This is a genomic window from Mesocryomonas lacus (assembly GCF_055730105.2).
In genome coordinates this window covers 841845-953604 of the sequence record NZ_JBUZWF020000002.1, presented here as the reverse complement: position 1 = coordinate 953604, position 111760 = coordinate 841845, and the positions used below count along the sequence as shown (strand labels likewise).

At 65.8% G+C, this 111760-nt stretch carries 104 protein-coding genes, 1 tRNA gene, 1 pseudogene and 1 other annotated feature (2 of these 107 only partly in view); of the genes and pseudogenes, 57 read left to right on the top strand and 49 right to left on the bottom strand.

The window, feature by feature from the left end:
* Positions 1 to 544, top strand: the 3' portion of a protein-coding gene (locus tag ACZLZQ_RS09530; protein ID WP_472949133.1) for an ABC transporter permease. 368 nt of this gene lie to the left of the window's left edge; only the last 544 of its 912 coding nucleotides appear in the window; the start codon falls outside the window, past its left edge; the stop codon is at positions 542 to 544.
* A 223-nt stretch (positions 545 to 767) separates the two neighbouring features.
* Positions 768 to 1370, top strand: coding sequence for a glyoxalase superfamily protein (locus ACZLZQ_RS09525; RefSeq protein ID WP_472949132.1), 603 nt, complete (start codon positions 768 to 770; stop codon positions 1368 to 1370).
* A 283-nt stretch (positions 1371 to 1653) separates the two neighbouring features.
* Here the strand turns inward: ACZLZQ_RS09525 and ACZLZQ_RS09520 are convergent, their stop codons facing one another.
* From ACZLZQ_RS09520 to hemP, 4 genes are read right to left on the bottom strand one after another with little or no spacing between them, the layout of a single operon-like run.
* Positions 1654 to 2475 carry a heme ABC transporter ATP-binding protein gene (locus ACZLZQ_RS09520; RefSeq protein WP_472949131.1) on the bottom strand — a complete coding sequence of 274 codons (822 nt, stop codon included), beginning with the start codon at positions 2473 to 2475 and terminating at the stop codon, positions 1654 to 1656.
* A 7-nt stretch (positions 2476 to 2482) separates the two neighbouring features.
* A complete protein-coding gene (locus tag ACZLZQ_RS09515) occupies positions 2483 to 3562 on the bottom strand; it encodes a FecCD family ABC transporter permease (RefSeq protein WP_472949130.1) in 1080 nt (359 codons plus the stop codon).
* Between the two features lie 5 nt (positions 3563 to 3567).
* A complete protein-coding gene (locus ACZLZQ_RS09510; RefSeq protein ID WP_472949234.1) occupies positions 3568 to 4386 on the bottom strand; it encodes a heme/hemin ABC transporter substrate-binding protein in 819 nt (272 codons plus the stop codon).
* A 56-nt stretch (positions 4387 to 4442) separates the two neighbouring features.
* Positions 4443 to 4634: a hemin uptake protein HemP gene (gene hemP, locus ACZLZQ_RS09505; protein WP_472931730.1), complete on the bottom strand. Its 192-nt coding sequence runs from the start codon at positions 4632 to 4634 to the stop codon at positions 4443 to 4445.
* A 224-nt stretch (positions 4635 to 4858) separates the two neighbouring features.
* On the opposite strand from hemP, the gene ACZLZQ_RS09500 reads away from it, so the two are divergent.
* Both ACZLZQ_RS09500 and hmuQ read left to right on the top strand, forming a co-directional pair.
* Positions 4859 to 7066 carry a TonB-dependent hemoglobin/transferrin/lactoferrin family receptor gene (locus ACZLZQ_RS09500; RefSeq protein WP_472949129.1) on the top strand — a complete coding sequence of 736 codons (2208 nt, stop codon included), beginning with the start codon at positions 4859 to 4861 and terminating at the stop codon, positions 7064 to 7066.
* 90 nt (positions 7067 to 7156) lie between these two features.
* Entirely contained in the window at positions 7157 to 7498 is a 342-nt protein-coding gene (gene hmuQ / locus ACZLZQ_RS09495) for a heme-degrading protein HmuQ (protein WP_472949128.1), read from the top strand.
* A gap of 102 nt (positions 7499 to 7600) precedes the next feature.
* On the opposite strand, the gene ACZLZQ_RS09490 is transcribed toward hmuQ, so the two are convergent.
* The 5 genes from ACZLZQ_RS09490 to ACZLZQ_RS09470 all read right to left on the bottom strand — a co-directional run bounded on the left by ACZLZQ_RS09490 (position 7601) and on the right by ACZLZQ_RS09470 (position 12441).
* Positions 7601 to 8341, bottom strand: coding sequence for a ParB-like protein (locus tag ACZLZQ_RS09490; RefSeq protein ID WP_472949127.1), 741 nt, complete (start codon positions 8339 to 8341; stop codon positions 7601 to 7603).
* Between the two features lie 205 nt (positions 8342 to 8546).
* On the bottom strand, positions 8547 to 9620 hold the full coding sequence (locus tag ACZLZQ_RS09485; RefSeq protein WP_472949126.1) for an ABC transporter ATP-binding protein: 1074 nt from the start codon (positions 9618 to 9620) through the stop codon (positions 8547 to 8549).
* Positions 9607 to 10386, bottom strand: coding sequence for an ABC transporter permease (locus tag ACZLZQ_RS09480; protein WP_472949125.1), 780 nt, complete (start codon positions 10384 to 10386; stop codon positions 9607 to 9609). The genes ACZLZQ_RS09485 and ACZLZQ_RS09480 overlap by 14 nt, the downstream gene beginning before the upstream one ends.
* Before the next feature lie 8 nt (positions 10387 to 10394).
* Positions 10395 to 11216, bottom strand: coding sequence for an ABC transporter permease (locus ACZLZQ_RS09475; RefSeq protein WP_472949233.1), 822 nt, complete (start codon positions 11214 to 11216; stop codon positions 10395 to 10397).
* A 157-nt stretch (positions 11217 to 11373) separates the two neighbouring features.
* The gene (locus tag ACZLZQ_RS09470) at positions 11374 to 12441 is read right to left on the bottom strand and encodes an ABC transporter substrate-binding protein (RefSeq protein WP_472949124.1); all 1068 of its coding nucleotides are present in this window, start codon (positions 12439 to 12441) and stop codon (positions 11374 to 11376) included.
* Positions 12442 to 12805: 364 nt separating this feature from the next.
* Here ACZLZQ_RS09470 and ACZLZQ_RS09465 point away from each other — a divergent pair, with 364 nt between their 5' ends.
* Genes ACZLZQ_RS09465 through speB (ACZLZQ_RS09455) form a run of 3 tightly spaced genes read left to right on the top strand, consistent with a single transcriptional unit; the run spans position 12806 to position 15832 of the window.
* Positions 12806 to 13564: an MBL fold metallo-hydrolase gene (locus ACZLZQ_RS09465; RefSeq protein WP_472949123.1), complete on the top strand. Its 759-nt coding sequence runs from the start codon at positions 12806 to 12808 to the stop codon at positions 13562 to 13564.
* A complete protein-coding gene (locus tag ACZLZQ_RS09460; protein ID WP_472949122.1) occupies positions 13561 to 14766 on the top strand; it encodes an aminotransferase in 1206 nt (401 codons plus the stop codon). Before ACZLZQ_RS09465 ends, ACZLZQ_RS09460 begins: the two co-directional genes overlap by 4 nt.
* The gene (gene speB, locus ACZLZQ_RS09455) at positions 14759 to 15832 is read left to right on the top strand and encodes an agmatinase (protein WP_472949121.1); all 1074 of its coding nucleotides are present in this window, start codon (positions 14759 to 14761) and stop codon (positions 15830 to 15832) included. The genes ACZLZQ_RS09460 and speB (ACZLZQ_RS09455) overlap by 8 nt, the downstream gene beginning before the upstream one ends.
* A gap of 22 nt (positions 15833 to 15854) precedes the next feature.
* Here speB (ACZLZQ_RS09455) and ACZLZQ_RS09450 read toward each other — a convergent pair whose 3' ends face one another.
* The 3 genes from ACZLZQ_RS09450 to ACZLZQ_RS09440 all read right to left on the bottom strand — a co-directional run bounded on the left by ACZLZQ_RS09450 (position 15855) and on the right by ACZLZQ_RS09440 (position 19022).
* Positions 15855 to 16493 carry a hypothetical protein gene (locus tag ACZLZQ_RS09450; RefSeq protein ID WP_472949120.1) on the bottom strand — a complete coding sequence of 213 codons (639 nt, stop codon included), beginning with the start codon at positions 16491 to 16493 and terminating at the stop codon, positions 15855 to 15857.
* A 95-nt stretch (positions 16494 to 16588) separates the two neighbouring features.
* The gene (locus tag ACZLZQ_RS09445) at positions 16589 to 18112 is read right to left on the bottom strand and encodes a carnitine 3-dehydrogenase (RefSeq protein WP_472949119.1); all 1524 of its coding nucleotides are present in this window, start codon (positions 18110 to 18112) and stop codon (positions 16589 to 16591) included.
* Between the two features lie 4 nt (positions 18113 to 18116).
* The gene (locus ACZLZQ_RS09440) at positions 18117 to 19022 is read right to left on the bottom strand and encodes a beta-keto acid cleavage family enzyme (protein ID WP_472949118.1); all 906 of its coding nucleotides are present in this window, start codon (positions 19020 to 19022) and stop codon (positions 18117 to 18119) included.
* 104 nt (positions 19023 to 19126) lie between these two features.
* Here ACZLZQ_RS09440 and ACZLZQ_RS09435 point away from each other — a divergent pair, with 104 nt between their 5' ends.
* The 8 genes from ACZLZQ_RS09435 to ACZLZQ_RS09400 all read left to right on the top strand — a co-directional run bounded on the left by ACZLZQ_RS09435 (position 19127) and on the right by ACZLZQ_RS09400 (position 28543).
* Positions 19127 to 20104, top strand: a complete 978-nt coding sequence (locus ACZLZQ_RS09435; RefSeq protein WP_472949117.1) for a GlxA family transcriptional regulator — start codon at positions 19127 to 19129, stop codon at positions 20102 to 20104.
* 292 nt (positions 20105 to 20396) lie between these two features.
* On the top strand, positions 20397 to 21986 hold the full coding sequence (locus ACZLZQ_RS09430) for an ABC transporter substrate-binding protein (RefSeq protein WP_472949116.1): 1590 nt from the start codon (positions 20397 to 20399) through the stop codon (positions 21984 to 21986).
* A complete protein-coding gene (locus ACZLZQ_RS09425) occupies positions 21986 to 23101 on the top strand; it encodes an ABC transporter permease (protein WP_472949115.1) in 1116 nt (371 codons plus the stop codon). The genes ACZLZQ_RS09430 and ACZLZQ_RS09425 overlap by 1 nt, the downstream gene beginning before the upstream one ends.
* A 9-nt stretch (positions 23102 to 23110) precedes the next feature.
* Positions 23111 to 23932 (top strand): ABC transporter permease, encoded by an 822-nt coding sequence (locus ACZLZQ_RS09420; protein WP_472931713.1) that lies wholly within the window; start codon positions 23111 to 23113, stop codon positions 23930 to 23932.
* Positions 23929 to 25563: an ABC transporter ATP-binding protein gene (locus tag ACZLZQ_RS09415; RefSeq protein ID WP_472949114.1), complete on the top strand. Its 1635-nt coding sequence runs from the start codon at positions 23929 to 23931 to the stop codon at positions 25561 to 25563. Before ACZLZQ_RS09420 ends, ACZLZQ_RS09415 begins: the two co-directional genes overlap by 4 nt.
* 263 nt (positions 25564 to 25826) lie before the next feature.
* Entirely contained in the window at positions 25827 to 25991 is a 165-nt protein-coding gene (locus ACZLZQ_RS09410) for a hypothetical protein (protein ID WP_472949113.1), read from the top strand.
* Between the two features lie 51 nt (positions 25992 to 26042).
* Complete coding sequence (locus ACZLZQ_RS09405) at positions 26043 to 26252, top strand: hypothetical protein (RefSeq protein WP_472949112.1); 210 nt, start codon at positions 26043 to 26045, stop codon at positions 26250 to 26252.
* A gap of 287 nt (positions 26253 to 26539) precedes the next feature.
* Positions 26540 to 28543, top strand: a complete 2004-nt coding sequence (locus ACZLZQ_RS09400; RefSeq protein WP_472949111.1) for a CocE/NonD family hydrolase — start codon at positions 26540 to 26542, stop codon at positions 28541 to 28543.
* Between the two features lie 36 nt (positions 28544 to 28579).
* Here the strand turns inward: ACZLZQ_RS09400 and ACZLZQ_RS09395 are convergent, their stop codons facing one another.
* Both ACZLZQ_RS09395 and ACZLZQ_RS09390 read right to left on the bottom strand, forming a co-directional pair.
* Complete coding sequence (locus tag ACZLZQ_RS09395) at positions 28580 to 29482, bottom strand: alpha/beta hydrolase (RefSeq protein ID WP_472949110.1); 903 nt, start codon at positions 29480 to 29482, stop codon at positions 28580 to 28582.
* A gap of 134 nt (positions 29483 to 29616) precedes the next feature.
* The gene (locus tag ACZLZQ_RS09390; RefSeq protein ID WP_472949109.1) at positions 29617 to 30312 is read right to left on the bottom strand and encodes a TetR/AcrR family transcriptional regulator; all 696 of its coding nucleotides are present in this window, start codon (positions 30310 to 30312) and stop codon (positions 29617 to 29619) included.
* Positions 30313 to 30500: 188 nt separating this feature from the next.
* Between ACZLZQ_RS09390 and ACZLZQ_RS09385 the strand changes: the two genes are divergently transcribed.
* The 11 genes from ACZLZQ_RS09385 to ACZLZQ_RS09335 all read left to right on the top strand — a co-directional run bounded on the left by ACZLZQ_RS09385 (position 30501) and on the right by ACZLZQ_RS09335 (position 42271).
* Positions 30501 to 31565: an efflux RND transporter periplasmic adaptor subunit gene (locus ACZLZQ_RS09385; RefSeq protein WP_472949107.1), complete on the top strand. Its 1065-nt coding sequence runs from the start codon at positions 30501 to 30503 to the stop codon at positions 31563 to 31565.
* Positions 31562 to 32635 (top strand): efflux RND transporter periplasmic adaptor subunit, encoded by a 1074-nt coding sequence (locus ACZLZQ_RS09380; protein ID WP_472949106.1) that lies wholly within the window; start codon positions 31562 to 31564, stop codon positions 32633 to 32635. Before ACZLZQ_RS09385 ends, ACZLZQ_RS09380 begins: the two co-directional genes overlap by 4 nt.
* Positions 32632 to 35742 carry an efflux RND transporter permease subunit gene (locus ACZLZQ_RS09375; protein ID WP_472949105.1) on the top strand — a complete coding sequence of 1037 codons (3111 nt, stop codon included), beginning with the start codon at positions 32632 to 32634 and terminating at the stop codon, positions 35740 to 35742. Before ACZLZQ_RS09380 ends, ACZLZQ_RS09375 begins: the two co-directional genes overlap by 4 nt.
* A gap of 149 nt (positions 35743 to 35891) precedes the next feature.
* A complete protein-coding gene (locus tag ACZLZQ_RS09370; RefSeq protein WP_472949104.1) occupies positions 35892 to 36092 on the top strand; it encodes a hypothetical protein in 201 nt (66 codons plus the stop codon).
* A 117-nt stretch (positions 36093 to 36209) separates the two neighbouring features.
* The gene (locus ACZLZQ_RS09365; protein WP_472931701.1) at positions 36210 to 36668 is read left to right on the top strand and encodes an RrF2 family transcriptional regulator; all 459 of its coding nucleotides are present in this window, start codon (positions 36210 to 36212) and stop codon (positions 36666 to 36668) included.
* A 61-nt stretch (positions 36669 to 36729) separates the two neighbouring features.
* Positions 36730 to 38124, top strand: a complete 1395-nt coding sequence (locus ACZLZQ_RS09360) for an FAD/NAD(P)-binding protein (protein WP_472949103.1) — start codon at positions 36730 to 36732, stop codon at positions 38122 to 38124.
* 144 nt (positions 38125 to 38268) lie between these two features.
* Positions 38269 to 38898, top strand: coding sequence for an RBBP9/YdeN family alpha/beta hydrolase (locus ACZLZQ_RS09355; RefSeq protein WP_472949102.1), 630 nt, complete (start codon positions 38269 to 38271; stop codon positions 38896 to 38898).
* Between the two features lie 71 nt (positions 38899 to 38969).
* Positions 38970 to 39500, top strand: a complete 531-nt coding sequence (locus tag ACZLZQ_RS09350) for a flavin reductase family protein (protein ID WP_472949101.1) — start codon at positions 38970 to 38972, stop codon at positions 39498 to 39500.
* Between the two features lie 123 nt (positions 39501 to 39623).
* Complete coding sequence (locus ACZLZQ_RS09345; RefSeq protein ID WP_472949100.1) at positions 39624 to 40577, top strand: sulfonate ABC transporter substrate-binding protein; 954 nt, start codon at positions 39624 to 39626, stop codon at positions 40575 to 40577.
* Positions 40578 to 40664: 87 nt separating this feature from the next.
* On the top strand, positions 40665 to 41426 hold the full coding sequence (ssuC, locus tag ACZLZQ_RS09340; RefSeq protein WP_472949099.1) for an aliphatic sulfonate ABC transporter permease SsuC: 762 nt from the start codon (positions 40665 to 40667) through the stop codon (positions 41424 to 41426).
* A gap of 26 nt (positions 41427 to 41452) precedes the next feature.
* The gene (locus ACZLZQ_RS09335) at positions 41453 to 42271 is read left to right on the top strand and encodes an ABC transporter ATP-binding protein (RefSeq protein ID WP_472949098.1); all 819 of its coding nucleotides are present in this window, start codon (positions 41453 to 41455) and stop codon (positions 42269 to 42271) included.
* A 41-nt stretch (positions 42272 to 42312) separates the two neighbouring features.
* Here ACZLZQ_RS09335 and ACZLZQ_RS09330 read toward each other — a convergent pair whose 3' ends face one another.
* Both ACZLZQ_RS09330 and ACZLZQ_RS09325 read right to left on the bottom strand, forming a co-directional pair.
* Complete coding sequence (locus ACZLZQ_RS09330) at positions 42313 to 43143, bottom strand: transglutaminase-like domain-containing protein (RefSeq protein ID WP_472949097.1); 831 nt, start codon at positions 43141 to 43143, stop codon at positions 42313 to 42315.
* A gap of 148 nt (positions 43144 to 43291) precedes the next feature.
* Complete coding sequence (locus ACZLZQ_RS09325) at positions 43292 to 44473, bottom strand: amidase (RefSeq protein WP_472949096.1); 1182 nt, start codon at positions 44471 to 44473, stop codon at positions 43292 to 43294.
* 177 nt (positions 44474 to 44650) lie between these two features.
* Here ACZLZQ_RS09325 and ACZLZQ_RS09320 point away from each other — a divergent pair, with 177 nt between their 5' ends.
* Together ACZLZQ_RS09320 and ACZLZQ_RS09315 are read left to right on the top strand one after the other, a co-directional pair.
* On the top strand, positions 44651 to 45868 hold the full coding sequence (locus ACZLZQ_RS09320) for an acyl-CoA dehydrogenase (RefSeq protein WP_472949095.1): 1218 nt from the start codon (positions 44651 to 44653) through the stop codon (positions 45866 to 45868).
* Positions 45869 to 46102: 234 nt separating this feature from the next.
* Complete coding sequence (locus ACZLZQ_RS09315) at positions 46103 to 46603, top strand: DUF427 domain-containing protein (RefSeq protein WP_472949093.1); 501 nt, start codon at positions 46103 to 46105, stop codon at positions 46601 to 46603.
* Positions 46604 to 46606: 3 nt separating this feature from the next.
* Here the strand turns inward: ACZLZQ_RS09315 and pncA are convergent, their stop codons facing one another.
* Both pncA and ACZLZQ_RS09305 read right to left on the bottom strand, forming a co-directional pair.
* Positions 46607 to 47239 carry a bifunctional nicotinamidase/pyrazinamidase gene (gene pncA, locus ACZLZQ_RS09310; protein WP_472949092.1) on the bottom strand — a complete coding sequence of 211 codons (633 nt, stop codon included), beginning with the start codon at positions 47237 to 47239 and terminating at the stop codon, positions 46607 to 46609.
* Between the two features lie 75 nt (positions 47240 to 47314).
* Entirely contained in the window at positions 47315 to 49861 is a 2547-nt protein-coding gene (locus ACZLZQ_RS09305) for a hybrid sensor histidine kinase/response regulator (RefSeq protein ID WP_472949091.1), read from the bottom strand.
* Between the two features lie 247 nt (positions 49862 to 50108).
* Here ACZLZQ_RS09305 and ACZLZQ_RS09300 point away from each other — a divergent pair, with 247 nt between their 5' ends.
* Positions 50109 to 50852, top strand: coding sequence for a phosphatase PAP2 family protein (locus ACZLZQ_RS09300; RefSeq protein ID WP_472949090.1), 744 nt, complete (start codon positions 50109 to 50111; stop codon positions 50850 to 50852).
* A gap of 27 nt (positions 50853 to 50879) precedes the next feature.
* Here ACZLZQ_RS09300 and ACZLZQ_RS09295 read toward each other — a convergent pair whose 3' ends face one another.
* The 5 genes from ACZLZQ_RS09295 to chvE all read right to left on the bottom strand — a co-directional run bounded on the left by ACZLZQ_RS09295 (position 50880) and on the right by chvE (position 59483).
* A complete protein-coding gene (locus tag ACZLZQ_RS09295; protein ID WP_472949089.1) occupies positions 50880 to 53969 on the bottom strand; it encodes an efflux RND transporter permease subunit in 3090 nt (1029 codons plus the stop codon).
* Positions 53966 to 55216, bottom strand: coding sequence for an efflux RND transporter periplasmic adaptor subunit (locus ACZLZQ_RS09290; protein WP_472949088.1), 1251 nt, complete (start codon positions 55214 to 55216; stop codon positions 53966 to 53968). The genes ACZLZQ_RS09295 and ACZLZQ_RS09290 overlap by 4 nt, the downstream gene beginning before the upstream one ends.
* A 317-nt stretch (positions 55217 to 55533) precedes the next feature.
* Positions 55534 to 56736 carry a multiple monosaccharide ABC transporter permease gene (gene mmsB, locus ACZLZQ_RS09285; RefSeq protein ID WP_472949087.1) on the bottom strand — a complete coding sequence of 401 codons (1203 nt, stop codon included), beginning with the start codon at positions 56734 to 56736 and terminating at the stop codon, positions 55534 to 55536.
* Positions 56733 to 58280 carry a multiple monosaccharide ABC transporter ATP-binding protein gene (mmsA, locus tag ACZLZQ_RS09280; protein WP_472949086.1) on the bottom strand — a complete coding sequence of 516 codons (1548 nt, stop codon included), beginning with the start codon at positions 58278 to 58280 and terminating at the stop codon, positions 56733 to 56735. Before mmsA ends, mmsB begins: the two co-directional genes overlap by 4 nt.
* Before the next feature lie 123 nt (positions 58281 to 58403).
* Positions 58404 to 59483 (bottom strand): multiple monosaccharide ABC transporter substrate-binding protein, encoded by a 1080-nt coding sequence (chvE, locus tag ACZLZQ_RS09275; protein WP_472931682.1) that lies wholly within the window; start codon positions 59481 to 59483, stop codon positions 58404 to 58406.
* Between the two features lie 295 nt (positions 59484 to 59778).
* Between chvE and ACZLZQ_RS09270 the strand changes: the two genes are divergently transcribed.
* The 7 genes from ACZLZQ_RS09270 to ACZLZQ_RS09240 all read left to right on the top strand — a co-directional run bounded on the left by ACZLZQ_RS09270 (position 59779) and on the right by ACZLZQ_RS09240 (position 66496).
* Positions 59779 to 60594 carry a FadR/GntR family transcriptional regulator gene (locus tag ACZLZQ_RS09270; RefSeq protein ID WP_472949085.1) on the top strand — a complete coding sequence of 272 codons (816 nt, stop codon included), beginning with the start codon at positions 59779 to 59781 and terminating at the stop codon, positions 60592 to 60594.
* Positions 60595 to 60597: 3 nt separating this feature from the next.
* Positions 60598 to 61527, top strand: coding sequence for a Gfo/Idh/MocA family protein (locus tag ACZLZQ_RS09265; RefSeq protein WP_472949084.1), 930 nt, complete (start codon positions 60598 to 60600; stop codon positions 61525 to 61527).
* A 101-nt stretch (positions 61528 to 61628) separates the two neighbouring features.
* Complete coding sequence (locus ACZLZQ_RS09260; RefSeq protein ID WP_472949083.1) at positions 61629 to 63431, top strand: IlvD/Edd family dehydratase; 1803 nt, start codon at positions 61629 to 61631, stop codon at positions 63429 to 63431.
* Between the two features lie 82 nt (positions 63432 to 63513).
* Entirely contained in the window at positions 63514 to 64446 is a 933-nt protein-coding gene (locus ACZLZQ_RS09255) for a 2-dehydro-3-deoxygalactonokinase (protein WP_472949082.1), read from the top strand.
* 2 nt (positions 64447 to 64448) lie between these two features.
* Positions 64449 to 65090 (top strand): 2-dehydro-3-deoxy-6-phosphogalactonate aldolase, encoded by a 642-nt coding sequence (locus ACZLZQ_RS09250; protein ID WP_472949081.1) that lies wholly within the window; start codon positions 64449 to 64451, stop codon positions 65088 to 65090.
* Positions 65087 to 65983 carry an SMP-30/gluconolactonase/LRE family protein gene (locus ACZLZQ_RS09245; RefSeq protein WP_472931674.1) on the top strand — a complete coding sequence of 299 codons (897 nt, stop codon included), beginning with the start codon at positions 65087 to 65089 and terminating at the stop codon, positions 65981 to 65983. Before ACZLZQ_RS09250 ends, ACZLZQ_RS09245 begins: the two co-directional genes overlap by 4 nt.
* 165 nt (positions 65984 to 66148) lie before the next feature.
* Positions 66149 to 66496: a hypothetical protein gene (locus ACZLZQ_RS09240; RefSeq protein WP_472931673.1), complete on the top strand. Its 348-nt coding sequence runs from the start codon at positions 66149 to 66151 to the stop codon at positions 66494 to 66496.
* Positions 66497 to 66594: 98 nt separating this feature from the next.
* Here ACZLZQ_RS09240 and ACZLZQ_RS09235 read toward each other — a convergent pair whose 3' ends face one another.
* Both ACZLZQ_RS09235 and ACZLZQ_RS09230 read right to left on the bottom strand, forming a co-directional pair.
* Entirely contained in the window at positions 66595 to 68199 is a 1605-nt protein-coding gene (locus ACZLZQ_RS09235; protein ID WP_472949080.1) for a putative bifunctional diguanylate cyclase/phosphodiesterase, read from the bottom strand.
* Positions 68200 to 68595: 396 nt separating this feature from the next.
* Positions 68596 to 69081, bottom strand: a complete 486-nt coding sequence (locus ACZLZQ_RS09230; protein ID WP_472949079.1) for an SRPBCC family protein — start codon at positions 69079 to 69081, stop codon at positions 68596 to 68598.
* Positions 69082 to 69501: 420 nt separating this feature from the next.
* Here ACZLZQ_RS09230 and ACZLZQ_RS09225 point away from each other — a divergent pair, with 420 nt between their 5' ends.
* Positions 69502 to 70524 (top strand): SOUL family heme-binding protein, encoded by a 1023-nt coding sequence (locus tag ACZLZQ_RS09225; RefSeq protein ID WP_472949078.1) that lies wholly within the window; start codon positions 69502 to 69504, stop codon positions 70522 to 70524.
* A 96-nt stretch (positions 70525 to 70620) separates the two neighbouring features.
* Here the strand turns inward: ACZLZQ_RS09225 and ACZLZQ_RS09220 are convergent, their stop codons facing one another.
* A complete protein-coding gene (locus ACZLZQ_RS09220) occupies positions 70621 to 70962 on the bottom strand; it encodes a cupin domain-containing protein (RefSeq protein WP_472931668.1) in 342 nt (113 codons plus the stop codon).
* Positions 70963 to 71049: 87 nt separating this feature from the next.
* Here ACZLZQ_RS09220 and ACZLZQ_RS09215 point away from each other — a divergent pair, with 87 nt between their 5' ends.
* Complete coding sequence (locus tag ACZLZQ_RS09215; RefSeq protein WP_472949077.1) at positions 71050 to 71184, top strand: hypothetical protein; 135 nt, start codon at positions 71050 to 71052, stop codon at positions 71182 to 71184.
* A gap of 13 nt (positions 71185 to 71197) precedes the next feature.
* On the opposite strand, the gene ACZLZQ_RS09210 is transcribed toward ACZLZQ_RS09215, so the two are convergent.
* The 3 genes from ACZLZQ_RS09210 to ACZLZQ_RS09200 all read right to left on the bottom strand — a co-directional run bounded on the left by ACZLZQ_RS09210 (position 71198) and on the right by ACZLZQ_RS09200 (position 73982).
* On the bottom strand, positions 71198 to 72478 hold the full coding sequence (locus ACZLZQ_RS09210; RefSeq protein WP_472949076.1) for an O-acetylhomoserine aminocarboxypropyltransferase: 1281 nt from the start codon (positions 72476 to 72478) through the stop codon (positions 71198 to 71200).
* Between the two features lie 209 nt (positions 72479 to 72687).
* Positions 72688 to 73077 carry a CoA-binding protein gene (locus ACZLZQ_RS09205; RefSeq protein ID WP_472949232.1) on the bottom strand — a complete coding sequence of 130 codons (390 nt, stop codon included), beginning with the start codon at positions 73075 to 73077 and terminating at the stop codon, positions 72688 to 72690.
* A gap of 86 nt (positions 73078 to 73163) precedes the next feature.
* Complete coding sequence (locus tag ACZLZQ_RS09200) at positions 73164 to 73982, bottom strand: enoyl-CoA hydratase (RefSeq protein ID WP_472949075.1); 819 nt, start codon at positions 73980 to 73982, stop codon at positions 73164 to 73166.
* A gap of 316 nt (positions 73983 to 74298) precedes the next feature.
* Between ACZLZQ_RS09200 and rplM the strand changes: the two genes are divergently transcribed.
* From rplM to ACZLZQ_RS09165, 7 genes are all read left to right on the top strand, one after another.
* Positions 74299 to 74763, top strand: a complete 465-nt coding sequence (rplM, locus tag ACZLZQ_RS09195; protein WP_472949074.1) for a 50S ribosomal protein L13 — start codon at positions 74299 to 74301, stop codon at positions 74761 to 74763.
* Positions 74763 to 75233: a 30S ribosomal protein S9 gene (gene rpsI / locus ACZLZQ_RS09190; RefSeq protein WP_472931662.1), complete on the top strand. Its 471-nt coding sequence runs from the start codon at positions 74763 to 74765 to the stop codon at positions 75231 to 75233. The genes rplM and rpsI overlap by 1 nt, the downstream gene beginning before the upstream one ends.
* A 177-nt stretch (positions 75234 to 75410) precedes the next feature.
* Entirely contained in the window at positions 75411 to 75707 is a 297-nt protein-coding gene (locus tag ACZLZQ_RS09185) for a CopG family ribbon-helix-helix protein (RefSeq protein WP_472949073.1), read from the top strand.
* Positions 75697 to 75981: a type II toxin-antitoxin system RelE/ParE family toxin gene (locus ACZLZQ_RS09180; protein ID WP_472949071.1), complete on the top strand. Its 285-nt coding sequence runs from the start codon at positions 75697 to 75699 to the stop codon at positions 75979 to 75981. The genes ACZLZQ_RS09185 and ACZLZQ_RS09180 overlap by 11 nt, the downstream gene beginning before the upstream one ends.
* A 107-nt stretch (positions 75982 to 76088) precedes the next feature.
* On the top strand, positions 76089 to 77048 hold the full coding sequence (speB, locus tag ACZLZQ_RS09175; RefSeq protein WP_472949070.1) for an agmatinase: 960 nt from the start codon (positions 76089 to 76091) through the stop codon (positions 77046 to 77048).
* A gap of 103 nt (positions 77049 to 77151) precedes the next feature.
* Positions 77152 to 78207 (top strand): N-acetyl-gamma-glutamyl-phosphate reductase, encoded by a 1056-nt coding sequence (argC, locus tag ACZLZQ_RS09170; RefSeq protein ID WP_472949069.1) that lies wholly within the window; start codon positions 77152 to 77154, stop codon positions 78205 to 78207.
* Positions 78204 to 78800 carry an MOSC domain-containing protein gene (locus tag ACZLZQ_RS09165; RefSeq protein WP_472949068.1) on the top strand — a complete coding sequence of 199 codons (597 nt, stop codon included), beginning with the start codon at positions 78204 to 78206 and terminating at the stop codon, positions 78798 to 78800. Before argC ends, ACZLZQ_RS09165 begins: the two co-directional genes overlap by 4 nt.
* 26 nt (positions 78801 to 78826) lie before the next feature.
* Here the strand turns inward: ACZLZQ_RS09165 and ACZLZQ_RS09160 are convergent, their stop codons facing one another.
* On the bottom strand, positions 78827 to 79915 hold the full coding sequence (locus ACZLZQ_RS09160) for a COX15/CtaA family protein (protein WP_472949067.1): 1089 nt from the start codon (positions 79913 to 79915) through the stop codon (positions 78827 to 78829).
* Positions 79916 to 80160: 245 nt separating this feature from the next.
* Between ACZLZQ_RS09160 and ACZLZQ_RS09155 the strand changes: the two genes are divergently transcribed.
* Complete coding sequence (locus tag ACZLZQ_RS09155; RefSeq protein ID WP_472949066.1) at positions 80161 to 80382, top strand: DUF2842 domain-containing protein; 222 nt, start codon at positions 80161 to 80163, stop codon at positions 80380 to 80382.
* A gap of 35 nt (positions 80383 to 80417) precedes the next feature.
* Here ACZLZQ_RS09155 and ACZLZQ_RS09150 read toward each other — a convergent pair whose 3' ends face one another.
* A complete protein-coding gene (locus tag ACZLZQ_RS09150) occupies positions 80418 to 81470 on the bottom strand; it encodes a polysaccharide deacetylase family protein (RefSeq protein WP_472949065.1) in 1053 nt (350 codons plus the stop codon).
* 390 nt (positions 81471 to 81860) lie between these two features.
* Here ACZLZQ_RS09150 and ACZLZQ_RS09145 point away from each other — a divergent pair, with 390 nt between their 5' ends.
* On the top strand, positions 81861 to 82760 hold the full coding sequence (locus tag ACZLZQ_RS09145) for a GNAT family N-acetyltransferase (RefSeq protein WP_472949064.1): 900 nt from the start codon (positions 81861 to 81863) through the stop codon (positions 82758 to 82760).
* A 42-nt stretch (positions 82761 to 82802) separates the two neighbouring features.
* On the opposite strand, the gene ACZLZQ_RS09140 is transcribed toward ACZLZQ_RS09145, so the two are convergent.
* On the bottom strand, positions 82803 to 84905 hold the full coding sequence (locus ACZLZQ_RS09140) for a GumC family protein (RefSeq protein WP_472949063.1): 2103 nt from the start codon (positions 84903 to 84905) through the stop codon (positions 82803 to 82805).
* Between the two features lie 196 nt (positions 84906 to 85101).
* Here ACZLZQ_RS09140 and ACZLZQ_RS09135 point away from each other — a divergent pair, with 196 nt between their 5' ends.
* The 5 genes from ACZLZQ_RS09135 (at position 85102) to ACZLZQ_RS09115 (ending at position 90835) form a co-directional block, all read left to right on the top strand.
* Complete coding sequence (locus tag ACZLZQ_RS09135; protein ID WP_472931651.1) at positions 85102 to 85662, top strand: polysaccharide biosynthesis/export family protein; 561 nt, start codon at positions 85102 to 85104, stop codon at positions 85660 to 85662.
* A gap of 99 nt (positions 85663 to 85761) precedes the next feature.
* Positions 85762 to 86952 carry a glycosyltransferase gene (locus tag ACZLZQ_RS09130; RefSeq protein WP_472949062.1) on the top strand — a complete coding sequence of 397 codons (1191 nt, stop codon included), beginning with the start codon at positions 85762 to 85764 and terminating at the stop codon, positions 86950 to 86952.
* A gap of 86 nt (positions 86953 to 87038) precedes the next feature.
* Positions 87039 to 88571, top strand: coding sequence for an undecaprenyl-phosphate glucose phosphotransferase (locus ACZLZQ_RS09125; protein WP_472949061.1), 1533 nt, complete (start codon positions 87039 to 87041; stop codon positions 88569 to 88571).
* A gap of 112 nt (positions 88572 to 88683) precedes the next feature.
* Positions 88684 to 89910, top strand: a complete 1227-nt coding sequence (locus ACZLZQ_RS09120) for an O-antigen ligase family protein (protein ID WP_472949231.1) — start codon at positions 88684 to 88686, stop codon at positions 89908 to 89910.
* 76 nt (positions 89911 to 89986) lie between these two features.
* Complete coding sequence (locus tag ACZLZQ_RS09115; RefSeq protein WP_472949060.1) at positions 89987 to 90835, top strand: polysaccharide deacetylase family protein; 849 nt, start codon at positions 89987 to 89989, stop codon at positions 90833 to 90835.
* A gap of 72 nt (positions 90836 to 90907) precedes the next feature.
* On the opposite strand, the gene ACZLZQ_RS09110 is transcribed toward ACZLZQ_RS09115, so the two are convergent.
* From ACZLZQ_RS09110 to ACZLZQ_RS09100, 3 genes are all read right to left on the bottom strand, one after another.
* Positions 90908 to 91450 carry a formaldehyde-activating enzyme gene (locus ACZLZQ_RS09110; RefSeq protein ID WP_472938953.1) on the bottom strand — a complete coding sequence of 181 codons (543 nt, stop codon included), beginning with the start codon at positions 91448 to 91450 and terminating at the stop codon, positions 90908 to 90910.
* A gap of 188 nt (positions 91451 to 91638) precedes the next feature.
* On the bottom strand, positions 91639 to 91923 hold the full coding sequence (locus ACZLZQ_RS09105; protein WP_472949059.1) for a hypothetical protein: 285 nt from the start codon (positions 91921 to 91923) through the stop codon (positions 91639 to 91641).
* A 245-nt stretch (positions 91924 to 92168) separates the two neighbouring features.
* The gene (locus ACZLZQ_RS09100) at positions 92169 to 92327 is read right to left on the bottom strand and encodes a DUF3563 domain-containing protein (RefSeq protein WP_472931646.1); all 159 of its coding nucleotides are present in this window, start codon (positions 92325 to 92327) and stop codon (positions 92169 to 92171) included.
* 265 nt (positions 92328 to 92592) lie between these two features.
* Here ACZLZQ_RS09100 and ACZLZQ_RS09095 point away from each other — a divergent pair, with 265 nt between their 5' ends.
* Complete coding sequence (locus ACZLZQ_RS09095) at positions 92593 to 93573, top strand: phosphotransferase enzyme family protein (protein WP_472949058.1); 981 nt, start codon at positions 92593 to 92595, stop codon at positions 93571 to 93573.
* A 133-nt stretch (positions 93574 to 93706) separates the two neighbouring features.
* Positions 93707 to 93762: a sequence feature (sul1 is cis-regulatory element that is thought to sense ions involved in sulfur or methionine metabolism; They are found in Alphaproteobacteria), on the top strand.
* Between the two features lie 71 nt (positions 93763 to 93833).
* Positions 93834 to 95324, top strand: a complete 1491-nt coding sequence (locus ACZLZQ_RS09090) for a SulP family inorganic anion transporter (protein ID WP_472949057.1) — start codon at positions 93834 to 93836, stop codon at positions 95322 to 95324.
* Between the two features lie 123 nt (positions 95325 to 95447).
* Here the strand turns inward: ACZLZQ_RS09090 and ACZLZQ_RS09085 are convergent.
* Positions 95448 to 95524, bottom strand: a tRNA-Pro gene (locus ACZLZQ_RS09085).
* Between the two features lie 618 nt (positions 95525 to 96142).
* On the opposite strand from ACZLZQ_RS09085, the gene ACZLZQ_RS09080 reads away from it, so the two are divergent.
* Complete coding sequence (locus ACZLZQ_RS09080) at positions 96143 to 97699, top strand: glucosyltransferase domain-containing protein (RefSeq protein ID WP_472949056.1); 1557 nt, start codon at positions 96143 to 96145, stop codon at positions 97697 to 97699.
* A 111-nt stretch (positions 97700 to 97810) separates the two neighbouring features.
* Positions 97811 to 98751 (top strand): annotated as a pseudogene (locus ACZLZQ_RS09075) (IS630 family transposase).
* Here ACZLZQ_RS09075 and ACZLZQ_RS09070 read toward each other — a convergent pair.
* The 7 genes from ACZLZQ_RS09070 to ACZLZQ_RS09040 form a co-directional block, all read right to left on the bottom strand.
* The gene (locus ACZLZQ_RS09070; protein WP_472949055.1) at positions 98723 to 99424 is read right to left on the bottom strand and encodes an IS5 family transposase; all 702 of its coding nucleotides are present in this window, start codon (positions 99422 to 99424) and stop codon (positions 98723 to 98725) included. The pseudogene ACZLZQ_RS09075 and the gene ACZLZQ_RS09070 sit on opposite strands and share 29 nt — an antisense overlap.
* A gap of 100 nt (positions 99425 to 99524) precedes the next feature.
* Positions 99525 to 100088, bottom strand: a complete 564-nt coding sequence (locus ACZLZQ_RS09065; RefSeq protein ID WP_472931642.1) for a MerR family transcriptional regulator — start codon at positions 100086 to 100088, stop codon at positions 99525 to 99527.
* Positions 100089 to 100117: 29 nt separating this feature from the next.
* The gene (locus ACZLZQ_RS09060; protein ID WP_472931641.1) at positions 100118 to 100468 is read right to left on the bottom strand and encodes an integration host factor subunit alpha; all 351 of its coding nucleotides are present in this window, start codon (positions 100466 to 100468) and stop codon (positions 100118 to 100120) included.
* A gap of 108 nt (positions 100469 to 100576) precedes the next feature.
* Positions 100577 to 101554 carry a beta-ketoacyl-ACP synthase III gene (locus ACZLZQ_RS09055; RefSeq protein ID WP_472931639.1) on the bottom strand — a complete coding sequence of 326 codons (978 nt, stop codon included), beginning with the start codon at positions 101552 to 101554 and terminating at the stop codon, positions 100577 to 100579.
* Positions 101554 to 102624, bottom strand: coding sequence for a phosphate acyltransferase PlsX (plsX, locus tag ACZLZQ_RS09050; protein ID WP_472931638.1), 1071 nt, complete (start codon positions 102622 to 102624; stop codon positions 101554 to 101556). Before plsX ends, ACZLZQ_RS09055 begins: the two co-directional genes overlap by 1 nt.
* A gap of 81 nt (positions 102625 to 102705) precedes the next feature.
* Positions 102706 to 103272, bottom strand: coding sequence for a YceD family protein (locus tag ACZLZQ_RS09045; protein ID WP_472949054.1), 567 nt, complete (start codon positions 103270 to 103272; stop codon positions 102706 to 102708).
* Positions 103269 to 103793, bottom strand: a complete 525-nt coding sequence (locus ACZLZQ_RS09040; RefSeq protein ID WP_472949053.1) for a ubiquinol-cytochrome C chaperone family protein — start codon at positions 103791 to 103793, stop codon at positions 103269 to 103271. The genes ACZLZQ_RS09045 and ACZLZQ_RS09040 overlap by 4 nt, the downstream gene beginning before the upstream one ends.
* A 164-nt stretch (positions 103794 to 103957) precedes the next feature.
* On the opposite strand from ACZLZQ_RS09040, the gene ACZLZQ_RS09035 reads away from it, so the two are divergent.
* The gene (locus tag ACZLZQ_RS09035) at positions 103958 to 104479 is read left to right on the top strand and encodes an outer membrane protein assembly factor BamE (protein ID WP_472931635.1); all 522 of its coding nucleotides are present in this window, start codon (positions 103958 to 103960) and stop codon (positions 104477 to 104479) included.
* 247 nt (positions 104480 to 104726) lie between these two features.
* Here the strand turns inward: ACZLZQ_RS09035 and ACZLZQ_RS09030 are convergent, their stop codons facing one another.
* From ACZLZQ_RS09030 to ribD, 6 genes are all read right to left on the bottom strand, one after another.
* On the bottom strand, positions 104727 to 107129 hold the full coding sequence (locus tag ACZLZQ_RS09030; RefSeq protein ID WP_472949052.1) for a beta strand repeat-containing protein: 2403 nt from the start codon (positions 107127 to 107129) through the stop codon (positions 104727 to 104729).
* 231 nt (positions 107130 to 107360) lie between these two features.
* A complete protein-coding gene (locus ACZLZQ_RS09025) occupies positions 107361 to 109511 on the bottom strand; it encodes a sodium-translocating pyrophosphatase (protein WP_472949051.1) in 2151 nt (716 codons plus the stop codon).
* Between the two features lie 201 nt (positions 109512 to 109712).
* Positions 109713 to 110201, bottom strand: a complete 489-nt coding sequence (gene nusB / locus ACZLZQ_RS09020) for a transcription antitermination factor NusB (protein WP_472949050.1) — start codon at positions 110199 to 110201, stop codon at positions 109713 to 109715.
* 4 nt (positions 110202 to 110205) lie between these two features.
* A complete protein-coding gene (locus ACZLZQ_RS09015) occupies positions 110206 to 110649 on the bottom strand; it encodes a 6,7-dimethyl-8-ribityllumazine synthase (RefSeq protein ID WP_472931632.1) in 444 nt (147 codons plus the stop codon).
* Positions 110650 to 110787: 138 nt separating this feature from the next.
* Entirely contained in the window at positions 110788 to 111405 is a 618-nt protein-coding gene (locus tag ACZLZQ_RS09010; protein WP_472949049.1) for a riboflavin synthase, read from the bottom strand.
* 123 nt (positions 111406 to 111528) lie between these two features.
* On the bottom strand, positions 111529 to 111760 hold the 3' portion of the coding sequence (ribD, locus tag ACZLZQ_RS09005) for a bifunctional diaminohydroxyphosphoribosylaminopyrimidine deaminase/5-amino-6-(5-phosphoribosylamino)uracil reductase RibD (protein WP_472949048.1). Its footprint extends 884 nt past the window's final position; only the last 232 of its 1116 coding nucleotides appear in the window; the start codon falls outside the window, past its right edge — the gene reads right to left on this strand; the stop codon is at positions 111529 to 111531.

Genomic DNA, 111760 nt, shown 5'->3' with positions numbered 1-111760 from the left:
CCTGTCGAAGAAGGAAATGCCGTTCCGCAAGGTGATCATGGCCCTCCTGATCTCGCCGATGATCGTGCCGCTGATCATCACCGCCACCGGCCTCTTCTTCTTCTACTCGGCCACCGGGCTCGCCCACACCTATATCGGCATCATCATGGCGCATGCGACGCTGGGCATCCCCTTCGTCATCATCACCGTGACCGCGACCCTCGTCGGCTTCGACCATTCGCTGACGCGCGCTGCCGCCAATCTCGGGGCGCCGCCCTCGACCATCTTCTTCAAGGTCATGCTGCCGCTGATCACCCCCGGCGTCATCTCCGGCGCGCTCTTCGCCTTCGTCACCTCGTTCGACGAGGTGGTGGTGGTGCTCTTCGTCGGCAGCTTCGACCAGCAGACCATCCCGCGGCAGATGTGGAACGGCATCCGCGAGCAGATCTCGCCCTCGATCCTTGCCGCCGCGACGATCCTCGTCCTCTTCTCCATCGCCCTCCTCACCGCCGTCGAGCTGCTGCGCCGCCGCTCCGAGCGGCTGCGGGGCGTGACGCCCTCATAGGCGTCGCGCGCGGGCAGCGTTGCGGCCGGTCGCCCAGACATCCGCTTGCCGCCCCCAGCCCCCGCTGCTAGTCTTTCGGCAGGCCAATACCGCCTGCCGCTCGCGCCCTTTGGGGCATGGTGAAGGTATCGCGACACACCCGTCCTCCGCTCCTCGTTGAACGGCGAACGCGTCGGCAGTGCGAGCCCCGGCATCTCGTTCGCCTGACAGGACGGATGGAAACATGCGCAGTTTTCTCGACGCCAAGATCATGGCGAAGAGCCTCCGGGCAAATCTCGAGCAGCGGGGCACGCCCCTCTCCCACAGCCAGTGCCTGGAAATCGTCGCCGGCCAGTTCGGCCTCGACAGCTGGAACGTGCTCGCCGCAAAGATCGGCGATGCGGCCGGCTTCTCCACCGACGCCGCCCGGGCCATCGGCTTCCACGAGACCGCGCCGATCTTCCGCACCTTCGCCGAGGACAAGGCGAAGGAGTTCTACCTCGGCTTTCTCGGCTTCACGCTCGACTGGGAGCTCCGTTTCCACCCCGGCGCGCCGCTCTACTGCCAGGTCTCGCGCGCCGGGCTGATCCTGCACCTCAGCGAGCACCACGGCGACGCGACGCCCGGCTCCACCACCTTCGTCGCCATGCGCGGCATCCGCGCCTTCAACGCCGAAGTCCTCGCCCGCCGCTATGCCAACAATTCTCCCGGCGTCGAGGACATGCCCTGGGGCCTGATGATGGAGGTCATCGACCCCTTCGGCAACCGCATCCGCTTCTGCGAGCGGCCCGCGGAAGCCGAAGCGAACGGACAGGCGCCGGTTACAAGCGAACCCGTCATGGTCTGAAGGCGGTGCGTGTCGGTGTCACGCCAACACGGGCAATCTCGACGCTTCGCGAATATTTGAAATCTCGTCATCCTCGCGCGCAGCGCGGGGACCCATGCCGAGGCGCAGAACGCCGTTACAACGGCGGAGGCAGCCCGCCTCTGACGAAACGGAGCGGAAACGTCCTGGCATGGGTCCCCGGCCTGCGGCCGAGGATGACGACCGTCGGAGTTAGCGTCCCGGTCAAGCGATGCCCGACAGTTCAGCGCGCAGGCAGGGTCGCTGAAGACCCAGCACGACGGCCTTATCCGTGTATGCCAAACCCCGGCCGAGCCGCCGCTTCGATCGACTGCGGCAGGATGAACGGTACGCCGGCAGTCGGCAGCTGGCCGACCCGCAGCTGGATTCCGAACACGTCAGCGAGCAGGCCATCCGCCAGGACCTCCGACGGCTTCCCCTCCGCCGCGATCCGCCCGGCCTGCATCACTAGCATCCGGTCGGCGAAGGTCGCGGCAAGGTTCAGGTCGTGCAGGATGGCGAAGACCGCACCGCCGGCGTCGGCGAAGGCGCGGGCGATGATCAGAACCGCGATCTGGTGGCGGATGTCGAGGCTCGACGTCGGCTCGTCGAGGAACAGGGTGCGCGGAACGCCCTCCGCCACCGGCGCGCCGATCTGGCAGAGCACCCGGGCGAGATGCACCCGCTGCTGCTCGCCGCCGGAGAGTTCCTGGAAACGCCGCGCGCCGAAGCCGGCGAGTTCCACATTCTCCAGCGCCGCGAGCGGCTCGCGCCGTCGCCGCTCGAGCGTCAGGCCAGGGCGCCCGTCGAGGCCGAGCCGCACGACCTCCAGCACGGTGAACGGAAAGGCGAGGCCCGCGCTCTGCGGCAGCACCGCCCGCTCGCGGGCGAGCGCCTGCGGGGTGAACCCTTCAAGCGGCTGGCCGCGCAGCGTGACCCGGCCTGCCTGCGGCGGTATTTCGCCGGTCATCACCCTCATCAGCGTCGACTTGCCGGCGCCGTTCGGACCGACGGCGATCGTGAGCTCGCCCGGCCGCACCTTGGTGCTGATGCCGGCCAGCACGTCCCGCGATCCCAGCCGGACGGAAACGTCCTCGAGCGCTAGCATGGGTGCCTCACAGGTCAATGATGCTGCGGCGGCGCAGCAGCATCCAGAGGAAGAAGGGCGCGCCGATCGCCGCGGTGATGATGCCGATCGGCAGCTCGGCCGGCGCGGCAATGGTGCGGGCAAGCATGTCCGCCGCGATCAGGAGGATCGCCCCGAGAAGGCCGGATGCCGGCAGCAGCGCGCGGTGATCGGCACCGATGGCAAGGCGCAGGAGATGCGGGACGACGATGCCGACGAAGCCGATGACGCCGGAGGTCGCGACCGCCGCCCCGGTCGCCGCGGCGACGAGGAAGATCGCAAGTTTCTTCAGTCGCTGGACGGAGACGCCGAGATGAAAGGCCTCCGCCTCGCCCAGCACCAGCGCGTTCAGCCCACGGCCGAGCACCGGCGCGGCGAGGATCACCGCGAGCATGATCGGTCCGCTCGCCGCAAGCTTGGCCCAGGTCGCGCCGCCGAGCCCGCCGAGGCTCCAGAAGGTGATGTCCCGCAGCTGCTGGTCGTCGCTGATGTAGACGAGGAGGCCCATTACCGCGCCCGACAAGGCGCTGAGCGCGATGCCGGCGAGCAGCATGGTGGCGACGGAGGTGCGCCCGCCGCGTGTCGCGATGAGGTAGAGGACGATGGTGGTCGCGAGACCGCCGAAAAAGGCCGCGAGCGGCAGTGCGAAGCTGCCGAGCACCGAGGGGGCGACGAGGCTCCCCCCGAGCACGATCATGCTAACGGCGGCGAGCGCTGCGCCAGCCGAGACGCCGACGAGGCCGGGATCGGCGAGCGGGTTGCGGAAAAGGCCCTGCATGACTGCGCCTGCCACCGCGAGCGCCGACCCAACGAGCCCGCCGAGGAGGATGCGGGGCATGCGGATCTGCCAGACGATGATGTGGTCGCCGCCGAAGCGGGCCAGCCCGTCGGCGCCAGCAAAAAGGATCGCCACCACCCGGCTGGGGGCGAGCGCCGCCGGGCCGACGCCGAGCGAGAGCACGCCGCAGGCGAGTAGCGCCGCCGCCAGAACGGCGATGGCGAACGCTGCCCGGAGCGAGCGATCGCCCTCGCGCGCCGCCGCCGAGGCCAGCCGCAGCCGGGAGGCCATGGCATTCATGGCTGCGACAGCGCCAGGTCGGGGTAGAGCCTGCCGGCCAGTTCGCGCGCGGCGGCCGGGGTGCGCGGGCCGAAGCCGAGGAGGTAGAGCGCGTCCATGGTGATCACCGCCTTGTTGCGGCCGGCCGGTGTCTCGGCCAGCGCCGGCAAGGTGACGGCCGCGCTCGCATCGTGCGCCGCGCCGCCGCGGTCCATCATCAGGACGACATCCGGCTGCAGCGCGGCGGCGGCCTCCCAGGACAGCGCTTTGTAGCCTTGCATGTCCGCCAGCACGTTGTCGGCGCCGGCCAGCCCGATCATGCTGTCGGCCGCGGTGCCCGAGCCGGCCGCCATCGGCCGGCCATCGGCCAGCGACAGGATGAACAGCACGCGTTGCCGCCGGCCGATCCCGGCGAGATCGGTTTCGAGTTTTGCAAGATCCGCCGCCATCGTCGCGGCGAGCCTTTCGCCCTCGGTGCCGCGCCCGACGGCGGCGGCGACGGTCCGCACCTTTTCCGCCAGCGCCCCGGCATCGTGCCCGGCCGGCACGTGCACCACCGGCACCCCCGCTCCGTCGATTAAAGCGACGGCGTCGGCCGGACCGGCGCCCGCCTCCATCAGGATCATGTCTGGCGAGAGCGAGAGCACGCCCTCGGCCGACAGCGCGCGGATGTAGCCGACATTCGGGTGCGCCTTCGCCTCGGGCGGATAGAGGCTGGTCGTGTCGACCGCCGCGATCCGCTCGCCTTCGCCGAGCGCATAGAGGATCTCGGTGACGGCGCCGCCGACCGAGACGATGCGCTGCGGCTCGGCCGCGCCGGCCGGCATAGCAAGCATGGCCAAAACGGCTGCAATCCCGGGAAGCCGGGTCTGGAACGGGATCATCGGGGACCTCACTTGGTCAGGATCAGCTTGCCGGCGCGGGTGAGGCGCAGGCGGTAGAGCACGCCGTCGTGGACGATGCCGATTTCCCGCGCCGCGCCGAACAGGTCCGACGCCTGGAAGTGACGAAACGGCAGCGGAAGATGAGCGGTGTCGCTGGACGCGAACAGAGACGGGTCGGTCGGGATATCGGCAGCATTCATGGCAATACGATCAGCTTTAGAATGATTCAATTCTGGAATGATTCAAACAACTTAGATGTATCCAGTTATTTGTTGACTCACATATTCATCTTTGGGTAGGAGCGTCAACCAGGGGTCTGTTAGCGCAATGCTGGCAACGGCCCAGGCACCGCCAGCACGGCCATGCGTTTCCGCTGACCCAGCCCGCAATGCTTTCCTTTCACCAAGCCCCAGGGAGTATTGCGATGGGTCGCCGCGCGCGCCTTTACGCCGGAGTTGCGTCCGGTCTGATTACCGCCCTCGCAATGGTCCGGCCCGGCCTTGCGCAAGAGGCCGTTCCGGCCGGCGCCATCGAACTCGCGCCGGTGACCCTGTCGGGGGCAACCGGCAAGGTTCCGGCGACGAAGGCCGCCAGCGTCCTTACCCACCGCGTCGCCCGGCCCGAGATCGACGCCACGCAGATCGAGGATCCCGACGATATCGGCCGGCTCGATCCCGCCGTGAACTACAGCGAGGGGTCGAAGAGCTTCAACATCCGCGGGCTCGACAAGGCGCGTGTGCTGACAACGGTCGACGGCATTCGCATTCCCTGGATCGAGGACGGCGCCCGCGGCCTTACCGGCGGCGTCTCAGGCTTCGACTTCAACACGCTGTCGCAGCTCGACATCGTCAAGGGTTCGGATTCCAGCCTGTTCGGCTCGGGCGCGCTCGGCGGCGTCATCGCCCTGCGGACGATCAATCCGGAGGACCTCCTCGCAGACGGCAAGGTCTTCGGCGGCGTCTCCAAGGGCAGCTTTGACAGCAAGGACCAAAGCTGGGGCGTCGAGCAGGCGCTGGCCGCCCGCATCGACCAGACCTTCTTCCTCGTCCAGGGCGGCACCCGCGAGGGCCACGAGATCGAGAACCAAGGCGATGTCGGCGGTTTCGGCGCGCTGCGCACGGAGAAGAACCCGCTCGACTTCGACCAGGACAACGTGCTGGCCAAGGTCCGCCAGCATGTCGAGGGCGGCCATGTCTTCGGCCTGACGGCGGAATCCTTCGACCGGGACGACGACATCGAAAGCCGGACGTCCTCGATCGCCACCTATCGGCCGGGCTCGGCGATGCAGGACGAAAGCAATGCGCGAAAGCGCGTCTCGGCGAGCTACGAATACGACCCTGGCAACACCGACGGCCTAATCGACGCGGCCGAGGCAGTGGTCTACTGGCAGCGCCAGCAGCTCGACAGCGACTTCTCCGCCGTCCGCCTGACGACACCCAGCGGCGCCTACCGTCGGCTGACCGAGCGCGAGGAGGAAACCTACGGCGTCAACGGCAGCCTGCTGTCCGAAGCCGAAATCTTCGGGGCAACGCACGGCTTCACCGTCGGCGGCGAGCTCTTCGCCAGCAAGGCTTCGTCGGCCTCGATCGGCGAAGACAGCTGCCCGGCCCCGCCCTATACGGGCCGGTTCTACAACTGCAACTTCCTCCACTCCAACCAGTCCGACATGCCCGACGTCGATGGCACGACGCTCGGCCTGTTCCTGCAGGACGAGATCGCGCTCGCCGAAGGCAAGGTCCGCATCACGCCCGGCATCCGCTACGACTGGTACCGCCAGACCCCGCAGGAGACGCCGGGCTTCACCGACAACGTCACCTATACCGGTCTGCCGGACGAATCCTCGGACTCGGCCTTCTCGCCAAAACTGCGCGGCGAATGGGACATGGGGCCGGGCGTGACCCTGTTTGCCCAATGGGCGCAGGCCTTCCGCGCGCCGACGGCGTCGGAGCTCTACCTGAGCTATGGCGGGCCCGGCACCTATCTCCGCCTCGGCGATCCCGCGCTCGAGCCGGAAACCAGCAATGGTTTCGAGATCGGCGCAAAGCTCGGCGACGAGATTTTTGGCGGCTCGATCAACGGCTTCTACAACCGCTACAAGAACTTCATCGACGCGGTGTCGGTGACGCCCGCCGAGGTCGGCATCCCCGCCGGCACCTATCCCATGGGCATTACCCAGACGCTCAACCGCGACAGCGTCGAAATCTACGGCGCGGAAGCCATGATCTACTACAACCAGGACCTCGGCTGGCACGGCTTCGCCTCGTTCGCGAGCTATCTCGGTAGGGACCGCGCGACCGGCGAGCACCTCAACTCGATCCCGGCGCTGAAGGGCGTTCTCGGCGTTGGCTATGGCTTTGAGCAGTTCGGCGGCGATCTCATCCTCACCGGCGTCGCCGCCCGCAACAAGGTGGAGAACGACCTGTCGAAGACGCCCGCCTACGGCCTCGTCGACGTCACCGGCTGGTGGGCGCCCGAAGCGCTGCAAGGAGCAAAGCTCAAGGCCGGGGTCTACAACCTCCTCGACACCACCTATTATGATGCTCTCGACATCCCCGACAGCGCCACGCTACCCAAGGAATACTACACCGAGGCGGGCCGCAGCTTCAAAGCGACCCTCACCTTCCAGTTCTGACCGCCGCCGGGACGCCTCGGCGCACCCGGCCACCCCAACCGGCCCGGCCCTTGCCGCCGAGCCGGCCTTCTCCGCCGAAAGGACAGACCGATGTTTATCGCCATGAACCGCTTCAAGGTCGCCAAGGAATCGACCCATGATTTCGAGCAGATCTGGCTGAACCGCGAGAGCCAGCTCAACACGCTGCCCGGCTTCGTCGAGTTTCAGATGCTGCGCGGGCCGGAAGCTGAAGACCACGTCCTCTACGCCTCGCACACGACCTGGAAAACCAAGGCCGACTTCGAGGCCTGGACCAAATCCGAGGCCTTCCGCGCCTCGCATGCCCGTAGCAACACCTCCGGCCGCGCGCCAACCTATATCGGCCATCCGCAGTTCGAGGGCTTCGAGAGCTTCCAGCACATCAGTGCTGCCCCGGCCGCCGACGCCGCCTGACATCAGCACACGCTTGCCGGCAGCAAAGGTCCGGATGTACCGCAAGGGGTGTCCGGGCCTTGCATCGTCGGCGGTCTCACTCGACGGCGTCGGCGGGCGGCCTTAGTCCTCCCCGGCGCATGCGAACGATGTCGGCTTGTCGCCGATGTAGCCCGGAAGTGCCTTCGCCGCCGGGCTCAGCGCCAGCGAGAGAGCCGTCTTCACCATCGACTTCTCGTCCGCGCTGACCTCAGCCGCCGGGAGTTTCGGCTGCGTGCGCATCCAGTCGGCCCAGATGAACTCTGCGAATTCCTTCTGCTCCATCTCGGAGCGGCAAAACCCGCCGGCCTTGCGCAGCCGCCAGGCGAGACTGCGGTACGGGTCATCCGGAAGCTGTACCAGCGACGCCGGCAGCTGGCTTGGCTGAAGAGGCTTGCCGTTCTCATCCGCGAGCCGCACCAGCTGATCCTGGGTGAGTCCTTGCCAAAAGTCCGCCTCGGACTCGAAGGCGGGTCGGGCAACGATCTCGTACAACGCGTTCGGATGACCGGCCAGGCGCCAGGCATCGGCGCCGTGATGATGATCGGTGATGAACAGGGCGCCCCCCGGCCCGTGGACGACCTTGATGGGGTCGGCGGCAAGCGCGCGCATCGCCTTCTTCGGCTTGTCCTCGATCTTGGCGGCCTTGCTCTCCACTTCATCGAGGCCGACGGCGCCCTGCAGGGGCCGGAGTTCGCGGACGTCGCAGGTGCAGACCGTGCCGGCGGACGTCTTGTCCGAGCATCCCGCGTCGGCCGCAGCGGCGGACCCCGATGGAATGGCTAGAAGAACTGAGATTCCCCAGCACATGGTGATCGTCTTCATGGAAGCTCCTCCCCGATCAATGACCAAGACGCCCGACCTCTGGCGATGACGAGATCACGACCGCGGACGGTCAGCCGACCGCTTTGTCACGACAATATCCCTCGGAGACCGCGCGTCCATGGGATGAATTGCCCGATTGGCAACGGAGCTAACGAGTTTCCAGCGCGCTCATTCGGAAGGCGCCCTGAGGGGTTCCGGCAGCCGCTCAGACTTCCCCGATGACGACGGTGTGGGCGGGAGACCAGACGAGGTCGACTGCGGTGCCCACGGCAGCCGGCCGCGCATCGCTGTTCTGGGCGAAGACCTTGAAGCTCTGCCCGGCGCCCTCGGCGACATAGGTCAGCGCCTGCCCGGCATAGACCATGGAGACGATCCGTGCCGGCACGCGGTTCACCTGCACGCCGGTCATCGCGCCAGACGCGGCTCCCTCCGCCTCGATCGCGATCTTTTCCGGCCGCACGGCGAGCGTCACCTTGGTCACAGCAGGCTGCAACTGCGCGGTCGTGGCAATGGGAGTGCCGTCGGCGAGCATGATGCCCGCAGGCCCAACCATCCCCTCAAGGAAATTCATGTCGCCGAGGAATTCTGCAGCAAAACGGGTGCTCGGCCGTTCGTAGACCTCGGCGGGCGCTCCGATCTGGACGATCCGGCCCTGGTCGAGAATGGCGATCCGGTCCGACAGCGTCAGCGCCTCCTCCTGGTCGTGCGTGACGAAGATCGTGGTCAGGCCGCTCTCGCGCTGGATGCGCAGCAACTCGACCTGCATCTCCTGGCGCAGCCGACGGTCGAGCGCCGAGAGCGGCTCGTCGAGCAGCAGCACTTTCGGCCGGGTGACGATCGCCCGAGCCAGCGCCACGCGCTGCTGCTGGCCGCCGGACAATTGCTTCGGCTTGCGGGCGTCGAACCCCTCCAGCCGCACCATCTCCAGCGCCCGGCCGACCTCGCGCTTCGCTTCCAAGCCGCGGATGCCACGTCGGTTGAGGCCGAAGGCGACGTTGTCGGCGACGCTGAGGTGGGGAAACAGCGCATAGTTCTGGAACACCATGCCGATGTTGCGCGCCCAGACCGGCACGTCGGTGACGTCCTCGCTGGCGATCGCGACGCGGCCGGCATCGGGCGCGACGAAGCCGGCGATGATCCGCAGCAAAGTGGTCTTGCCGGAGCCGGAGGGCCCGAGCAGGCTGGTGAACGAGCCGCTGGCGAAGCTCGCCGTGATGTCGGCGAGCACCGGAGTCGGGCCAAAACGCTTGGCGACGGCGGTGAGGTCAACGGCGCTCATCGGCGGCTCCCGGTCGGGCGAGCAAGGCAAAGCCCAGGATGACCAGCATCGAGCCGATCAGGAGGATGGTGGAAATGGCGTTGATCTCCGGCGTGAAGCCCTTGCGGATCGCCGAATAGATTTCGACCGGCAGCGTGCTCGCCCCCGGCGTCGCCAGGAAATAGGAGACGACGAACTGGTCCAGCGAGACCGCGAAGGCGAACAGCGCCGCGCCGACGATGCTCGGCACCAGCAGCGGCAAGGTCACAAGGAAGAAGGCCGCGACCGGCCGCGCGCCGAGGCTCATGGCGGCCTCTTCGAGATCGACCTGCACGGTCGCGAGCCCGGTGCCGACGACAAGCACGACATAGGGGATCGCCAGCGCGACATGGCCGATCAGCATGGCGTGGAAGCCGCGGCCGATGCCCGTCCAGAAGAAGAAGACCAGCATCGCCGTGCCGGTGATCAGCCAGGGGATGGCGATCGGCGGCAGCAGCAGCAGTTTTAGCAGCGTCTGGCCGCGAAACGTCCGGCGCGAGAGCGCCACCGCTGCCATGGTGCCGAGCGCGGTCGCCAGCACCGCCGTGATCGCGGCGATCGAGAGGCTGTTGGAACCGGCGCGGATCAGCTTCGCATTTCCCGCAAGCGCTTCGTACCAGCCCGTGGTGAAGGTGAATGGCAGCGCGTAAAGCGGCGACTCGTTGAAGCCCATGGCGATCATCACCGCGATCGGCAGATAGAGGAACACCAGGACGAGGCCGAGGTAGAATTTCGCAAGGCGGCGCATGGCGTCTCTCAGGCCAGCGTCGCGCGGCGCAGCACGCCGGAGAAGGTGGCGAAGACGGCGATCACCACGCCGAGGATGGTGAAGGAAAGGGCAGCGCCGAGCGGCCAGTTGAAGGCTTGGGTGAACTGGTCCTCGATCACCGTGCCCATCGTCACCCCGACCGTGCCGCCGAGAATGCGCGGCTCCATGAAGCTGCCGATCACCGGCACGAAGATCAGGATGGCGCCCGAGATAAGGCCGGGCATCGCCATCGGCACCAGGATTTTGCCGAGGATCACCCACCAGCGCGCCCCAAGGCTCGCCGCCGCCTCGATCACCGTGTCGTCGATGGTGACGAGGGCGATGTAGCAGGTGAGCACCATGTACGGAAGGTAGCCGTGCACGAGGCCGAGGATGATCGCCGGCTGGGTGTAGAGGAAGCCGAGCGTCGGCGCGCCCGGCCAGACCGTGCGGGCGACGGCGTCGAGGAAGCCGCCCTCGCGGATCACCATTGTCCAGGAGAACACCCGCACGAGGCCGTTGGTCCAGAACGGCAGGAGGACGAGGATCAGCAGCGTCTCGCGCACCCGGCCGGCGGTCGCTTTCGCCAGCGCCAGCGCGGCGAGGAAGCCGGCGACGGCGCAAATCCCGGTGGTCCAGAGCCCGATCGAGAGCGATCGCCAGGCGACGCCCCAGAGATAAGGCAGGTCCGCGAAGGCGCGGTAGTTCTTCAACGTCCAGGCCACCGGCTTCGAGCCCATCGGCGTCGCCGTCAGGAAGCTGAAGACGAACATGGTGGCGAGCGGCAGGAGCACGGCGAGCGTCAGCCAGGCATAGGTCGGCAGCAGCAGCGCCGCCGTCGCCGCCCAGCCTGGAAGGCGCAGGCCACGGGGGCGGACGGGAGACGTCGCGTGCGCAAATCCGTCCGGGGACGGATTTGCTGTCGCCGAACCGGCCGCCGAAGCGTCCGGTTCGCGGTGCGCTGAATTGGCGGCTGACGCCCCCAATTCAGCTGGCATAGAACGCCTTCACCTCGGACCAGAGGCTGGCGAAAGCCTCGCGCCGCTCGTCCGGGATCGGCGCCATGAAGCTCATCGACGTCAGATATTCCGGCTGGTGGACGAGGCGGCTGACGTCGTCGGCCGGCAGCTTCTCCATCGCCGCGGCGCTCGCCGAGGCGGGCGCGCCGATCTTCGTCGCCCATTCTGTGTAGAAGTCCGGGCTAATCATGTAGTCGATGAATTTTGCCGCGCTCTCCTTCTTCTCGGACGTCGCGGGAATGGCGAGGCTGTCGAACCAGCCGATGGCGCCTTCCTTCGGCACCACGAACTCGACCGGCAGCTTGAAATTGCGCTGCGAGCGCACCGAGGCGCCGGACCAGTAGACCGAGAGGTCGAACTCGCCGGCCGAGAAGGCCTTGTTCCACTGGTCCTCGCTCGACCAGATGGTGCGCACGTTCGGCTTCAGGTCCTTCAGCGTCTTCATCACCGCCGGCAGATCCTTCGGATCGTTCATGTCCTGCCCGGTCAGGAAGGCGCCGACCGCAACCGCCGTGACCGCATCGTCGTAGAGCCCGACCTTCCTGGCGTAAGCGGGATCGGCGAGCGCGGCGTAGCTGTCCGGCTTCGGCGTCCCGGTCCGGAAGGCCAGCGCGTTCATGCCCCAGACCCAGGCGACGCCATAGGTCTTGCCGTCGGCGATGAGGTCGGGGTTGTCGCGCAGTTGCGGCGACAGGCCGGAGGCGTTGGCAAACTGGGCGAAGTCGATCGGCTCGAGCAGGCCGTCGGCGACCGCCTGCTGCGTGCGCGCGCAGTTGACGAGGACGACATCGTAGACGCCGGGATTGGTCCGCAGCTTGGTCAGCATTTCCGGCTCGGAATTGAAGTAGTCGCTGACCACCTCGATGCCGGTCTGCTCCTGAAAGATCTTCAGCGCCCAGGCCTCGTCGGTGCCATAGCCTTGCCAGTTGAGAACGGTGATGGTGTCGGCCGCCCGCGCCGGGCGCGGCAGGCCGAAAGCACCGGCGGCGACGGCCGCGGTGCCGAGCGACAGGATGGTGCGCCGTGTGAGTGTCATGTCGATCCTCCCCTGCCGGCGTGCCGGTCGACCGGCCGCACGGATGTCCGCCCGCTTCGTCCGCTTGGCCATCGACGGGCCAGGGCCGGTCGGCGGGACGGATTGGCTGCCACATAAACGGGCGCGGCACGGGCGCGTCAAGCGCTGCCGTCAGGGGAAGGCGCACAACGCCCGAGCGTAGCGCGGCGCGGACGCCGGCCCGCCGGTCTCCCCGTCGGCGGGCTTGTCCGGCCGGGCCATCTGTCGCAGGCTGGAGGCGGCCCGACCATGCCGCGACCCGGACACCGCGCCGGAGACCGCAGCGCCGCCCACACCATCGTCGCGACCGGCCGCAGCACCGCGTTCGCCCTCCCGGAGATCGCCCTTGCCCGCTCCCGTCGATGCCCCCGACAGGTCCCGCGCCTCCGCCCTCGACTGGTACGAGACGCGCCGCCTCAGCGACGGCGTCACCTGGATCTTCGAGCCCTTCATCGAGCCGTTCTACCGCTGCAACATCTGGCATGTCCGCGGCCGCGACGGCGACATGCTGGTCGACAGCGGCATGGGCGTCGTCAGCCTGCGGGAGCAGATCCCGCTGGTCAGCGAAAGGCCGCTGCAGGCGGTCGCCAGCCACACGCATTTCGACCATGTCGGGTGTCACCATGAGTTCGAATGCCGCTGCGTGCACGCGGCGGAAACCGATCTCCTCGCCGCACCGACACGGGCGAACACGCTCGCCGATCCCTACGTCACCGACGCCATCTTCACCCGCCTGCCGCCTTTGCCCTATGCCTCCGCGACCTATGCGGTGAAGGCGGCGCCCGCGACGCGGCTGCTGGCCGACGGCGACGTGATCGATCTCGGCGACCGCCACTTCGAGGTGATCCACACGCCCGGCCACTCGCCCGGCGGCATTGCGCTGTGGGAGGCGGCGAGCGGCCTGCTGTTTTCCGGCGACATCGTCTACGACGGACCGCTGATCGAGGACACCTACCATTCCAACGCCGCCGATTATGTGAAAAGCATGGAGCGGCTGCTGGCGCTGCCGGTGCGGCTCGTGCATGCCGGACACTTCGCCAGCTACGACGCAGACCGGCACCGGGCGATCATCCGGGCCTTTCTGGACGGCAAGGACAGAGCATGACCAATCCCTTTCTCGCACGCGTCGCCGCCCCGCCGATCGGCCAGGCAGCCCTCTGGGCGGCGGGCTATGACGGCAGTCACGGCCCGCTGATCAACCTCAGCCAGGCGGTGCCGGGCGAGGCGCCGCCCGCGGCGATGCTGGCAAAGCTTGCCGAGGCCGCCGGCAGCGACGATGCCGCCCGCTACGGGCCGATCCTCGGCGACACCGCGCTGCGCAACGCCTATGCCGCACATGTCTCGGCGCTCTACGGCACGACGATCGCCCCGGCGGAAACCGGCATCTCGGCTGGCTGCAACCAGGCCTTCTTCGTCGCGATGATGACGGTGGCAAAGACCGGCGACGCGGTGATCCTGCCGGCGCCCTCCTACTTCAACCACACCATGACGCTCGACATGCTGGGCATCGAGACGCGCACCCTGACGACCCATGCCGAGGATGGGTTCCTGCCAGACCCCGCCCGCATCGAGAGCCTGATCGACGGCAAGGTCAGGGCGGTCGCCCTCGTCTCGCCGAACAACCCGACCGGAGCGATCTATCCGCCGGCGCTGATCGCGGAAATCTTCGCGATCTGCCAGAAACACGGCATCTTCCTGATCCTCGACGAGACCTATCGCGACTTCATGCCGGAATCGCAGGCCCCGGCGCACGATCTCTTCCAGCGGAACGGTTGGCGCGAAACGCTGGTCTGCCTCTATTCCTTCTCCAAATCCTACGCCATTCCCGGCCACCGCATGGGCGCGATCACCGCCTCGGCGGGCTTCCTCGACCAGGCCGAGAAGGTACTCGACTGCCTGCAGATCTGCGCCCCGCGCCCGCCGCAGCCGGCCCTCGTCTGGGCGATCACCGCGCTCGCCGACTGGCGGCAGGAGAAGCGGGCGGAGATTTTGACGCGCGCGGACGTCTTCCGCAAAACCATGGCGGATCACCCGGACTGGCGGATCGAGCAGGTCGGCGCCTATTTCGCCTATGTCCGGCATCCCTTCCATGGCATGCCCTCCGCCGTCGTCGCCGAAAGGCTGGCGCGCGAGCTCGGCGTCGTGACCCTTCCCGGCAGCTTCTTCGGCGCCGGCCAGGACGCGCACCTGCGCATCGCCTTCGCCAACGTCTCGGCGGAACGGATCGCCAGCCTCGGCGAGCGGCTGGTCACGGCGCGGCAGATGTTCGGCGCCCCCGCCCGGACCCCGGAGAGCGTCCATGGATAAGTCCCGTCTCGACCGCTTGCGCGAACGCTACTCCGGCGCGAACGAGTCCGCGCTCTACGATCCGCATTTCGCCGCGGTCGCCGCCCACCAGATCAACCCGAGCGGCACCCGCATCGCGCCCTATGCCGGCCTGCCGACACTGCTCGACGCGCCCTACCGGGCCGTCACATGGCCGGCGCCGGACCTCTCAGGCCTCGACGTCGCGCTGATCGGCGCGCCGATGGATCTCGGCGTCACCAACCGCAACGGCTCCCGCTTCGGCCCACGGGCGCTGCGCACGATCGAGCGCGTCGGGCCCTACAACCACGTCCTGCGCACCATGCCCTCTGCGGAACTGAAGATCGCAGACATCGGCGACGTGCCCTTCCGCAGCCGTTTCGACCTCTACAAGTCGCACGAGGACATCGCCGCGGCGATCGCGACAATTCAGGCGGCCGGCGTCATCCCGCTCACCGTTGGCGGCGACCACTCGATCTCGCTGCCGATCCTGCGCGCGCTCGGCCGCGACCGTCCGGTCGGCATGATCCACATCGACGCGCACTGCGACACCAGCGGCATGTTCGACGGCTGCAAGTTCCACCACGGCGGGCCGTTCCGCCAAGCGGTGCTCGAGGGCGTGCTCGACCCCGAGCGGACGATCCAGATCGGCATGCGCGGCACGGCGGAATATCTCTACGAGTTCTCGGTGGAATCCGGCATGACGGTGATCCATGCCGAGGAGATCGCCGCCATCGGCCTTGCCGCTCTCTCCGAGCAAGCCAAGCGCGTTGTCGGGGACGGCCCGGTCTATCTCTCCTTCGACATCGACAGCCTCGACCCCGCCTTCGCGCCGGGCACCGGCACGCCGGAAATCGGCGGCCTGTCGACGCGCGAGGCGCAGGCCCTCATCCGGGGCCTCGCCGGCATCGACATCATCGGCGGCGACGTCGTCGAGGTCGCCCCGCAATACGACGCGACGACCAACACAGCGCATGCCGGCGCGCAGATGCTGTTCGAGATCCTGAGCTTGATCCCGTTCAAGCCGGGGATGGCGGATCTGGCGAACACGGTGACGGCGACCCGTTGACGACCGCGCCGACGCTGAAGCGTCAGCGCAACAACCCTTCGTCGGCAAAGCCTTCCCAGCCCTTCAGATCCGACGCCATCGGCTCCTGAGGGTTGGGCTTGCGACGGGCCGGCGTCTTGGGGGCGCCCTTTCCGGCGCGCGTCAGGGCGGCCTTACCGGCACCCCGACGGCGGGCCTCCGCGCTGGCCTGTTTGTCCTCATCGCGCCAGAGGGCCGGCCGGTCGCGGTCGAGAACGTCCTCGATGTGCCGGGGATCGAAGACGTGGAAGGTGACTGCCTTGGCGCGGCCGCGCAGCTTGACCGTGCGGGTTCCCGCGCTTTCGAGGCGGCCGTCCTTGGTCCATCGCAGTCGCTCGCGCGGCGCGATCGTCAGGATGTCATCGACTTCGCGCGGCAGCAGCGGCAGGTCCGCTATGCCCGCCAGCGTCGCGGCGACGATGGCCGACGCCTGCTCGAACCGGCCCGTCTCCTCCGCCGGGATGCTGAGGCGAAAGACGTCGTCCGCCCGCTTCAGACGCTTCCGGTCGGGGAACGGCAACTTGGCGAGAATTTCCCGCTCGATGCCCTTGGCACGCACGGCCGATCCGAAAGCCGCGGCGGTCGGAAACGGCCATTCGGCGACGAGCAAGGCGGCAGCGGGGGTGGAGGGCTCGGCGTTCATCAGACGTGAACGACGGTCCCTACCGTTTCTTTCCATGCCGCGACGCGGCGATCGGCGGTGCTCACCGGGTGATGCGAAATGCGCGAGCCCGCCGCCTACCGCTTCTGCCCGACCGACCGCCCCGCCGCCTCGGGACGCGCAAGACCAGCATGGGCCTCCGCCAACCGCGCGAGCGTCGATGCCATGTCGCCCTCCGCCGGGATGACCTTGCCGGTCTTCGTGTCGACGTGCAGCAGCAGATGTTCCCCGGTCGCCACCGCCTCGCCGGCGGCGTTGGTGATGGTGTGGAAGACGTGCAGGCGCTTCGGGTCCGTTGAGAGGACCTGCGTTGCGACGCTCAGCACCGCGCCGACCTTGCACTCCTTGAGATGCCGGAGGTGCGACTCGGCGGTGTAGAAGCTGTGCCCGCCGGCAAGGTAGGCCTTGTCGAGGCCGATGTGGGCGAGCAGCGCGTCGGTGGCGTCGCCGAGCACCTGAAGGTAGCGATATTCGGTCATGTGGCCGTTGTAGTCCGCCCAGCCCGGCAAAACTGTCGCGTAGTGCAGACAAAACGGCTGCGACGGATCAGGAGCAGCAGGGCGCGCAAACGCTCCCACTGCCTTGGGATCAACGGGCTCGGCGAGCGCGGTCTCGGCGAGGTGCGCCTCGTAGGTGTTCAGCAGCTCGCCCGCGCCCCAGCCGGCGCCGCCGTTCTGCCGGGCGAGCGCGTGCATGATGGCGACCAAGTTGTCGTCGCGGATGCGCTCGAGTTCGCGGATGGAGAGGCCCGCTGCCTGCGCGTCGGACTGGTCGGAGATCTTGTCGACCAGCGCGTCGGTGAGGTCCGGCACGTCCATCAATTTCGTCCACGGCCATTTCAAGCAAGGACCGAACTGCGCCATGAAGTGGCGCATGCCGGCCTCGCCGCCGGCGATGCGGTAGACCTGGAAGATGCCCATCTGCGCCCAGCGCAAGCCGAAGGAATAGCGGATGACGTCGTCGATCTCCTCGGCGGTCGCGACATCGTCGTTGACCAGCCACAGCGCCTCGCGCCAAAGCGCCTCGAGCAGCCGGTCGCCGATGAAGGCGTCGATCTCCTTGCGCACCACCAGCGGCTTCATGCCGAGTCCGGCATAGAAGCCGCGCGCCGTCTCGATAACGGCGGCATCGGTCGCCTTGCCGGCGACGAGCTCCACCAGCGGCACGAGATACACGGGGTTGAACGGGTGGGCGACGAAGAGGCGGCCGGGATGTTTCAGGCCCGCCTGCAGGTCCGACGGCAGGAGGCCCGAGGTCGACGAGCCGATCAGCGCGTCCGGCCTGGCATGCGCGTCGATCTCGCCGAGGATCCTCTGCTTGAGGTCGAGCCGCTCCGGCGCACTTTCCTGGATCAGGTCGGCGTCGCGAACGGCCTCGGCGAGCGTCGCGACGAAACGGACCGCTCCGAAGCGCGGCTTGGCGCCCGGGACAAGTTGGGCGAAGGCCCGCGCGGCGTTCTCCATCAGCCCGGCGAGCTTGCGCTCGGCCTCAGGATCGGGGTCGTAGACCGCGACATCGAGTCCGTTCTGGGCGAAGCGGGCGACCCAGCCGCCGCCGATGACGCCGCCGCCGATAACGGCGGCTTTCGTGAATCCCGCCATGGTCTTACGCCCGCTTCCTGAGTTTCAGCTTTTCGCGCGTCTCGGCCGGGCCGATGACCCGGGCGCCCATCGAGGTCAGCGTGGTCTTCGCGGCGGCGACGAGGTCGCCGTTGGAGGCCAGCACGCCCTTGCCGAGCCAGAGATTGTCCTCGAGGCCGACGCGGACATTGCCGCCGGCGAGCGCGGCGAGCGCAGCATAGGGCAGCTGGTTGCGGCCGATGGAGAAGGCCGAGAAGATCCAGTCCTTCGGCAGGTTGTTCACGATCGACATGAAGGTGCCGATGTCGTCCGGCGCGCCCCAGGGGATACCCATGCAGAGCTGGACGAGGATGGGATCGTCAAGCAGCCCTTGCCCGGCCAGCCACTTCGCCAGCACGAGATGGCCGGTGTCGAAGATCTCGATCTCGGGCCGCACGCCCAGCGCCTGGATCTGCCGCGCCATCTCGCGCAGCATGGCCGGCGTGTTGGTCATGACGTAGTCGCCCTCGCCGAAATTCATCGTGCCGCAGTCGAGCGTGCAGATCTCGGGCAGGAGATCGGCGACATGGGCGAGCCGCTCGGTGGCGCCGGCCATGTCGGTGCCGACGGTCGCCGGCGGCAGCGGGTTCTCGACCGAGCCGAAGGTGATGTCGCCGCCCATGCCGGCGGTAAGGTTGATGATCACGTCGACGCCGGAGCCGCGGATGATCTCCACCGTCTCGCGGTAAAGCGCGAGATCGCGCGAGCCTTGCCCCGTCGCGGGATCGCGGACGTGGATATGGGCGATGGCAGCGCCCGCCTCGGCGGCCTCGATGGAGGCGGCGGCGATCTCGGCGGGCGTCACCGGCACCTTGGCCGACCGTCCGGTGGTGTCGCCCGCGCCCGTGACCGCCGCGGTGATGAAGACGTCGCGGTTCATCGCCAATGCCATGTGTGCTGATCCCTCTCGGCCATGCCGCTTCCTGACAGAGGGATCGTGCCGAAAATCCGAGGTAACCGCGATACCAAACCCGCCGGGTTTGATACGCTATGCGCATGGCCTCGATCTTTTCGCCGAGCGATGAGACCCTTTCGCTCGACCTGCTCGTCCTTCCCGACGTCTCGCTGCTGTCGCTGGCTGCGACGCTCGAACCGCTGCGGGCCGCCAACCGCGTGGCGGGCCGCGAACTCTACCGCTGGCGGCTGGTCTCGCCCGATGGGCGCGCCATCACGACGTCGAGCGGCCTGCGGATCGACGTCGACGCGGCTTTCCAGTCAGACTCGGACGCCGGAGCGCTGATTGTCATCGCCGCCTTCAACGTCCTGCGGCACGCGACGCCGGCCCTGCTGCGCGGCCTGCGGGCCGCAGGGCGGCGACGGACGGCGCTTGGCGGCGTAGAGGCCGGCGCCTGGGTGCTGGCGCTGGCGGGCCTTCTCGAGGGACACCGGGCGACGACGCACTGGGAGGACCTCGAGGATTTTTCCGCGCGCTTCCCCGGGATAGACGTTCAGCCGAGCCGTTTCGTCGTCGACGGCGACCGCTTCACCACCGGCGGCGCCTCTCCAGCTCTCGACATGATGCTGGATCTCATCCGGATCCGGCAGGGCTATGCGCTGGCGCTCAGCGTCGCCAGCGTCTTCATCTACGACCGCGCGCACACCGGCGAAGACCCGCAGCCGAGCGTCTCGCTCGGCAGCCTCGGCTGGTACGAGCCGCGGGTCGCCGCAGCGATCCGGGCGATGGAGGAGCGGATCGACATGCCGCTACCGATCCACGAGATTGCAGCCCGCCTTGGCATCGGCGTTCGTACGCTGGAGGCGCGGTTCCACCAGCATGTCGGGCTGTCGCCGCGGGCCTTCTACGGCCGGATGCGGCTCGAGGCCGGACGACGAATGGTGCTTGAAACTTGTGACGATATGTCGTCTGTTGCAGCACGCTGCGGATTTCATTCCGCTTCCGCCTTCGCCCGCGCTTTTCGTGAACGCTATGGCAGCAGCCCTTCCGCCGCCCGGACTGCAAGAAGAAACCAGTAGACATCGTCTAATGGAGCGCCTTTGCCCTGACCTTGACGTCTAACGTCACCGCGTTGCAACATAAAGCGGCATCGACCGCCTGATTTTGCCGCATCCACCGGCTTCGATACTGAATTTATTCGCTGTCAATATTTGATTGTTAAACACGACACTTGATGTCGCATGTGGACTGCTTGGGAATTCGCGGGATGGATAGCGTCCCTTTCGAGCCAGTGAACATCTTTGAACCCCTGAAACAGACCCTCCATGGCGGCTCGCCAGGGGTCTCGCAGAGCCCTTCCAGGAGACGAGTATGAGCGATTACCTGAAGTTTCTCGCCGCCGAGGTGACCCGCAGCGGCATGAGCCGTCGCGAGTTCATGGGGCGGGCTCTGGCGGCTGGCGTCAGCCTGACCGCGGCGGGATCGCTCTATTCGACCAGCGCCTCCGCGCAGACACCGGTCAAGGGTGGCGCACTGAAGCTCGGGCTCGAGGGCGGCGCCGCCACCGACGTGCTGGACCCCGCCAAATACCTGTCGCAGGTTCTTTTCGTCATCGGCCGCACCTGGGGCGACATGCTGGTCGAGAGCGACCCGCTGACCGGCCAGCCGGTCGCAGCGCTCGCTGAATCCTGGGAGTCCTCGGCGGACGCCAAGACCTGGACGTTCAAGATCCGCAAGGGCGTGCAATTCCATGACGGCAGCGAGATGACGCTCGACGACGTCGTCGCGACCCTCAAGCGCCACACCGACGAGAAGTCAGAGTCCGGCGCGCTCGGCGTGATGAAGTCGATCGGCGAGATCAAGGCGGAGGGCGGCAACCTCGTCGTCACCTTGCCGGAAGGCAATGCCGACCTGCCGCTGCTCCTGTCCGACTATCACCTCATCATCCAGCCGAAGGGCGGCGTCGACAAGCCGAACGCCGCCATCGGCACCGGCCCCTACAAGCTCGAGAGCTTCGAGCCGGGCGTGCGCGCGACGTTCTCGAAGAACCCGAACGACTGGCGCCAGGACCGCGGCTATGTCGACTCGGTCGAGATCATCGTCATCAACGACGCGACGGCGCGTGTCGCGGCGCTCTCGTCGGGACAGGTGCACTACATCAACCGCGTCGATCCGAAGACCGTGAGCCTCCTCAAACGTTCGCCGAAGATCGACATCCTGAACACGTCGGGCCGTGGCCACTACGTCTTCATCATGCACTGCAACACCGCGCCGTTCGACAACAACGACCTGCGCATGTCGCTGAAATACGCGATGGACCGCGAGGCGATGGTGAAGACCATCCTCGGCGGCTACGGCAAGGTCGGCAACGACTTCCCGATCAACGAGACCTATGCACTCTTCCCGGAAGGCATCGAGCAGCGGGCCTACGATCCCGATAAGGCGGCCTTCCATTACAAGAAGTCCGGCCATTCGGGCCCGGTCCTCTTGCGCACCTCGGATGTCGCCTTCCCCGGCGCCGTCGACGCCGCCGTGCTCTACCAGGAGTCCGCCAAGAAGGCCGGCATCGAGATCGAGGTCAAGCGCGAGCCGGGCGACGGCTACTGGACCAATGTCTGGAACGTCCAGCCCTTCTCCACTTCCTACTGGGGCGGCCGCCCGACGCAGGACCAGATGTATTCGACCGCCTACACCTCGAAGGCCGACTGGAACGACACGCGCTTCCTGCGCGAGGATTTCGACAAGCTGCTGATCGAAGCCCGCGCCGAGCTCGACGAGCCCAAGCGCAAGGACATGTACCGGACCATGGCGATGATGGTCCGCGACGAGGGCGGCGTGATCCTGCCGATGTTCAACGACTTCGTGAACGCCGCCCAGAAGAGCGTGAAGGGCTATGTCCACGACATCGGTAACGACATGTCGAACGGCTTCGTCGCCACGCGCGTCTGGCTCGAAGCCTGATGGCGCTCGGGCCTTCCGATGCCAGTGGCGTCACCGGCCGACTGCCGGCGGGTGACCCGCTGGCGGTGGCCGGCAAAGCCGGGGGCGTCCTCGCCGCCCCGGCGCCGCCGCCGGCCGCAGAAAGGCCCGGCGCCTCTGCCTTCCAACGCCTGCGCGGCGAGTACCCGCTGGCCTGGATGATCCTGCAGCGGCTGGTGCTCAGCCTCGTCCTGCTCTGGGCCGTCTCCCTGGTGCTGTTCCTCGGCATTCAGGCATTGCCCGGCGACTTCGCGCAGACCTATCTCGGCCAGTCCGCAACGCCGCAGGCGGTCGAGAACATCCGCCGCGAGCTCGGCCTCGACCAGCCGGCGGTGACCCGCTACCTCTCCTGGCTCGGCGGCGCCGTCCAGGGCGATTTCGGCACCTCCTGGGCGTCGAAGAACTCGATCTCGGACCAGTTGTCGAACCGGCTCGGCAACACGCTGTTCCTCGCCGCCTTTGCCGCCCTCGTCTCGGTGCCCCTGGCAATCGGCCTCGGCATGCTGTCGGTGCTGTACCGCGACCGCATTCCGGACCGGATCATCAACATCTTCTCGCTGGCGGCGATCTCGCTCCCAGAGTTTTTCGTCGGCTACCTCTTCATCTTCCTCTTCGCGATCACGCTCGGCTGGGTGTCCTTCCCGTCGACGGTCTATGCCGGCATGCCCTTCCTGGAGCGGGTCGAGGCGATCATCCTGCCTTGCGCGACGCTGGTGCTGGTGGTGCTCGCGCACATGATGCGGATGACCCGCGCGGCGATCCTCAACGTCATGGCCAGCCCTTATGTCGAGACCGCCGAGCTGAAGGGCCTCAGCCGGATGCGGATCATCGCGCGTCATGCCGGTCCCAACGCTATCGCGCCGATCATCAACGTCGTCGCGCTCAACCTTGCCTATCTCGTCGTCGGCGTGGTCGTGGTCGAAGTGGTGTTTGTCTATCCCGGCATCGGCCAGTACATGGTGGACGCGGTGACCGTCCGCGACATGCCGGTGGTGCAGGCCTGCGGCCTCCTCTTCGCCGCCGTCTACATCGTCCTCAACATGATCGCCGATATCCTCGCGATCGTGTTCAATCCTCGCCTCCGGCACCCGAAGTGAGGGCCTGACATGCGCCTGCGCAGCATCCCCGTCTCGGCCTGGATCGGCTTTGCCGGCATCGCCCTCGCGCTCTTTTGCGCGCTCTTCGCCCCCTACATCGCGCCCTATGGCGAGCGCGAGGTGGTGGGCGAGGTCTGGGAGCCGATGGGCGCGACCTTCCTCCTCGGCACCGACAATCTCGGCCGCGACCTCCTCTCGCGGCTGATCTTCGGCGCCCAGACCACGATCCTCGTCGCGTCCTGCGCGACGCTCCTGTCGTTCTCGCTCGGCGTCCTCCTGTCTTTCACCGCGGCTGTGCTCAAGGGCTGGACCGACCAGGCGCTGTCGCGGCTGAACGATCTGATGATGGCGATCCCGACGCTGATCTTCGCGCTGGTGGTGCTGGCCGTCCTGCCGCAGAAGCTGTGGATCCTGATCTCGGTGATGGCGGTGCTGGATTCCACCCGCGTCTTCCGGCTCGGCCGGGCGGTGGCGACCGACATCGTGGTGATGGATTTCGTGGAGGCGGCGCGGCTGCGCGGCGAAGGCACCGGCTGGATCATTTTTCGCGAGATTCTGCCGAATGCCTTATCGCCACTGCTCGCCGAGTTCGGGCTGCGCTTTGCCTTCTCGGTGCTCTTCCTCTCCACCCTCTCCTTCCTCGGCCTCGGCATCCAGCCGCCGGACGCCGACTGGGGCGGCATGGTAAAGGACAACAAGGACGGCATCATCTTCGGCATTTCGGCGGCGCTGATCCCGGGGGCGGCGATCGCCTTCCTCGCCATCTCCGTCAACCTCGTCGTCGACTGGCTCCTGAACCGGACCTCCAGCCTGAAGGGAGGCCGCGGATGACCGGCGACCTTTTGCGCGTCCGTGACCTCCAAATCGAGGCGCGGATCTACCCGCCCGGCGAGGCGCCGCGCGACATCACCATCGTCCACGGCGTCTCCTTCGACCTCCAGAAGGGCAAGGTGCTCGGCCTGATCGGCGAGTCCGGTGCTGGCAAATCGACGATTGGCCTTGCCGCGCTCGGCTATGGCCGTGGCGGCATCACGCTGTCGGGCGGCACCGTCACGCTGAACGGCGTGAACCTCATCGGCTGCGACGCGGCCGGCTTACGCCAGCAGCGCGGCGCCAAGGTCTGCTACGTCGCGCAGTCGGCGGCGGCCGCGTTCAATCCCGCCTACCGGCTCGGCGACCAGATGATCGAGGCGGCACTGAAGCACGGGCTGATGACCCGCGAGGAGGCGCGCAAGAAGGCCGACCACCTGTTCACCATCCTTGGCCTTCCGAACCCCGAGACGTTCGGCCGTCGCTATCCGCACCAGGTGTCCGGTGGCCAGCTGCAGCGGGCGATGACGGCGATGGCGCTGCTCCCCTCGCCCGACCTCATCGTCTTCGACGAGCCGACGACCGCGCTCGACGTGACGACGCAGATCGACGTCCTCGTCGCCATCAAGCGGGCGATCGAGGACACTGGCACCGCGGCGATCTACGTCACGCACGACCTTGCCGTCGTCGCGCAGATCGCCGACGACATCATGGTGTTGCAGCACGGCAAGACGGTGGAATACGGCACCACGCGGCAGATCCTCGAAGCCCCCGCGATGGACTACACGCAAAAGCTCGTCGCCATCCGGCACAACGGCAAGGACGAGGCGCCGGACCAGAGCGACCGGCTGCTGACGATCGACCACGTGGACGCCGGCTACCCCTCGGGCCTGCGCGTCCTGCACGGCGTCTCGATGCACCTGCCGAAAGGCCAGACGCTGGCCGTCGTCGGCGAGTCCGGCTCGGGCAAGTCGACGCTGGCGCGGGTGATCACCGGGCTCTTGCCGGCCCAGAACGGCCGCATCGTCTTCAAGGGCCGCGAGCTGCCGGCCAAGCTCAAGGACCGCCAGCGCGAGGATCTGCGCAAGATCCAGATGATCTACCAGATGGCGGACACGGCGATGAACCCGCGCCATACGGTGGCCGAGATCATCGGACGGCCGCTGACTTTCTATTTCGGCCTGCGCGGCGCGGCCAAGCGGGCGCGCATCGAGGAACTGCTGGAGGAGATCGAGCTCGGCGGGACCTTCGCCGACCGCTTTCCGGCCGAGCTTTCCGGCGGCCAGAAGCAGCGCGTGGCGATCGCCCGCGCGCTCGCCGCCAAGCCCGAGCTCATCCTCTGCGACGAGCCAACCTCGGCGCTCGATCCGCTGGTCGCCGACGGCATCCTCAAGCTGCTGATGCGGCTGCAGAAGGAGACGGATGTCTCCTACCTCTTCATCACTCACGACATCGCGACCGTCCGCGCCATCGCCGACAGCGTAGCGGTGATGCACCGCGGGAAGCTGGTGCGCTTCGGGCCGAAATCGAAAGTGCTCGCGCCGCCGTTCGACGACTACACCGACCTGTTGCTGAAGTCGGTGCCGGAGATGCGGGTGGGCTGGCTGGAAGAGGTGCGCGATCAGCGGCGGATGGCGGCGGCGGGGAATTAGGGGAGTGCCGCCATTGCTCCGAGTTCCAGGCTCCCGCTTACGGAGGCGGGACGCGAGCAGATTAAACTGCGCGCGAATTTCCTGAACGGCATTGCGGTCGCGACTTTTGCGGTCGGAACACTCGGGCCCCTGACAAAAGCATTTCTGGAAATGCCAACCGGCCGATCGGCGCTTATTGTTGGTGCGCTGTTCGCATCTGTTTGCCTTTGCGCCAGCGGCATCCTACATTTCCTCGCATACAGGCATTTAAGGGAGATGGATCGATGACCCTTGGCAAGATCATGCTGTTGTCCATGATCCCGGTGGGAGCACTCGCGATGGCTGTGTTTACCCATTTCCTCGGTAAGTGGATGCCGCCCTCCCGCGCGGCGTTAGCCCATACCGCCACAAGTGGTTCAGGTTCGGCATCGGATCGACATTCGGATTAGGAGCTTTGCGGAACACCTCAACGCTTGATCCGACACCTCCTCAATAAAGTCATGACGACCATCATCGAGATCAGCAGGCAAAAGGCGACCGTGTCCTATGACACGGAGGTCGGCATGTTACGCGGCGCGTTCGTTGGGCTGACCGGCGGGGCGGATTTCTATGCGGAGGATGCTGCAAGGCTGGTAGAGGAAGGTGCGATTTCGCTACGCGTCTATTTGGAAGGATGTGCGGAGCACGGCATCGAGCCCTTTCAGCGATAAGCTGGGCTGTCCCATGAGGTCGTCATCCCGGCCTTAAGCCGGGATCCATTCCTCCGCGCCGAGCCTGGCATGTCGTTTCAGAATACTGAGAGGGTCGACCGTTGCCCCGCTCATCAAAGGGTTTGGAATGGATCCCCAGGCGAAACAATCGGTTTTGCCGCGGTCAAGCCCGGGATGACGAAGCTGAGAGCTTGTCCGGGTTCCGTTTCAACCGTAACGCTGCCTTGTTTCAACATCGCAGGTCGGGCAGAGCGTAGCCTCGCTTCCCGAAAAATTCGAGACCGCGCATGCCCCATACCGTCATCGAGAACACGTGGATCCCGCTCGCCGACGGCACCAAGCTCGCCGCCCGCATCTGGATGCCGGAGGGCGCAACGTCCGTTCCTGCGGTGCTGGAGTACCTACCCTACCGTAAGCGCGACGGCACCTGCCTGCGCGACGAGGCGACCTATCCGACCTTCGCCGAGGCGGGCTATGCCGGCGTGCGCGTCGACATACGGGGGTCCGGCGAATCCGACGGGGTGATCGACGGGGAGTATACGCCGCGCGAGCTCTCGGACGCGCTGGAGGTGATCAACTGGATCGTCGCGCAGCCATGGTCCTCGGGTGCCGTCGGCATGATGGGCATCTCCTGGGGCGGGTTCAATTGCTTGCAAGTCGCGGCGCTGAAGCATCCGGCGCTGAAGGCGGTGATCTCGCTCGCCTCGACCGTCGACCGCTACAATGACGACATCCACTACAAGAACGGCTGCCACCTCTCGGCCAACCTGTCCTGGGCGTCGAACATGCTGGCCTACCAGTCGCGCGCGCCCGACCCGGCCATCGTCGGCGATCGCTGGAAGGCGATGTGGCTGGAGCGGCTGGAGGGCGAGCCCTTCATGCTGGAGGAGTGGCTGCAGCACCAGCGGCGCGACGGGTTTTGGCAGCATGGCTCGATCGCCGAGGATTTCGGCGGCTTCCCGGTGCCGGCGCTGGTGATTGCCGGCTGGGCCGACGGCTACCGCAACACCCCGCTGAAGGCGGTCGAAGGGCTCGGTGACCGCGCCAAGGCGCTGATCGGCCCGTGGGTGCACAAGTATCCGCATTTCGCCTTTCCGAAGCCGCGGACGGACTTTCTCGGGGAAGCCGTACAATGGTGGGACCGCTGGCTGAAGGGCACCGAGAACGGCATCGACGCCCTGCCGCAGGTGCGGGCCTACATCCTCGACGGCCCGAAGCCGGCCCGCCGCCGCGACGAAGATCCTGGCCGCTGGGTGGCCGTGGAGACGTGGACGGCGCCGGAGACGCTGAAGCTGCGCGGAAATGCTGGCAGGACGCTTGTGGCGGAGACGGCGACGAGCGCCATCAATGCGGCAGCAGCAAGCGGCGCCGAGGTCCACTACCTCAAATCGCCTGAGGATACCGGCACCATGTCGGGCGAGTACTTCACGCTGAAGCCGGACGCCGAGATGGCCGGCGACCAGCGGCTGGACGATGCGGGGTCGCTGGTGTTCGACACCGCCCCCCTCGCCGAGCCGATCGAGATCCTCGGCCAGCCTCGCCTGTCCGTGACGCTGACGCCGGAGACGGCGTCTGGCAACCTCATCGCCCGCCTCGTCGACGTGCATCCCGACGGGACGGCGACGCGCGTCGCCTTCGGTGTCCTCAACCTTACCCACCGCAGCGGCAATGCCGCGCCCCAAGCGCTGGTGCCCAGCGAGCCGGTGACGGTGCAGCTTGCGCTCGACGCCTGCGGCTATTGCTTCAACGCCGGTCACAGCCTGCGCCTGTCGCTCTCCACCGCCTACTGGCCGATGGTGCTGCCGGGGCCGGCGGATGGCGGGGTGACGATCGAGACCGAGGGGCTCGTCCTGTCGCTGCCGTTGCTCGGCGATGCCCGGACGATCGATATCCCGGCGCCGGCCAACCCGAACCCGCTGCCGACCTATATCGAGCATGCGCCATCGGTGACGCGGCGGACGGTGGAACGCGACCTCGGCGCCGGCGTCACGCATTACCATATCCTCGAGGACACAGGTCTGTTCGAGCACCCGGACACCGGGCTTTCGACCCGCCAGGTGCGCGACGAGACCTGGTCGATCGCCCCGGACGATCCGCTCTCGATGACGGGCGAGTCGCGCTGGCTCACCGAGATGGCGCGCGAAGGCTGGTCAACGCGGACGACGACGGTCGCCCGCATCGCCTGCACGGCGAGCGACTGGCTGATCTCGGCCGAGGCGGTGGCTTTTGAGGGCGACGTCGAGATCAACCGCAAGACCTGGGAACGGACGGTCGCGCGCGACTTCATGTAAGGCGCGCGGGCCCGGACGCCGTTTGGCGCCCTTCCCTCACCGGGCCAGCACAGCAACCCCGCGGCACAGCGCCGCGAAAGCCGCGGCAGCGCCGGGACTGACATGGCGAGCCCGCAGCCAGGCATGCACCATCTGCGGCTCCTCGCGGAAAGTGACGTCGACGCCGGCCTCGGCGAGGCGCGCAGCATAAAGCCTAGCATCATCGCGCAGCGGATCGAAGTGCGCGGCGGTGATGTAGGCCGGCGGCAGGCCCTCGAAGCGCTGGGCCCGCAGCGGATGGGCGACGACGTCGTCCTCGCGGGCCGCGTAGACGCCGCGGTAATAGGCGACGTCGGCGGTGGTAAGGCCCGGCGCCTCCGCCATCTCGGCATAGGAGCCGGTGGCGAGGTCGCCGCCGAGGCCGGGATATATGAGTACCTGTCCCGCCACGCCGAACAGCCCTTCGGCACGGGCGCGCACCGTCAGGCCTGCGGCGAGATTGCCGCCGGCGCTGTCGCCGATGACCACGACGCGGCGGCCGTCGACCAACAATTGCCTGAGCACCTGCATGGCGTCGTCCGAGGCCGCGGGGTGGCAGTGTTCGGGCGCCAGGCGGTAGTCGACGGCGATGAGCTCGGCGCCTGCCGCCTCCGCAATCTCCGCGGTGATGGCGTGGTGGCTGTCGAGCGAACCGACGACGAAGCCGCCGCCGTGCAAATAGAGCAGCGTCGCCGCCGCGGTGCGCCGCGCCGGGCGGTAGAAGCGGACGTTGATGGAGCAGAGCGCGCCATCCTCGACGACGAGGCCCTCTGGCAGCGGGGCATCGAACCCCTCGCACATTTCGTCATACCACCGGCGCTGCTGGTCGATCGAGGCGTCGACTGCGTCCGGCGGATAGAAGCCGTCGACGCGGGCCTGGTAGGCGAGGATTTCCGGCTCGGTCGGCGATGGCTGGCGCATGGGCGAACTCCGTGGGCGATTGCCCGACGGGGTAGCGCGTCAGGTGCCCGATGCCAATTGGCGACCGCAGGACGCCGCTTCCCCTACCCGGCTCGCACTGCCCTGTAGAAAATGCTGCGCTCAAGGGCGCGGTGTCAGGCAGCTGCCGAGGGGACGGCGCCGGGCACCGCATAAGCGGCGAGGAAGAGCGCAATGCCGCTGTCGACCCGCTTCTGCACATCGGCGGCCCGCATCGGCTCGAGGCCGAGCATCTCGTGCATCGGGATCTCGCAGGAAATAAGCGCCAGGAACTGGACGGCCGCGAGATGCGGATCGGGCACGGCGAGGCGGCCGCGGGCATCGGCCTCGCGGAGGAAGGTGCCGATGCGCTCGTGCAGCATCCGCGGACCTGCCTCGAAGAAAATGCGGCCAAGCTCGGGAAAGCGCGGCACCTCGGCGACGATGACGCGGTAGAGCCCCATTGCGGTGCCGGTGACGAACATGCTGACGAAGTTGCGCGCGATCGTCTTCAGCACGGCCTCGATGTCGTCCGAGCCTCCGCCTTCGGTCCAGATGTCGCCGGAGATGCCGATGCACTGCTCCTCGACCAAAGCGGCAAACAGCGCTTCCTTGCTGGCGAAATGGGCGTAGAGGGTCGCCTTCGACACTTTGGCCGCGCGTGCGATCGCATCGGTGGAGACAGCATCATAGGGCTGCGCGAGAAACAGCCGGTGGGCTGCGTCCAGCAGCTGGGCGACTTTGGCATTGGATCGGTCCGGCGACTTGCAGAGGCCGGAAAAGCACGCCGCGATCGATTCCTTGATGCGCGAGCGCCCGGGCGTATTGACCATAAAACGGCAATTCTTCAGGTCCGAGAGAAGACGATTGACACTTCTCAATCCGAACGGCATCAGTCAAGACTGAACTGAACGGTTCAGTTCTATTTCTTCCTCTCGAGGCTTCGATGCGCCCGATTTCCCCTTCCCGCCGATCCCCTTTTCGCTGGCTAGACGCTCGCAGTTCGAAGCGGGCGGGCCTGATGCTGGCTCTGCTCGGTGCGGCATCGCTGGCGGCCTGCGGCGACGAAGCCCCGACACCGCCGCCCAAGCTGACCCCCGTGCGCGGCGAGACGGTGGTGCGCAAGCCGTTTGCCCCGACGGTGACCTTGACCGGCTCGATCGCCGCCCGGATCGAAAGCAACCAGTCCTTCCGCACCAGTGGGCGGATTGCCAACCGGCTGGTCGATGTCGGCGATCACGTGGAAAAGGGACAGGTGCTGGCGACCCTCGATACCGAGGAGCAGCAGGCAGACCTCGAAGCCGCCAAGGCCAGCCTCGGCGCCGCCGAGGCAACGCTGCGCCAGGCACAGACGACGCTCGATCGGCAGAAGCAGCTGCTGACAGGCGGCTACACCACCAAAAGCTCCTACGACAATGCCGCCGAGGCAGCCCAGACGGCTGAAGGCACGCTGGCCGCTGCGAAGGCCGATGTCGCCACCAACGAGGATCAGCTGGCCTACACCTCCCTGCGCGCCGATGCGGCCGGCATCATCACCGCCCGCAGCGCCGAGGCCGGCCAGGTCGTCGACGCTGCGCAGACGATCTTCAGCCTGGCGCAGGATGGCGAGCGGCAGGCGGTGTTCGACGTCTATGAATCCCTCCTGTCCAAGGCGCCGGCGGACGGGAAAGTCGCCGTCAGCCTCGTCAACGACCCCAGCGTGACGGTGACCGGCGAGGTCGACGAGATCGCGCCGATCTTTGACACCACCGGCGGCACGGTGCGGGTCAAGGTCGGCCTCGGCGCCAACTTGCCGCCGGCGATGACGCTCGGTGCGGCGGTGGCGGGCTTCGCGACGCTGGAACGGCACGATGCGATCACCTTGCCGTGGACGTCGCTGTCATCCGATGCCGGCAAACCCTCGGTCTGGGTAGTCGATACCGCGACCAACAAGGTCGGGCAGCGTCCGATCGCCATCGAACGCTATCGGACGGGCGAGATCCTCGTCGAGGACGGCCTGAAGTCGGGAGACGTCGTCGTGACCGCCGGGGCGCAATTGCTGCGCGAGGGTCAGGTCGTCGCTCTGGACATGGGAGCCGCCCAGTGAGGAACGCCCTCTTTCTCGCCCTTTTGACTGTAGTCACACTCGCGGGCTGCAGCGAGGAAGCAGCGCCGCCGCCGCCCATCCGGCCCGTGCTCTCCGTCGTCGCCGCACCGCAGACGATCGCCGACCGCGGCTTTTCCGGCACGGTTCAGCCGCGCTACTCCACCGAACGCGCCTTCCGCATCCTTGGCCGCATTGTCACGCGCGACGTCGATGTCGGCGACACCGTGGTTCCCGGCCAGTTCCTCGCGGCCCTTGACCCGACCGTTCAGGACCTGGCAGTCCGGTCGCTCGAGGCGGAGCTCTCGAAGTCCACCGCCCAGCTGACCAATGCGACCTCGACCGAAAGCCGGCAGAAGCAGCTGCTGGCCCGGACCGCCTCGACGCAGTCGGATCTCGATGCCGCCGTGCAGTCGCGCGAGTCGGCCGATGCCGCGGTGACCACGGCGCGCTCCAACCTTTCCAAGGCGAAGGAGCAGCTCGGCTACACGCGGCTGGTCTCCGATACCGCCGGCGTCGTGACCGCGACCGGGGCGGAAGTCGGTCAGGTCGTGGCTGCAGGGACGACCGTCATCACCATTGCCCAGGCGGAAGTACGCGAAGCCGTCGTCGACGTGCCCGACGACATCGCCAAGGAAACCCGGCTCGGCGACACGTTCGACGTGACGCTGCAGATCGATCCGAGCGTCAAGGCCGCCGGCAAGGTGCGCGAGATCGCGCCGCAAGCCGATGCCACGACGCGCACCCGGCGCATCAGGATCACCCTCGACAATCCGCCGGCCACCTTCCGGCTCGGCACCACCATCACCGCGGCACGGCGCATCACCGGATCTGCCGGGATCGCGCTGCCGGCGACCGCGATCCTCGACAAGGATGGCAAGACATCGGTCTGGGTCGTCGACCCCGCGGCGATGACCGTGGCCACCCGCCCGGTCACGCTCGCCGGGAAGGTGAGCCAGGGCATGGTGACGATCGGCACCGGCGTCGATGCCGGCATGCGGATCGTGACGGCCGGCGTGCACAGCCTGGAAGAGGGCCAGAAGGTCAAGCTGAGCGAAGGAGCCGTCCCATGAACGGATTCAATCTTTCCGAATGGGCACTGCGGCACCGCTCGCTGATCTGGTACTTCATGCTCGTCTCGTCGCTCGCGGGTGTGATGTCCTACATCAACCTCGGCCGCGAGGAGGATCCGAACTTCACGATCAAGACCATGATCATCACGGCGCAATGGCCGGGTGCCTCGGTCGAGGACACGATCAACCAGGTCACCGACCGCATCGAGAAGAAGCTCGAGGAGCTCGACCAGCTCGACTACGTCCGCAGCCAGACGACGCCCGGCTCGACCACGATCTTCGTCAACGTGCGCGACACCATCCAGGGCGACGAGGCCGTGGGCGCGGCCTGGATCCGCGTGCGCAACATCATCGCCGACATCAAGGGCGAGATGCCGTCCGGCGTCCAAGGCCCCTTCTTCAACGACAGTTTCGGCGACGTCTACGGCAACATCTACGCCTTCACGGCCGACGGCCTCAGCCAGCGCCAGATGCGCGACTATCTGGAGGCGGCGCGCGCGAAGATCCTCACAGTGCCGAACGTCGGCAAGGTCAACCTGATCGGCGCGCAGGACGAGGTCGTCTACCTCGAATTCTCGACGCGCAAGACCGCGGCGCTCGGCATCAGCCAGTCGACGATCGTCACGGCGCTGCAGGAACAGAACGCGATCTCGCCCTCGGGTGTGATCGAGGCGAACGGCGAGCGCATCTCCGTGCGCGTCAACGGCCAGTTCTCATCCGAGGACAGCCTGCGCGGCGTCAATCTCTGGATCAACAACCGCTTCTTCCGCCTGTCTGATGTCGCAACCATCACGCGCGGCTATGTCGACCCGCCGACATCGCTGTTCCGCTACAACGGCCAGCCTTCGATTGGCCTGTCGATCGGCATGAAGCCGGCGGCGAACCTTCTGGAATTCGGCGAAGCGCTGACCGAAGAAATGCGCCAGATCGAGGCGGATCTGCCGGTCGGCGTCGGCATCCACAAGGTCTCCGACCAGCCGAAGGTCGTCGAGGAAGCGGTCGGCGGCTTTACCAAGGCGCTCGCCGAGGCGGTGATCATCGTCCTCGTCGTGTCCTTCATCAGCCTCGGCATGCGCGCCGGCTTCATCGTGGCGCTGTCGATCCCGCTGGTGCTGGCGATCACCTTCGTCTTCATGGAGATCTTCGGCATTTCCCTGCAGCGCATCTCGCTCGGCGCGCTCATCATCGCCCTCGGCCTGCTCGTCGACGACGCCATGATCGCGGTCGAGATGATGGTGGCGCGGCTCGAGGTCGGCGATTCGCTGCACAAGGCGGCGACCTACGTCTACACCTCGACCGCCTTCCCGATGCTCACCGGCACGCTGGTGACGGTGGCTGGCTTCATCCCCGTCGGCCTCAACAACAGTGGCGCCGGCGAGTTCACCTTCACGCTCTTCGTCGTGATCGCGGTGTCGCTGCTGGTGTCCTGGGTTGTGGCCGTGCTGTTCGCGCCGCTGCTGGGCGTCACCTTCCTGCCGAAGACGATGAAGAACAAGCACGAGAAGCCGGGCCTGTTCACCCGCAGCTTCCGCGCCATCCTCCTGCTCTGCATGCGGCTGCGGTACCTGACGATCCTCGTCACCATCGGACTGTTCGCGACCGCCCTCTACGGCATGGGCTTTGTGCAGCAGCAGTTCTTCCCCTCCTCCGACCGGCCGGAGGTGATCGTCGACTGGACGGCGCTGCAGAGCGGCTCGATCACCGAGACCCGGGCGCAGATGGACCGCTTCGAGAAGAACCTTGCGGGCGACGAGGACATCGACTTCTGGTCCTCCTATGTCGGCCAGGGCGCCGTGCGCTTCCTCCTGTCCTACGACGTGCCGCCGGCGAGCCCCAACTTCGGCCAGATCGTCATCATGACCAAGAGCCTGGAGGCGCGCGAGCGTGTCCGTGCCCGGCTGAACGCGATCGCGGAAAAGGAGTTCGTCGGCACCGACGTCTTCGTCCACGCGCTCGACATCGGCCCGCCGGTCGGCCGACCGGTCCAGTACCGGATCAGCGGCCCCGACATCCAGACGCTGCGCGGCTACGCGCAGGACGTTGCCGGCATCGTCGCCGACAACGCCAATATCGGACAGATTATCTACGACTGGAACGAGCCGGCACGCGTGGTGAAGGTCAACGTGCTGCAGGACAAGGCGGCGCAGCTCGGCGTCACCTCCGAGGACATCGCCTCGGTGCTGAACGGCATCGTCGGCGGCTCGACGGCGACGCAGATCCGCGATTCGATCTATCTCGTCGATGTCGTCGGCCGCGCGATGCCCTCGGAGCGCTCGTCGATCGAGACGCTGGAGAACCTGCAGATCTCCGCCCGCGACGGCACCACCATCCCGCTCGCGGCGGTGGCGACCTTCCGCTACGAGCTCGAGCAGCCGCTGGTCTGGCGGCGCGGTCGGCTGCCGACCATCACGGTCAAGGCAGCGCTGGCAACGGCGGTGCAGCCGGCGACGGCGGTCGCCGAAATCCAGCCCAAGCTCGACGAATTCACCGCCAAGCTGCCGGCCGGCTACAGCATTGCCATCGGTGGCGCGGTGGAGGAGAGCGGCAAGGGCCAGGGACCGATCGTCAAGATCGTGCCGCTGATGCTGTTTGCCATGGCGACGATCCTGATGTTCCAGCTGCAGAGCTTCCAGCGGCTGTTCCTGGTGGTCGCGGTGGCGCCGCTCGGACTGATCGGCGTCGTCGCCGCTCTGCTGCCCTCCGGGGCACCGATGGGCTTCGTCGCGATCCTCGGCATTCTCGCGCTGATCGGCATCCTGATCCGCAATTCGGTGATCCTGATCGTCCAGATCGAGCACCTGATTTCGGAGGGCGTCGCCAAGTGGGATGCGGTGCTGGAGGCGACCGAGCACCGGATGCGGCCGATTCTCCTCACCGCCGCCGCCGCCTCGCTAGCGCTGATCCCGATCTCGCGCGAGGTGTTCTGGGGGCCGATGGCCTACGCGATGATGGGCGGCATCATCGCCGGAACGGTGCTGACGCTGCTGTTCCTGCCGGCCATGTACGTCGCCTGGTTCCGCATCAAGGAAACGCCGAAGCCGACGGACAAGGAAGCGGTTGAGCCGATGCCGGCGACGCCGCCGATCGAGGGTCCGGCCACCGCCTGACCGACGCACCGAGGCCGGCGGACAGCGCCGGCCTCGGGAGGGCCGCTCGCAGCGGGGTTGAGCGGGGCGTCCGCGGCGACGAAAAGCCCGCCGCTTGACATAAAGCTACAAACACGATGGACTAATCTCCAAATGGGAGACGACGTCCAATGCGAACAGCCCTCACCCATGCCCGCGACACGCTCGGCCTCATCGGCGCGGTCACGCTCATCCTCTACATCGTCGTCATGCCGCACCATCCCGACAGCGTGGGTTCCGGCGACGGCTTGCGGACGGCCGCGATCGAAGAGGCCGAGCGGCCTCCGACCGAAAGCCAGCGTGTCGCAGCGGTTCTGGAGGCGAGGCCATGACGGAATTTTCAACCCCGACATGCCATTTTACTGGGCATATCCTACCCCTTAATCTATACCGCCGCTCTATAGATAATCTCGACACCAGAGCGGCAGTGTGGAAGGCGCAGGCAGACGATGCTGACCATGAAGGGCAAGTATGGCCTGAAGGCCATGATGCATCTCGCGGCGGTTTCAGAGGGACGGCTGACGCTGTCGGACGAGATCGCCAAGAGCAACAACATCTCGAAGAAATTCCTCGACGCCATCCTCGGCGATCTCCGCAATGCCGGCTTCGTGCACGCGCGAAAGGGTCGCAATGGCGGCTACGCGCTGTCGCGCCCGCCGGGCGAAATCCGGGTCGGCCACATCTTGCGGGTTCTCGATGGACCCTTGGCACCGATCTCCTGTGCCAGCCGAACGGCCTACCGGCGCTGCGACGACTGCAAGGACGAGAAGGCCTGTTCGGTGCGGCTGGTGATGCTCGAGGTGCGCAACGCCATCTCGGCCGTGCTGGACGAGAAGACGCTGTCGGAAATGCGCGACATGCCGGGCGACATCGACCTCGGCGCGGACGAACTGGCCGCTCTGGCCTGAGCGGTCCTTTCGCCGAGACCCGAACAGCCGACCTGGACCGGTCCTGCGGGAGGGCCGCGGCATGACCGGCAAGCGAATCATCATCGTCGGCGGCGGCGCCAGCGGCGCGATCCTCGCCGCCCGGCTGCTCGGACGGGAGGGCAGCCGCGTCAAGGTCGCGATCATCGAGCAACGGCCGGAGATCGGCCGCGGCATCGCCTACTCCACGCAGCAGCGCGACCACATCCTCAACACCCGCGCCGGCTCGATGAGCGCCTTTGCCGAGGACAGCGAGCATTTTTGGCGCTGGCTGATCGAGACCGGCGCGCCGGACGACCTCCGCTGCTCCGATCCGTTCTGCTTCGTCTCGCGCAGCCTCTATGGCCGCTACCTCGGCGATCTCCTGAAACCATGGCTGGCGGAGACCGGCGACGGCCGCCTGGAGATCGTCTCCGGTGAATGTACGGGCATCCGCACCACGGCGGGCGGTGTTGTCGTCGACCTCGCCGACAACACCAGCCATATTGGCCATGCCGCCGTGCTGGCGACCGGCCATGCCGTGCCGGGGTTTGCCGCCGGGAGCCCTTATATCGGCGCGTGGTCGACGCCGGCCGAGGCCGGCATCGGGCCGGACGATCCCGTGCTGATCCTCGGCACCGGCCTGTCGATGGTCGATGCAGTGATCCAGCTTGCCAACGAGGGACACCGCGGCAAGATCACCGCGCTGTCGCGCCGGGGATTGCTGCCCCGCGTCCACAAGCGCAATACGCCGATCCGCATCGACGCCGCCGACGTGCCTTTCGGCACCGAGATTTCCTATCTGCTGCACTGGTTCCGGCAGACCGTTGTTTGGGCGAGCGAGCGCGGCGGCGACTGGCGGGACGTGGTCGACGGCATTCGCCCGCATACCGCCAAACTCTGGCAGTCGCTGACGCCAGAGGCGAAGAAGCGCTTCCTGCGCCATGTCCGGACGTTCTGGGAGGTGCACCGCCACCGCCTGCCACCCGAGAGCGAAGTGAAAATCCGCGCGGCCACAACGCGGGAGCGGCTCGACATCGTCACCGGCTACTTCCAGGGGGTCGACACGACGGAGCGGGGCGTCGAGGTACGGTTTCGCCGTCGAGGCTCGGCGGTTGCCGAGACCTTGGCGGTCGGAAAGGTCATCGACTGCACCGGCATCCTGCGTGACGTCACCCAGCACCGCGAAGGCCTCATCGCCAGCCTGATCGAGCGCGGTCTTGCCCGACCGGATGCGCTGAAAATCGGGATCCACGTCGATGAGCAGTGCGCGGTCATCAATCAGGCCGGTCAGGCCTCGCCGACACTCTTCGCCGTCGGCCCCGTGACCCGAGCACGGTTCTGGGAGGTCACCGCGATCCCCGACATCCGCCTGCAATGCGCAGCCTTGGCCGAGCGTCTCCACGCCGTGCTTCAGGACGCGCCGAGGACGGTCGCCCCGCTTTCCCTGCTCCGCTGAAAGGCGCAGGGAGATCGTCCGCGGAGCCGCAGAAGTTTACCTCATAAATCTATCAATATAGTATTTTGTTCTTTTCCAGCACCGACGGCGTCCCCTACCTTGCCTGCAGATCGAACGATGTTTCGGGACAAGGAGGACTGGCCGATGATCCATACGCTCATCATCCCCGGCTACCATGGGTCGCCGGCGGGACACTGGCAGCGCCACTGGGCCGCCGACAATCCGCTGGTCGAGATCGTCGAGCAGGAGGACTTCGATCATCCGGTCCTCACCGACTGGCTGCATGTCCTCGAGATGCATCTGTCTTCCGCCCCGGGGGCGGTGCTGGTCGCCCATAGCCTTGGTTGCGCCCTCGTCGCTCATCTCGCCGGCCGCCCCTCGGCCGCCCACATCGGCGGAGCACTCCTGGTCGCGCCGGCCGATGCCGACGGGTTCGCCGGAGAGGATCCGGGCTTTGCCGATTTCGCCCCACTGCCGACCGCCGCCTTGCCGTTTCCCTCGATCGTCGTGGCCAGCCGCAACGATCCGTTCATGACCTATTCGCGGGCAACAGCACTCGCCAAGCTCTGGGGCGCCGGCCTCGTCGACCTTGGGGAGGCCGGCCACATCAACGTCGCCAGCGGCTTCGGCCCCTGGCCCGACGGGGTGATCCTCGCAGAAGCCCTGCGCGGACGTCAGACGCAGGCGCAAACAGCGCCTGTGCCACGCCCGACTTTGCCGAAGGCAGCTTTCATCGCCCGCCGCGATGCCGCCACGCTCCGGCCGACGGGGTAAGCCGCGCCGGTACTGAGGCTCCGCTGATCATGCGGGCCGCATCCCTTTCCAGTTACGCATCCGGAGCCGCCATGTCCGCATCCGCCGTCCTTACCCGGCCTTCGCCGCCTCCCGCCCCGGAACATGCCGGGCTCAAATCCGCCATGCGCCACCTCGTCGGCGGCGTCTCTGTGGTGACCGCCGGGCGCGGCGACAACCGAACCGGGGCGACGGTGACATCCGCCCACTCCCTGTCGATGGAGCCTGAAACCATGCTGGTGTCGATCAACCTCGCCTCCTCGACCTGGCCGGCCATTCGCGACGGCGGCCATTTCTGCGTCAACATTCTGAAGGCTGGCCAGCAGGAGATCGCGGACCGCTTTGCCGGGCGGGGCGGCCTGAAGGGCGCCGACCGCTACCAGGGCGCCGACTGGACCGTGCTCGAGACCGGCGCCCTGGCGCTGGACGGCGCCCTCGCCTCGATCGACTGCGAGGTCGAGCACATTGTCGAGCGACACAGCCATGCGCTGGTCTTCGGCCGGGTGCGCGCCGTCGTCACCGGGCACGGCGCAGCGCTCGTCTACAGCCATGGCCGCTTCGGCGTTCACGTCGGCGCCGACTGATCCGCCCGGCTGGCGGGCTCCCGAACCGCCCGGCCCGCGGCGCGCCGTTCGCCATGTCCTCCCAATCGCGAGCGGCGCCTCTCCCCTTCACAGCAACGCCCCCTCACAGCAAAGGAAACCTGGATGTCCCTCAGATCTCTCCTCGTCGGCGCCGCCTCCCTGGCGCTCCTTGCCGCTTCGAGCCTCTCGGCGACCGCTGCCGACCTCAAGGAGTTCAATGTCGGCTTCCAGAAGAACGGCGTCCTCGTCGTGGCGCGCAACCAGCAGCTGATCGAGAAGGCGCTGGCCAACGAGGGCATCAAGGTGAACTGGATCGAGTTCCAGTCGGGCCCGCCGCTGCTCGAGGCCATGAACGTCGGCTCGATCGACTTCGGCACCACCGGCGACTCGCCGATCATTTTCGCCCAGGCGGCGGGCGCCGACGTCGTCTACGCCGCCGCGCTCCCGTCGACGGGCCGCAACTCGGCCATTCTCGTGCAGAAGGACAGTCCGATCCAGTCGGTGGCTGATTTGAAAGGCAAGAAGCTCGCCTTCACCAAGGGCTCAAGTGCCCACAACGTCGCCGTTGCGGCGCTGGAAAAGGCAGGCCTCGGCTATGCCGACATCGAGCCCGTCTATCTCAGCCCCGCCGATGCCGGCGCTGCGTTCTCGACCGGCTCGGTCGACGCCTGGAGCATCTGGGACCCCTTCTATGCCGGCGCCGAGCTAAACTCAGACGCCCGCGTGCTGGCGGCGGGACCGGAAATCCTCGGCAAGACGAACTCCTTCTTCCTCGCCAATGGAAGCTTTGCCAAGGCGCATCCCGACGTGTTGCGGCAGGCGATCGGCGCGCTCGGCGAGGCCGGCAAGTGGGCGAACACGCACAAGGACGGCGTGGCCGAGGCGTTGAGCGCGGCGACGGGCGTGCCGATCGAGATCCAGAAGCTGACCGCCGATCGCGGCGAGTTCACGGTGACACCGGTGACCGACGACATCGTCAAAACCCAGCAGGAGGTCGCCGACCGGTTCGCCAAGCTTGGCCTGATCCCCGCGCCGATCGCCGTGCGCGACATCGTGTGGACGGCGCCGCAGGGCTAAGCCCTGAAGCGCCCGGTTCGCCCCGTTTCCCAACCAGCCGCCCGCCCGCGCCAGCCGGCCGCGCGGGCGGCAGATGCAGGATCGACCATGACGAAGACGACCGACCGGGCGCTGCCCTTTCTCGTGCCGCTGGCCGTGCTCGCGGCGTGGCAGATCGCCAGCCAGACCGGCTACGTCCCGAAGAACGTCCTGCCGGCGCCGACGGCGGTGTTCGATGCCTTCATCCGCCTGGCCGAAAACGGGCAACTGGCCGAGCATATGAGGGTCAGCGTCGGACGCGCGCTCAGCGGGTTCCTCGTCGGCGGCGCCATCGGTTTCGCGCTCGGCCTTGCAAACGGGCTCTCGCGGATGTCGGAGACCGTCCTCGACACGTCGGTGCAGATGATCCGCAACATCCCGCACCTCGCGCTCATCCCGCTGGTCATCGTCTGGTTCGGGATCGGCGAGGAGGCGAAGCTTTTCCTCGTCGCGCTCGGCGTGTTCTTCCCGGTCTACGTCAACACCTTTCACGGCATCCGCTCGGTCGATCCGCAGCTGATCGAGATGGCCCGGGTCTATGGCGCTGGACCGGGCGAGCTTTTTGCGCGGGTCATCCTGCCCGGTGCCTTGCCGTCGATCCTCGTCGGGGTGCGGTTCGCGCTTGGGATCATGTGGCTGACGCTGATCGTCGCCGAGACGATCTCGGCCTCTTCCGGCCTCGGCTACATGGCGATGCAGGCACGCGAGTTCATGCAGCTCGACGTCGTGATCCTCGCCATCCTGATCTACGCCGCCCTCGGCAAGCTTGCCGACAGCGTGGTGCGCCTCGCCGAGCGGCGGGCGCTCTCCTGGAACCCGGCCTACCGCTAACCCCGCAACATCCCGGAGGACCCGACATGGACGCTGCCTTTTTCCCGCCGCTACTGCGCTTTGCCCGCGACGAGACCCTCGCCCGGCCGGTGACGGTGTCGCGCTCTATCGGTGCCGCCGTGAGCGTGCGCGGCCTCTCCAAGCGCTACGGCGACAAGACGGTGCTGGACGGCATCGATCTCGACATCCGGTCGGGCGAGTTCCTGGCGATCGTCGGACGCTCGGGCTGCGGCAAGTCTACGCTGCTGCGGCTGCTGATGGGGCTGGAGCAGCCGGACACCGGCCGGATCGAGATCGCCGGGAAACCTGCGGTCACAGCCGCGCGCGCAACGGGGCGTTTCCTGTTTCAGGAACCGCGCCTGCTGCCCTGGCAGCGGATCGTCGACAATGTCGCCCTCGGCACCGACAGCCAGCTGCCGCGCGCGGCCCGGCGCAAGCTTGCCGCTACCGCCCTGGAGGAGGTCGGGCTCGGCGACCGTGGCGGCGAATGGCCTTCCGTCCTGTCCGGCGGTCAGCGGCAGCGCGTGGCGCTGGCGCGCGCACTGGTCAGCCACCCCGCCTTCCTCGCGCTCGACGAGCCGCTCGGCGCCCTCGACGCGCTGACCCGGATCGACATGCAGCGCTTTCTCGAGCGCGTCTGGCGGGATCAAGGGTTCACCGCCGTGCTGGTGACGCACGATGTCTCGGAGGCGGTGACGCTCGCGGACCGCATCGTGCTGATCGAGGACGGCCAGATCGCCCTCGATGTGCGCGTCCCCCTCGCCCACCCGCGGCAGCGCGGCACGCCGGAGTTCGGAGCCCTGGAGGCAAGGGTGCTGGAGAAACTGCTCGAACGCGCCGCCTGAGGCAACGCGTTCGCTGATGTGCTGATCCGTCTTTGCGACGGCTACTGCGCCGCGATGGCGGATGCCGGCTGGATCTCATCGGTGATGACGTCGAAGCGAGAGAGGTTCGACGGGCCGAAGCTCGTCGACAACGCCACGTCGGTCGCGTCACGGCCGATCGCCATCAGGATGCGGCCGATGCGCGGCGTGTTGTGGCGGGCGTCGAACGTATACCAGTGCCCGCCGAGATAGACCTCGAACCAGGCACTGAAATCCATCGGCGACGGTACTGCGGGAACGCCGATGTCGCCGAGGTAACCGGTGCAGTAGCGCGCCGGAATGTTCATGCAGCGGCAAAGTGTTACGGCAAGGTGCGCAAAATCGCGGCAGACGCCGAAGCGGCCGGTGTGGCCGTCATGCGCGCTGCGGGTAGCATCGGCCTTCTGGTAGTCGAAGGTGATGTGGTTGTGGACGTAGTCGCAGATCGCCTGCACTCGGCCCCAGCCGAAAGGCGTATGTCCAAAATTCTGCCAGGCGAAGTTCGCCAGCTTGTCGGTGTCGCAGTAGCGGCTGCCGAGGAGGTAGACGAGGACATCGTCCGGCAAATCCTTGATGTCGTGCTGCACCGCATCCCACGCCTGCACGTCCGGAAGCCCGGTATCGTAGATCTCGAACTCGGTCGAGATGGTGGTGACGCCGGGCTGCATGACGATGCGGCTGCAGGCATTGCCGAAACCGTCGGTATAGTCCCAGGCCTCGATCGGCCGGTCGAAGCTGAGCACCTGTTCGGTCAGGAGGTCGACGCGGCGCGAGGGATGAATGTTCAGCACCAGCAGCATCGGGGTGGGCTGCCAAACCTCGTAGGCGACGTGGAACCCTGCGCGTATCTTCATGCCACTCCCCGCGTGCAAGCTTTCAGGACGAAGGTTAACCCGTCACCCGTCCCCAAATGCAAGTGCCATGCCATCGGTTTCACGGACTTGGGAATATTGCCCAGAGGTGGCGGTTACGGTGCCCGTCCCTGGTGGGAGCGACAGAAGATCAGCCGTTGGCGTCAGGCCAGAGGTTGGCGGCGAGCGCGAGCAGCGCGCGATCGGAGCCGCGCGGCCCGATGAGCGAAATGCCGAGCGGGCCGCCATCGAGCATGCCGGCAGGCGCGACGACTTGCGGCAGTCCGGCAAGGCCCGCGACCGACAGCAAGGTCATGGCGCCGATGCGGAAGCTCTCGTTCACCTCCGGCGAGGCGACAAGCGGCACTGGCGCATCGGCCACCGCCGGCGCGAGCAGCACCCCGTCCTGGCCGAGACAAGCGTCCATGGCGGCGCGAAAGCGGCTGCGGGCGCGGTCCGCGGCCGCTTCCTGGTCGGCATCGATCGTGCGGGCAAGTGCCAGGCGCTCGCTGACCGGACCGCCCATGTACCAGTTCCGCCCTTCCAGCCAGGGATCGATCTGCCGGACGATCTCCCGCGATTGCAAAATGCGAAAGGCATCGAACACCTGATGCGCCGGCATGTCGCCGAAGACGTCGACGGGCTCGGTGCGCACCTGTCCTGACGCCGAACCGAGAAGCGCCATGGCGTCGGGCCCCAGCCGGGCGAACATGTCGGTCGCCCGCAGCAGCCGCGGAACGGACGAGAGCGGCGCCGGGTCGTCGCCAAGGAGGACGTCGCCAACCCGCAGCAGCGTGGCCCCATCGCGGGCGAAAAAGCCGAGGGTATCGAAGCCCGGCGCCAGCGCCATGCAGCTCTCGAGCGAGATTCTCCCTTGCGTCGGGCGAAAACCCCAGAGGCCGCAGAAGCTCGCGGGCGCCCGCACCGAGCCGCCGGTGTCGGTGCCGATGGCGATGTCGACGAGCCCCGCGGCGACCGCCGCTGCCGAGCCCGAGGACGAGCCGCCGGGGATGCGGCCCGGCGCCTTAGTGTTCACCGGCGTGCCGAAATGCGGATTCGCGCCGAACAGCGAGTAGGCGATCTCGTCGGTCTGCGTCTTACCGACGAATAGCGCACCGGCGTCTAGCAGGCGCTGGATCGACGGCGCGGTCACCGCCTTGATGCCGCTGGACGCCAGGATCGAGGGATTGCCGCAACCGGTCGGGTAGCCCACGACGTCGAACAGGTCCTTCACCCCGAGGCGGAGACCTTTCAACGGACCGTCGGCAGCAGCAGCGACGGCCACCGGCGGATAGGGCAGGAAGGCGCGAACGGGATCGTGATCGAGCAGCATCGGGCAGTCCTTAGGGCGTTTCGGTGCGGCAGCAGCAACTGCTGCAGGCTTATAGCCGTCGCGGCGGCCGGCCGCCATCGACGGCGCCGTTCGATGAGGACTGGACCGGCCGCCCCCAGCGGTCATAATGCGGCGACGGCGTCCGCCAGCGGATGCAGGATGGATAAGGCAGCAATCATGAGCCACGCGACCACGAGCGAGAGCCGGCAACCCGAACCCGCCCGCTTCGACTGGACCGACCCTTTCCGCCTCGACGACCAGTTGAGCGACGACGAGCGGATGATCTTTGAGACCGCCTGCGCCTATGCCGAAGAAAAGCTGCGGCCGCGCGTCGTCGACGCCTATCGCGACGAGACCTTCGACCGCGCGATCTTCAACGAGATGGGCGAACTTGGCCTGCTCGGCGTGACGCTGCCGGAGGAGTACGGCTGCGCAGAGGCCTCCTATGTCTCCTACGGCCTCGTCGCCCGCGCGGTCGAGCGCGTGGATTCAGGCTACCGGTCGATGATGTCGGTGCAGTCCTCGCTGGTGATGTACCCGATCTACGCCTATGGCGACGCCACCCAGCGCCAGAAGTACCTGCCGAAGCTTGCCTCCGGCGAATGGATCGGCTGCTTCGGCCTGACCGAGCCCGAGGCGGGCTCCGACCCCGGCGGCATGACGACGCGGGCCGAGAAGGTGGCCGACGGCTACCGGCTCACCGGCGCCAAGATGTGGATCTCGAATTCCCCCGTCGCCGACGTCTTCGTCGTCTGGGCGAAGTTAGCAGCGCATGACGATCAGATCCGCGGCTTCATCCTCGAAAAGGGGATGGCCGGCCTCTCGGCGCCAAAGATCACCGGCAAGCTGTCGCTGCGCGCCTCGATCACCGGTGAAATCGTCATGGATGGCGTGATCGTGCCGGAGGAGAACCTCCTGCCGAACGTCTCCGGCCTCAAGGGGCCGTTCGGCTGCCTCAACCGCGCCCGCTACGGCATTTCCTGGGGCACGATGGGTGCGGCCGAGGATTGCTGGCAGCGCGCCCGCGACTACACGATGGAACGCCGCCAGTTCGGCCGGCCCCTCGCCGCCACCCAGCTGATCCAGAAGAAGCTCGCCGACATGCAGACCGAGATCGCGCTCGGACTGCAGGGTTCTCTGCGCGTCGGGCGGCTGTTCGACGAGGGCAAGATGGCGCCGGAGATGATCAGCCTCGTCAAGCGCAACAATTGCGGCAAGGCGCTCGACATCGCCCGGCAGGCGCGGGACATGCACGGCGGCAACGGCATCATGGGCGAGTATCACGTGATCCGCCATTCGCAGAACCTCGAGACGGTGAACACCTATGAGGGCACGCATGACGTCCATGCGCTGATCCTCGGTCGCGCGCAGACCGGGCTGCAGGCGTTTTTCTAGCGCTTGCCGACGCTGCGGCCGGTCCGGACGGTTCGAACCGCGGGGGTTGGATTGGCAGAGGACATCGGCATTCCCGCCGGTGGTCCGGCTCGGAAACCGGCGTCGGATCAACTGCGTGGAGCCGAATGCTGACCAGGCGATTCAGCCTCCCTAACGACCCGTCAAGCGATCAGTTCGGGGTGATTGCGGCAAAGGCATCTCGCCCTTGGGCGCCACGACGCTCATAATGCATGTATGTTCAAGCACCCGCGCAGAGACACCCCCGCCCCCGGCCAGGAAAGCGTCTGGGACTTCCCGCGGCCGGCCCGGATCGAGCCGGTCGGCTTCCACCTCCGCGTGGTCTTGGCGGGCCAGACGATCGCCGAGACCCGGCGGGGCATGCGAGCGATCGAGACCAGCCATCCTCCATCCTATTACTTTCCGCCCGAGGACGTGGACACCGCGCTGCTGGTGCCGGCGTCGACACGGACACTCTGCGAGTGGAAGGGCGGCGCATCCTACCACGACATCGTCGTCGGCGGGCGAACTGCAGAGGACGCGGCATGGTCCTATCCGCGCCCGACCTCGGACTTCCTCGCCGTCGCCGGCTGGTTCGCCTTCTACCCTAGCCGCGTCGATGCCTGCTTCGTCGACGGCGAGACCGTGACGCCGCAGGCGGGCGACTTCTACGGCGGCTGGATCACCCGCCATGTAGCCGGCCCGTTCAAGGGACCGCCGGGCACGCGGGGCTGGTAGACGTCAGCGGTGGATGTCGGCAGATGTTGCAAGCACAACGCCAGCCTGCGTCATCTCGGCCATCGCCCGCGCCAGCGATCCCTCGACATCGATGGCCCGGCAGGCATCCTGGATGAGCACGACCTCAAAACCTGCGGCACGGGCATCGAGCGCCGTCCAGGCGACGCAAAAGTCGGTCGCGAGGCCAGCGAGAAAGAGGCGGCCAATGCCGCGCTCGCGGAGATAGGCCCCGAGACCTGTTTGCGTTGCGCGGTCGGCTTCCATCAGGCCGGAATAGCTGTCGACATCGCCATGGAAACCCTTGCGAACGATCGCCTGGGCACCGCGGAGATCGAGCCGGGGGTGGAACTCAGCGCCGGCGCTGCCCTGGATGCAGTGGTCCGGCCAGAGCACCTGAACGCCATAGGGCAGCGTAATCGTGTCGAAGGGCCGGCGGCCATGCGTCGAGGCGAAGGAGATATGGCCGGGCGGATGCCAGTCCTGCGTCACCGCAATGTTGCCGAAGCGCGGCGCTAGGGCGTTGATGACCGCCACGACCGCATCGCCGTCGCTGACCGCCAGCGCACCGCCGGGGCAGAAATCGTTCTGCACGTCGATAACCACCAAGGCGTCGAGGGCGTTCTCAAGCTCGATCACATCGTCGCTCCTTCAGGGTGACGGACCCTCCCGCCGACCTTGGACCCACCATCACGCCAAAGGCCTACCGACGGGTCAGCGCCCCGTTCCATCGAGCGCCTGGCGGACAGCCTTATCCAATTCGCCGGAACCATAGGGCTTCTGCAGCACCACTGCATCGCCCGCGTTCTCAACCTTCGCGTCACCGGTGGCGAAGACGACGGCAATGCCCGGGCGGAGCTGCCGCGCGCGATCGGCCAGTTGCGGGCCGGACATGCCGGGAAGGTTCACATCGGTGACGAGAACGTCGATCGCCGTCGTCTGCAGCGCCGCGATCGCATCTTCCGCATTGTCGGCCTCGACGACGACATGGCCCGCATCATGCAGCATGTCGGCGGAGTTCATCCGGATCAGCGCATCGTCCTCGACGAGGAGGATCGTCCGCGGGGTGAACTGGCGTGGGGCTTCTTCGAGCGCTGGCGCTTGGCCGGCCTGCGGGTCGGCCTTCTGCTCGCGGAGCGACAGCACGTGCCGCACCTTCCGAGCCAACGCTTCCCGCGAGTAGGGTTTCGACAGGAGTTCCACGCCGGCGTCGAGCCGCCCGCCGTGCACGATCGAGTTCTCGGTGTATCCCGAGGTGAACAGCACGGCGATGTCCGGCAGGCGCTCCTTGGCCCGCCGGGCGAGTTCCGTCGACTTCAGCGCCCCCGGCATGACCACGTCGGTGAACAGGAGATCGATCGGAATGCCGCTCTCGACGACGCTGAGCCCGGACTGGGCGTCCACGGCCTTGAGGACGCGGTAGCCAAGATCGGTCAGCATCTCGACGACGGTCGCGCGCACCGCCTCGTCGTCCTCGACCACCAAGACCGTCTCGGCTCCGCCGATCACTCGGTCCGAAGACAGCTTCACCTCGATGTCCTCGGCCGCCTGCGCCCGCGGGAGATAGAGCCGGATGGTGGTGCCATGGCCCACTTCGGAATAAATCTTGATGTGGCCGCCGGACTGCTTGACGAAGCCGTAGACCATGGAGAGCCCAAGGCCTGAGCCCTTGCCCTCGGTCTTGGTCGAGAAGAACGGCTCGAACACCTTGTCGATGATCTCCGGCGCCATGCCGCAGCCGGTATCGGTGACCGCCATCATCACATACTGGCCGGCGACGACCTCGAGATGCGAGCGGGCATAGGCATCGTCCAGGCTGACATTGCCAAGCTCGATGGTCAGCTTGCCCTCTCCGTCCATGGCGTCGCGGGCATTGATCGCAAGGTTCAAAAGCGCGTTCTCGATCTGGTGCGGATCGATGAACGTGTTCCACAAGCCACCGCCAGCGACCGTCTCGATCTCGATGCTCTCGCCAATCGCCCGGCGCAGCATGTCGTCCATGTCCCGCACCAGGCGGGTAACGTTGACGACTTTCGGCTCCAGCGCCTGCCGCCGTCCGAAGGCGAGCAACTGGCCGGCAAGGCGGGCGCCACGCTCGACGCCGGCGAGTGCATTCTGCACCCGGCGCTCGGCCGGCTCGTTGCCGCGGATGTCCCTTTCCAGCAGCTGCAGATTGCCGGAGACGACCTGCAGCAGGTTGTTGAAGTCGTGCGCGACGCCGCCGGTCAGCTTGCCGATCGTCTCCATCCGCTGTGCTTGCGCCAGCGCTACCTCAGCCTGCCGCCGCTCCTCAATCACCGCGGCGACCCGGCTCTCGAGGTTCTCGTTCAGTTGGCGCAACTGCTCCTCGACAATCGCGCGCTGGCGGACGCTCTGCTGCAGTTCCTCGGCATGCCGGCGCAACTGCTCCTCATTGCGCTTGCGGGCGTCGACGTCGAACGCGAGGACATGAATGCCCTCGACGGAGCCGTCCGCCGCGATCCGTGGGATATAGCGGATCTCGGCCATCGACCGCGAACCGTCCGGGCGGGGAATCCAGCCGTCCGACACGATCATCTCTCCGGCCAAGGCGCGGGCCTGCAGCGGCTGGCGCTCGAAATAGGCCTCGTCGCCGAGAATGACCCGCGCATGGCGCCCAATGATGTCGGCCGGATCGAGCCCCAGCCACTCACGGTAGTGATTGTTGGCGAAGCGGTAGATCAGATTGCGGTCGACGAAGGCGACCAGAATGGGCAGGGAATCGGTGATGGTCCGCAGCTCGGCCTCGCGGCGGGCCAGTTCGCGCTGCGCGGACACGGCGACCGTCGTCTCGAGCACCGTGCAGAGGACGCCGCCGATCTCGCCGTCATCCTGCCGGATCGGGGTGTAGAACAGGTCGAAGGTCGCCTCTTCGCGGATGCCATTCCGGTTGAGGACGAGGGTCTGCTCGCGAAAGGCCTGCACCTCGCCGCGAAAGCCCGCCGCCAGCACCTGCTTGTTCCAGTCCCAGATCTCCGGCCAGATCGTATCCACCGCACCGCCGAAGGCGAGCGGGTGTTTCCCGCCGGCGATGATGCGGTAGCTGTCATTGTAGAGCATTGTGTGGTCCGGCCCCCACATCAGCACTTTCGGTATCGGGGAATTAACGACGACATCGGCAACGGAGCGCAATGCCGGCGACCAGTCATCGAGGCGGCCGAGCGAGGTGCTGGACCAATCGAAGGTTCTGACAAGCTCGCCAGCTTCGCCGCCATCGACAGGCCATTGCTGCTTCGCTGCCATCTGTTCCGCCACGTCTTCCGGTCGCTAGACCGACCCCAGGGATCGCCTCTTCCACGATGCAAAACTCGCATCGCGCAGCCTCACGCGTATGTTCAGTGCCAGAAACTAAGTCAACGAAAAGGATCAAACGAAACCGTACAATCCCGGGCCCGGAACGGACCGTCGCACGGGCCGACGATTTTACCACGACTTCCCTCGCCCCTGCCCTATCCTTGTTGTCCGAAACGGCGGCAATCAAGGAAAACTCATGCGCCTCACTCCCCGCGACCTGCTGCAGTGGACCGGTCGACACGTCGAGGCATGGACGCTTCTGCGCCTCGTGCTCGTCGCCCTCGGCGTCTGGGGATTTGCGGCGATCGCCGAAGAGGTGATGGAAGGCGGGACGCATGCCTTCGACACCTGGCTGCTTCTGGCGCTGCGCGACGCGGCCAACCCGCAGAACCCCTACGGGCCGGGCTGGCTGCAGGAGATGTTCCGCGACTTCACGGCCCTCGGCGGCGTCGGCATCCTGACGCTGATCACCATCGCCGTCTCCGGCTTCCTGTGGATGCAAGGCAATCGCCGCTCGATGCTGTTGGTCATTACCGCGATCTTCAGCGGCTTCATCATGTCCTCGCTGTTGAAGCGCGGCTTCGACCGGCCAAGGCCCGACCTCGTGCCGCACGGCTCGATCACTTACACGGCGAGCTTTCCGAGTGGCCATGCCATGTTGTCGGCCGTCGTCTACCTGACGCTCGCCGTCCTTGTCGCCCGCGTCCAGCCGCAACGTGGGATGAAGATCTACCTCCTCTCCGTAGCGGCTCTGCTGACATTGATGATCGGCGTCAGCCGGGTCTACCTCGGCGTCCACTGGCCGACGGACGTGCTGGCCGGCTGGGCCGCGGGCGCCAGCTGGGCCTTGCTTTGGTGGGTCATCGCGACCTGGCTGGAAACCCGCGGCGTCGTCGAAAGCGAAAAAACGGAAGACGACGCCCCGTCTTCCCGGACCTAAGCGCCCTTTTCTGTAAGTTCCTGCCCTCTACTCGCCGGGCTGCGCGACGCCGCGGTCGGCAGACGTCGGCGGATTGACCAAACGCGTCAAAACGCGCTTCAGCCGATCGCCGAACCCTTCCATCAGGCTGTGGAGGCTCGGGATGAAGACCAGCGAAAGCATGGTCGAGACGATAAGGCCGCCGATCACCGCGACGGCCATCGGCGAGCGGAACTCGCCGCCCTCGCCGATGCCCATGGCGGAGGGCACCATGCCGGCGATCATGGCGATGGTGGTCATCACGATCGGCCGGGCGCGCTTGTGGGCTGCATCGAGCGTCGCCTCGCGGCGCGGCACGCCGGCGCGCTCCTGCATCACCGCAAACTCGACCAGCATGATCGCGTTCTTGGTGACGATGCCCATCAGCATCAGGAAGCCGATGACCACCGGCAGGCTGATCGCATCATTGGCAAGGTAGAGCGCCACGATGGCGCCGCCGACCGATAGCGGCAGCGACAGGAGGATGGTCGTCGGCGTCAGGAAGCCGCCGAACAGCAGCACCAGCACTGCATAGACCATTAGCACGCCCGCGCCGAGCGCAAGGCCGAAGGACGAGAACACGTCCTGCATCACCTCCGCGTCGCCCGAACTCTGGATGTAGACACCGGGCGGCGGATTGGCGGCAAGCGGAAGGGCGTAGATGGCGGCGACCGACTCGCCGAGCGGCATCCCCGCCGGCAGGTCCGCCCCGATGGTGACGCGAGCGCTTCGGTCATAGCGCTCGAGCTTGGTCGGGCCGTCGGCGAGCGCGATCGTCGCGACGACGCCGAGCGGCACGCTGCCGCCGCCTGTGCGCGGAACCATCTGGTTGCTGAGGTTCGAGAGGTCGCGGCGGGCGTCGTCGTTCAGCCGGACCATGATCGGCACCTGCCGGTCACCGCGGTTGAACTTTGCCAGCCGCGCCTCGACGTCGCCGATGGTGGCGACGCGGATGGTTTCGGCGATGGCATTGGCGGTGACGCCGAGCTCGGCGGCGACGTCGCCTTTCGGCGTGATCTGGATTTCCGGGCGCATCAGCGAGGCGCCGGAGGTGACGTTCTTCACCGAGCCCAGAGCCGCGATGGCGTCGACGAGATCGCGGGCATAGGCGTCTACCTTGCCCTGATCCTCGCCGAGGATGGAAAGGACGATGGCGCGCTGGCCGCCGTCATTGGCGAAATAGGTGCGGATGTCCGGAATGCCGGCGATGGCATCCTCGATCTTCGCCTCGATCTGGTATTTGCCGAGGCTGCGCTCGGCCTTTGGTACGTAATAAAGGCTGATGACGGCCTGCGTCGGATCGGCGACGGAGCCGCCACCCGGACCGTTGCCGCCGGTGATGAGGACGTCGGCGACCTCGGGAATGGCCTGCAGCTTCTCGGCGATCGCCGACGTGACGCGCATGTTGTCCTCGACCTGCGATCCCGGCGGCAGCTCGACCGACAGCGACGAGCGGCCATTGTCCTCCTCGGGGATGAAACCGGTCGGCAGCAACGTCGCCGACCATATCGACACGGCGAAGAAGGCAAGACCCAGCCCGAGCGTGATCCACCGCCAGCGCAGCGTCCAACGCAGGATGCGGAGGTAGTTCCGCATGATGAAGCCGTCGGGCCGCTGGCCATGGCCGCGGTCCTTCAGGAAGTAGGCGGTCATCATCGGTGTCAGGAACCGCGCGACGGCGAGCGAGAACAGCACGGCGATGGCGACGGTCAGTCCGAACTGGCGGAAATACTGGCCGGCAATGCCGGACATGAACGACACCGGCGCGAAGACCGCGACGATAGTCGAGGAGATCGCCACCACCGTCAGCCCGATCTCGTCCGCCGCCTCCATCGAGGCTTTGTAGGGCGACTTGCCCATCGCCATGTGCCGCTCGATGTTCTCGATCTCGACGATGGCGTCGTCGACGAGGATGCCGGTGACCAGCGTCACCGCGAGCAGGCTGATGCCGTTCAGCGAGAAGTCGAGGACCCACATCATGAAGAAGGTCGGGATCACCGACAGCGGCAAGGCGACACCGGCGATCAGCGTCGCCCGCCAGTCGCGCAGGAACAGGAAGACCACCACAACGGCGAGCGCTGCGCCCTCGTAGAGCGTGTCCATGGTCTGCTCGTAATTGCCGCGGGTGTAGACCGAGACGTCGTCGATCTTGGCGAAGGTGACCTCGGGATAGAGCGCCTTCAGCTTCTCGACCGCCGCATAGGCGCTGTCGGCCGCCTCGGTGTCGGAACCACCGGTCGAGCGCAGGATCTGGAAGGCGACGATCGGCTCGCCATCGAAACTTGCATAGGACCGGATCTCGGCACCGCCGTCATTGATACGGCCGATCTGGTCGAGCCGAACCGACCGCCCTTCCGACAGCACGATGGGAAGCGCAGCGAGGTCGGCGACCGACAGCGACGAGCCGAGGGCGCGGATCGAGAACTCGCGGCTGCCGAGATCGCCGCGGCCGCTGCCGAGGTTGATGTTGGTGGCCGAGAGCTGCTGGCTGACCTCGGCCGCGGTGATGCCGAGGGAGGCAAGACGCGCCGGATCGAGGTCGACATTGATCTGCTCGTCGATGCCGCCGACGCGGCGCACGTCGCCGACCGAGTTCAGCCCCTGCAGCTCGCGCGCCACGTCGTCATCGACGAAGTGCGAGAGCTCGGCAATGGTCCGGTTGGGATCGGTGACGGAGTAGGTGACGATCGGCAGGCCGGTGACGTCGAGCCGCTGGACAATCGGCTCCTCGACCGAAGCCGGCAGGTCCGAGCGCACGCGGGTGACGGCATCCTTCACGTCGTTCAGCGCCCGCTGCGAATCCGACTCGAGGTCGAACTCGACCGTCGTCGACAGCGTCGAATCGGTGGCGACCGTGGTGATGTGCTTGACGCCCGAGACGCTGGTGATCGAGTTCTCGATCGGCTGGCCGACCTGGGTCATGATCTCCGACGGCGCCGAACCGGGCTGGGCGACACTGACGATGATGATCGGGATGTCGATGTTCGGGAAGTTGGTGATCGGCAGCCGGAGGAAGCCGACAATGCCGATGGCCAGAAGCGCCAGGAAGATGGCGATCGGCGGAACCGGATGGCGGATCGACCAGGCCGAGAAGTTCACTGGGCCACCGCCTTGCCGCTGCTGGCGACATCGCCCCGCGCCATCTCCTCGGGCTTCGGCTCCGGCGCCCCGGAGATGGGCGCCGTAACCGGCCTGATCTTCATCCCATTGCGAAAGAACGGCCCCGACTTCGCGACCACGGTCTCGCCCGCCGCAAGGCCCTTGGCGATCTCGACCAGATCGTTCTCGACGATCCCGGTCGACACCACCCGCACCTCGATGACACCGGCCGCATCGACGACCTGGACCGTGTCGCCGGCGCTGCTCGGCACCACCGCCGACAGCGGTACGGTGACGGCATCGCGCGCGGCCGTGGTGACAACTGCACTCGCAAAGATGCCGATCGGCAGCCCGCGATCATCGTCGACGCTGATCTTGACGCTGCCGAGCCGGGTTTTCGGATCGACGTTCGGCGAGAGGAGGCGGACGGTGCCGAGGCGGTTCTCGAAGCCGGACAGGCGCAACGTCGCCTTCTGGCCGGGCTTCACCTGGCCCAACGCTGTCTCGATGATCTGGCCGTCGAACTCGATCTCGCCATCCTGGATCAGCGTGAACATCGCCGCCGTCTCCATGCCGGCGTTCTGCCCGACATTGGCCGCGCGGGTGGCGATGACGCCGGCGACCGGCGCCACGACCTCGGTGCGCGCCAGCTGCAGCGCCAGCGCCTCGCGCCGCGCCCTGATCTGCTCCAGCTGGGCGGTGGCGGTGGTCAGCGCATCGCGCGCCGCCTGCAGCGAAGCGGTGGCCCCGGCAAACGTCGCCTCGGCGTCGTCAAGGGTCGAACGCGCGCCGGCGCCGTTGGCGAGCAGCTTGCGCGCGCGCTCGAGGATGCTGGTCGCCTGCACCAGCGTCGCCTGCTGGCCTGCGATCTGGCTGCCGTTCTGGGCGATGGTGGCGCGGGCGGCATCAATCTCGGCATCGGTCTGGCGAAGCTGCGACTCCAGCGGCGCGCGGTCGAGACGCACCAGCACCTCGCCCTTCGCGACGGTATCGCCGACGTCGGCCGTGACCTCGATGATTTGGTAGCCGGTGACCTGCGGCGTTACCGACACCGTCTCGCGGGCGACAAGCGATCCGTTGATCGGCACGGTCTGGGTGAGCCTTGCCATGGACGAGGTGACCACGGTGGCGGCGGGGAGACGGACCGTGCGTTGCGCAGGGGCTGGCGCCTCGTCGGCGAGGACTGACCGGACTGGAGCGAGTGCCAGCAGGAGGAAGAAAGCGGCACTCGGGTATCGCATCGTCATCGTCGTCCAGTTTCCCCCCGCCCGTCGACCGGTGTCGGTCTTGGCGCGCAACGCACTTCTACCACGCGATCGTGGCGAGAAAGCTTAGTCTCCACCGCGTCATTCGCGCGTGCCTGCCAAGGGGGCACGCTAACATCTGCAGGCCCCGCGTGAAACGCCCTGTACCTTCAGGTGACAAAGTACCGCTGCGTCTTCCCATCCCCCCAGTCCGGCAAAATACTCCCCTCGGGCAAGGAAAAGGCCCGGCACCTCGTCTCGAGGTCCGGGCCCTTTCGGTGATCGGCTAGCCCTAGGGCCGCCCGGTCAGTTTCGGCGGTTCAAGCCTTGTTGCGGTTGTAGACGTCGAAGCAGACGGCGGCGAGCAGGACGAGGCCCTTGATCACCTGCTGGTCGTCGATGCCGATGCCGAGGATCGACATGCCGTTGTTCATCACGCCGATGATGAAGGCGCCGACCACCGCGCCGATCACCTTGCCGACGCCGCCATAGGCGGAAGCGCCGCCGATGAAGCAGGCGGCGATGACGTCGAGCTCGAAGCCGACGCCGGCCTTCGGCGTCGCCGAGTTCAAGCGGGCGGCGAAGATCAGGCCCGCGAGCGCGGCGAGGACGCCCATGTTGACGAAGGTGAAGAAGGTCAGCCGGTCGGTCTTGATGCCCGAGAGCTTCGCCGCCTTCTCATTGCCGCCGACCGCATAGATGCGGCGGCCGACCGTGGTGCGGGTGGTGACGAAGCCATAGACCGCGATCAAGAGCGCCATGACGATCAGGACGTTCGGGAAGCCGCGGTAGGAGGCGAGCAGCCAAGTGATCAGCATGATCGCCGCGGTGATGAAGATGTTGCGGCCGAGGAAGAGCGCGAACGGCTCGTCCACCTGGCCAAGGCGCGTCTGCTTCTGCCGGCGGCGGGCGCTGAGGAAGAGCAGCAGCGCGGCGGCGGCAGCGCCGAGCAGCAGCGTCGTCATGTGGACGCCGGGCGTGCCGGCGAGAAGGTCCGGGATGAAGCCCTTGGAGAGCAGCTGGAAGGCCTCCGGGAACGGGCCGACCGAGGCCGAGCCCAGCACCTTCAGCGTCAGGCCGCGGAAGACCAGCATGCCGGCGAGCGTCACGATGAAGGACGGCACCTTGAAGTAGGCGACGAGATAGCCTTGCGCGCCGCCGATGAGGGCGCCGACGGCGAGGCAGATCAGCGAGGCCGAGAAGCCGTCCATTCCTTGCTTGACCATCAGGACGGCGCCGAGGCCGCCGATGAAGCCCGCGACCGAGCCGACGGAAAGGTCGATATGGCCGGTGATGATGATCAGCAGCATGCCGATCGCCATGATGATGACGTAGCTGTTCTGCAGCACCAGGTTGGTGAGGTTCAGCGGCTTCATCAGGACGCCGCCGGTCATCACCTGGAAGAACGCCATGATCACCACCAGGGCGAGCAGCATGCCGTATTCGCGGATGTGCGCCTTAAAGAAGCCGAGGTCGAAGCCCTTGCCGGCGGAGGTCGGCTCGTCGGCCGTCTTGATGCTCATTGCGTTTTATCCTGGACTGGTTGGCCGGAACGGATGATCGCCCGCATGATGCTTTCCTGGCTCGCCTCGGCGGCCGGCATTTCGGCGCAGATGCGGCCTTCGTTCATGACGTAGATGCGGTCGCAGATGCCGAGAAGCTCCGGCATTTCCGAGGAGATGACAAGGACGCCTTTGCCCTCGTCGGCCAGCTGGTTGATGATGGAATAGATCTCGAACTTGGCGCCGACGTCGATGCCGCGGGTCGGCTCGTCGAGGATCAGCAGCTCGGGACCCGAGAACAGCCACTTCGACAGGACAACCTTCTGCTGGTTGCCGCCGGAGAGGTTCAGCGTCTTCTGCAGGATTCCGGAGGAGCGGATGTTGAGCTTCTTGCGATAGCCCTCCGCCACTTCGCGCTCCTTGTGGTTGTCGATGACGCCGGCATTTGAGATGCCGGAGAGATTCGCCATCGAAATGTTCTGCTTGATGTCGTCCTCGAGCACCAGGCCGTACTGCTTGCGGTCCTCGGTGACGTAGGCGATGCCGGCATCGATCGCTTTGCCGATGGTCGAGACGTCAACGGTCTTGCCGTGCATCTTGACCTCGCCCGAGATGTTGCGGCCATAGGCCTTGCCGAAGACCGACATGGCGAGCTCGGTGCGCCCTGCCCCCATGAGCCCGGCAATGCCGACGACCTCGCCCTTGCGGACGTTGATGGAGATGCCCTTCAGCACTTGGCGCTGGGCGCTGAGGTGGTGGAAGGCGTTCCAGTTGCTGACCTCGAACAGCATCTCGCCGATCTTCGGCGTCCGCGGCGGGTAGCGGTCGTCGAGGTTGCGGCCGACCATGTCGCGGATGATGCGGTCTTCGGAGATCTGCTCTTTCTTGCAGTCGAGCGTCGACACGGTCGACCCGTCGCGCAGAACGGTGATCTGGTCGGCGACGCGGGAGATCTCGTTCAGCTTGTGCGAGATGATGATCGCTGACATGCCTTGCCCCTTGAACTCCAGCAGGAGGTCGAGGAGAGCCTGGCTGTCGCTCTCGTTGAGGCTGGCGGTCGGCTCGTCGAGGATCAGCAGTTTGACGTCCTTGGCGAGTGCCTTGGCGATCTCGACCAGCTGCTGCTTGCCGACGCCAAGATCCTTGATCAGCGTCGTCGGGTTTTCCTTCAGCCCGACCTTGGCGAGGAGCTCGCGGGTCCGCGCATGGGCGGCGTCCCAGTCGATGATGCCGTAGCGCGCCACCTCGTTGCCGAGGAACATGTTCTCGGTGATCGACAGCAGCGGCACGAGGGCCAGCTCCTGGTGAATGATGATGATGCCGAGCTTTTCGGAGTCCGCGATGTCGCGAAACTCGCGCTTCTCGTCCTCGTAGCGGATCTCGCCTTCGTAGGTGCCGCTGGGATAGACGCCCGAGAGCACCTTCATCAACGTCGACTTGCCCGCGCCGTTTTCGCCGCAGATGGCGTGGATCTCGCCGGCGCGCACCGAGAGATTGACGTTGTCGAGCGCGCGAACGCCCGGAAACGTCTTGGTGATACCGCGCATTTCCAGAATGGGAGTCATCGTGTCCTCCGCCACGTCCGGGACCGGGGCAAGTTGCGCCGGTGGGAAAGGCCGGGTTCAAGCTACAAGCAGAAAGGCCCGGGAAGCGTGAGCCACCCGAGCCTCGATCACAAGCGGTTCTTCTTACTTCAGCTGGTCGGCGGTGTAGTAACCGCTGCCGACGAGGGTTTCCTCGAGGTTGGTCTTGTCGACCGCGACCGGCTTCAGGAGGTAGGACGGAACCACCTTGACGCCGTTGTTGTAGGTCGTGGTGTCGTTGACCTTCACCTCGGTGCCGGCAGCCATCGCGTCGACCATGTCGACGGTGACCTTGGCGAGCTCGCGGGTGTCCTTGAAGATCGTCGAGGTCTGCTCGCCGGCCATGATCGACTTGGCGGACTGGACTTCGGCGTCCTGGCCGGAGACGACCGGCATCGGCATGTCGGCAGCGCCGTAGCCAACGCCCTTCAGCGACGAGATGATGCCGATCGAGATGCCGTCATACGGCGACAGGACGGCGTCGAGCTTCTTGTCGGCGTAGTTGGCGGACAGGATGTTGTCCATGCGCGCCTGTGCGGTCGCCGGATCCCAACGCAGCGTGCCGACCTTGTCCATGCCGGTCTGGCCGGACTGGACGACGAGCTTCTTGGAGTCGATGTAGGGCTGCAGCACGCTCATCGCGCCATCGTAGAAGAAGAACGCGTTGTTGTCGTCCGGCGAACCGCCGAAGAGCTCGATGTTGAACGGGCCCTTGCCATCCTTCAGGCCGAGCGCCTTCTCGATGGTCGAGGCCTGCAGGACGCCGACCTGGAAGTTGTCGAAGGTCGCGTAGTAGTCGACGTTCGGCGAGTTCTTGATCAGGCGGTCATAGGCGATGACCTTGATGCCGGCATCGGCGGCCTGCTGCAGCACGTCGGTGAGCGTGGTGCCGTCGATCGAGGCGATGACGAGGACCTTGGCCCCCTTGGTGACCATGTTCTCGATCTGCGACAGCTGGGTCGGGATGTCGTCTTCGGCGTACTGAAGATCGGCGGTATAGCCCTTGGCTTCCAGCGACTTCACCATGTTGTCGCCGTCGGCGATCCAGCGCGCGGACGACTTCGTCGGCATCGACACGCCGACCGTTCCCTTGTCCTGCGCGTAGGCGGCACCCGACAAAGCGGCCAGGCCGAACACGGCGCCAGCCAGAAGCAATTTCAAAGTTTTCACACGACTCTCCCTCATCAAACGGTTATTGACGCAATCGCCCCGCGCTCGAAATCTGGTTTCGACCGCCGGCTACCGCATCGCGAATTCAGCCGCTCCTCCTCGTCACCGCGGCCGTCTTCTCCCGGGCCGCTCACTGCCCCTGAGCGAGATGGGCAGTTCGTATGACGCTCAAAGCTTGATTTCCTTTGATCGGACTGTCAAGGGGATCGGCACCATTCATCATATCAATCCCCGACCTGGTAAACATCTGGACGCAGCGTTGCTTATTTAGACGCCAATGATAGGATGATTGCGGGACGGATGGGGTGGAATGAACGACATCTTGCAGCAGCGGGCGCGCCCGGAGGGGCGCATCAAGGGCGAGAAGGTCAATCGTACGATGACGCTCGCCGTCGATCTCGGCTGCAAGATCACCTCCGGCGCACTGGTCGCAGGAACCGTGCTGCCCACAGAAGCTGAAATCCAGCAGACCTACAGCGTCTCGCGCACCGTGGTACGCGAAGCCATCCGCCACATCGCCTCAAAGGGTCTCGTCACCGTCGGCCCGAAGGTCGGCACAAGGGTGCGTGATTCGAACGACTGGAACATGCTCGACGCCGAGGTAATGCGCTGGCACTTGATGGACGGCAACCGCCGTCCCTTCGTCGAGGCGCTCTACGAGATGCGCCTGATCAACGAGCCTGAAGCCGCGCGGCTTGCGGCCAGCCGCATCACCGAGGAGCAGTCGGCCCGGCTCGCTGAGGCGCTGCAGGCGATGGCCGACAACCCGCGCGGCTCGCCCGAGCTCATCGCCGCGGACCTCGCCTTCCACCGCATCATCCTCGAGGCCACCGGCAACCCGATCCTGCGATCGCTCGGGACGATGATCGAGCGGAGCCTGTCGATCTCCTTCTCGCTCTCCTGGCGGCAGAACCCGCAGGAGGAGACGGTGCGCCAGCATGCCCGCGTCTACGATGCGATCCGCCGGGGCGACGGCGAGGCTGCCGGCCTGTTTATGCGGCGGCTGATTGAAAGTGCCGCCCAGGACGTGGTCGCATCCCTCTACAGCCAGCCGGACGACGACTGTCCGGACCCGGACGCGGCCGATGCCGCGTCCCTCCCTTCCAAGAACCATCAGGTGCAGTAGGAAATGACCGCAGACACCATCCCGCTCGGACTAGCCGGCGTCGGCAAGATCGCCCGTGACCAGCACATCCCCTCGCTCGGCCGGACGCGAGGCATCGCGCTCGTCGCAGCTGCCAGCCGCAACGCCGCCGTCGATGGCGTCGCCAACTACGAGACGGTAGAGGCAATGCTCGCCGGCTCGCCCGAGATTAAAGCGGTCTCGCTGTGCACACCGCCGCACGTGCGGCAGGCCTATGCGTTGGCGGCCCTCGCCGCCGGCAAGCACGTGCTCCTCGAAAAGCCGCCGGGCGCGACGCTCGCCGAGATCGAGCCGCTGGTGGAACTCGCAAACGCCAAGGGCCTGACGCTCTTCGCCACCTGGCACTCGCGCTTTGCCCCGGCCGTTGAGCCGGCGCGCGCTTTCCTCGCCGAGGCGGCGATCCGCTCGGTCAAGGTCGAGTGGAAGGAGGACGTGCGCCACTGGCACCCCGGCCAGGACTGGATCTGGGAGCCCGGCGGCCTCGGCGTCTTCGATCCCGGCATCAACGCATTGTCGATCGTCACCCGCATCCTGCCCGAGCCGTTCTTCCTGACGGCCTCGACGCTGGAGTTTCCGGCCAACCGCGCGCAGCCGATCGCGGCCAACCTCGCCTTCTCCGACCGGCTGGGCACCCCGATCACCGCCGAGTTCGACTGGCGCCAGACCGGCCCGCAGACCTGGGACATCACCGTCGAGACCGACAAGGGCGTCCTGATGCTGTCGAAGGGCGGCAGCGAGATGCGGGTGGACGGCAAGGTTGTAACGATGCCGCCGGAAGCCGAATATGACGGCATCTACGCCCGCTTTGTCGAGCTCATCCGGGCGGGACGCTCCGACGTCGACGTCTCGCCGCTCCGCCATGTTGCCGATGCCTTCATGCTCGGCCGCCGCACCCTCGTCGACGCCTTCGACTAGCCACGATCATCATCGCCTCTTCCTTCAGCCCGGAAACATCCGCTGACGGACCACCTGAAGCCAAGCCCGATTTTCAGATCCAGCCAAGAAGTTGACCCGAAATGCTGAAGAACAACGAGACCCAGACCAAGCTTCGCTCACGCGCCTGGTTCGACAATCCGAGCAATCCGGACATGACCGCGCTCTATCTCGAGCGCTACCTCAACTTCGGCCTCAGCCTTGAGGAGCTTCAGTCGGGCATGCCGATCATCGGCATCGCGCAGACCGGCTCCGACCTCAGCCCCTGCAACCGGCACCATCTCGAGCTCGCCAAGCGCGTGCGCGACGGCATCCGCGAGGCCGGCGGTATTCCGCTGGAGTTTCCGGTGCATCCGATCCAGGAGACGGGCAAGCGTCCGACCGCCGGCCTCGACCGGAACCTTGCCTATCTCGCGCTCGTTGAGGTGCTCTACGGCTACCCGCTCGACGGCGTCGTCCTCACCATCGGCTGCGACAAGACCACGCCCGCCTGCCTGATGGCGGCGGCGACCGTCAACATTCCGGCGATCGCGCTCTCCGTCGGCCCAATGCTGAACGGCTGGTTCCGCGGCGAGCGCACCGGCTCGGGCACAATCGTCTGGAAGGCCCGCGAACTGATGGCCAAGGGCGAGATCGACTATCAAGGCTTCATCAAGCTCGTGGCGTCCTCGGCCCCGTCGACCGGCTATTGCAACACCATGGGCACGGCGACGACGATGAACTCGCTCGCCGAGGCGCTCGGCATGCAGCTGCCGGGCTCGGCGGCCATCCCCGCGCCCTACCGTGACCGCCAGGAGATGAGCTACCTCACCGGCAAGCGCATCGTCGACATGGTGCACGAGGACCTGAAGCCCTCCGACATCCTGACCCGCGAAGCCTTCGAGAACGCCATCCGCGTCAACTCGGCGATCGGCGGGTCGACCAACGCGCCGATCCACCTCAACGCGCTGGCCCGCCACGTCGGCGTCGAGCTGTCGATCGACGACTGGCAGACCTATGGCGAGGAGATCCCGCTGCTCGTGAACCTGCAGCCTGCCGGCGAATATCTCGGCGAGGACTACTACCACGCCGGCGGCGTGCCGGCCGTGGTCAACCAGCTGATGCTGCAGGGCCTGATCCACGAGGACGCGCCAACCGTCAACGGCAAGAGCATCGGCGACAACTGCCGCGGCGCGCGGATCGAGGACGCGAACGTCATCAAGACCTTCGACAACCCGATCAAGACCCATGCCGGCTTCCGCGTGCTGCGCGGCAACCTGTTCGATAGCGCCATCATGAAGCTGTCAGTGATTTCGCCGGAGTTCCGCGAGCGCTACCTCGCCAACGCCGCCGACCCCGACGCCTTCGAGGGCCGCGCGATCGTGTTCGACGGACCGGAGGACTACCACCACCGCATCGACGATCCCGAGCTGGCGATCGACGAGCACTGCGTCCTCTTCATGCGCGGCGCCGGCCCGATCGGTTATCCCGGCGCGGCCGAGGTCGTGAACATGCGGGCGCCCGACTACCTCATCAAGCGCGGCATCTCCTCGCTCGCCTGCATCGGCGACGGCCGCCAGTCCGGCACCTCGGGCTCGCCCTCGATCCTCAACGCCTCGCCGGAAGCGGCAGCCGGTGGCGGCCTTGCGCTGATCCGGACCGGCGACCGGGTGCGCATCGACATCGGCCGCGGCACCGCCGACATCCTGATCTCGGACGAGGAGCTGGCCGAACGCCGCACCACGCTCGCGGCGGAGGGCGGCTACCAGTACCCAGCCCACCAGACACCGTGGCAGGAGATCCAGCGCGCCATCGTCGGCCAGATGTCGACCGGCGCCGTGCTGGAGCCGGCGATCGCCTACCAGCGGATCGCCCAGCTGAAGGGCCTGCCGCGCGACAACCACTGAGCCGGGCACCGGCATCGACAAGGCAAGGGGCGCTTGAGGCGCCCCTTTTCACGCACAAACGCCTGAAACAACGAGACGCCTGATGACCATACCCGACACCGCCTTCTGCGCCGCCGTCGACTGGGGAACCTCCGGGTTCCGCCTCTGGCTGCTCGATGTCAACGGCGGCGTTCTCGGCGAACGCCGCAGCCGCGAGGGCATGCAGGCCGCCGCAGCGGGCGCGGGTTTCGCGCCGATCCTGGAAGCGCATCTTGCCGCGCTGGAGGCGCCGGCGGACCTGCCGGTCATCGTCTGCGGCATGGCAGGCGCGCGCCAGGGCTGGATCGAGGCGCCCTATGTCGACGCGCCGGCCGACCTTGCCGCCATCACCCGCGGCGCCATCCGGGTGCCCGGCATCGCTCGCGACGTGCGAATCCTGCCAGGCGTCGCGCAGCGCGCGCGGTCGGCCGGCCTTGCCGACGACGTGATCCGCGGCGAGGAGACGCAGGTGATGGGCCTCGGGCTCGAGGGCCTCCTGTGCCTGCCCGGCACGCATTCGAAATGGGTCGAGGCCGGCAGTGGCCGGATCTCGGGCTTCTCCACTTTCATGACCGGCGAGATGTTCGCTCTCCTCTGCGAGCACTCGATCCTGCGCCACAGCATCGACCCCGCCGCTGACGTGATCGCCGAGCGGGAGGCGTTTGCCTCGGGCGTCGCCGCCAGCCTCGAGACCCCGGCGGCGATTCTTAACCGCCTGTTCTCGCTGCGGGCGAGTGGCCTGTTCGGCACGGCGACGCCGGCCGAGGCACGCTCGCGGCTCTCGGGCCTCGTCATCGGCCTGGAACTTGCCGGCGCTAAGGCGCTCTATCCCGGCCGGACCACGGTGACGCTCGCCGCCTCCGGACCGCTGCGCGATCTCTACCTCGCGGCGCTGGCCGTCGCCGGCTTCACCACCACGGAAGCCGATGCGGACAGCGCCGTCCGCAAGGGTCTCATCGCCGCCGCCCGCCATTGCTTCGGCACCTTCAAGGACTGACCATGACCGAGATCCCGCACGTCGCCTGGCCGCCGCTGAAGCGCGCCCTCGTCGCCATCCTGCGCGGCCTGAAGCCCGAGGAGGTCGAGGCGACCGTCGGCGGCCTCATCGAGATCGGTTTCGAGGCCATCGAGATCCCGCTGAACTCGCCCGAACCGTTCCGCTCGATCGAAATCGCCGCCAAGATGGCGCCGGCCGGTGTCCTCATCGGCGGCGGCACAGTGCTGACGCCCGAAGCGGTCGACCGGCTGAACGACGCCGGCGGGCGCATCCTCGTCAGCCCGAACGTCAACCCGGCGGTAATCCGCCAGGCTGCCGGGTATGGCATGGTGACGATGCCGGGCGTGTTCACCCCGACGGAGGCTTTCGCCGCGATCGATGCCGGCGCGTCGGCGCTGAAATTCTTCCCAGCTGGCGCGATCGGCATTGGCGGCATTCAGGCGATGATGGCCGTGCTGCCGAAGACCGTTCCGATCGGCGTCGTCGGGGGCGTGTCGGATGCGGACTTCGCGGCTTTCGGCAAGATCGGCGTACGGACCTTCGGGCTCGGTTCCAGCCTCTACAAAGTCGGCATGCCCGCCGCCGAGGTAGTGGCCCGCGGCAAGGCGGCGATCGCTGCCTATGACGAAGCGTTCGCAGCGTGAGCGGCGTCAAAGGCGAGAGCGTCGCGACGGCGATCCTGTCGGATCATTCCTGCCATCTCGGCGAAGGGCCGACCTACGACGTCGCCAGCGACACCGCCTGGTGGTTCGACATCCTGGAGAAGACGATGCTGGAGCATCGCTTCGCCACCGGCGAGACGGTATTGCATCCCCTGCCCTTCAAGGGTAGCCAGCTCGCCTTCATCGACGACAAACGGCAATTGGTGGCGACCGAGGACGGGCTCTACGTCCGCGATATCGCCAGCGGCGCGATGGCGCGGCACACCCGGCTCGAGGACGACAATCAGCGGACCCGGTCGAACGACGGCCGCGTGCATCCCTCCGGGGCTCTGTGGATCGGCACGATGGGCCTCAACGCCGAGAAGGGCGCTGGCTCGATCTACCGCTTCTACCGCGGCGAAGTGACGAAGCTCTACGCCGGCATCAGCATTCCCAATGCCATCTGCTTCACCGCCGACGGCACAACGGCCTATTTCACCGATACTGCGGTCGGTCTCCTGATGCGCGTGCCGACGGAGCCGACGACCGGCGAGCCGATCGGCGAGGCGGTGCCGCTTTATGACCATCGTGGCCAGGAGGGCGGGCTCGACGGCGCGGTGATCGACGCCGAGGGGGTGATCTGGAATGCACGCTGGGGCAGCGCTTGCCTCGATGCCTACAGCCCGGCGGGGGAGCGGCTGCGCACCATCGCGCTGCCCGCCAGCCGGCCGACCTGCCCGCTCTTCGTCGGGGCGAAGGCGGATCGCATGCTGGTGACCTCTGCCCGGGAAGGCATGAGCGAGGCGGAGATCGCAGCCGAGCCGGCGGCGGGAAAGACCTTCTTGCTGGATTTTCCGATGAAGGGCCGGCATGAGCCAAGAGTTCTTCTGGACTAAGCATTACTTACTGCACTGCAACAGTAAAACTTATCGGACAAACTGCTGATCTGACTGGACAATGCAGACATGCCGCAAACGCATGGCTAGTCGTATTGTGCAGTGCAGCGAAGCCGATTATATCTCGCGTCGGAGGATGATTAATTCTTCTTGAAGGACGTAGAGATGACCAAGACCACCCTCCTCGCGCTTGCCGCGATCCTGACCGCCGGCGCCGCACAGGCTGCTGACGTGAAGCCGATGACCGCCAAGAGCGTCGTTCTCGAGGACGCCACCGGCGTCGTCTATTACACGCAGGAAGCTGGTGGCTTCCGTGTTGTGGCGACCATGAGCGCTGCCGAAGGCGCCGCACCGGTTCGCTTCGTCGCGACCTTGGCCGATGGCCAGGCCGTTACCGTGTCGATCCCGTCGGAAGCCGGCAAGGCGCCGCGTGAAATCGAGATCAGCCGCGATGGTGACGTGCTCACCGTCGGCGAAGCCGAAGCCGTGATGGTGCGCGCCTCGCTTGACTAAGCCTCATACGGCGCAAGGCCGGCTCGCAACATCCAGAAGGGGCTCCGTTCGCGGCGTCCCTTTTTTTTCGTCTGGGGAAAGAGCCGAATAAGCGACGTTCAGGCCGCGCAGACGTCCTGCAGCGGGTCGGAGGGCGCTGCCAGCAGCTTATCGACATCGCCCGAGGTCATCGGCCGGGCGTAATAGAAGCCCTGAACCTCGGTCAGCCCTTCCTCCCGCGCGAAATCGCGCTGGCTGACCGTCTCCACGCCTTCCAGAATGGTCTCCATCTTCAGCGCCTGCGACAGGCGCACGATGGTGCGAACGATCTCCGCATCCTCCGAACTGTCGGCGACGTCCCGCGTGAAGGAACGGTCGATCTTCAGCCGGTCGAACCGGAAATGGCGGAGGTTGGAGAGGCCCGAGAAGCCGGTCCCGAAATCGTCCATGGTGATGCGCACGCCAAGGGCCCGCAGGCGGTCCATCGCGGTGCGGACACGGTGCGAGGACTCCAGCAACAGCGATTCGGTGATCTCGAGATCAAGCCGCCCTGGCGCGAGGCCGCTTTCGGCCAGCGCCGCCTCGACATGGTCGACGAGGTTGGCATCCTTGAACTGGACCGGCGACAGGTTCACGCCGATGCCGATCGGCTTCGGCCAGTTTGCGGCGGTCTTGCAGGCCTCCTTGAGGATATGCCGCCCGAGACGAACGATGAGGCCCGAGCTCTCTGCCAGTGGGATGAAATCGATCGGCGACATGAAGCCGCGCACCGGATGGTTCCAGCGCACGAGCGCTTCGAAAGAGCGGATGACCTCGCTCTTGGTGCCGTAGATCGGCTGATAGTGAAGTTCGAACTCCCCACGGTCGATGCCGGCGCGCATTTCGGCCTCCAGCATGGTCTCGTCATCCTTGCGCGCCTTCATCTCCGGCAGGAAGATGCAGTAGCAGGATTGCGGGCTGAGCTTGGCTTGGTAGAGCGCGACGTCAGCCGAGCGCATCACCTCCGACCAGGTGCTGCCGTCGCCACCGACGCGGGCGATCCCGATCGAGGTGTTCGGCTGAATCCTGGTGTCCTCCACCGCCATTTCGCGCGTCACGGCAGCCAGCAGCGTCTCGGCGAAAAGACCGGGCTCGGCCTCGTCATCCGAGGGGAAGTGCACCAGGATAAATTCGTCGCCCCCGAGGCGAACGGCGATATCGTCCGGTCCGGACACCGCGATCAGGCGCCGCCCGACCTCCTCCAGCACCATGTCGCCGGCCCGATGGCCGAAGGTGTCGTTGATGTGCTTGAAATCGTCGAGGTCGAGCATGTAGAGGAGCGCGCCCCGGTCCTCCCAGGTCCGGGTCGCAAGCCCCTCCTCCAGCGTGCGGGTCAGATGGGCGCGGTTGAACAGGCCGGTCACGGCGTCGCGGTGAGCCTGCGCGCGCATCCACTGTTCGGTCTGCGTCAGCTGGCGCATCTGCTCGCGCACCCGGCGGTAGTGCTTGCCGATGGAGTAGAAGATGCGGCCGATGATCAGCGGCGAGATCAGAGCCAGACTGTGCATCAGGCTTGATGCGAACGTCGCCTCAAGGCTGCCATCCATGCCCCGCCAGCTCCGCACCTGCATGTCGACGGCAAGGCTCGTCACCGAAAACAGGACCCCGAGCGCCACACCGCCCATGGCGTAGGCCAGCTCGAACTTCCGCTCGCGGATGGCTTCGCTGGCGCTGGAGAACCGCATGGCCGACCCGATCCTAAGTTCCTGCCAAGGGCAGTACGGATTGAAAGGATGCTGTCAGGCCGTGGTGATGTCGGGTAACGGGACGCTTCCCGACAGCCAACCGCGCACTTCCGGAAGCCAAATCAGGTTACTCAGGTGATCTTACAGATCACTTAAGACTTGCGTCAAAAAGGCGACTGATCGCTTAGTCGGCTGTATACAGACGATGCTGCAAATTTTAGATGTCTATAGACGAAAGTATTACATCTCTTATGCTGTCTAGAGGAAACAACGATGCGTGTGACCGACACATCAATGTATGCCTCTGCTGGCTGCGGCAGCTTTCTGTCAGTCATGCTACCCCGGCTTCACCATTGATGCCGGGGTAGCGAACGCATTTTCGCCGATCGGCGCGGGCTACTTCGCCGCCTTCTCGACCAGCGCCTTCAAACCGGACTCGTAAATGCCGGTGATCATCTTTTCGGCCTCGGCATCGCTGGCGCCCTTGGCGTCGAAGGTGCCGGTCCAGCTGACCTCGGTCTCCTCGCCGTCAGCATCGGCTTCGACCGTCAGCGTCGACTGGTAATTGGCGACCGGCAGCGGCCCGTCGACGATCTTGTAGGTGTAGGTCATCTTTTTGTCGTCGCGGCTCACGAGTTCCTCGACGAGAGTGCCGCCGCCACCGGCCAGGGTCAGCGTGCGAACGGCGACGCCGTTCTTCTGGCTCTCAACGCATTTCTCGACTGCCGGGTGCCAGCTGCCGATCCCGCAGAAGTCGCCGACGGTCGCCCAGACCTTGGCGGCGGGAACGTCGGTATCGATATCCTTGTCGATGCTGATGGCCCACGCTGGCGACGACGCCGCCAGCCCAACCGCAAGGACAATCCAACCCGTCTTTCGCATGTCTTCCTCCACGTAAAACCTGCGGTGCCCATGCCATCAGTAGCATGGGCAAGGACTTTCGAAAGGCTGCAACGATGCGCTTCCCACAAGGCGCCGATGGCATCGGAACGGCGCGGAAAGAACGGACAAAAAAATGGGCGGCTCGAAGGCCGCCCTGAAGTCTTGTCTGGAGTATCAGTCCATGAAGAAACTGATGCCGCTATAAGCTTCTCGGCCGGGAAAGGTTGCACTGCACAGAGAACCGTTGAAAACTTGCTCGATTTGGCCCTCGCGCCCTCTCGGTCAGGCCGCCGACACGGCAAGGACGCGCAACCATCGCCGCGGGCTCGGCGTTATGAGCGCACCATGCCGGGCCGGAGGCCGGGCTCATTTATTTGCGGCGCACCACCGAACGTTCGCCGTGTTTTCCAGGAGATGCCTATGTTCCGCGACAAGTCCAGCGCCTACGACCGTATCCATGACGCGATCGGCGATATTGGCGACAAGATCGTCGAACTGGAGCAGCAGGTCGTCGACCGCTTCACCCCGTCGACCGCCGAGCGTTTCCGCCGCTCGATCCAGCGCAACCTGCCGGGTCATTCGTCTTCCCGCTACCTGCCGGACTTCCTGACCAACTGGTCGGTGCCGAGCGCCGACGATGCGCGCAGCTCCTACCGATCCGTCCGCGACCGCCTGCCGGAAGTCGGCGGTGCGCTGTCGGGCATCGCCAGCCGGATCCCGACATCACGCCTCTCCAGCCTCTCGCGCAGCCTTCCTGATCCGCGCCTGCCGCGGTCGCAGAGCTTTCGCCGCGGCATGCAGGCGCAGCAGGGCCTTGATTTCCTGCGGCAGCGCCCGGGCCTGTCGACCGTCCTGATCGGCGGCGGCGTCCTCGCACTGGCAGGTGCGGCATATTTCGTCACCAAGAAGGTGGCCGATCATACCGAAGAGCCGGACTACGATACCGTCCGCAACGATGGCGACATCGAGGTTCGCGACTATGACGGCATGGTTGTCGCCGAGACGATCAAGAGTGGCTATCACGAGAAGGCGCGCCGGATCGGTTTCGAGACGCTGGCGGATTACATCTTTGCCTACAACCGCAACGGCAAGAAAATTCCAATGACCTCGCCGGTCCTCCAGCAGTTGTCCGAGAACGAGGGCCAGACCAAGGGCTGGGCCATTCGCTTCGTCATGCCGAAGAAGCACACGGTCGCGACCTTGCCGGCCCCGGCATCGGACGACGTCAAGCTGAAGGAAGTGCCGTCCAAGCGCGTCGTCGCCATTCGTTTCAACGGCAACTTCTCGGCGACGCTCGCGTCAAAGAAGCTGATGCTGCTCTACAACTACATTGCGGACGAGAACCTGACGCAGAAGGGCGATCCGGAATATGCCTTCTACAACCCGCCGTGGACCCCGGGCTTCCTGAAGCGCAACGAGATCCTTATCGAAGTCGAGCGCTAAGCCAGCTAGTTTTTTAAAGAGAACGCCCGCCCCTCAAGGGCGGGCGTTCTGCTGTCGGGGTGAAGTCGGCAAAGATGAGTAAGACGGCGCCGCCGCCTACTCCTTGATCACGTAGTGCTTAACCGTCGTCTCGATTACCGTCCAGGTTCCCTTGAAACCGCGCGGGATGACGAAGCTGTCGCCGGCTCGGACCATCTGTGCAGGCCCCTTCTCCGGTGTCAGCACCGAATGACCCGAGATGATGTGGCAGAACTCCCACTCGGTGTATTCGACCGCCCACTCGCCGGGCGTGGCTTCCCAGATCCCGGCGTAGAGGCCGGCGCCGTCGTCCTCGAGGTTCCAGGTTCGGGTCCGCGGTTCACCGCTGAGAACCCTTTCGGCGGGGGGCGCATCGGAGACCGCGGCGACGCTGGTCTGGTCGAACATCATAAGTTTCATCAAAACTCCTCACATCTCCCGCAGCGTCAGCCGCAAGCAAGGCTCAGTGGCTAGAAGAAAGGCCTTCTCCCAAGCGGGAAAATCGCCATGACGGGTCAGGCAGTGCTTTCCTTCCTCGCCTTCTTCGCTGCCAACATCGTCGTTGCCAGCGTTGTCGGCATTTATGCCGAGCGCCTGATGTCGGCCTGGCGGCGTTTGCGCCGCCTGCCGGCAAACGGATAGGACGTCGCGAGCGTCAAGTCCGCGCCAGCGCCTGCGCGAGGTCGGCGATGATGTCCTCGATGCTCTCGATCCCGACCGACAGCCGCACGACGTCCGGACCGGCCCCGGCAGTCACTTTCTGCTCGTCGCTGAGCTGCTTGTGCGTGGTCGACGCTGGATGGATCACCAGCGAGCGCGTGTCGCCGATATTGGCAAGGTGCGAGAACAGCTCCAGCGACTCCACGAACGCGACGCCTGCCGCATACCCGCCCTTCAGCCCGAAGGTCAGCACCGCGCCCGCGCCTTTCGGGCAATAGGTCTGCATCAGGGCGTGACCGGGGTCGGAAGCCAAGCCGGCATAGGAAACCCAGCCGACCTTGTCGTGGCCCGACAGATACTCCGCCACTGCCAGTGCGTTGTCGCAATGGCGCTGCATGCGGAGCGGCAAGGTTTCGATGCCCGTGAGGATCATGAAGGCGTTGAACGGCGAGATCGAGGGCCCGAGATCGCGCAGGCCCAGCACCCGGCAGGCGATGGCGAAGGCAAAATTGCCAAAGCTCTCGTGCAGGACGAGGCCGTTATATTCCGGCCGCGGTGTCGACAGCACGGGATAGCGGTCGCTGGCGGACCAGTCGAAGGTACCGCCATCGACGATCGCGCCGCCCATCGAATTGCCGTGACCGCCCATGAATTTCGTTAGCGAGTGGACGACAATGTCGGCGCCGTGCTCCAGCGGCCGGCAGAGGTAGGGACTGGCCAGCGTGTTGTCGACGATCAGCGGCAGGCCGTGCCGGTGCGCGATCTCGGCGATCCCCGCAATGTCGACGACGACGCCGCCCGGATTGGCGATCGATTCGATGAAGATCGCCTGCGTCCGGTCGGTGATCGCCGCCTCGAAGGTCGAGATGTCCGACGGGTCGGCCCAGGCGACGTGCCAGTCGAAGGCCTTGAACGAATGAGCGAACTGGTTGATCGACCCGCCATAGAGCCGGCGCGAGGCGACGAAGGCATCGCCGGGCCGCATCAGCGCATGAAACACCAGAAGCTGCGCGGCATGGCCGGAAGCGACGGCGAGCGCCGCCGTGCCGCCCTCAAGCGCGGCCACCCGCTCCTCGAGCACCGCCTGCGTCGGGTTCATGATCCGGGTATAGATATTGCCGAACTGCTGCAGGCCGAACAGCGCGGCGGCATGGTCGACATCGTCGAACACGAAGGACGTGGTCTGGTAGATCGGCGTGGCGCGCGCGCCGGTGGCGGGATCGGGCTGGGCGCCGGCATGCACGGCCAGCGTATCGAAGCCGGGTGTCGAGCTCATGAAATCCTCCCTGGTTTTCGCGACCGCCAGTGTGACTCCGGCACGCCAAGGGACAAAGCCCAATCTGCCGGCATCGGGGAAGCCCGTCCGCCGGTTCGTCCTCAGGAAAACCGGTCGCCGCCAACGGTGTCGCGGGCGGTCGGGCGACGGCGCGGTGCTTTCGTCGAGACCTTTTGCGGCGGACGATGCCAACAAATCTCTGCAGGCAGCTAGCGAAGCAGCTCGATCTTCGGGCAGTGGTCCATGACCACCGCCATTCCTGCAGCCACCGCTTTCGCCGCCGCCGCGTCGTGACGCACGCCGAGCTGGGTCCAGATCACCCGCGGTCGCGGCACGAGCGCGAGGGCCTCGTCGACAATGCCCGGCACCGCCTCGCTCGCCCGAAAGATGTCGATCATGTCGATCGGCTCGGGGATGTCGGCAAGGGTCGTGTGGCAGGTCTCGCCGAGAAGCGTCTTGCCCGCCTGCCCCGGATTGACGGGGATCACGCGGTAGCCGTGGGACAGGAGAAAACTCATCACCCCGTACGAAGGCCGCGCCTCGTTCGGACTGGCCCCGACGAGGGCGATCACCTTCACGCCCGCGAGAAGAGCCGCGATGCCGGCCCGGTCGCTGACGAGGCCAGCGGTGACGCTGGCAAGGCTGGCCGGATCACCCGAGGATCCGCCGTCATGCAATGGCCCGGTCATTCGCCCGTCCAGACCGGCAGGCGCTTCTCCAGGAAGGCGCCGATGCCCTCGCCGGCATCGCGGGCCAGAAGGTTCTCGACCATGACACCGGCGGCATGAGCATAGGCTTCCGCCAACGGCAGCTCCGCCTGGCGGTGGAATGCTGCCTTGCCTAGCGATACAGCCACAGGCGATTTCGAGGCGATGGTGTTGGCGTATTTCTGCACGATAGTGGAGAGGTATTCCGGCGGCACGACGCGGTTGACCAGTCCAAAATCGCGCGCGGAGCGGGCGTCGATGGTTTCGCCAGTCAGCAGCATCTCCATCGCGTGCTTCGGCGCCATGTTGCGCGACAGCGCGACGGCGGGCGTCGAGCAGAACAGGCCGATGTTGACGCCCGGCGTGCAGAACGCCGCTTCTTCCGAAGCGATGGCGAGGTCGCAACTGGCGACGAGCTGGCAGCCGGCGGCGGTTGCGAGCCCTGCGACCTCCGCGATGACGGGCCGGGGATGGTGCACGATCGCCTGCATCAGCTCGGCGCAGCGCGCCATCGCCGCGGCGAAGAACGCCTCCCCGCCATCCGCATCCACTCGGTGGGCAGTCAACTCCTTGAGGTCGTGGCCGGCGGAGAACACCGAACCGGTGGCGGCGATCACCACGACCCGGCAAGCCGGGTCCTCGGCTGCGGCCGACAGCGCCTCGATCAGCGCCGCCATCGTGGCCATCGACAGCGCATTGGCCGGCGGGTTCGACAGGACGATGCGGTGAATGCCCGGCGGCCGGGCAATCGCGACGGCTGGCGTCGCCGTCTTCGGATGGGACAGGATATCAGCCATATCGGCGGTCTCGCATGCTGGTGTCGTCGGATCGTTCTAGACGATCCCGCCCGCCAATGGCACTGCCCCACTCCCGCTCGGGGGAGCCAGTCGGCAAATCCCGTCGCCAGGCGCCACAATTGTTTAGGGTACTATAGTACCTCACATATCAAATTATTGATTTTGCTGGCTTATGCTTGTCTCGGGCCGCATTTAGCCATCTTGACCAAAGTGCCCCCTGTCGTTACACCGGTCACAGAGAGCGGCCCCCGGGCCGCGCTTTTCGTTTGGCGGTCCCCCGGATTGCCGCATCGCCGCTCATCCAAGGGTAGACCCCATGAAAACCTTCTCGCAGAAGAACGAGACGGTGGTGAAGAAGTGGATCGTGATCGACGCCGACGGACTCGTCGTCGGCCGCCTCGCCTCCATCATCGCCCTCCGCCTTCGTGGCAAGCACAAGCCGACCTTCACCCCGCACATCGACGATGGTGACAATGTCATCGTCATCAATGCCGACAAGGTGGTGTTCACCGGCAAGAAGTTCACCGACAAGACCTACTACTGGCACACCGGCTTCATCGGCGGCATCAAGCAGCGCAAGGCGCGGCAGATCCTCGAAGGCCGCTTCCCGGAGCGCGTCGTCGAGAAGGCCGTGGAGCGCATGCTTCCCGAGGGCCCGCTCGGCCGCCAGCAGCTGAAGAACCTGCGCGTTTACGCCGGTTCAGAGCATCCGCATGTCGCCCAGACGCCAGAGGCGCTCGACGTCGGCGCGATGAATCCAAAGAACCGGAGGGCTGCATAATGGCCGATCTGAATTCGCTGCAGAGCCTCGGCACGGTCGACACGCTCGTCGAAGCCCCGGTCCACGTCCAGAAGATCGACCAGCTCGGCCGCGCTTATGCCACCGGCAAGCGCAAGGATGCGGTCGCCCGCGTCTGGGTCAAGCCGGGCTCCGGCAAGATCACCATCAACGGCAAGGAATTCGCGGCGTATTTCGCCCGTCCCGTGCTGCAGATGGTGCTGCGCCAGCCGATCGTCGCCGCGGCCCGTGACGGCCAGTTCGACATCGTCGCCACCGTCGCCGGCGGCGGTCTGTCCGGCCAGGCCGGTGCCGTGCGTCACGGCATCTCGAAGGCCCTCACCTATTACGAGCCGGGCCTGCGCGCCGTGCTCAAGAAGGGTGGCTTCCTGACCCGCGACAGCCGCGTCGTCGAGCGCAAGAAGTACGGCAAGGCCAAGGCCCGTCGTTCGTTCCAGTTCTCGAAGCGCTAAGCTTCGCACGCCTGGACGATGCTTTTGGAAAGGGCCGGCAGCAATGCCGGCCCTTTTTCTATGGGCGGACCGAAGCGGGCTCGGCGAGAGGACCACCCTTGTCCGGCTGAGCGAACGCCGTGTTCTCCCTGGTAACGACCGGTGCTATCCTCGCCCGACGCGAACAAGGAGCAGCGCATGCCCAGCGTGACCTTCACCGTCGATCTCGACGACGAAACGCTCGCCGCCTTCGACGCCCTCGCCGCGACCAAGGGCCATGGCCGCGCGGCCATGCTGGAACAGCTGGTCCACGAATTCCTACAGTTCGAGGCCGAGACCCCGGAATACGACGCCTGGTTCCGACAACAAGTCGAAGAGGGCTTGCGCGAGATGGCGGAGCCGGGTGCTGAGTTCGTTCCGCATGAAACGGTGATGGCTGAAGCGAGAGCATTGCTCGAGACGCGGATGGCCGAGGCCAAGAAGCGTGCGGGTTAAGTGGTGGAAGAAGGCGCGCGCCGATCTCCTGGACATCGTATCGACGATCCAGACCGAAAGCCCTTCGGCTGCAACGGCCTTCCTCGACAAAATTGACCGGCATGTCGGCTGCCTCGCGCAGTTTGCCCGTATCGGTCGCCACGGCCGGGTGGCCAAGACGCACGAACTCGTCATCACCGGCACACCCTACGTCGTCATCTATAAGGTCTTTCACGACTGGGTTGGTGTCACCAGGGTGCTGCACGGCAAAAGGCGGTGGCCCGCCCGGCGATAGTGGGGCCGAGCGAGGGTGGGCATCGTGCCGCTGAAAGAGATCCGCCCTTCAATATGACCGCCCGATGCGCTAGGCAGCCGCAACTGACGCCCATCATCGGATCTGCCATGGCTTCCAAATCGATCGACAACGCCTTCACGGCAACGGGTGCCCTCGGCGCGGCGAGTGATCCGACCTATGCCGGCATTCCCTCCTTCATGCGGCGGCGCCTGACGAAAACGCCGGCGGGCGCCGACGTCACGGTCTGGGGCATTCCCTTCGACGCGTCCGTCTCGAACCGGCCGGGCACGCGTTTCGGTCCTTCCGCGCTCAGGCGGGCGTCGCAGATCTTCGACAACGACCCCCAATACCCGTTCCACCGCGACCTGTTCGAACTGCTAAGCGTCGTTGACTACGGCGACTGCCTGCTCGACTACCGCACGCCCGAGACCGCGCATGAATTGATGCGCGCGGAGGCGGAGGCCCTGCTGGCCGAGACCGGCTTCCTGCTGACCCTTGGCGGCGACCACTCGATCACCTGGCCGCTCCTGCAGGCGCATGCCGCCAAGCACGGACCGTTGTCGCTGGTGCATTTCGACGCGCATCAGGACACCTGGCCGCTGGCGCATTCGGCCGCTGGCGAGCGCGTCGACCACGGCTCATTCCTCACTGCGGCGGTGAAGCACGGGTTGGTCGATGTCGACACGTCGATCCAGATCGGCATCCGCACGCATGCCCCGGAGACGCTCGGCCTCGAGATCATCCACGGCAACGACGTGGAAGACCTCAGCGCGTCCGCGATCGCCGAGCGCATCGTCGCCCGGACGGCGGGGCGAAAGGTCTACCTGACCTTCGACATCGACTGCCTCGACGTCGCCTTCGCGCCCGGCACCGGCACGCCGGTCGCCGGCGGCCCGTCGAGCGCGAAGATGCTGTCGGTCCTGCACAAACTGAAGCATCTGCCGATCGTCGGCGCGGACGTGGTGGAAGTGTCGCCGCCGTTCGACCATGCCGACATCACCGCGGTGGCGGGGGCGACGGTGGCTCTCTATGTGCTGGGGATCCTGGCGGAACAGAAGGCAGGATAGGCTTTGCCTGCCTGCCTTTCAGTTGAGAGAATGATTCACCTGGCTGACGAAACGATTCCGCGGCCAGGGACAAGTGATTGAAATAGCTGCGATGGAGAGTGGCATGGCGAAGAAGATCAGGATCGGCGTCCTCGGCGCCAGCGGCTATACCGGCGCCGATCTCGTGCGCCTTGCCGTCCGCCATCCCGGCATCGAGATTACCGCGCTGACCGCCAACAGCCATGCCGGCAAGCCGATGAAGGCGGTGTTCCCGCATTTCTCGCACATCGAGCTGCCGGATCTCGTCAAGGTCGACGACGCCGACTGGGGCGCCGTCGACGCGGTGTTCTGCGGCCTGCCGCACGGCACGACGCAGGCGATCACCAAGGGCATCTTCGAGCGCTATCCCGAGGTGAAGATCATCGACATGTCGGCGGACTTCCGGCTGCGCGACCCGGCCGCCTACAAGGAATGGTACGGGCTCGACCACGTCGCTACCGACATCCAGCCGGAGGCCGTGTACGGCCTGACCGAGCACTACCGCGCCGAGATCGCGAATGCGCGCCTCATCGCCTGCCCCGGCTGCTACCCGACCGCCGTGCTCCTGGCCCTGCTGCCGCTGGCCAAGGCCGGGCTGATCGACGTCACCGACATCGTCATCGACGCCAAGTCCGGCGTCTCGGGCGCTGGCCGCAGCCCGAAGGAGAACGTCCTTTTCTGCGAGGCCGGCGAGGGCATGAGCCCCTATGCCGTCGGCAAGCACCGCCACATGGCCGAAATCGAGCAGGAAATCGGCAAGGCTGCCGATGTCGCCGACCTCCGCGTCAACTTCACGCCGCACCTCATCCCGATGAGCCGCGGCGAGCTCTGCACGAGCTATGTCCGGCTTTCGGCCGGCAAGACGGCGGCGGACCTTCGCCAGCAGTTGGTGGAGACCTATGCCAGCGAGCCCTTCGTCACCGTCGCCGCGGAAGGCGTCCTGCCGCAGACGCAGATGGTGCGCGGTTCGAACTATGTCGTCGTCAACGTCGTGCCGGACCGCATTCCCGGCCGGGCGATCGTCATCTCGACCCTCGACAACCTGGTGAAGGGATCGGCCGGCCAGGCGATCCAGAACTTTAACGTCGCCTACGGCCTGGAAGAGACACTCGGCATCGAACAGCTGCCGCTTTTCCCATGAGCGGCACCCACGAGACCGCCTCCGCCGTGCAGCCGGTACCGGCGGTACCGGCCGCCGGCACGGTGATAGCAGTGGCAGTCCATGCGACGCATGCCTTCTCGAAGCCGACGGTCCCGAGCATCACTTTGCTGGAAGGCCTCGGCGTCGAAAGCGACGCGCATGCCGGCGTCACGGTGAAGCACCGCTCGCGGGTCAAGGTCGACCCGACGCAGCCCAACCTCCGGCAGGTCCATCTGATCCACGGTGAGCTGCTGGACGAACTTGTCACCGGCGGTTTCACGGTCTCTGCCGGCACGCTCGGCGAGAACATCACGACGCGCGGGGTCGACCTCCTCGGCCTGCCGCGTGGCGCCCTTCTGCACATCGGAGATGGCGCGGTGGTAGAAGTAACCGGGCTGCGCAATCCCTGCGCCCAGCTCGACGCGTACGAGAAGGGCCTCACGGCGGCAACGCTTGGCCGGGATGCCGAGGGCGGACTCGTGCGAAAGGCCGGTGTCATGGCCGTGGTGCGCGTCGGCGGCAGCGTGACGCCGGGCGATGCGATCAACCTCGTCCTGCCACCCTTCCCTCACGAGGCGCTCGGGCCGGTCTAGCCAGCCTGAGCGACGATCCGAAACGATCAGGCCCGGACCGGATACGGCCCTTTCAGCGCCCGGGCATGGGCGACGCTGAAGGCGAGGACGACCAGCGCGCCGGCCTGGTGCAGCAATGCCCAGCCGATCGGCACCGCCAGCAGCAGCGTGGTGATGCCGAGGCTGGCCTGGACGAGCACCAGAGCGAGCAGCACGCCCGCCCGCCGCGCATGCGTCGTGCGCGGGGCCCGTCGAATGGAGGCGATGGCGTGCATCAGCACGACCGCCAGCAGCAGATAGGCGCCGCAACGGTGCACGAACTGCACCGTCATCACGTTCTCGAAGAAGTTGCGCCAGGCGGGCTGCATGGCGAAAAGGCCAGACGGCACGAGGCTTCCGTCCATCAGCGGCCAGGTGTTGAAGGTCAGGCCCGCGTTCAGCCCGGCGACGAGGCCGCCGAGATAGATCTGCAGCAGCGCCAGGAAGAGGATGATCCCGGCGGCGCGCATCGAGGTCCGCGACGGCGCAGCGTCTCCGCTATGGGGTGCCAGACCCCGCGCTACCCAGAGCGTCGCCGCGAAGATCAGGCAAGCGGTGGTGAGGTGCACGGCGAGCCGGTACTGGCTGACATCTGTGCGCTGGCTGAGGCCGGAGGCGACCATCCACCAGCCGATCGCGCCCTGCAGGCCACCGAGCGCCAGGATGCCGACGAGCTTGGGTTTAAGACCCGCCGGAATGCGCCCGGCAATCCAGAAATAGGCGAACGGCAAGGCGAAGACGAGGCCGACGAAGCGGGCGAGGAAACGGTGCGCCCACTCCCACCAGTAGATCGTCTTGAAGCCGGAAAGCTCCATACCCTGGTTCAGCTCGGTATATTGCGGGATCTGCTGGTAGAGCGCGAACTCCTCCTGCCATTCCGCTTCCGACAGCGGCGGGATGACACCGTGAATCGGCTTCCACTCGGTGATCGACAGGCCTGATTCGGTGAGGCGCGTCGCCCCGCCGACGACCACCAGCGCGAAAACGATCAATGCCACCAGATAGAGCCAGTAGCGCACGGCGCGGCGATTTGCCCCGTCCCGGCTGGTATCGGCGGAGAGGACGGCTGCGGGTGGGGAGAGCGAAACGCTGGACATCGGCACCGACCTTGGCCTTGGGACGAGCCGACGACGTCGCCTCCCCTATCAGAAATACCATCCGGCGGGCCCGCCCTCGAAAAGGACGGCAAGGCGCGGAAAGTTCTGAAGGTCATGTGCCCCGAACCGCCCCCGACTTCAAGCGGTCGGACCGTCGCAGGCGGAGCGAGACGCCGGAGCTAAAGCTGGCCTTTCCGGCCGCCAGTGCCTAAGCATCTAGGCGACCACAAGGATTGGCGGACGGTATGCCCCTCAGATTGAGAAAACTCATCGGCACGGTGATCATGATCGTGCTCGTCGCGGTCTATGCGATCTTCGCGACCGCCTTCGCCTCGCTCTATCTCGGCCAGTCGAGCGGCTGGGTCCACCTCGCCTTCTTCGCCATCAGCGGACTGTTCTGGGTGGTGCCGGCGATGTTCCTGATCCGCTGGATGGAAGGCTACAAGGGCAAGCCGCGCTCCCGCTGAAGGCACAGCGTCGCCAGTGGCGTGGCCGCACGGGATCAGACCTCCATGCGGGTGCGGCGCTCCTTCCAGCGGCCCGGCAGCCCGGAAATCAGCACATCGACATAGCGCGGATCCTGGTAGTAGCCGTTGAGCGACAGGCGCGGCAGCGCGTGGAGATTGCCGGCCGTCTGCCGGCTCAACGCGTGCAATTGGGTGGTGAAGGCGGCGGTATAGCCGGCCGCGGCCGCCGCCTCGAACTCGCGGGGACCGCAGGCGGCACGGTAGCCATAGGGATAGGCGAAGAAGTCGGGGACCCCGCCGAGCCTTTCGCCGATGACGTGCCGGGATTGCTCGAGTTCGCGCCGCATCGCGTGCACGTCGAGGCGCGAGAGCCGCGCATGCGTCATCGAGTGCGCGCCGATGGTGCACAGCGGATCATCTGACAGACGCTTGAGGGTCTCCCAGTCCATCACACGGGATGCGGCGTCACAGGCAGCAATGTCGTTGAGGTCTGCCAGACGGCGAACGGTCCCATCGAGACAGGCTTCCGGGCACTCATTCGTCAGATAGAGGAAGATCCGGTCGAACACCCGTCGCTTGTCGGCCACGGTCCGCGCCGGCAAGGTCTCCGGCAGGAAGGGCACGAGGACGCTGTCGCGGTCTCGCACGACCTTTTCGACCACCTCCCACCAGGGCAAGGTCGTCCCTTCCGTCATTCCCGGCGTGACGAAGATCGCATAGGGCACGCCATGCCGCCGGAACACCGGCACGGCATGGAGGTCATTGTTGACGTAGCCATCGTCGAGCGTGAAGGCTGCGAAGAAGCGCCCGCGACCCCGCTGCGGCTCAGCGATACGGCGTGTGGCCTCGGCAAGGTCGACGAAGTCTACGCCTTGGGCGGTCAGATGAACGATCACGGCGTCGAGGAAGTCCGGGGTCACGCGCAAATGGCCGTTGGGCGGAAAATTGCCGAGCGCGTCGGGCGAGACGTGATGCAAGGTAAAAACCGCGCCGAAGGGCTGAGCGCGACGGACGACGAAGTCGGACAAGCCGCTCCACCAGACCGTCTGCAACGCGGCTCTTCCCGCCCTTGTCTTCCAGTCTCGCATGCCGTTTCCATTGATCAGGCGAGAGTCGCTCGCTCTCGGGAACGGGGTTTCAAGGTTTCAGATAGAAAAGAAACCCATACCCCTGAGGCACGCGGCCTTCCGGGCGAAGGTATAAGGCGATCCTTTATATTTTCATGCATCGATAGGAGACGGCGCGCGGTGTCGGCACACGGGAGTTGCAGCATTTCATCCGCCAGCCAACCATTCTCACCTCTACCGCCGGACGCCCCATCCCCCCTCGTTCTCGTGCGGGCAAACCGTGACGCATGGGCGACGTATGAAGGAACCCCGTTCCAGGAAGCAGGCTTCGTCGCCGCCTGGGAGGCGACAAGGGGACGCCTGCTCAAGAGCGAGACCTGGCTGCTGGTGTCCTCCGACGGGACGGCGGCGATGCCGATCGAGATTGTCCGGCGCGGCCCTCTGCGGATCGGACGTTTTCCGGGCGAGACGCATGCCAATGCCAATGGCTGGACGCTGACTTCAGGCGATAGCCCGGTGCTGAACCGTCAGAACCTTCGTGCCGCCGCGACAGCAGCCGGCATTCGGATCGATGCGATCGACTTTCGCCGGGTGTTCGATGCGCGCTGGCTCGGTGCGGATTTCGCGGTGACGCCGGCCTTCGAGCAACGCTTCTCAATCTCACTGGCGGGAGGGCTGGAGGCCGTCCTGGAACGGGGCAACGGCAAGCGGAAACGCAAGAAATTCCGCGCGCAGCAGCGGCATTTCGAAGATCGGGGCGGCTATCGTTTCCGCGACCTGCCGCGGGCGGAAAGGGCACCGGCTCTGGATCTCTTCCTGCGACAGAAGGCCGACCGCTTCCGCACGCTGGCAATCCCCGATCCCTTCGCCGATGCCGGCATCCGGACCTTCCTGATCGCTTTGTTCGAAGATGCAGCCACCGACGCCCGCCTCTACGCCATCGAGAGCGGCGGCGACATCAAGGCCATGCTGGGGGGGATCGTCGGTCAGCAGACCTTCTGGGGCATGTTCTCCTCCTACGCCGACGACGAGGACGCGGCCGTCAGTCCGGGCGAACTGCTGCTTTGGCACATGGTCGAGCGCCTGTCGCAGGAAGGGCTGTGCGCGCTCGACCTCGGCCCCGGTGCGGAGCGCTACAAGCAAGCCTGGTGCGACCGGACCATTCCGCAGGTGGACGCGACGCTGGCGCTGACCGCCGGGGGACGCGTCTATGTCGGCGCGGCCAGGCTGCTGGCGGATGCGAGCCGTGCGGTCAAACGCCATGAGGGGCTCAAGGCGGTTGTCCAGCAGCTGCGGCGGCGCCTGCGCTGACCCGTCGGGCGGCGGGCCACGGTGCGGAAGATGGCGCCCGCGTCAGGCGGCGGCGCGCACCGCGGCTGAACCACCGGTGTGCATCATCACGACGTCACCGAGGCCTGCCGTCGACAGCCGCTGCATGAGCGCCTCGCCTTCGGCTTCCTCCCCGGGCTCGACCGAGACCACCAGGGCCGCGCCGTCGTCCATCAGGCGTTTCAGGGTTTCCGGCAGCATGGCGCCGCAGTCCACCATAGTGCAGTCATAGGCCTTGCCGAGGGCTTCGAGCACGACGATCATCTCCTCGGTCGCATCGGTCTCGCCGCCGATGGCGGTAAAGCCGCCCGAGGGCAGGACATGCGCCGAGGTCAACAGATCGCGGTGGATGACGTCGGCGAACGAGGCGAGCCCGTCGACGAGGTCCCCGGCGCCTTCCGCATCGTCCGGCACGCCCATGGCGCGGGCGGAAGCGTTGTCGGCGGTCAGGTCGACGAGAATGGTCGAACGCTGCTGGCCCGCCAGCTGGCGAACCAGCGCGACGCTGGCGCTCCGGCCCTCGCCCACGGCGGGAACGACGAGGACGCGCGGGATTTCACTGGCAAGAATCGCCTCGCCGAGTTCCGCGACCCCCGTGCCGTAGCGGCTGCGGACCGTCTCGGGAGCGGGAACGGCGCCGAGCGCTTCGGCTGAGCGAGCCGATGAAGGCTTGCTGGGAAAGTCGGCATCGCGGGCGGTCAGCGCGGGCGAATGCTCCGCGGCCCAGCGGCCGCGCTGCGGGCTCGGGCTTAGCGCTCGGCCCGAGAACAGTTCGGTCAGGAGAAGACCGATGACGGCGACGAGAAAGCCGGCAAGTCCGGCCGCCGCGGTGATCGGCAGGACTTTCGGGAAATAGGGCTCGGCCGGAAGCTGGGCCTCGGAAAAGATGCGCGCATCGACCGGGAGGTAGTCGCGTGCGCCGCGGGCAACGGCCTCGCGGTAGCGCGTCAGATAGCTTTCCAGGAGTTGACTCTGCGACTGCGCCTCGCGCTCGAGCGAGCGCAGTTCGACCTCCTGGCCGCCGGCCCGCGAGGACTCCACTTTCAGGCGGCCCATCTCGGACGTCAGCGAGGCCTCGCGCTGGCGGGAGGCATCCGCCTCGGTCTCCAGCGACGCCTGCACCTTGGAGGCCTCGCGGGTGATCTCCGTCTGCAGGTCGCGGCCTTGCGAGCGCAAGGCGCGAAGGCGCGGATGATTCTCGAGGAGCGTCGTCGACAGGTCGGCGATCTGCGCCTTCAGCGAAACCTGGCGTTCGCGCAGGGCCTGGATCGTCGGCGATGACAGGACGTCGGAGACGGTGTCGAGCGCGACGCCGCGCCGGATCGCATCCCTGATGCTCTGCGCCTTGCCCTCGGCCGCCGCCCGCGCGGCACGGGTGCGCGACAGTTCGGTGGCAATCTCCGACAGTTGCTGGGTGGCGAGGACGCTCTGGTTCTGGCCGACCAGGAGGTCGGACGAGGTGCGGAAGGCGGCGACCTTGCCCTCGGCCGCCCTGACGGTCTCGCGCAGGTCCGCGATCTCCTGCTCCAGCCAGCCCGTGGCATTGTTGTTCGAGGAAAGCAGCGCCCCCTTCTGACGCGCGAGGTACTCGTCAGCGATGGCGTTCGGCACGTCACGCGCCAAGGCGGGGTCGCGCGAGGAGAACTCGATGACCAGAACCCGCTGGTTCTCCTTGCGATAGACCTGAAGCTTCTCACGCATCCGCTCGATGATCTCGCCCGGAGGCGAGTCGGCCTCGGGTCGGACGCGAGTCAGGATGCGGTCCATCAGCGAGACCTTGGGTGCGAACTCGGCAAGGGTCGAGAGCTTGAAGCGGTCGGCGACGTCCCCGAGGATCTCGGCGGAGGTCATCAGCGAGACCTGGCTCTCGATGCTTTCGGGGCTGAAGACGCCCTCCCCGCTACCGGCACTGGCGCCGTCATTTCGGGTATAGGAGGATTCGCGGCTTTCGACGACGATTTGGGTATCGGCCTTGTAGGTCGGCGGAATAAGGGCCGCGATCGCGAAAGCGGATCCGGCGAACAGCAAGGTCGTCAGGACGATCAGCAGCTTGCGGGCCCACACGGCAGCAGCCAGACGCCCGATATCGATATCGGAGTCGGCCTCATCTGCTCTGTGCTTCGGCATGGTGTTTCCCCGCAGTGCCCCTGAGATTGAAGAATCGTCCATGAAGGTAACCGGAACGTTAACAAGCTCACTCGATACATCCGTACCACAGAGGTGAAGCCGCCGGTCAAGTTTACGAACGGTTAACCCTAACGAAACTATAAGAGGTCAAGCGGCTTTCCGGCCGGGCGAACGATCTTCGGCGGGATAAGCGGACATGCGCATCTGCATCATGGGACCCCTGGCCCTCACCTTGGCGCTGCTCGGCGGATGCGCGAGCTACCAGCCGACGCCCCCCGCCTTCCACGATGTGCTGAACGAGCCCTACCATCTCGACGCCGGCGACCGCGTTCGGGTGACGGTGTTCGAGCAGGATGGCCTCTCCAATACCTATACCATCGACAAGGGCGGCTACTTCTCCATGCCGCTCGTCGGCACCGTGCCGGCGCGGGGCAAGACCACCAAGGAGTTGGAAGCCTCGCTTTCGCAGAAGCTGCGCGACGGTTTCCTGCGCGATCCTGACATCACCGTCGAAGTCGACCAGTACCGGCCATTCTTCATCATGGGCGAGGTCGGCACCGGTGGCCAATATACCTACGTGCCCGGCATGACGGTGCAGAATGCCATTGCGATCGCTGGCGGATACTCGCCGCGGGCTCAGCAGAAGACGGTCGACGTCACCCGCCAGGTCAACGGCCGGGTGATCTCCGGCCGCGTGCTGACCTCCGATCCGATCCTGCCCGGCGACACGATCTTCGTGCGGGAGCGACTGTTTTAAGCGTTGAGAACGATAGCTTCGACAGGACTTTATGGTGGCGCCGGGCGGTGTGTCGTGTGAGTTGTTCCCTCACAGCGAACACGAAAGTCCTGACGGGGTATGGTTAGCCAGAACATTCGGATCATCCATTGTTTCCGATCGCCCGTCGGGGGAATCTTCCGCCACGTCCGCGATCTGATCGATGCGCAGATCGCCGAAGGCCATCAGGTCGGAATTCTCTGCGACTCCATCACGGGCGGCGAATTCGAGGAGCAGATGATTCGCGAGGTGACGCCGAAGCTTGCGCTCGGCGTCCACCGCGTCACCATGCGCCGCTCGATTGCCCCCTCGGACCTCCTGGACATGTGGCGCAGCTACGCCCTCGTGCGCGACATCCGTCCCGACGTACTGCACGGGCACGGCGCCAAGGGCGGTGCCTATGCCAGGCTGGTCGGCACCGCCAACCGCCTGTCCGGCGGGCGCAGCGCGCGCCTCTACACGCCGCATGGCGGCAGCATGCACTACGATCCGAAGACGCTGGGCGGCTGGCTGTTCTTCAGGCTGGAGCGCTTGCTGGAGCAGGTCACGGATCACCTGCTCTTCGTGTCGCAATACGAGGCGGACGCCTACCAGAAGAAGGTGGGCAAGCCGGGCGTCGCCGCACGTGTCGTCTACAACGGCCTGTCGCCAGCCGAATTCGCACCGGTCACGCCGGATCCCGATGCTGCAGATTTCATCTATCTCGGCATGCTGAGGAGCCTGAAGGGGCCCGACATTCTTATCCGGGCGATCGCCGAGATGGCGAAGTCGGGTGGACCTCCGGCCACCGCCGTGATCGTCGGCGCCGGCCCCGAGAAGCCCGACTTCATGCAGCTGGCAGATGACATCGCACCGGGCCTCGTCCGTTTCGTCGAACCGCGTCCTGCCCGGGAAGCGCTGCGGCTTGGGCGGGTGATGGTGCTGCCGTCGCGCGCTGATTCGCTGCCCTATGTGCTGCTGGAGGCGCTTGCGGCGGATCGCCCGGTGATCGCCGTCGATGTCGGCGGTGTCAGCGAGATCATCCCGCGCCACCTCCAGCCCCTCGTCGCCCCTCGCGACAGTTTTGCGCTGGCCGATGCCATGGCAAAACGCCTGCGCGAACCGCTGGTCAATTCCAATGCCTTGCGTCATCACATCCAGACCGTGTTCTCGATCGAGCGGATGGTCGGCGATACCATGGCTGCCTATCGCCGGGCCCTGGCGGGGCCGATGGCCCAGTCCGCCGGCGAAAGGCCGGCCGCGGCGCGTCAGACGCGGTCAAACAAATCTTAGCGGAACCCTGCTAAGGAACCGGCAAGGCACCGCGACCGGCGGCGAGCGGCAGGTACAGCCTCCCGCGGGGTGGAGAGGGCGAGACAATGGATGGCGACGGCGAGCTGCCTTTCTCCCGCAACGCTGTCCAGGCGTTCCAGAAGCTTTCGAACGACGAACCGGTGGTGCTCAACGCCTTCGCCGCACGGACCGCCGCGCAGTTCAAGGACAACGTCATCTCGTCGAGCATGCTCTGCGGGCTCTGGCGGCTGGTCGAATTCACCTTGCTGCTCGCCGTCGCCATTATCGTCTACTTCTCCTATGTCGGCTTCGAGCATGGGAGCCCGTGGCTCTATCTCCTCGTCGCCGGTCTCGGTGCCGCAACCGGCGTTGGCGCCATCCAGCTGGCCGAGGGCTACGACATCCCGATGCTGCGCACCCGCTCGACCCAGATGCTGCGGGTCGGCCTCGGCTGGGCTGGCGCCATCGCGCTGATGGCCGTCGGCATCTTCTTCATGAAGGCGCAGGAAGAATATTCGCGTGTCTGGCTGGGGACTTGGTTCCTCGGCGGCTTTGCGACGCTCGTCATCGCCCGCAGCATCCTCGGCGCCAACATCAGGCGATGGGCGCGCAATGGCGTGATGGAACGGCGCGCGGTGATCGTCGGCGGCGGCAAGGGCGCGGAAACCCTGATCCGCGGCCTCGAAATGCAGGAAGAGAGCGACATCCGGATCTGCGGCATCTTCGACGACCGCGACGACCGGCGCTCGCCACCGCTCGTCGCCGGTTATCCGAAGCTCGGCACCATCCGCGAGCTCGTCGAGTTCGCCCGCCTCGCCAAGATCGACATGCTGATCGTCACGCTGCCGCTCTCGGCCGAGAAGCGGGTGCTGGCGCTCCTGAAGGATCTCTGGGTCCTGCCGCTTGACATCCGGCTGTCGGCCCACACCTCGCAGCTGCGCTTCCGGCCACGTTCCTACTCCTACATCGGCCAGATCCCGCTGCTCGACGTCTTCGACCGGCCGATCGCCGACTGGGACTGGATTGCCAAGCGCGCCTTCGACCTGTTCTTCGCGAGCCTTGCGATTATCCTCCTGTCGCCGGTGTTCCTGGCGACCGCCATCGCGATCAAGCTGGATTCGAAGGGTCCGGTGATCTTCCGGCAGAAGCGGCACGGCTTTAACAACCGGATCATCGAGGTGCTGAAGTTCCGCTCGATGTACCAGGAGATGTCGGACCCGACGGCCCGCAAGATCGTCACCCGCGGCGACCCGCGCGTGACGAAGGTCGGGCGGTTCATCCGCAAGAGCTCGATCGACGAGCTGCCGCAGCTTTGGAACGTGCTGAAGGGCCAGCTCTCGCTGGTCGGGCCGCGGCCGCATGCGGTGCACGCGGTATCGTCGATGAACGAGACCTTCGTCGAGATCGTCGACGGCTATTTCGGCCGCCACAAGGTCAAGCCGGGGATCACCGGCTGGGCGCAGATCAAGGGTTTCCGCGGCGAAATCGACCAGCCGGACAAGCTGAAGAAGCGCGTCGAACACGATCTCTACTACATCGAGAACTGGTCGATCTTCCTCGACCTCGCCATCCTGGCGATGACGCCGATCAGCCTGTTCAAGACCGAACACGCCTACTGACATGGCGGTCCCCTACCCGCCCGGCGGGACCCTGACGAACAGAAGCCTTGGCCGCGATCGTCTCCGCGGCGACAGGCTCGATCCCCGTCATCTCGGACGGGTGCAGTTCGCCATGCTGGGCAATGGAGCGATCGCGCTTGGTGTTTTCCTGTCGGGCTTCGTCATCTCCGAACCCGCGCCGTACGAGCTGTTTCTCGTCGGGCTGATCGGCATTTTCGGTCTTGTCGGAGCGCTGCGGATCAGCGCCGGCACGGCGCCGCTGCTGGTACTCCTGCTCCTTTTCAACGCCGGCGGGCTGGTTTCTCTGACCCAGATGGTGGACCTCAAAGGCGGCCCGCTCTACGTCGCCGTCTCGACCTTCCTGGCGCTGTCGGCCGTATTCTACGCCGCTGTGATCGAGGCCGACCCGCGGCGGCTGAAGCTGATCTTCACCGCCTATACCTCAGCGGCGCTCGCGACCGGCTTGCTCGGTATTCTCGGCTATTTCAACGCGTTTCCCGGCGCCGACGCCTTCACCCTCTACGAGCGCGCCAAGGGCGCCTTTCAGGACCCCAACGTTTTCGGCCCGTTCCTGACGCTGCCGGCGGTCTATCTCGTGCAGCGGCTCGTCACCGAGCGGCTGATGACGGCCGGGTGGAAGCTGGTTGCGCTCGGCGTGCTGACGCTCGCAGTCTTCCTCTCCTTCTCCCGCGCAGCCTGGGGCATTTACGGCTTCTCCATCATCCTCTCCGTCGGACTGATGCTGCTGAAGGAGCGCTCGGCGAAGTTTCGGCTGAAGATCGCGACGCTCGTCCTCGTCGGCATTGTGCTGATGGCGATCGTCGTGCTCGTCGCCCTGCAGTCGGAGAAGGTGGCGAGCCTGTTCTCGGAGCGGGCGCAGATCGTCCAGTCCTACGATTCGGCGCGGCTCGGCCGCTTCGCACGCCATCTCCTCGGCTTCCAGATGGCGATGGAGCATCCGCTCGGCATCGGCCCGCTGGTGTTCGGCCCGATCTATGGCGAGGACACGCACAACATTTGGCTGAAGGCGCTGCTCGACTACTCCTGGCTCGGCTTTGCCGCCTACGTCATCTTCCTCTTCACCACCCTCGGCGCCGGGCTGAAGATCCTGCTGCGCGATCGGCCGTGGCAGCCCTATCTGATGGCGAGCTACAGCGTCTTCGTCGGCCATGTCGGCATCGGCAACGTCATCGACACCGACCACTGGCGGCATCTCTACCTCATCATCGGCATTATCTGGGGCTGCATCGCACTCGAACGGCGCTGGCAGCGCGACAGGCGGCCGCCGACGCTCCGGCAGGCGCTGGACGCGGCGTCGGCCCGGCGCGCCGCGCCTTGAACCCGGACTGTCGCCGCAGTTCCGCCACGAGCCGGGCGCCTCTCACCCGCCGACATCCCTTGCCGAGACCGACACCATGCGCATTCCCGTCCTTGCGGCGCTCTGCTGCTGCTTCTCCCCGCTTCCCGCCCTTGCCGGGAGCGGCGACGTCGAGCCGCACATGCATATCGCCGCCCAGCCCCGGCCCGAGGCACCGGGCTTTGCCGCGCTGACGCCGGGCTCGCAGGCGCCGGTCGCGCTGGTCGGGACGTCCTCACCAATGCTGGATGTCCCCGGCGCGAGCGGGCCAGCAACCGGCCAGCAGCCAAAACCCGCCATCACCGTGGCGCTGACCTTCGACGCCTGCATGGGCGCCGTCGATGAGCGGATCCTCGGCACCCTCGTCGACCACCGTATTCCCGCAACGATCTTCGTCACCCGTCGCTGGCTTCAGCACAATCATCCAGCCCTCGCCGTGCTGCGGGCCCATCCCGAGCTCTTCGAGATCGAAAACCACGGCGCCGAACACCTCCCGCCGGTCACCGACCATCCGACCATGTTCGGGCTGAAGACCGCGGGAACGATCGAGGCGGTGCGCGCGGAGATCCAGGGCGGCGATGCGGCGGTTCTGGCGGCCACAGGCCAGCCGTCGCGCTGGTTCCGCGGGGCGACCGCCCGCTACAGCCGCGACGCCGTCGCGGAGATCGCCGCGGAAGGTTTTTTGCTGGCCGGCTACAGTTTGAACGCCGACATGGGCGCCTCGCTGGGCGCTGCTGCGGTCGAGCACCGCATCCGCGCCGCCAGGGACGGCGACGTGATCATCGCCCATATCAACCAGCCGAAGCGCCCCTCGGGCGCCGGGGTCGCGGCCGGAATTCTCGCCCTCCAAGCCGAAGGAGTGCACTTCGTCCGGCTGGAGGATGCGACGATCGAGGCGTTGCGCTAGCGCACCGGGGTGACGCAATAGGGTCGCCGAAGGACGCAACCACCCCTCCCCGATCGCCAGCGTCTTGCGCGGCTATTCGTAGTCGACGACGCCACTCAGCGCATAATGCTGCACCGTCTTGCGGTTGGCGATGAGCTCGTCGACCGTCGGCGAGCCGGTGAGCGCGCGCGAGATCGCAAGCTTCGTCGCCTCGTAGTTGGTGCGGTAGAGGTCCTTGAGGTCGAGGTTCTCATCGCTGGCACAGCGAGGATCGAGCCAGATCATGATGATCATGCAGAGCTCGTCGACGTCCGCTTTCGGCAGGATGCCCTCGATCAGGCAGTCGACGATCGCGTCGCCGGTGGCGCCTTGCACAACGCCGCCGAGCAGCTCGACATAGGCGAGATCGTGGATTGTCGCCTTCGTCGTCATCATGGTGGCCGGCCGGACGAGCTGGTTAAGGTCGCGGACGACGAACATCCGGGTGTGGCCGACCGTCTGGCCCATCATCGAGGCGAAGGCCGTGCCGACGGGACCGCGCACCGAGCCGATCAGCACTTCCGGCATGGCGTCGGTGAACTGCCCTTCGGCCGCGAGCACGGTGGCCTCGCCCGTGCGGAACCAGATGTCGGTCATGTCGTCGTCCCCTGCGTTGCAATGGGAAAAAGCCATGCGACATCCGGTGGTCCGTCGCAAGACAGCCAAAGGGCGCAACCCTCATATTTGGATGTGCAGCGGGTGGCTGCGACGCCTGATCGCGACGTCAAATCGCGCACTGCCTTTCAGGAGCGCGGGGGCCGCAGGCTCAGCCCTCTAAGACGCAGTCAGAAACCGGCACCGGTGCCGATGCCCATTCCCGCCATCACGCAGGATCTTTCGCGAAAATACTGGAGCCGTAGATTGTCACCGGACATGACCAAGCGGCCGCGGCCATCCCGCACCGCTTCGACCGCCTGCACGCCGCTGCTGCCGCCCGGGGCGCGGTACACCCCGACGACGCAGCCGCTGTCCTCCAGGCTTCGGCTGAGCGCCCAGTCGAGGGCTGGCTGCGACCGCGTAAAGGCGCAGAAGGACGGCGCCTCGTCCGTTTCTACCGTGACAACGAACATCGACACCTCCACCCAAGACCGCGACATCCGAGAATGTGGCAGAACGGCGGCAGGCTGGCGAGTCGATTCTGAATTCTGCCCGGCAAGGCACGGGACGACTGGGTTCAGCGGTGTAGTTGTATTAGCCCGGCTGGCACCACCGCGTCAGAACAGACGGGTCGGAAAAGGCGGCTGGGTTGCACGCGGCGGACATCAGATGGCCGCGCGGGGCACCTGGCGAGAGCCAGGCCGCCCCAGAAACGAAGTCAGTAGCCGAAGCGGCGCTGACGGAAGGCACCGGCGTCGATTTCCTGCTGGCGGCGCTCGAGGTCGAGGAGCGAGACCGACTCGTTCAGGTATTCGAGGGCCGGATCGCGGCGCGAGCGGCTGACGGCCGAACGAAGTGCGCGTGTGAAGATGTTCATGGTAATACTTCCGAAATTGGGTTTGTCTCCCGAGCGTCAATCTAGTTCCCGCAAGGTCATGCTGCAATGCACATTGCTGCATGGCGGCCATGCAGTCGGCTTCGAACACCGTGATCGCGGCAATTCATCTTTTATCAACCATAAGCCTGTGCTTTGGGGTCCTTGCCGATGTTGGACTGCGGGGTACCGGCCGGCCTGGCGTGGCCCCGGTCGGCGATCCGTGCGAAGACGCGGCGAGACCGCAAATCCGACCCCTGATGGCCCCATGTTCGATGAAGACTTCATCGCCAGCGTAACGGCTGGCCTGCGCCGAGAGCTCGGGCAATGGGGGTTCGCGGACGATTCTGAGCTCAGGCTCATGACCATCTCGGAGAATGCGACCTTCCTTGCCGAGGACTCCGGGCGGCGCCTTGTCCTGCGGGTGCAGCGGCCGGACTATCACACGCCGGCGGAGATGCGCTCCGAGCTCGCCTGGATCGAGGCCATCCGGGCCGAAGCGATCGTCGAGACGCCGCAGCCGATCGCCCGGCAGGACGGGTCTTGGCTCGGCAGCTTCGCGGTCGACGGGCAGACGCGGTACGTCGCCGGTTTCGCCTTCATGAGCGGACGCGAGCCGCAACCCGGCGAGGACCTCGCCGGATGGTTCCGGCACCTTGGCAGCCTCAGCGCGCGTCTCCACGATCACAGCCGCCGCTGGGCTCGGCCCGATGGCTTCATCCGCAAGACGTGGGATTTTCGCACCATGCTGGGCGATGCCCCGCACTGGGGCGACTGGCGGGCGGGGCTTGGCCTCGACGATGCCGGTCGATACGTCATCGCGCGCGCGGCGGGGGTCATCGACCAGAGGCTCGCAGCCTATGGCAAGGATCGGCTTCGATTCGGCCTCGTCCATGCTGATCTCCGCCTCAGCAACCTCCTGGTCGAGGGCGACAGGCTGGGCGTCATCGACTTCGACGATTGCGGCTTCAGCTGGTTCCTCTACGACTTCGCCGCCGCGATCAGCTTTCACGAGCACGAGGATTTCGTTCCCGCGCTTCAGGCGGCGTGGGTGGCGGGCTACCGGGACATCGCCGAACTCTCGGCGGAGGACGAGGCCATGCTGAAAGTCTTCGTCCTTCTGCGACGAATCCTTCTCACCGCCTGGATCGCCTCGCATGCCGAGACGCCGACGGCAGACGCTTGCGGGCCGGCCTACAGCGCGGGCACGGTCGCCCTGGCCGCGGACTTCCTCGCCGCCTGCGGCTGAAGAGAGCGCAAACATTCGGGGCAGCCGCGGCCCGAAGGGCATTCCGACGCGAAGAAGCAATGCCGCGCATACCTGCTGCGCGCCGATTCCGGCTTGCTCCGCGCGGCGGACGCGGCTAGGTGTCGCCCATCGCTCTGGACCCGGTGCAATTCCGGGTGGCTCTTCCGGCCGCCGATCCGCCGGACAACGCACACGACACGCCCGACAGCATGATCCGCCACGAGCGGCCTGTCCCCGCGTGATCTCTGCGGAAATTATTCATGAACACCCAATCCATCTCACGCTACCGCTCCGAGTGGTTCGGCGGGGTCACGGCGGCGCGCCGCGACGTTCTCGCCGGCATGGTCGGCACCTTTGCGCTGATCCCCGAGGTCATCGCCTTCTCCTTCGTCGCGGGCATCGACCCCGAGGTCGGGCTCTTCGCCTCCTTTGTCATCGGCATCGTCATCGCCTTCGCCGGCGGTCGCCCGGCGATGATCTCCGGCGCGGCCGGCTCGGTGGCGCTCGTCGTCGCCGCGCTCGTCGGCAGCCACGGCCTGCAATACCTCCTCGCCGCCACCGTGCTCGCCGGCCTTCTCCAGATCGTCTTTGGTCTCCTGAAGCTCGACGTACTCATGCGCTTCGTCTCGCGATCGGTGCGCACCGGCTTCGTCAACGCGCTGGCGATCCTCATCTTTTCGGCGCAGCTGCCGCAGATGATCGGCGTCACCTGGCATACCTATGCGATGATCGGCCTCGGCCTTGCCATCATCTACCTCTTGCCCCGCCTGACCACGGCGATCCCCTCGCCGCTCATCTGCATCGTGGTGCTGACGCTCATCGCCACCGCATTTCCGATGCCGATCCTCACCGTCGCCGATCTCGGACGCCTGCCGGATTCGCTGCCTTCGTTCAGCTTCCCCGGCGTGCCCATGACGTGGGAGACGCTCGGCATCATCGCCCCTTATGCGCTCGCCATGGCCGCCGTCGGCCTGCTGGAATCGATGATGACGGCGAGCGTCGTCGACGATCTCACGGAGACGACGAGTTCCAAGGCCCGCGAATGCACCGGGCTTGGCCTCGCCAACTTTGCGGCAGGCCTGTTCGGCGGCATCGCCGGCTGCGGCATGATCGGCCAGACCGTCGGCAATGTCCGCTATGGCGGACGCGGAAGGCTGTCGACTTTGGTCGCCGGCGTCTTCCTGCTGATCGTCATGGTGCCGCTGCGGCCTTGGGTCGCTGAGGTCCCGGTCGCGGCTCTCGTGGCGATCATGATCATGGTCTCGATCAGCACCTTCTCCTGGGGCTCGATCCGCGATCTCGCGCGGCATCCGAAAGTCTCCGGCATCGTCATGCTCGCCACCGTCGCGGTGACGGTCGCCACGCACGACCTGTCGATGGGCGTCGCCGTCGGGGTGCTCCTCAGCGGCGTGTTCTTCGCCTTCAAGGTGACCAAGCTGATGGATGTCGCCGTCGGCTACGACGAGGCCAGTGACACGCGGCTCTACACCGTCACCGGTCAGGTCTTCTTCGCCAGCGCCGACATCTTCGCCGACCGCTTCGACCTCCGCGATACCGCAAAGACCGCCCGCATCGACCTGACCGCGGCCCATCTCTGGGACATCACGGCCGTCGGCGCCTTGGACGAGGTCGTCGGCAAGATGCGCCGGCACGGTATCGCGGTCGAGATCATCGGCCTGAACCAGGCGAGCGCCGTCCTGGTCGACCGACACGCGCCGCTGGTGCGCGACGGTCTGTCACCAGCCGCCTGACCTCACCATCTTGGCCGCCGCGCCTTTCGCGGGCGCGGCGGCCGAAACACTACCCGGACATAACAAAACCGCCGAAGGCTTGCAGCCGCGGCGTTCATTCACGCAGGGTTCTGTGGGAAAAATTGGTCGGAGCGAGAGGATTCGAACCTCCGACCCCTTGGACCCCATCCAAGTGCGCTACCAGGCTGCGCTACGCTCCGATGGACAGACCCTTAGAGAGCGGGCGCTTTCAGCGCAAGCCCGTTTTTGCCGTAGGAGACCAAAAATAGAACGGTCACGCCGCGGGAGTGACTTGCGCGCAGGGTCCTACCCAAGTCCAGGGGCGACCCCATGTCATCCCCTGGCCGCCGTGCAACTACCTGCCAGATATTTTCTTCACAAACCAAAACGACTTTACGTCGCCGGGGAAGAACCATTTTGGCTTAGATGGAAGGAGCCTCAGCCGAAATGTCACCAATCACCCGTCAGACGAAAGGAAACGAGCCCAAGCAAGCTGCCGAACAGTCACCTCCTCAGCATGCGCGAGAAACGGAACCGCAATGCAACCCCTTCTTGATGTCCCTTCGCGCATCCGCTAAACGCAGTAAATCCTAGGCAGCCCTACGGACATGCGGGCGGAACCCGAATTGCCAACGACCAGTAGAAGGTTCCGACTAATCGCCTTCATACTCGCTTCACATATATGCCAGTTGCATCAAAGACAGAAGGCCTAATAGGCTTAGCGGCGGCACAATTAGCATTCTTTAATTTTTTGGCAATTTTGTAAAAATTTATCATTTTATTTAATATTGCACAAACAGCAAAAAGTGAGAGAATTAATGAATACTGATAAGACTAGCTTTTTATCTATTAATTTTAGTTATGAATTAAAAATATTTTTTCTTCTGTTCTGTGTTTTTTTAGTTCTTTATCTTCCAGCTCTACCGATACTGAGCATGTCTGTTGACGACGATATGGCCATATTTAGGCAAGATCCGTCGATATGGGTCGCGCAGGGTCGTTGGTCAGCATATTTGTTTGAAAGATTTGTGCTGCCCGACCCCGTTGTTCCTTATCTTCCCGTAGCAATGTTCGGACTATTTCTCGCAGCAGGCTTTATGGTCTTAATTCGAGCGATGGGGGAACGGAGGCAGCTGGTCGGCTTATTTATTCTGTTCTCAACCCTTGCGGTTTTCCCGACATGGTTCTTCCTTCTTGAGTTCAATGCGAATGCTGCTGCATCAGGGTGCGGCTTCGCCTTTGCGGCACTTTCGGCCGCTCTGTTCCACCAATTTGTCAACAAACGCGATAACGAACTAACCCTCCAGGCATGGCTAATTTCGGCGGCCTGCCTCTCCCTTTCAATATCGATTGGAATTTATCAAATATACCTCCTGGCTGGTGCGCTTTTGCTATCAGCAGTCATTTTTTGTCGTTTTGTCCGCGGTGAAATTAATGCTTACCGGCTTTTTTCTCAGCACGCCTATGCACTCTTTGTTTGTATCGTTGCTTTAGCGCTTCACGTTTTGGCGAATTCTATTTTTATGAAATTTCTTGATGTAAATACGAGCGGTTATGTAGAGGGCCTGTTTCGACCGTGGATATTTTTAGAAAGCCCCTCTAATATCTTTATCTTAGCAGTCAATGAGTATTTGAAGACATTATGGGGTTGGGAAAATTTCTATTCCTCTCCTATGTTTTCAGGCGGTTTGATTGCCGCGGTAAGCTCAGTTATGGTAGTACGGTCAGCGGCAAAAGTCAGCCTCACCTGTATGTCTATTTCCATTGGATTCGTCGCAGCATATCATTCCTCTGCTTTATTGTTAAACTTATTATATGGCGGTGCCTTTCCGTATCGAGCACAAATTTCTGTACCCACTTTTATTGTTATATTTTCGATTATAGCTTTTTCATCGGCCGGGAAAATGGGCCGAGCGTTGCTTAGCATTCTGGGATGCCTTCTCGTATTCCAAGCTGAGACTATCTTGTCGCGCTTTAGTGCAGACCAGCAATTGATTTCTAGGCGAGATGACTATCTTGCCGGTGCAATTTTCAAGGGAGTCGCCGAAGTCAATCAGCAAGCATCTACCTCGGGACGATACCGGATAGATATATTCGGGTCTTTTGACTCGGATGCACCGTACCAGGTTCCCTCATCCTCCTATGCGAGCACATCGTGGTTCACTTTAGAAGGCGGGAACGTTAATCGCATTTCTGCTTATATGCGGGCGCTTGGCTACCCGGTTGTAGGTATCACCGACTCTGAGAATAAAGAATTTTTAGAATACTGGCCAACTATGCCTACCTGGCCGAGGCCGGGATCCATCAAGGCCGTGGGTGATGTGACACTTGTAAAGCTTGGCAACGTTGGTGGCCCAACTCACTTGAGCCGCTGATTATAAGCCGTACGAATAGAGCGTCTTGCCGTTAGGCCGACCCGCTTTGAACGATGCTGCTTTCTCTATGAATGTGATTCAATCTCGGTGCTGGTGGGGAGGCCAGCTCGTATGGCACGATCCTATCAGCAGGACCTGCGTGTGCGCGTGATCGATGCGGTGGTCAACAAGGGCATGAGTGGCCTCAAGGCGGCCCTTCATTTCGGGATCGGCGAGGCGACGGCGATCCGGTGGGTGAAGCATTTTCGCCTGACCGGGCTGCTGACGCCGATCGGCACTGGCGGCCATCGTCCCTCGACGCTTCGGCCGCACCGGGAGTTCATCGTGTCGCAGATCGAAGCGCAGGGGGACGTGACCCTGGCCTTGCTCTGCCAGCGGCGGCTCTCGGCGTGCGGTCCGGTCTCAGCATGATGAGCTGTTTCCTACATCGCGAGGGGCTGACGCTTAAAAAAGACGCTCTTCGCCAGCGAGCAGGATCGGCCGGACGTCCGCCGGCGACGCACGCAATGGCAGAAGTATCAGGGCCGGATAGATCCGAGCCGGCTGGGTTTCATCGACGAGACCTGGACCAAAACCACCATGACGCGCACCCAGGGCTGGGCGCCGCGCGGCCAGCGGCTGGTCGGCAAGATCCTGCACGGCCACTGGACGACCTCGACTTTCCTGGCCGCCCTGCGCCACGACCGGATCGAGGCGCCCTGCCTGTTCGACGGCCCGATCAACGGCGAGCGGTTTCACGCCTATGTCGAGCAGAGCCTCGTGCCGACATTGAAGCCGGACGACATCGTCGTCCTCGACAATCTCGGCAGTCACAAGGGCAAAGCAGTGCGCCAGGCGATCCGGCGCGCCGGGGCCAAGCTGATCTTCCTGCTAAAATACTCGCCGACCTCAATCCGATCGAGCAGATCTTTGCCAAGCTGAAAACCTTGCTGCGCAAAGCCATGCGCCGCACCACCGACGCCGTCTCCGCGGCCATCGGCGCGATCCTCAGGACATTCACGCCACAGGAATGCGCCAACTATCTCAGGAATTCAGTCTATGCCTCGATCTAATCGCAAGGTGCTCTACGCGTCCGAACATGATCTTGATTCGGCTGCGGCGTCTGTATCGACGCTTGTCGTACCTGACGGGATCAAGCCGTGTTTTATGACCCGCAATGCAGGCCTGGATGCCCTTCCCCCTGTAAGGCATCCCTGACCCGGTCGGCATCAAGCCACGATCGCCGAGCAGCCACTGTGTCTTTGGCAGATCGTCCAGCAAAGCTGCCGCACCCGTGTAATCGCTGACCTGCCCGGCGGTTATAAAGAAGTTCAAGGAGCGGCCGTCTGCATCGGCGACGGCGCGAAGCTTGTTTTTATGCCGCCTTTGGTGCGGCCGATCATTCGTCCAAGCCCCACCTTTTTTGAGCCGCAGGCTCGATGCTGTGCGGTCCGCCTTCAGGTAGGTCGCGTCGATCATCACCGTCTTTAGCTCGGTAGCGTCGGCAGCCAGCCCTTTCATCATGCGAACTAAAATCCCCATCGCACCCCAGCGTCCAGCGGTTGTACAAGGTCTTAGGGGGCCATAGTCCTTCGGCGCATGCCGCCAGCGCAGCGCATTGCGATTGATGGAGATAGTGTCGCTCAAAACCCGTCGATCATCAATCCGCGGTCTGCCATGGCTCTTGGGAAAGAACGGGCGCAGGCTCTCCATCTGATCGTCCGACAGCCAAAACAGGTCACCCATATTCAGTCTCCTCATGGAGCCTGAAACAGCCTGCTGCCCTCACATCAATGGGTCCTGACCCTCGAAGAGGACCTGATCGCCAAACTACCGGAAGATACAACTATCGGACTTGGTCGAGCAGCCGCTTGCACTCCAGCAGCTCGAGCACGACGTCCTGCAGCGTTGCGGCGCTTTCAGCGGGGAGGCCGATCTTCGGGCCCTGGTCGGGCTCGCGGTCGCGGCGCAGAAGGGAGGAAAGGCCCGAACGGGGACGGGCAGGCTCTTGCCTGTCGGCGACGACCGGCATCTCGTCCTGCTCCAGATCGCTCTCCTCGGAATAGACGTCCTCCGGCTCGTCGGCCTCCGGCTGCGGGGCACGGGCCACCTGCATCGAATCGAGCCCGGTGAGGTCGCCGGCGCCGATCGCCATGACGAAGCGGTTGCCGTTCTCCTTCAGGATGCGCTGCACGCCCTTGATCGTGAAGCCCTTCACGTAGAGCAGGAAGCGGATGCCTTTCAGCAGCTCGACGTCGTCCGGGCGATAATAGCGCCGCCCGCCGCCGCGCTTCATCGGCTTGATCTGCGTGAACCGTGTTTCCCAGAAGCGCAGGACGTGCTGTGGCAGGTTCAGGTCCTCGGCCACCTCGCTGATCGTGCGGAAGGCGTCGATGCTCTTGTCGCTCATGGGCGTGCCCGGAAGTTCACTCAGCGCCCTTACTCGGCTGCCTTGAGCATCTCGTCGGCGGGCACGGCAACGCCGCTCCTGCGCCCGTGCGATTCGAGGATCCGGTCCTTCATCACGTTGGACGGCTTGAACACCGCGACGCGGCGCGGCGAGATCGGCACTTCCTCGCCGGTCTTCGGGTTGCGGCCGACGCGCTCATTCTTGTCGCGCACCAGGAAGGAGCCGAAAGAAGAGATCTTGACCGACTCGCCACGGGCGATGGTGGAGCAGATCTCCTCGAGAACGGTTTCGACGAGATAGGCCGATTCCGTCCGCGAGAGGCCGATCTTGCGGAAGACCGCCTCGGCGAGATCGGCTCTGGTCACCGTTCTGTCACCCATTGCTATCCCCTTGCAAAGCTGGATCGCCCCGCCGTTCCCCAACGGCAACGGTCGATCACGCGTCGGTGTAAAATACTGAAATCCGCAGCGAAATCAAGGCGGAAACGATTACCAGCGAACGAGCACCGCGCCCCAGGTAAAGCCGCCCCCCATGGCTTCGAGGAGAACGAGCTGCCCCGGCTGGATCCGGCCGTCGCGGACTGCCTGGTCGATGGCGAGCGGGATCGAGGCGGCCGATGTGTTGCCGTGATCCTGCACGGTCACCACGACCTTTTCCAGCGGAATACCGAGCTTCTTGGCGGAAGCGTCGATGATGCGCCGGTTCGCCTGGTGCGGCACGAACCAGTCGAGATCGTCGGCGGTGATGCCGAGCGCGCCGAACGAGTCCTCGATCACGTCGGTGATCATGCCGACCGCATGCTTGAAGACCTCGCGGCCCTCCATACGCAGCTTGCCGACCGTGCCGGTGGTCGAAGGCCCGCCGTCGACGAAGAGCTTTTCCTCGTGCTCGCCGTCCGAGCGCAGGCGCGAGACGAGGACGCCCCGGTCCGCCGGGCTGCCGTCGCCGGTCGAAGCCTCCAGCACCAGCGCGCCCGCGCCGTCGCCGAAGAGGACGCAGGTCGAGCGGTCTTCCCAGTCGAGGATGCGCGAGAACGTCTCGGCGCCGATCACCAGCGCGCGCTTGGCCATGCCGCCGCGGATGTAGAGGTCGGCGGTGGTCAGCGCGTAGACGAAGCCCGAGCAGACCGCCTGCACGTCGAAGGCGAAGCCATGCCGCATGCCGAGCCGCTTCTGCACCTGCACGCTGGAGGCGGGGAACGTGTTGTTCGGCGTGGCGGTGGCGAGCACGATCAGGTCGATGTCGTCCGGCGTCAGGCCGGCGGCGTCCAGCGCCTTGCGGGCCGCGCCCTCGGCGAGCGATACGGTGGTCTCGGTGGCGTCGGCGATGTGGCGGTTGCGAATGCCGGTCCGCTGGACGATCCACTCGTCCGAGGTCTCGACGATCCCTGCGAAATCGCGGTTCGACATGATCCGCGCCGGCAGCACCGAGCCGGTGCCGCGGACGATCGATCGGATGACACTCATTAATTGCTCTCCGGCAAGTCCGTCGCGACCTCTTCGGAGACGCGCAGATAGAAAGTACGAAGATCCTGCTCGATCTTCTCTCTGAGGCCGTTCACGGCCATGGCGTAGGCGAGGTCGATCGCCGCCGCGGTGCCCTCGGCGTCCGTGCCGCCGTGGCTCTTGATGACGATGCCGTTGAGGCCGAGGAAGACGCCGCCATTCACCTTGCGCGGGTCCATCTTGTCGCGCAGCCGGTCGAAGGCGCCCTTGGCGAGGAAGTAGCCGGCGCGCGCCATCCAGGTGCGGGTCATCGCCGCCCGGAGATAGCCGGCGATTTGGCGGGCCGTGCCCTCGGCGGTCTTCAGCGCGATGTTGCCGGTGAAGCCCTCGGTGACGACGACGTCGGTCGTACCCTGGCCGAGATCATTGCCCTCGACGAAACCGCGATAGTCGAGCCCCGGGATCTCCGTCTCCTTAAGGAGCCGCCCGGCCTCGCGCACATCGTCCTGGCCCTTGACCTCCTCGACGCCGATGTTGAGGAGGCCGACGGTCGGCCGCTCGATGCCGAGCAGCGCGCGCGCCATGGCCGCGCCCATCATCGAGAAGTCGATCAACTGCTGGGCGTCGGCGCCGATCGTTGCGCCGACGTCGAGGACGACGCTCTCGCCGCGGATCGTCGGCCAGATCGCGGCGATCGCCGGGCGCTCGATATTGGCCATGGTGCGCAGGCAGAATTTCGCCATCGCCATCAGCGCGCCGGTATTGCCCGCGGACACCGCGACATCGGCCTCGCCGGTCTTCAGCGCCTCGATCGCCCGCCACATCGACGACTTGTAACGGCCCTGGCGCAGCGCCTGCGAGGGCTTCTCCTCCATGCCGATCGACATCTCGCAATGGTGGAACACCGACGCGGCCTTCAGAAGCGGCAGGCCGTTGAGGATCGGCAGGACCTTTTCCTCCTGGCCGAACAGCACGAAGCGGATGCCGGGATGGCGCTGCAGCGCGATGAGCGCACCAGGGAGGATGACGGATGGGCCGTGATCCCCGCCCATGACGTCGAGGGAGATCGTGACTCCGGATTTCAGATCCAACGCAATTCGCTTTCGTTCGTCGATAGCCTCAGGCGGCGCGACCATAGTCAATTCAGGTGACGGTTCAACAGCGGTCGGGTGTCATGTGCGATCAGGCTTCAGCTTCGCCAGCGCGGCAAAGGGCGAGACGCGCCCGACATCGGGCTCCGGATCCGTATCGAACTCGTCGAAGGATGCGCCTTGCCCGCGCGGATACGGGTCGAGGCCGAGTGCCAGAATTTCGGTCAGCACCAGACCGAGGTCGATCTGGTCGCCGGAGAAGGTTTCAGGAATGTCGTCGCCTTCCGGATCGAGGTGGAGTTCGCCATCCTCCGGCTGCGGTAGCCGGGCAAGGCGAGAGTTCTCGGGAACAAACACCAGATCCACCTCCTCTTGGACTTTTTGATGGAGGGGATCGAGCGTCACCACGTCGGTCTGCACCACGTCGGCCGTCAGCGTTCCCGTGACCTTGGCGCCGCCGCCCCGCCAGCCCTTGACCGAGAGGTCCGCGGTCAGCCGCTCGATCGCCGGGATCTCCAGAAGGGCGGCGACGATGGCGCACTCCTTTGGGGTGGCCTCGAATTGCACAGGCATGCCGGCCTTCGGCAGCGTCGAGACGGTCACGAAGAAGGACAGCACGTCCTTCGGCTTGTCGCTGCTGTCGGTCACGCGGCTTTTTCTCCCAGTTGGCCGGTCAGGATATCCGCCGTCGGCACGCCGTCCCACGTCGCCTTGCGCGCCATCAGATAGGCAGCCAGGGCCGGCCCCGCCTCAGGCGGGGCATCCGCCGGCAGTGCGAAGCGGCCAAGCGCGGTTTCAAGCAAGGCGCCATCGCCGGCAGTGAGGCCGGGATCATAGGCGTTGACGCGCTCGTAGAACATGCCGGCGAGCTTGCGCATGCGCTTGGGCACCGAGGGGTCGCCGATGCCGATCTCGCGGATCGAATCCTCGATGTCGGTCATGAAGCGGTCGACCAGGTCCTGCGCGACCGGCTTCAGCGACGCCTCGTCACGGCAGCGCGACAGGAACAGGAACACCTGGATGGACAGCGCCTCGAATCGGCCCATGACGGTGTCGGGAAGCCCGAGCTCGGTATACAGCACCTCGCGGCGCGCCTCGGTGACGATCGCCGCGTAGAGATCGTCGATGATCTCCCGGTTGCGCCGCCGGTTCCTGAAACGTTCGAGCATCTCGCCTCCCACTCCCTTGCGAAGGGCCGGTCGCATGGACAGGGGCCGATTGCAACGCCTCCAAAGGTGCTTTACTCAAGCCTACCGGTCCTGAACGTCCGTTGTCCGGTCGCGATATCGCCTCAACGGGTCCGTATGTAACGCTGGAAACCGCTCCAGGGGAGATGTCACGCGTGAAATCTAGCCACCCATTCTTTCGTCCCGCCATCGCTTCCGTCGCGCTCGGGACGCTCATCCTTCTGGGTGGCTGCTCGACCAGCGAGGTGATGAACCAGGGCTATATCGTCGACGAGCAGACGATCCAGCTGGTTCCGGTCGGCTCGAGCCGCGAACAGGTGCTCCTGGCGCTGGGTTCGCCCTCGACGACCGCAACCTTCGACAACGAGGTGTTCTATTACATCTCCCAGAAACGCGTCCGTTCGATGGCGTTCATGAACCCCAAGCTCGTCGATCAGCGCGTGCTTGCGGTCTACTTCGGCGCCGACGGGACCGTATCGCGCCTCGCCAATTACGGCCTGCAGAACGGCGCGCTGTTCGACTTCATCAGCCGCACGACCCCGACCGGCGGCAAGGACGTCAGCTTCCTCGGCCAGATCCTCGAGCCCGGCGCCCCGCCCAGCGTCGGCCTCCCCGGCGGCAACCCGAACCAGGGCGCCATCGACCCGAACCGCGCCGCCGGCCAGTAGGCTATAGGCCGCCGAGCGAGGCAAGCTTCTTGAGTGAGGCTTCGGAAAACGAACTGGCGATGCCGGTCGGCTGATCACTTCAGCCGAACCGGCGGCGCTGTCAGGCAACCGAGCAGAATTCTGACACGGTCGACCACGACAAAAAGCCTCCGCCCCAAGGTATCCCCCGAGGCGAAAGCCGATCTCAAGTGCAATGACTGGTCTCAACGAGAAGCGGGACGGCTCCGGGCCGTCCCGCTTTTTTGTTTTAAGCGACGAACGCCGCCGAGAACTGAGCCTCTGTCACACCCTGGAGGACGATGGCGCCGCCATCGGCGAAGACCAGCGTCGCCGCACCGCCGGACCCCGTGGTGAGGCTGTAGGCCTGTCCCCCCAGCTCCAAGCGATCGCCGCCGCTCAAGCTGAAGTCGGTGATGGTATCCGTGGCGCCGGCCCCGTGGACGAAGCGATCAGCACCGCCGCCGCCGGTGTAGACATTGGCACCAACGCTGCCTTCGAGCCGATCATTGCCGCTGCCGCCAGTGATCGTATCGCTTCCCACGCCGCCGTAGATGGTGTTGGAACCGGTACCGGTCACCAGGATGCGATCATCGCCACCATTCCCGTAGATGACGTTGTTGCCATTGCCGGTCACCGTGATCTGATCGGCACCATCGGTCGGATCGTTGAAGACTGACCCGCCAAAGATGGTGTTGTTGCCGTTGCCGGAGATCCGGATGACGTCCCCGTCGCCGGTGCCGCCAAAGATCTGGTTCGACGCATTGTTCTGAACGTCTATGCTATCCGCGCCGAGGCCGCCAAAGACAGTCGCTGCACCGCTCGACGTGACGATGACGGTGTCATTGCCGCCATTGGAATAGATCAGGCTCAGGCCCGTGCCGCTGACGGTGATGGAGTCACCACCATCACCCGGATCATTGTCGATGGACCCGCCGTAGATCGTATTGTTGCCCGCACCGGAAACCGAAATGGTGTCGCCATCGACGGTGCCGCCATAGACGAGATTGTTGGCATCACTGGCGACCCCGATGCTATCGGCGCCCAGACCGCCATAGACGGTGCCGGCACCGGCAGCACGGTAGTCGATGCTGTCATTTCCGCCGTTGCCATAGACTTGGCTGGCGCCCCCGCCGCTGACGACGATCTGATCGCCGCCGTCGTTCGGATCGTTCAGGGAACTCCCGCCGAAGAGGGAAAGCGTTTCCCCCGCGACGGGTTGAGCCGAGATCGTATCCGACCCGCCACCGCCGACATACGTTCCGCTGCCGGTGCCGGGCGGAATGACGATGACGTCGTTCCCGGGGCCCGAAGGCGGGGCTTCGAAGACGTCGCGCACAGCGATCGCCAGGGCCTGGGTGATGATCGCCATGCCGTCGGAGACAGCGACGTTGACGTCGTAGATGTTGTTGGCACCGTTATCGGTCGGGTTCTCGTAATCCGGAGGGGAGAGAAACTGCAAAACGCCGGTCGAGGCACTGATCGTGAACTTTGCCGCATCCACGCCACCGGCAATCGAGTAGGTTCGCGTCGCGCCGTTGTCGACATCGGTCGAAGTCACCGTTGTGACCAGACTGCTGTTCTCTGCATGCGAGACGGATCCCGTTGATGCACCGCCATTCGACGTGATGACCGGCGCATCGTTTGCGCCGACAATCGTAACCGTTACATTCTGCGTCGATCTGAGGTTATCGGCGCCTGTCAGTGTTACCGCGTAGGTTTGAACGAGGGACTGACCTTGCGCGACCGCATCCACTGCCGCGCCGCTCGCGTCGAAGGTCCAGCTGACGGCACCGTTCTGATCGCCAGTGCCTACGTCGTTCGCCACCTGAGCTGCAAACGTCCCGAGATAGCCGCTGCCCGTCGGACGGACGGAAACGGTGTGCACCTCATTGTCGGTGTCGGTAAAGGGAATGGCGCCGCTGTCTTTATACGCCGCGGGTGTGACGCCGCCCGTCGCTTCGACGACACGCCCGACGAAGTCACCCAAGGTGTAGTTGTCGGCAGCCAGACCGCCGCCAACCGTCGATCCCGCACCGCTGCCAGGGACATCGATGCTGGTGAACCAGCCATAGCGGTTACCACCAGTTTGAGAGATAGCCGGGCCCGTAATGGTCGTGATCGTCTGCGACACGCCCGTCGCGTCAATCAGGTTCATGTCCACAGACAGGACACCGCCGACGTCGTGGAAGACGTGTTCCAGCGTATACCAGCCGGCCTTAGAAATCGCGACCGTTGGTGTCGGCAGATCACCGACGGCTACGGGCTCAAAGCTCAGTCCTTTGCCCGCACCCAGATAGATTGTGCCGTTACCGTTGGAAGAAGCCCTGAAGCCGTATTCCGAGAGGTAAACGCCATCCGTATTGTTGTTTACAGCAACGGAATACTGAAACCCGTTTGAAACAGGAATGCTTGGATCGAAATAGATACTGACGCTGGTGGCCGAACCATTCACAAACTCGTCGCTGTACGAGCCGAACTTGGTGTAGGGGCCGGATGGATCCCCTCCTCCCTCTTTCACAAGCGCATAGGCTCCGTCCGCTCCGGCAAGCCCGCTGCCGATGGTAAAGCTTCCATAGTCACCGCCGGAATTGAGGCCGCCGCCGCCCGAGCTGAAGCCTTCTACAAAACCAAATTTCGCTGCAGCTGCCAATGTATCGCCTCCCAAATAATAAGCGACACATTACCTTCGGTCACCTTAAAGTAAATAAGGCTGACCCGCTCTATCATCCTTGTTCTGCATTCAGCTAATCGTTTTTATTCTTGAGTTGCGATGCAATATTTTTGTTTTTCGGGACTTTGGAATTACCAACTTTAATGACGCACCCCATAGAAAAGGGCCGCAAGCCGGGACAGCTTGCGGCCCTCTTTCGCGTTAGGAGTCCTAGAGGTGCGACAGCACCGCCAGCAGCAGCAAGGCAACGATGTTGGTGATCTTGATCGCTGGATTGACCGCGGGGCCGGCGGTGTCCTTGTAGGGGTCGCCGACGGTATCGCCGGTGACGGAGGCCTTGTGGGCCTCCGAGCCCTTCATGTGGCGGGTGCCCGCCGTATCGACGAAGCCATCCTCGAAGCTCTTCTTGGCGTTGTCCCAGGCGCCGCCGCCGGAGGTCATCGAGATCGCGACGAAGATGCCGGTGACGATGACGCCGAGGAGCATCGCGCCGAGCGCCGAGAAGGCCTGGCTCTTGCCGGCGATCAAGAGCACGCCGAAGTAGACGACGATCGGTGCGAGCACCGGCAGCAGCGAGGGCAGGATCATCTCGCGGATCGCCGCCTTGGTCAGCATGTCGACGGCGCGGGCATAGTCCGGACGCTCGGTGCCCGCCATGATGCCGGGCTTCTCGCGGAACTGCCGGCGTACTTCCTCCACCACGGCGCTCGCCGCGCGGCCGACGGCGGTCATCGCGATGCCGCCGAAGAGGTAGGGGATGAGACCGCCGAGGAGGAGGCCGACGACGACGAAGGGGTTGGTCAGCGAGAAGTCGGGCTGGACACCCTCGAAATAGCTGAAACCCCTGCCCTCCGCAGCTTCCGCCACGAAGTACTGCAGGTCGTAGTTATAGGCCGCGAAGAGGACGAGCGCGCCCAGGCCGGCGGAACCGATGGCATAGCCCTTGGTGACCGCCTTCGTCGTGTTGCCGACGGCGTCGAGCGCGTCGGTCGACTTCCGCACGTCCGCCGGGAGGCCCGCCATCTCGGCGATGCCGCCGGCATTGTCGGTGACCGGGCCGAAGGCGTCGAGCGCGACGATCATGCCGGCGACGCCGAGCATGGCGGTGACGGCGATGCCGGTCCCGTAGAGCCCGGCGAGCTGGAAGGTAGAGATGATGCCGGCGATGATGACGATGGTCGGCAGGGCCGTCGATTCCAGCGAGACGGCGAGGCCCTGGATCACGTTGGTGCCGTGGCCCGAGACCGAAGCCTGGCTGATCGAGCGCACCGGCCGGAAGCCGATGCCGGTATAGTATTCGGTGATCCAGACGATGAGACCGGTGACGATGAGGCCGATGACGCCGCAGGCGAAGAGCTTGAGACCGTTGACCATCACGCCCGCCGACGTCGTGCCGAGGTCGCCGAAGCCGACGGTGCCGTAGGTGGCAACGGCAAGGCCGAGGATCGACAGCAGCGTCGTCACCCAGAGACCCTTGTAGAGCGCGCCCATGATCGAGCCGTTGCTGCCGAGGCGAACGAAGAAGGTGCCGACGATCGAGGTGAGGATGCACGCGCCGCAGATCGCCAGCGGATAGAGCATGACGCTTTCCAGCACCGGCTGGCCGACGAACAGGATGGCGCCGAGCACCATGGTGGCGACAACGGTGACGGCATAGGTCTCGAACAGGTCGGCCGCCATGCCGGCGCAGTCACCGACATTGTCGCCGACATTGTCGGCAATGGTCGCGGGGTTGCGTGGGTCGTCCTCGGGAATACCGGCCTCGACCTTGCCAACGAGATCGCCGCCGACATCGGCACCCTTGGTGAAAATGCCGCCGCCGAGGCGGGCGAAGATCGAGATCAGCGAGGCGCCGAAGCCGAGCGACACCAGCGAATCGATGACGGTCCGGTCGGATGGCGCGAAGCCGAGCTTGCCGGTGAGGAAAAAGAAGTAGCCGGTGACGCCGAGCAGAGCGAGGCCGGCAACCAGCATGCCGGTGATCGCGCCCGACTTGAAGGCGATGTCGAGGCCGGCCGACAATGAGCGCGAGGCGGCCTGCGCGGTGCGGACATTGGCGCGCACCGAGACGTTCATGCCGATAAAGCCGGCAAGGCCGGACAGGACCGAGCCGATGAGGAAGCCGCCCGCGGCATAGCCCGACAGGAGGAACCAGGTGAGCGCGAGGACGACGACGCCGACGATGGTAATGGTGGTGTACTGGCGCGCTAGATAGGCCTGCGCGCCCTCCCGGATGGCGCCGGCAATCTCCTGCATGCGGGCATTGCCCTGATCGGCGGCGAGCACCGATCGCGTCGCCCAGGCGGCATAGACGAGCGACAGCAGCCCGCAGACTAAAACGATGGTCAGTATCGATGACATGCCGTTTCCCCAAACGCAGCCGATACGATGCCGGCCGCTTATTGCCGAAGGCTTGCACGACAGGGGATGACGGGCCCCGGAACGGGAAAGCTGGGGGAGCCTACCTCAGGGCAGCATTACGTCAAGCGGAGCCGCCGACGTCGTCCGGGGCAGAAGGATTTGCAGTCCAGTGGAAACGGCGCCCACCGGGAGCGAGGCGGCTCAGTTGGTGCCCCGGCCCTCGCCGCGGGTGCGCCGCGAGATCCGGTCGAGCACGGCATTAACCAGACGCGGCTCGTCCTCGGCGTAGAAGGCCTTGGCGACATCGACATATTCGGTGACGATGACCGCGACCGGGACGTCCTTGCGGTTCATCACCTCATAGGTGCCGGCGCGCAGGATGGCCCGCAGCGTAGTGTCCAAGCGGGCGAGCGGCCAGTCGGCAGTGAGCGAGGAGTGGATCAGCGGATCGATCTCGGTCTGGCCGCGCACGACACCCGAGACGACGTCGCGAAACCAGGCGGCATCGGCCTCCCGGTAGGTCTCGCCGTCCACTTCTTGGCCAAGCCGGAAGGTCTCGTATTCGGCGACGGTCTCCAGCAGCGGCGTGCCGCCGACATCCATCTGGTAGAGCGCCTGCACGGCGGCAAGGCGGGCCGCACCGCGCTTGTTGGCGGGTTTGACGGCTTTCTCGGAAGGGGTATCCGACATCCGATCAGGCCCCGAATTTCTGGCGCAGGGCGATCATCGCAAGGGCCGCATCGGCGGCCGCGCCGCCCTTGTTCTTGCGGTCCGGCATCGCCCGGTCCAACGCCTGCTCCTCGTTCTCGACGGTCAGGATGCCGTTGCCGATGGCGAGCACTTCCTGCACCGAGAGATCCATCAGCGCGCGGCTGGATTCGTTGGAGACGATCTCGAAATGATAGGTCTCGCCGCGGATGACGCAGCCGAGCGCCACGAAGCCGTCATAGGCGGTACCCCCCTCGTCCGCCCCGGTCAGCGCGAAGCTGATCGCCGCCGGAATTTCCAGAGCGCCGGGCACGTTCACTACATCATAGGTGGCGCCTGCGGCGTCGAGCGCCGCCTTGGCGCCCTGCAGCTGGGCATCGGCGATGTGGTCGTAGAACCGGGCTTCGATGATGAGAAGATGGGCAGACATGGAAAAACCTTTGAAATTTTCGGGGCGACCGGCCGACGCCGGCTGCCCCGAAGCCGAAGCGCCAGTCCATAAAGCAAGTCGCGGGAAAACGATATCGAAGCCGCCCACGATATTGCGGGCCGACCGCCGAAAAACGTCTCAGACCGTGGCGGCGTCGACGGCGAAGAGTCGCTCGGCATAGCGGGCGATCTGGTCGATCTCGAGATTGACGCGGTCCCCGGCCTTCCGCTCGCCCCAGGTGGTGACAGCCAGCGAGTGGCGAATGAGGAGGACATCGAAGATGTCGTCCTCGACGCCGTTGACGGTCAGCGATGTTCCATCGAGACAGACCGAGCCCTTGCGCGCGATGTAGCGCTTGTGCGCCGCATCGACCCAGAGGCGGAAGCGCGTGGCCTCGCCCTCCTCCTCGACCGACACGATCTCAGCGGTACCGTCGACATGGCCGGAGACGAGGTGACCACCGAGTTCGTCGCCGACCTTCAGCGCGCGCTCAAGGTTCAGCCGCGTGGCCTCCCCCCAGCCGCCGGCGGTGGTGAGCCGCAGCGCCTCTTCCCAGGCCTCGACCTCGAACCAACGCTCGCCGCTTTCGGCGGGCGGCAGCGCGGTGACGGTGAGACAGACACCGGAACAGGCGATCGAGGCACCGATGGCGATGCCTGAGGGATTATAGGCAGTCTCGATCCGCAGGCGGACGCCCTCGTCGAGGGTCACGGCGCTGCGGATGCGGCCGATGTCGGTGACGATGCCGGTGAACATGGACGGCCTTTCTGAAGAAACGGGACATTGCCGCATGTGGGAACGGGACGCCGACATAGCACCCCTTGAACGGCGCTTCAAAACCGCAGGCCCGTCGTTGCGGCGGCAGTGACGGGCCCCGCGTTACCGCACGTATTCGCGCCAGATGTCCGCGCCCAGATGCAGCGTCCGGCTGAGCCGAAAGCCGGGCGGCAGGCTGGAAGGCGTCACCGGCGCCGGCAATCCGGCCTCGCCGATCAGCCCGCTGCCCTCGACGAGCACGATCCGGTCGACGAGATCCTGGTCGATGAAGGCGCGGGCCGCGCGGGCGCCGCCCTCGACCAGAAGGCTCGAAAGCCCCCGCGCGGCGAGATCG

Excerpts from the sequence above, each read along its gene's own strand:
- rplM (WP_472949074.1), top strand. The coding sequence starts at position 74,299 with ATGAAAACCTTCTCGCAGAAGAACGAGACGGTGGTGAAGAAGTGGATC.
- ACZLZQ_RS09255 (WP_472949082.1), top strand. The coding sequence starts at position 63,514 with ATGACCATACCCGACACCGCCTTCTGCGCCGCCGTCGACTGGGGAACC.
- rpsI (WP_472931662.1), top strand. The coding sequence starts at position 74,763 with ATGGCCGATCTGAATTCGCTGCAGAGCCTCGGCACGGTCGACACGCTC.
- ACZLZQ_RS09225 (WP_472949078.1), top strand. The coding sequence starts at position 69,502 with ATGTTCCGCGACAAGTCCAGCGCCTACGACCGTATCCATGACGCGATC.
- ACZLZQ_RS09370 (WP_472949104.1), top strand. The coding sequence starts at position 35,892 with ATGCGAACAGCCCTCACCCATGCCCGCGACACGCTCGGCCTCATCGGC.
- ACZLZQ_RS09345 (WP_472949100.1), top strand. The coding sequence starts at position 39,624 with ATGTCCCTCAGATCTCTCCTCGTCGGCGCCGCCTCCCTGGCGCTCCTT.
- speB (WP_472949070.1), top strand. The coding sequence starts at position 76,089 with ATGGCTTCCAAATCGATCGACAACGCCTTCACGGCAACGGGTGCCCTC.
- ACZLZQ_RS09150 (WP_472949065.1), bottom strand. The coding sequence starts at position 81,470 with ATGCGAGACTGGAAGACAAGGGCGGGAAGAGCCGCGTTGCAGACGGTC.
- ACZLZQ_RS09390 (WP_472949109.1), bottom strand. The coding sequence starts at position 30,312 with ATGGTCAATACGCCCGGGCGCTCGCGCATCAAGGAATCGATCGCGGCG.
- ACZLZQ_RS09290 (WP_472949088.1), bottom strand. The coding sequence starts at position 55,216 with ATGACGATGCGATACCCGAGTGCCGCTTTCTTCCTCCTGCTGGCACTC.
- ACZLZQ_RS09400 (WP_472949111.1), top strand. The coding sequence starts at position 26,540 with ATGCCCCATACCGTCATCGAGAACACGTGGATCCCGCTCGCCGACGGC.
- ACZLZQ_RS09315 (WP_472949093.1), top strand. The coding sequence starts at position 46,103 with ATGTTCAAGCACCCGCGCAGAGACACCCCCGCCCCCGGCCAGGAAAGC.
- ACZLZQ_RS09355 (WP_472949102.1), top strand. The coding sequence starts at position 38,269 with ATGATCCATACGCTCATCATCCCCGGCTACCATGGGTCGCCGGCGGGA.
- mmsA (WP_472949086.1), bottom strand. The coding sequence starts at position 58,280 with ATGACTCCCATTCTGGAAATGCGCGGTATCACCAAGACGTTTCCGGGC.
- ACZLZQ_RS09110 (WP_472938953.1), bottom strand. The coding sequence starts at position 91,450 with ATGACCGACATCTGGTTCCGCACGGGCGAGGCCACCGTGCTCGCGGCC.
- ACZLZQ_RS09235 (WP_472949080.1), bottom strand. The coding sequence starts at position 68,199 with ATGCGGTTCTCCAGCGCCAGCGAAGCCATCCGCGAGCGGAAGTTCGAG.
- ACZLZQ_RS09220 (WP_472931668.1), bottom strand. The coding sequence starts at position 70,962 with ATGAAACTTATGATGTTCGACCAGACCAGCGTCGCCGCGGTCTCCGAT.
- ACZLZQ_RS09260 (WP_472949083.1), top strand. The coding sequence starts at position 61,629 with ATGCTGAAGAACAACGAGACCCAGACCAAGCTTCGCTCACGCGCCTGG.
- ACZLZQ_RS09525 (WP_472949132.1), top strand. The coding sequence starts at position 768 with ATGCGCAGTTTTCTCGACGCCAAGATCATGGCGAAGAGCCTCCGGGCA.
- ACZLZQ_RS09120 (WP_472949231.1), top strand. The coding sequence starts at position 88,684 with ATGCTGGGCAATGGAGCGATCGCGCTTGGTGTTTTCCTGTCGGGCTTC.
- ACZLZQ_RS09520 (WP_472949131.1), bottom strand. The coding sequence starts at position 2,475 with ATGCTAGCGCTCGAGGACGTTTCCGTCCGGCTGGGATCGCGGGACGTG.
- ACZLZQ_RS09425 (WP_472949115.1), top strand. The coding sequence starts at position 21,986 with ATGGCGCTCGGGCCTTCCGATGCCAGTGGCGTCACCGGCCGACTGCCG.
- nusB (WP_472949050.1), bottom strand. The coding sequence starts at position 110,201 with ATGTCGGATACCCCTTCCGAGAAAGCCGTCAAACCCGCCAACAAGCGC.
- ACZLZQ_RS09165 (WP_472949068.1), top strand. The coding sequence starts at position 78,204 with ATGAGCGGCACCCACGAGACCGCCTCCGCCGTGCAGCCGGTACCGGCG.
- ACZLZQ_RS09300 (WP_472949090.1), top strand. The coding sequence starts at position 50,109 with ATGCGCCTCACTCCCCGCGACCTGCTGCAGTGGACCGGTCGACACGTC.
- ACZLZQ_RS09440 (WP_472949118.1), bottom strand. The coding sequence starts at position 19,022 with ATGGCATTGGCGATGAACCGCGACGTCTTCATCACCGCGGCGGTCACG.
- ACZLZQ_RS09055 (WP_472931639.1), bottom strand. The coding sequence starts at position 101,554 with ATGAGTGTCATCCGATCGATCGTCCGCGGCACCGGCTCGGTGCTGCCG.
- ACZLZQ_RS09145 (WP_472949064.1), top strand. The coding sequence starts at position 81,861 with ATGCCGATCGAGATTGTCCGGCGCGGCCCTCTGCGGATCGGACGTTTT.
- ACZLZQ_RS09445 (WP_472949119.1), bottom strand. The coding sequence starts at position 18,112 with ATGGCGGGATTCACGAAAGCCGCCGTTATCGGCGGCGGCGTCATCGGC.
- speB (WP_472949121.1), top strand. The coding sequence starts at position 14,759 with ATGGATAAGTCCCGTCTCGACCGCTTGCGCGAACGCTACTCCGGCGCG.
- ACZLZQ_RS09125 (WP_472949061.1), top strand. The coding sequence starts at position 87,039 with ATGGATGGCGACGGCGAGCTGCCTTTCTCCCGCAACGCTGTCCAGGCG.
- ACZLZQ_RS09250 (WP_472949081.1), top strand. The coding sequence starts at position 64,449 with ATGACCGAGATCCCGCACGTCGCCTGGCCGCCGCTGAAGCGCGCCCTC.
- ACZLZQ_RS09450 (WP_472949120.1), bottom strand. The coding sequence starts at position 16,493 with ATGAACGCCGAGCCCTCCACCCCCGCTGCCGCCTTGCTCGTCGCCGAA.
- ACZLZQ_RS09480 (WP_472949125.1), bottom strand. The coding sequence starts at position 10,386 with ATGCGCCGCCTTGCGAAATTCTACCTCGGCCTCGTCCTGGTGTTCCTC.
- ACZLZQ_RS09105 (WP_472949059.1), bottom strand. The coding sequence starts at position 91,923 with ATGTTCGTTGTCACGGTAGAAACGGACGAGGCGCCGTCCTTCTGCGCC.
- ACZLZQ_RS09060 (WP_472931641.1), bottom strand. The coding sequence starts at position 100,468 with ATGGGTGACAGAACGGTGACCAGAGCCGATCTCGCCGAGGCGGTCTTC.
- ssuC (WP_472949099.1), top strand. The coding sequence starts at position 40,665 with ATGACGAAGACGACCGACCGGGCGCTGCCCTTTCTCGTGCCGCTGGCC.
- ACZLZQ_RS09430 (WP_472949116.1), top strand. The coding sequence starts at position 20,397 with ATGAGCGATTACCTGAAGTTTCTCGCCGCCGAGGTGACCCGCAGCGGC.
- ACZLZQ_RS09230 (WP_472949079.1), bottom strand. The coding sequence starts at position 69,081 with ATGCGAAAGACGGGTTGGATTGTCCTTGCGGTTGGGCTGGCGGCGTCG.
- ACZLZQ_RS09065 (WP_472931642.1), bottom strand. The coding sequence starts at position 100,088 with ATGAGCGACAAGAGCATCGACGCCTTCCGCACGATCAGCGAGGTGGCC.
- ACZLZQ_RS09115 (WP_472949060.1), top strand. The coding sequence starts at position 89,987 with ATGCGCATTCCCGTCCTTGCGGCGCTCTGCTGCTGCTTCTCCCCGCTT.
- ACZLZQ_RS09435 (WP_472949117.1), top strand. The coding sequence starts at position 19,127 with ATGGCCTCGATCTTTTCGCCGAGCGATGAGACCCTTTCGCTCGACCTG.
- ACZLZQ_RS09420 (WP_472931713.1), top strand. The coding sequence starts at position 23,111 with ATGCGCCTGCGCAGCATCCCCGTCTCGGCCTGGATCGGCTTTGCCGGC.
- ACZLZQ_RS09090 (WP_472949057.1), top strand. The coding sequence starts at position 93,834 with ATGAACACCCAATCCATCTCACGCTACCGCTCCGAGTGGTTCGGCGGG.
- ACZLZQ_RS09140 (WP_472949063.1), bottom strand. The coding sequence starts at position 84,905 with ATGCCGAAGCACAGAGCAGATGAGGCCGACTCCGATATCGATATCGGG.
- ACZLZQ_RS09320 (WP_472949095.1), top strand. The coding sequence starts at position 44,651 with ATGAGCCACGCGACCACGAGCGAGAGCCGGCAACCCGAACCCGCCCGC.
- ACZLZQ_RS09265 (WP_472949084.1), top strand. The coding sequence starts at position 60,598 with ATGACCGCAGACACCATCCCGCTCGGACTAGCCGGCGTCGGCAAGATC.
- ACZLZQ_RS09410 (WP_472949113.1), top strand. The coding sequence starts at position 25,827 with ATGACCCTTGGCAAGATCATGCTGTTGTCCATGATCCCGGTGGGAGCA.
- ACZLZQ_RS09240 (WP_472931673.1), top strand. The coding sequence starts at position 66,149 with ATGACCAAGACCACCCTCCTCGCGCTTGCCGCGATCCTGACCGCCGGC.
- ACZLZQ_RS09415 (WP_472949114.1), top strand. The coding sequence starts at position 23,929 with ATGACCGGCGACCTTTTGCGCGTCCGTGACCTCCAAATCGAGGCGCGG.
- ACZLZQ_RS09070 (WP_472949055.1), bottom strand. The coding sequence starts at position 99,424 with ATGGGTGACCTGTTTTGGCTGTCGGACGATCAGATGGAGAGCCTGCGC.
- ACZLZQ_RS09025 (WP_472949051.1), bottom strand. The coding sequence starts at position 109,511 with ATGTCATCGATACTGACCATCGTTTTAGTCTGCGGGCTGCTGTCGCTC.
- hmuQ (WP_472949128.1), top strand. The coding sequence starts at position 7,157 with ATGTTTATCGCCATGAACCGCTTCAAGGTCGCCAAGGAATCGACCCAT.
- ACZLZQ_RS09375 (WP_472949105.1), top strand. The coding sequence starts at position 32,632 with ATGAACGGATTCAATCTTTCCGAATGGGCACTGCGGCACCGCTCGCTG.
- ACZLZQ_RS09015 (WP_472931632.1), bottom strand. The coding sequence starts at position 110,649 with ATGTCTGCCCATCTTCTCATCATCGAAGCCCGGTTCTACGACCACATC.
- ACZLZQ_RS09360 (WP_472949103.1), top strand. The coding sequence starts at position 36,730 with ATGACCGGCAAGCGAATCATCATCGTCGGCGGCGGCGCCAGCGGCGCG.
- ACZLZQ_RS09305 (WP_472949091.1), bottom strand. The coding sequence starts at position 49,861 with ATGGCAGCGAAGCAGCAATGGCCTGTCGATGGCGGCGAAGCTGGCGAG.
- ACZLZQ_RS09470 (WP_472949124.1), bottom strand. The coding sequence starts at position 12,441 with ATGACACTCACACGGCGCACCATCCTGTCGCTCGGCACCGCGGCCGTC.
- ACZLZQ_RS09135 (WP_472931651.1), top strand. The coding sequence starts at position 85,102 with ATGCGCATCTGCATCATGGGACCCCTGGCCCTCACCTTGGCGCTGCTC.
- mmsB (WP_472949087.1), bottom strand. The coding sequence starts at position 56,736 with ATGAGCATCAAGACGGCCGACGAGCCGACCTCCGCCGGCAAGGGCTTC.
- ACZLZQ_RS09210 (WP_472949076.1), bottom strand. The coding sequence starts at position 72,478 with ATGAGCTCGACACCCGGCTTCGATACGCTGGCCGTGCATGCCGGCGCC.
- ACZLZQ_RS09350 (WP_472949101.1), top strand. The coding sequence starts at position 38,970 with ATGTCCGCATCCGCCGTCCTTACCCGGCCTTCGCCGCCTCCCGCCCCG.
- ACZLZQ_RS09490 (WP_472949127.1), bottom strand. The coding sequence starts at position 8,341 with ATGAAGACGATCACCATGTGCTGGGGAATCTCAGTTCTTCTAGCCATT.
- ACZLZQ_RS09405 (WP_472949112.1), top strand. The coding sequence starts at position 26,043 with ATGACGACCATCATCGAGATCAGCAGGCAAAAGGCGACCGTGTCCTAT.
- ACZLZQ_RS09040 (WP_472949053.1), bottom strand. The coding sequence starts at position 103,793 with ATGCTCGAACGTTTCAGGAACCGGCGGCGCAACCGGGAGATCATCGAC.
- ACZLZQ_RS09160 (WP_472949067.1), bottom strand. The coding sequence starts at position 79,915 with ATGTCCAGCGTTTCGCTCTCCCCACCCGCAGCCGTCCTCTCCGCCGAT.
- ACZLZQ_RS09185 (WP_472949073.1), top strand. The coding sequence starts at position 75,411 with ATGCCCAGCGTGACCTTCACCGTCGATCTCGACGACGAAACGCTCGCC.
- ACZLZQ_RS09510 (WP_472949234.1), bottom strand. The coding sequence starts at position 4,386 with ATGCTTGCTATGCCGGCCGGCGCGGCCGAGCCGCAGCGCATCGTCTCG.
- ACZLZQ_RS09095 (WP_472949058.1), top strand. The coding sequence starts at position 92,593 with ATGTTCGATGAAGACTTCATCGCCAGCGTAACGGCTGGCCTGCGCCGA.
- ACZLZQ_RS09325 (WP_472949096.1), bottom strand. The coding sequence starts at position 44,473 with ATGCTGCTCGATCACGATCCCGTTCGCGCCTTCCTGCCCTATCCGCCG.
- argC (WP_472949069.1), top strand. The coding sequence starts at position 77,152 with ATGGCGAAGAAGATCAGGATCGGCGTCCTCGGCGCCAGCGGCTATACC.
- ACZLZQ_RS09035 (WP_472931635.1), top strand. The coding sequence starts at position 103,958 with ATGTCACGCGTGAAATCTAGCCACCCATTCTTTCGTCCCGCCATCGCT.
- ACZLZQ_RS09385 (WP_472949107.1), top strand. The coding sequence starts at position 30,501 with ATGCTGGCTCTGCTCGGTGCGGCATCGCTGGCGGCCTGCGGCGACGAA.
- ACZLZQ_RS09130 (WP_472949062.1), top strand. The coding sequence starts at position 85,762 with ATGGTTAGCCAGAACATTCGGATCATCCATTGTTTCCGATCGCCCGTC.
- ACZLZQ_RS09100 (WP_472931646.1), bottom strand. The coding sequence starts at position 92,327 with ATGAACATCTTCACACGCGCACTTCGTTCGGCCGTCAGCCGCTCGCGC.
- ACZLZQ_RS09485 (WP_472949126.1), bottom strand. The coding sequence starts at position 9,620 with ATGAGCGCCGTTGACCTCACCGCCGTCGCCAAGCGTTTTGGCCCGACT.
- ACZLZQ_RS09460 (WP_472949122.1), top strand. The coding sequence starts at position 13,561 with ATGACCAATCCCTTTCTCGCACGCGTCGCCGCCCCGCCGATCGGCCAG.
- ACZLZQ_RS09335 (WP_472949098.1), top strand. The coding sequence starts at position 41,453 with ATGGACGCTGCCTTTTTCCCGCCGCTACTGCGCTTTGCCCGCGACGAG.
- ACZLZQ_RS09080 (WP_472949056.1), top strand. The coding sequence starts at position 96,143 with ATGAATACTGATAAGACTAGCTTTTTATCTATTAATTTTAGTTATGAA.
- ACZLZQ_RS09500 (WP_472949129.1), top strand. The coding sequence starts at position 4,859 with ATGGGTCGCCGCGCGCGCCTTTACGCCGGAGTTGCGTCCGGTCTGATT.
- hemP (WP_472931730.1), bottom strand. The coding sequence starts at position 4,634 with ATGAATGCTGCCGATATCCCGACCGACCCGTCTCTGTTCGCGTCCAGC.
- ACZLZQ_RS09155 (WP_472949066.1), top strand. The coding sequence starts at position 80,161 with ATGCCCCTCAGATTGAGAAAACTCATCGGCACGGTGATCATGATCGTG.
- ACZLZQ_RS09270 (WP_472949085.1), top strand. The coding sequence starts at position 59,779 with ATGAACGACATCTTGCAGCAGCGGGCGCGCCCGGAGGGGCGCATCAAG.
- ACZLZQ_RS09365 (WP_472931701.1), top strand. The coding sequence starts at position 36,210 with ATGCTGACCATGAAGGGCAAGTATGGCCTGAAGGCCATGATGCATCTC.
- ACZLZQ_RS09515 (WP_472949130.1), bottom strand. The coding sequence starts at position 3,562 with ATGGCCTCCCGGCTGCGGCTGGCCTCGGCGGCGGCGCGCGAGGGCGAT.
- ACZLZQ_RS09010 (WP_472949049.1), bottom strand. The coding sequence starts at position 111,405 with ATGTTCACCGGCATCGTCACCGACATCGGCCGCATCCGCAGCGCCGTG.
- ACZLZQ_RS09395 (WP_472949110.1), bottom strand. The coding sequence starts at position 29,482 with ATGCGCCAGCCATCGCCGACCGAGCCGGAAATCCTCGCCTACCAGGCC.
- ACZLZQ_RS09200 (WP_472949075.1), bottom strand. The coding sequence starts at position 73,982 with ATGGCTGATATCCTGTCCCATCCGAAGACGGCGACGCCAGCCGTCGCG.
- ACZLZQ_RS09215 (WP_472949077.1), top strand. The coding sequence starts at position 71,050 with ATGACGGGTCAGGCAGTGCTTTCCTTCCTCGCCTTCTTCGCTGCCAAC.
- chvE (WP_472931682.1), bottom strand. The coding sequence starts at position 59,483 with ATGAGGGAGAGTCGTGTGAAAACTTTGAAATTGCTTCTGGCTGGCGCC.
- ACZLZQ_RS09330 (WP_472949097.1), bottom strand. The coding sequence starts at position 43,143 with ATGAAGATACGCGCAGGGTTCCACGTCGCCTACGAGGTTTGGCAGCCC.